Source organism: Paenibacillus sp. FSL H7-0326, assembly GCF_001955535.1.
Taxonomy (GTDB): Bacteria; Bacillota; Bacilli; order Paenibacillales; family Paenibacillaceae; genus Paenibacillus; species Paenibacillus shunpengii.
On record NZ_MPVN01000004.1, the window covers coordinates 403700 to 519042 of the forward strand.

The following is a 115343-nucleotide window of genomic DNA, read 5'->3' on the forward strand; positions in this document are numbered from 1 at the left end:
GCCATATGCACTTGCAGGTAAAGATAATGCGGGTCTTGTGGGCGCAACGAATTCGATTCATACCCAGATTCGTCAAGTGGCGGGTGTGTAAGGCACCAGACCTCGTGAATTTTTGAGTCTAGGGAATTTTCGAGTCCGGGATTAAACCATTCATTAAGGCTTCCTTGCGGGAGGCCTTTTTTGTTTCACGTCTGGATTTGGTATGATTAGAGCTGTAAGACGAACGGGTAAATATTAGATGAGATTAAGAAGGAGGCACAAGAACATGTCAGTATATGGTTACACTGCAGTGACAACGGCCAATCAGGAGGTCCCTCTTGATATGTACACTGGGAAAGTGCTGGTTATTGCGAATACAGCAAGCAAATGCGGGCTGACGCCGCAATACGGTGAGCTTCAGCAGCTCTATGACCGTTACAAGGATCAAGGGCTTGTTGTACTTGCATTTCCTTGTAATCAGTTTGGCGGGCAGGAGCCGGGAACCAGCGGCGAGGCAGAAGAGTTCTGTCAGATCAATTACGGTGTGAATTTTCCGGTCTTTGCCAAAGTAGAGGTGAACGGAGAGAACACGCATCCCTTGTTCCAGTATCTCAAAGAGCAGGAGCCTGGTGCTGGCGAGACCAGCGACATCCAGTGGAATTTCACGAAGTTTGTCATTGATCGGGATGGACAGGTGGTTCAGCGGTTTGAGCCGAAGCAATCTCCAGAAGAAATGACCGAGCTCATCGAGAAGCTGTTGTAGGTAAATTTTATATTATTTTGAAAAAAACGAAGCTTGTCACCCATTGATGGAATCAAAAGATTCTATGGGATGACAAGCTTTTTATATTGAGATCATGCTTTCCATATATCGTGCTGAATTGAAACGGCTGATTTGTAAATGCTAATACCGATCCACCTGTTTAAGTACAGGTGAAGAAGATTTGGTAAAGGCATAATTGCTGCTTCGCCTGCTGCGAATGATCATCCAGGCAGCGATAAGAAGCACGAGTCCATTAAGGACGAAGATCCAGCGGATCGGCATCAGGCTGCCAAGCAGACCGCCGATAATTGGCCCTGCCATGGTCGCGAGCTGCGAAGCGGATTGATTGAGGCTGAAGGCTCTTCCTCTGAATGCGGAATCCGTCGTTTCCACGATGAGTGCATTAATGGTTGGATACACGGCAGCAAAAAACAATCCGTATCCGAACCGAAGCAGGCCGAAGCCGACATAATCGCTTACAAGAATCTGAAGCATGTTGCCAAGTCCGCCGCCGACAAGTCCAATAATGAGAATTTTGGAGTAGCCGATTCGCTGTCCAATCTTGGCCCACCTAGGAGCCATAATGATGGTCGCGATGCCGACGGAAGAGAAGATAATTCCAGAGGTCAGGGAGGCTTCATCAACCGATACACCCATCTCCATGACGTATACGGTAAGAAGCGGCTCCAGAATCATGACAGAAAAAGTCGTCACGGCCATAATGGCGAGCAGTGCCATGAATGGTTTATTGGCAGATGCCTGCTTAATATCATCCCGTACTCTTGAACGGGCGGCAGAACGATTGAAATTATGCTCTTTGACAAAGAAGGTAGCAATGAGTGCGGACACCAGCACAATCAGGGCAGAGAACAGAAAAGCATTGCGGTTACCGTAGTAATGGCTGACAACTCCGCCAATCAAGGGACCGATGATGCTGCCGGTAGCTCCTGCGGTCGACATGATCCCGAGAGCATATCCGGTTTTGGCCTCCGGTGTGTTTGTGGCTACAAGCGCAATGGAAGCAGGCACAAAGCCTGCAAGCAGCCCCTGGAAGATGCGAACCGCAATAAAGACATAAGGATCGCGCACAAAGTAGCTGATTAAATACAGGAAGGCAAGCGCAAATCCTGAGCGAATGAGCATCGGTTTTCGCCCGTATTTGTCAGCAAGAGAGCCCCAGTAAGGGGATATCAGTGCACTGGCGAGAAAAGTAATCCCAAAAGCAACCCCGGCCCACAGCTCGATATAGTCTTCTCCGACATCCAGCTCGGTATTCATAAATATGGGCAAGAAGGGGATGGAGATGGAATAAGCTGTGCTGCAAAAAAAGACACCGACCCATAGCACAAACAAATTCCGTTTCCAAGAGAACTTCATAACGTGCAGCTCCTTTCCTAATAAAATAAACCGTATTTCGCGGCTGATCCGCTAACAGGTCTCATTCTACTCCTAAAATATGGAATCGCCAATGGCAGCAGGGAGGTCCAGCTGTCTTTCGGGGAACGAAGGAGCACGGTCCAAATGTATCAATTCCCTTTCTAATCAAGGCTTTCTGAGTTCATTTGTTTTCTTTAGCGGCCTTATAAACAAAATTTTTTGTAAAAAGTTAAACTTGGGCTTGAATTGTGAAATGTGTCACATTATAATAAAGACATAGACATAGTGAAATAAATCACAATTAACAAAGGCAGGATGCTTCAGGGCAGAGCTTCGATGGATGGTTATTAGCTTAGCTTGACGAAATAAAGCCCTGGCATCGTTAACCCTATAGTAGTGAAATATTTCACATCACAACCATAAAGCTCTTTTTTAACCTTAAGGAGGTATTTTAGAATGAAAGTAGCCGTTATTGGATGTACACACGCTGGGACAGCAGCCATTATTAATACAGCAAAGCTTTATCCAGATGCCGAAATTACCGTTTATGAACGTAATGACAATGTTTCCTTCTTATCCTGCGGGATTGCACTATATGTAGGCGGGGTCGTTAAAGATCCTCACGGGTTATTCTATTCTTCACCTGCACAGCTGCAGGAGCTGGGCGTCAAAATGCGTATGCTCCATGAAGTAACTGAAGTAGATACGAAGGCCAAATCACTAAAAGCACGCAGCGTGAACACAGGTGAGGAGCTTGTGGACACTTATGACAAGCTGATTGTGACGACTGGATCCTGGCCGATTATTCCGAATCTTGAAGGGATTGATCTGAACAACGTGCTTCTGTGCAAGAACTATGAGCACTCCAATACGATTATTGCCAAATCTCAAGATGCACGCCACGTAACCGTTGTAGGTGCAGGCTATATCGGTATTGAGCTGGTCGAAGCATTCCAGATGAATGGCAAAGAAGTAACGCTGATTGATGCAGAAGACCGCATTCTAAGCAAGTATTTGGATGCTGAATTTACCGACCGTATTCAGTCCGACCTCACGGACAAGGGTATTCAGCTTGTGCTTGGCGAGAAAGTGAGCCGCTTCGAAGGAGAAGAGGGCAGCGTGCGTAAAGTCGTTACCGATAAAGGCACTTACGAAACCGATCTGGTCATTCTGTGTATCGGATTCCGTCCGAATACCGAGCTCTTAAAGGGCCAGGTTGACATGATGCCGAACGGAGCGATTCTGGTGGACCGCTACATGCGCACCAGTAATCCTGATGTCTTTGCAGCCGGAGACAGCAGTGCGATCTACTACAATCCTACTCGACAAGCATCCTATATTCCGCTCGCCACCAATGCGGTGCGCATGGGTACGCTCGTTGCCCGCAACCTTAAGGGTCCTGTGACCCGCTACATGGGAACCCAAGGTACATCAGGGATCAAGATTTATGAACAGAACATCGCGGGAACAGGCCTGACAGAAGCTGGGGCATTAGCAGCGGGACTTAAGGTCGAGAGCGTTACTCTCGAGGACAGCTATCGTCCGGAATTCATGCCTACGGCAGAGAAGGTTCTGATTAAAGTGATATTTGAGCAGGAATCCCGACGGATCGTTGGGGCACAGCTGATGAGTGAAGCCGAGCTTACACAGTCGATTAATACCTTGTCCGTATGTATCCAGAATGAGATGACTGTAGATGAGCTGGCGTTTATCGACTTCTTCTTCCAGCCGCACTACAACAAGCCTTGGAACTTCCTGAACAGTGTAGGACAGAAAGCACTGAAGCCAGTTGATGCCCAAGCTCAAGAGAAGAAGGAAGAGGTTCTCGTTTAATAATCCTATATTTGATTGGACTTATCGCCGTCAGTGCATTATGCTCTGGCGGTTTTTTCATACGCTAAGAATTGCAGTTTATTCTAAATCGTCTTATCTGCAAGTGAAGACTACGAATAAGAATACCGATCCAGTATTTATGTTTGTGAATTTATTAACAATCGAGAGCTTGAAAAAGCGATACAATGGAGCTATGGGTTAATGTAAAAGAATAAGGAGGATGGCTCATGGCAGCTCAGAAACCTAAAGACATTGCTGAACTTACAGCGGATACCGGCTTTGCCAAAGCCCATAATCCACTATCTGTCGTCTTGATCCTCGGCTTTTTGGCGGGTGTATATATATCGCTTGGATTTCTGCTCTATATCCGGGTCACCGCAGCGGCTCCCGAGGCTTGGGGCAGTATTACGAATCTAATTGGGGCGCTTGTATTCCCCATTGGCCTGGTGCTGGTATTGATCGCCGGAGGAGAGCTCCTGACGGGCAATATGATGGCGGTATCTCTGGCAAGATTGCGAGGGCGGATCTCTACACTTCTGCTCATCCGAAACATGGCGCTTGTCACGTTGGCAAATTTCGCGGGGGCCATTTTTGTTGCCTATTTTTTCGGTCATGTGCTGGGGCTGACAGGTGAAGGCGTCTATCTGGATAAAGTGGTAAATATGGCGGGACATAAGCTGGAAGACAGCTTCCTGCAGGCTTTTATTTCGGGAATAGGCTGTAACTGGCTTGTGGCACTTGCGGTGTGGCTGTCTTATGCAGCAGATACGATGAGTGGAAAGGTGCTCGGGATCTGGATTCCGACAGCGGCGTTTGTAGCCATTGGCTTTCAGCACGTTGTCGCGAACATGTTTCTCATACCCGCCGCCATATTTGAAGGACATTATTCCTGGAGTATGTACCTGACTAATTTCATTCCGGTTTGGCTGGGCAATTTTGCAGGTGGAGCCGTGTTTGTAGCAGGGGCCTACTATTTGGCATATCTTCATGAACAGCCGCATGGCAAGCCTCTTGCACAGGGTGCCAAGGACAATACTAAAATTCGCCATGTCTAGGTTCGGGGGAACGAAACCTTTACATGACGAATTTTCGGGAGTGGTCTATGATACGGCACTTGGAGGAGGGGTCTTCCTAACTCCTAACTGCCTTGATTTTTATTACCCTTGCATGGAAATGATGAAACAAGCGAAAAAAATATTTTTGATTAGATCAGCTCGTGTGAAAAGCGGTTACTGCCAGTGGCGGGAACTGCTTTTATTTTTTGTCACACTTTGACGATTATGGAATCCGGAATTATGATAAAAGAACTGGTTTGAGCGACTTTGAAACTTAAGAAGTGCTATGAGAAAGGAGAGGCAAGCTGTGATTAATGAACAGAATGGAATATTTCCTGCCGTATGTCCACTAGATTGTCCCGACACCTGCGGACTGCTCTTGCATAAGAAGGAAGGCAAAATTGTGAAGGTGACCGGCAACCCGGATCACCCGATTACCAAGGGCGCCATTTGCAACAAGGTCCGAAACATGACAGAACGTATATATGATGAGAAACGTCTGAAGTATCCTTTGCGGAGAACGGGTCTCAAGGGCGAAGGCAAATTTGAGCGGATATCCTGGGAGGAAGCGATCAGCGAGATTACGGAACGTTTCATGGCTATATCGCAGAAATACGGAGCAGAAGCTATTTTGCCTTACAGCTTCTATGGCAATATGGGGATTCTTGGTGTAGACGGAATGGATCGGCGCTTCTTCAATGCGCTTGGTGCAAGTCAGCTGGAGCAGACCATATGTAATGCAGCCGGCACTACCGGATGGAAATATACGATGGGTGCGAACCGGGGGACTGTGCCGGAAGAAACAGAGCATGCTGATGTCATTATCGTGTGGGGCGGAAATATTATCAGCACGAACATGCATCAGGTAGTCCTTGCAGAGAAAGCGCGTAAAGCAGGCGCTAAGGTCATTGTCATTGATGTTCATCGCAACCGCACGGCACAGTGGGCGGACTGGTTCGTACCGCTGTATCCCGGAACCGATGCCGCACTCGCACTCGGCATGATGAACGTGCTGTTCGAGAAGGGACTCGTAGATGAGGCATTTTTGCAGCAATACACAGTAGGTCACGAGGAGCTTCGCGAGCATGTTAAGGACTATACACCAGAGCGGGTATCTCTCATTACCGGTGTTTCTGTGGAGGATATTGTGAAGCTGGCAGAGACCTATGGTCAGGCTAAGGCAGGCTATATCCATATTGGGAATGGCCTTCAGCATCATGATAACGGGGGAATGAATGTACGGGCTGTTGCGTGTCTCCCCGCGCTGACAGGAGCTTGGGCGAAGCTGGGGGGTGGAGCCTCTCGATCCAACGGAGGCTACGCGAGCTTGAACAGCGATGCGCTGGAGCGTCCGGATCTCAGAGAGAATCCGGATGCACGAAGCATTAACATGAACCAGATTGGCGCCGCCCTTCATGATGAAGAGCAGCCGATTAAAGGGATGTTTGTATATTGCTCGAATCCGCTCGTGGTCGCTCCGGATGCGAAGCGGGTTGAGCAGGGCTTTGCGAGAGAAGATTTATTTACGGTGGTTCATGATCTCTTCATGACAGACACAGCCAAATATGCGGATATCGTGCTTCCGGCAACCTCTAATTTTGAGAACACGGATTTGTACAGCTCGCCGTGGCACCAATATATGCATATCCAGGAGCCGGTTATTGCGCCGCTTGGCGAAGCCAAGAGCAATGTGGAGTTATTCTCGCTGCTTGGACAAGCTATGGGGTTTGATGAAGCAGCCTTCCGTGAGACGGAGCTGTCCATGATCGAGGGAGCACTAAATTACCCGGATAATCCATACTTGAACGGGGTGACGCTGAATAAGCTGAAGGAGCAGCGATTCGTGAAGCTGGATATGTCTGAGTATGAACAGTTTCTTGATCATCTGCCTACTCCTTCCGGCAAGATTGAGCTGTATTCCAAGGTGATGCTTGAAGCAGGTCTGTCACCTCTGCCTGTCTATGCGCCGCTTCATGAAGGATATGACGGCGAGCATCCGGCAGGAAGGGAAGACAAGTATCCGCTCATGTTTCTCTCGCCGCCGAATCATAACTTCTTGAACTCGACGTTTGCAAACGTAGAGAAGCATCAGAAGATGGAGAAGCAGCCTATGCTGCATATCCATCCACGGGATGCTGAGCATAGAGGCATTGAGGAGGGAGATCAGGTCGTTGTATATAATGACCGGGGAACTTATCAGTTAACAGCCAAGTTAGGTGAAACCATGCTGCCCGGTACAGTCATCAGCCAGGGTCTCTGGTGGGAAGGAGCGGACGGCAGACAGCGTGCGAACGTGCTGACTCCGGACCGATTATCCGACATGGGCAGAGGGGCTACCTTCTTCTCAACAACGGTTCAAGTCATCAAGCAAGAAGTTTAATCATACAAAGTTAACGACAACGTGGGAGAACAGAACATGAAATGGCTTGAACAATATCCGAAGGAAGTCAAAGTATTCTTAATTGCCAGCCTTGTCAATGCAACCGGCAGTTCATTAATGTGGCCGCTCACCACAATGTATGTATTTGATGAGCTGGGCCGGAGCATGTCACAGGCAGGCTTTGTCATATTGATTCAATCCCTGGGCGGCATATTCGGTCAGCTGCTCGGCGGAGGCTTATACCATAGAATAGGTGTGAAGAAGCTGATCGTCGGGTCACTGCTGCTGAACGCCATGGGGCTCTTCACGCTGCCATGGATCAATGAAGTATGGTGGCTGTTTGTAGTCATGATGGGCCTCATCGGGCTGTTTAACTCCTTGTCTCTGCCTGCCATTCAAGCCTTTGTCGGCTTTCGGTTTGCTGATCGCAGAGGCGAGCTGTTCAACGTCATCTATGTCGCTCAGAATATCGGGGTTGCGCTCGGGACAGCGCTCAGTGGATTCCTGGCCGATATATCCTATCATTTGAGTTTTATCATGAACGGTGTCACTTCAGCTATATTTGGCGGGTATTTCTTTATGTATTTAAGCAAGGTGGATCGGGAGCAGGGGACGACCTATGTGCCGGCACAGCATAAGAAGGTGAAGCTGCAGGAAGAAAATACCTGGTATTTGCTTCGCAACGTCCGCCTTTACCTGTTTATCAGTGTGGGTTCCTTGTTCATTCTGCTGGGCAACTCCATCTGGAATACAGGGGTGTCGCCCTTCATCATTGAGGAAGGGATGGAGAAAAAAGCGTACAGCCTGCTGTGGACAATGAACGGGATCCTTATTTTTGTGGCTCAGCCGGTCACCTCTCTGATCAAAAGATGGTTTGCTCAGACTTCGTCTGCCCAGCTGATTGTAAGTGCGATATTCTACACGGCAGGCTTTGCTGTTATTGCACTGTTCCAGCATTATCCTGGTATGATTCTGGCGATGATTCTCATTACGCTTGGGGAGATGCTGATCTCACCTGCTACACCGGCGTTTATATCTGAGTATGGAGGAAAGGCAGCACCGTTCTACTTGGGTGTATCCGGAGGCATTGCTGCGATTGGACGGGTTGCAGGACCTTATGCGATGGGAATCATGTATGATGCAGGAGGACTATCGCCCGTTGCCTGGTTTGCTGCCATTACAGCGGGAGTCAGTATTATCGCTTTTGTAATTCATGCCAAAGTAAACGCATCAAGGAGTCATGCTCTGCAGGAGGAATCAGCCGTTCTGTAAGACTATCAAAAAAGCATCCATAGAATCAGACTGTTTCTGAGGAGTCCGCCGGACTTTCGGGAACAGTCTTTTTTGTGCGGGAAATCACACATTTTTCACCCTGTATAACAATAATTTATCCCTTATCTTCTCTATCGTTTGCTGTTTAAATACTAGGTGAGGATTTGTAAATTCCCTGTTAAATTTGGATGGAGGACCGTCTGTGAATGAAGTGTCCAAGGGAAGGGTCCGACCCTTTTATGAAAGGAGTGGTGTAATTCACCTAAATAGCACAGTTTGTTCAGACTCTTTTTTCTAATACGATGTAAGCCCGCATGAGCATCAGGAAGACCTGGTTATGCTCGAAAGATTAACAGAATAGTACAGGAGGGATTTTACTTGAATCAGGCCGTTCAATTCCGCCGTGTAATGACAATCGCTTTGGTCATTCTTCTCATTCTTCCGTGGCTTGCACCAAGAGCTGACGCTGCTGCCCAGTGGCAGGCAGGGATCGCATACAAGAAAGGAGATATTGTCACATATCAGAACAAGAATTATGAATGTATTCAGGCTCATACAGCCCTAACCGGATGGGAGCCGCCGAATGTGCCGGCATTGTGGAAGGATGTCGGAGATGGTACGGGAGGAGAGAACCCAACCCCGGCTCCGGATACAATACCGCCTTCCGTTCCAACGGGACTCGCATCAACACTTATAACGGAGACATCCGTTCAGCTGATCTGGATCGCCTCCACAGATAATGTAGCCGTAACCGGATACGAAGTGTACCGAAATGGCAGCCTTGCAGCCAGCACTTCCTCGACATCTGCTGTTATAAGTGGACTTACCGCCGGTACAACCTATGCTTTCACCGTTAAATCCAAAGACGCGGCAGGCAATCTCTCCACTGCTAGCAGTCCTCTCAGTGTAACCACCTCAACGGGGCCTTCGAATCCGGGTCCTACACCGACCAGCAGCAAATGGCTGATCGGATACTGGCATAACTTCGACAATGGATCCACCAATATTAGACTTCGCAACGTTTCACCAGCCTACGACATTGTCAACGTCTCCTTTGCCGAACCTGTCTCACATGGCAGCGGTACTCTCGCTTTTACACCCTACAACTCCACCGTAGAGCAATTCAAATCGGATGTCGCCTATCTCCAAAGTCAGGGCAAGAAGGTCCTTCTCTCCATGGGAGGCGCAAACGGGACGATCGAGCTCACCGATGTGACTAAGCGCCAGCAGTTTGAAGAATCACTCAAATCGATTATTTCCACTTATGGCTTTAACGGGCTTGATATTGATCTCGAAGGAAGCTCGTTATCTCTTAACGCGGGAGATACGGATTTTCGCAATCCGACAACCCCTAAGATCGTGAATCTCATTAATGGAGTCAAGGCAGTCAAAGCCCATTTTGGTGCTGATTTTATCCTGACTGCTGCACCTGAAACGGCTTATGTACAAGGCGGATATTTGAGTTATGGAGGTCCATGGGGCGCATACCTGCCGGTCATTCACGCCCTGCGTAATGATCTGACGCTCCTGCATGTACAGCATTACAACAGCGGCTCGATGGTGGGCTTGGACGGACGCTCTTACTCCCAGGGGACAGCTGATTTCCACGTTGCCATGGCTGAAATGCTGCTGCAAGGATTTCATGTTGGCGGAAGCGGAGGGCCTTTCTTTAGTCCACTAAGACCAGACCAGATCGCGATTGGGGTCCCTGCTTCCCAGCAAGCGGCAGGAGGTGGCTACACCGCGCCAGCCGAGCTGCAGAAGGCGCTGAATTACTTGATTAAAGGTGTTTCATACGGTGGTTCTTATACCCTTCGCCAGCCTGCAGGCTATGCAGCGATTAAAGGGATTATGACCTGGTCTATCAACTGGGATGCCTATACGAATAATCAGTTCTCGAACGCGCATCGTCCGTTTCTGAACGGATTTAGCACGCAAACAACGAAGGAGGCCGTGTACTAATGCCAAAGTCGTCTCGTCATCGTCATGCTGCTGCCAGAGTCGCCAAGTTATTTTTAGGATTATCCATGCTCTTATCTATTTTCATTCCTTCGCTTGCATTAACCTCAGCTAAGGCAGAGGCCGCTGATGCTTATAAAATTGTCGGATATTATCCGGCCTGGGCAGCCTATGGCAGAACTTACAATGTAACGGATATCGATCCAACCAAGGTGACGCATATCAATTATGCTTTTGCTGATATTTGCTGGAATGGGATTCACGGAAATGCTGATCCTACAGGTCCGAACCCAGTAACCTGGAGCTGTCAGGATGAGAAGGGACAGACGATCAACGTACCGAACGGTACGATTGTACTTGGCGATCCCTGGATTGATACCGGTAAGCAGTTTGCAGGAGATACATGGGATCAACCCTATGCCGGCAACATTAATCAGCTGAATAAACTGAAGCAGATTAACCCTAATCTGAAGACAATTATTTCCGTTGGCGGCTGGACGTGGTCTAATCGTTTCTCCGATGTCGCGGCAACCGCGGCAACTAGAGAGACCTTTGCCAATTCGGCGGTAGATTTCCTGCGGAAGTATAACTTTGACGGTGTAGATCTGGACTGGGAATACCCGGTTTCAGGCGGACTTGAAGGTAACAGCAAACGCCCTCAAGACAAACAGAATTACACGCTCCTGCTTAGCAAAATCCGTGAGAAGCTGAATGCAGCAGAAGCAGTGGATGGCAAGGATTATCTGCTGACGATCGCAAGCGGAGCCTCCCCGAGCTATGTAGCCAATACGGAGCTGGCGAATATCGCATCTATCGTAGATTGGATCAACATTATGACATATGACTTTAATGGTGCATGGCAAAAGATCTCAGCACATAACGCGCCGCTGTATAATGACCCGGCGGCTGCTGCCGCAGGTGTGCCTGATACCAGCACGTTTAATGTCTCGGCTGGGGCACAGGGACATCTTGATGCAGGCGTGCCTGCAAGCAAGCTTGTACTGGGCGTGCCATTCTACGGCCGCGGCTGGGATGGCTGTACACAGACGAGTAACGGACAGTATCAAACATGCTCGGGTGGTTCCTCCGTAGGAACATGGGAGCCAGGCTCATTTGATTTTTACGATCTGGAAGCGAACTACATTAACAAGAACGGATATACGCGTTACTGGAACGATACGGCCAAGGTTCCTTATCTGTACAATGCATCGAATAAGCGCTTCATCAGCTATGATGATGTGGAATCCCTCGGACACAAGACCGCTTATATCAAGAGCAAAGGACTTGGCGGAGCGATGTTCTGGGAGCTGAGCGGAGACCGTAATAAGACACTCCAGAATAAGCTGAAGGCGGATCTGTCTACCGGAGGCACAACGCCGCCTCCTGCGGATACGACTGCACCAAGCGCTCCAGCGAATGCTCGATCGACGGCGGTTACGGCAAGCTCCGTGACGCTCGCATGGAACGCTTCCACAGACAACGTGGGGGTTACCGGCTACAACGTGTATAATGGTGCAAACCTGGCAGCAACCACTACAGGTACAACGGCTACGGTCAGCTCGCTTGCGGCGAACACTTCTTACACCTTTACGGTGAAGGCGAAAGACGCCGCCGGCAACTTATCAGCTGCCAGCAATGCAGTAACTGTGAAGACTTCCAGCACGACACCGCCTTCCGATTCGACGGCTCCAACCGTACCGGCTAATCTGACCTCCACAGCCCAAACGACCTCCAGTGTCTCACTGAGCTGGGCGGCTTCCACGGACAATGTCGGTGTGACAGGGTATGAAGTATACAATGGAGGGAATTTGGCAACGACAGTAACCGGAACTACAGCGACAATCAGTGGTCTTGCGGCAAATACCACATATACTTTCACAGTGAAAGCGAAGGATGCCGCCGGCAATCTGTCTGCGGCAAGCAGCGCGCTTAGTGTGAAGACCAAGGCGGAAACAGGTAATCCAGGTGCTTCACCTTGGCAAGCGAATACAGCATATACGGTTGGTCAGCTGGTGACCTATAACGGCAGCACATATAAATGCCTGCAAGCCCACACTTCCTTACCGGGCTGGGAGCCTGCGAATGTGCCGGCCTTGTGGCAGAAGCAATAGCTGCGAGAAACGGCAGTACAAACGGCAGTACAAACATTTAGCACAAAATCAGCTGCAACAAGGAGCTCAGGCGGCGGCCAGATCAGGAGGAGTGTAATGATTTCTATCCATTTGGTAAGCCAAACCACTGCATTGAATTCATTGTTATAGTAACCGTAATCAAAACCATAAGAGACGCTTCCGGTTTTTTCTCGGAGGCGTCTCTTTTTTACGTCTTATGCACGTTGAAATACAGCGTTACATGTCATTTCATCTGTGATTCTGTCAAAATCCTGTGATAGAATAGGAAAAAACGCTTTAGTCAGGCGCATTCGCTGAAAGAGCGTCAATAGAAGGGTTGGATTCATGTGATTATTATCCAGGAGGCCATAGAGGTCCGGCTATCGCATCTAAGAGATGCAAGACAGCTTATGGATCTGGATGCACTTGTATGGGACGAGCATACCGCACCTGGACCGGTCCAATGGACATCGAGGGAGCAGTATCTGAACGCTTGCCCGCCAGGGAGTCAAATCATCGCGGTTAGGGATACTCGCGTTGTCGGCTATGTTGGATTCAGAGCACCGACTGGACTGAGAAGCAATGCACATGTGTTGGAGATTCATATCGCTGTCCATCCTGCCTACCAGAAGCAAGGGATTGGGAGCATGCTTATGGATTCGGTGAAAGAGCTGGCGAGAGAACAACAAGTGAAGAAGCTCCGTTTAAGAGTGCTGTCCCATAATAGAAGGGCGCTTGCATTCTATCAGAAATGCGGCTTTATTGAGGAAGGCCGTCTGCTGAATGAATTCTGTATCGGCGGTAAATACGTTGATGATATATTGATGCGCTATTTGTTGAAGTAATGGATGGACTGCGTTACTTAATTGGAGTGAAAAATTAGGCGACCGTCTGATTCTTATTGTAAGAAGCAGACGGTTTTTTTGCTGTGGTGAGAAACCGACAGGTGATAGAGAAATCATTGAGAAATGAACCGATTTTTGTTCTCAATTGTCTATATAGCATCAGATAAAGAGAGGGGTGAAGTCATTGACCGAACGAGAGCTGTTTGACTCGTACCATAAGGACGTGTACAGAACATGCTACTACATGCTAAGGCATGCACAGGATGCCGAAGATGCATGCCATGATATTTTTATTACGGTATTCCGTCAGCAACAAGACTTTGCAGGTAATGGGGAAAACAAAAGGATGGATGTGTACGAGAATTACCAGGAGCGAATGAGCTCGAGCTTTATGCTTATATGTACGGTATCGAGCAGCCAGAAGCTGTGCTTCGTGTAGCTCTCACTGACGGCGAATAAACATACTGATTCATAGCTATTCTAGATGCAGCAATAGGAGAGTTCATTCGAATTCAACATTAAGCGAGGCTGTCCGCAAGCAGGACAGCCTCTTTGTTCATATTCTTATATTAGAGTTAGCTTATTCCCGATATTTCGTTTCGTGCACTGTCTGCGGCGCCTGCTGAGGTCCGAACTCCACCTTGGCGGAGATTCTTTTGCTTGATGCCTGTGTGTTCTCTGTGCCTGAATTTAGCTGCGCTTGATTGCTGTATGGACTTGCATTCAGCGCCATTCCCATCGTTAAAGTCATCGCAAGTGAGCTGGACATCACCCATTGCGACATCGTCTTATTCATGTGTTCATACCTTCCCTTCCTAATGTGGGGACATGTATACTTTAACCAAACGGGATGAAGTCAGGATGAAGAGAAGCTTAAGCTCACATTAAAAATAGAAAAGGCCTATCTGCATAGGCCTAATCATGTTCATTATGTAGTATAGATCGTTACCGGAGCAGCTTCCATTCGCTTTGGAGCATGCCATACACGGCATGGTTCACATAGCCCTGCGGCAGCTTCTCTGCCTCCCGGACAATCCCTTCGAGGACAAATCCGAGTCTCTCTGGAATTCCGCGGCTCTTGTGATTACCAGTAGCGCAGCGGATCTCCACCCGGTTCAAATCAAGCTCAATGAGCGCGTAATCTACAAGCGCGCGGCAGGCCGAGCTCATGAGTCCCTGACCTTCATGATTTTTGCCAAGCCAGTAGCCGATGCTCACAGATCTGTTATTCCAATCAATTTCATGAAAGCCGATCACGCCGGCAAGCTCATCTTTGACCCAAATTCCAGCTGTGAATCCACCATTTTCAGAGCCTTGCTTGAGCGAATTTTTGATGAAATTAACGGAATGCTGTTGTTCAACAATCTGATCTACCCATGGCAGCCATTCGCGCAGCCGCTCTCTGGATCGATCTGTAAGATTAAACAATGCACCAGCGTGCTCGAGTGACAGGGGTCTTAATTCAATATCTTCATCGACCTTGTATGCAAACATCATCAAACCTTCTTTCATCCATAGAGTAAAATAGATAGATCAATACTTTTATATGAGTTAGATTTATCTAGATAACGGGATTTTTTGCTCCAGTGCATAGATATCGTCTTCCATGGATACCATCCGCTGATTGACGAGTGTGCGGCAGTCACTTAGTGCCTGATTATATATATAGGGAGAAAGTGATGTCAGGAAGAAATCAAGCATGCTGTCTGCTGCCAGCTCACCGATGGTTTCTCCCCGCTCTTCTTCAAAATGCTGCTGGATTAGACGAATCATGTGCTCTTTCTGCTCTTTGGGCAATTTTGTAGCCTTCATCAAATATACTCCTTTTACACCTCATTTTCCTTCATGCTACCTTATATTAGGCGAACCGTCAAAATGACATTTACAGATCAATAACAAGCACATTATGTAGAAAGGAGGTGCCGAATATGCCCATGCGTTCCTTTACCAAAGTACTGCTCTGGCTGTCGATGATTAGTATGGTGGTCACTTTGGTTATGCTGTGGATGACAAGAGAAAATATATTAGCCGTCCTATTTATCCCGATGATTGCAGCGACTCTGTATGCTCCGAATGGCATGCTCAGCAGTACGCTCTCCTGGGTAATTCTTGTATCGGGGTACCTGCTGCTATTCGCAATTCTCATACTGGATATGTACCTTATTCGGTTTATCGCCCGTATTTTACAAAAAGCAATGAGAGGGAATTCCCATCTTTAAAGAAATGTAATTGTTATACTGGATTCGATATGTCAGAATCATTGCGGTGCGCTGAAGTTAAAGGTATATTTATTAGATCAGGATTATGCATTATTCGATCATATTTAAGGTATAGTCGATACAATTTACGAGAGAAAGGTTGATAATTGTGGAGAAGTCCTTAACCCCCTCCAATTTTATAAAAAACGTGATCTCCGAGGATCTTCGTGCAGGTAAAGTGAAGGAAGTTGTCACTCGGTTCCCGCCCGAGCCGAATGGATATCTACATATTGGACATGCCAAGGCCATTTGGATTAATTTTGCGCTTGCTGAAGAATTTGGCGGCAGTACCAACTTGCGCTTCGATGATACGAATCCGGCAAAGGAAGACGAAGAGTATGTGAAATCCATTCAGGAAGATGTGAAATGGCTCGGCTATGAATGGAAGGAAAAAAGATTCGCATCGGATTATTTTGAACAAATGTATGAAGCGGCAGTCAAGTTGATTAAGAAAGGTCTTGCTTACGTCGATGATCTGAGTGCGGACCAAATCCGCGAGCTGCGCGGAACATTGACTGAGCCAGGCAAGAACAGCCCATACCGTGATCGCAGCGTTGAAGAGAATCTGGAGCTGTTCACACAGATGCGAAACGGTGAATTCAAGGACGGCGAGCGTGTGCTGCGTGCCAAGATTGACATGGCCTCCCCGAACATCAATCTGCGGGACCCTGTTATTTACCGGATTGCTCATGTCACTCATCACAATACCGGAGATCAATGGTGCATTTATCCGATGTATACCTTTGCCCATCCGCTGGAGGATGCGATCGAGCATGTGACTCACTCCCTCTGTTCCCTGGAGTTCGAGGACCAGCGTCCGTTCTACGATTGGGTCATTGAGCATTGTGAAATGGATGCAAAGCCTCATCAATATGAATTTGGCCGTCTTAATCTGGCCCAAACCGTAACGAGTAAACGCAAATTAAAGCTCCTCGTGGACGAAGGGCATGTCGATGGCTGGGATGATCCGCGGATGCCGACCATCTCGGGACTTCGCCGCAGAGGCTATACGCCGGAAGCGCTGCGGGAGTTTGTCTATGAGACAGGAATCTCCAAGAGCCAAGGCCTGGTTGATCTGCAAATGCTGGAGCACTTTATCCGCGAGGACTTGAAGCTGAAGGCACCTCGTACAATGGCTGTGCTTGATCCGATCAAGGTCGTTATTACGAATTATCCAGAAGGTCAAACCGAAATGCTGGAGGCAGAGAACAATCAGGAGAATGAAGAGATGGGCACTCGCCAAATTCCGTTCTCCCGCGAAATCTACATTGAGCGCGAGGACTTTATGGAGGATCCGCCGAGCAAATATTTCCGTCTGTTCCCTGGGAACGAGGTTCGTCTGAAGCATGCCTACTTCATTAAATGTAATGATGTTATCAAGGACGAAGAAGGCAACGTTGTTGAGATTCACTGCACCTATGATCCTGAAACGAAGAGCGGTTCCGGCTTTACCGGCCGCAAGGTCAAAGGCACGATTCACTGGGTGGAGGCAAGTCAAGCGATTCCGGCAGAATTCCGCCTGTTCGAGCCGCTGATCAACAAGGAAGAGCCGGAAGGCGATACAGAGCTTGAGGAGGAAAAAGAAGCTTCGGTTGCAGCACCTAAGTCATTCCTTGATGAGCTGAACCCGAATTCGCTGACCATCGTTCACGGCTATGTCGAGCCGAATATGGCGGATGCCAAGCCGCAGGACAAGTTCCAGTTCTTCCGCCATGGCTACTTTAATGTGGATTCCAAATATTCGGAGCCAGGCAAGCCTGTGTTTAACCGGGTTGTGTCACTGAAGAGCTCCTTCCATTTGCCGAAGGCGTAAAATGGAAGGAATGAAAGATCATGTTGAGGCTTATGGCCGCTCCGGCAGCAGATGATCCCTCTGGTCGCTGTTGCTTTACGAATTTGATGATTTGATTAACATAATGCTGGGCAAATTCGAAAGCAAAGGCGAACGCTAACGCTCCTACGTGATCATTCTGCTTCCTTCGCTTAACGCCTCAAGTAACTATTTTCAATCTTCCACTCTCCGAAAAGGAGAATGGAAGGAGTGGGATAGATGTAGGGGGCGCTGATGCTGCTCAGCGTGATGAACTTCAAATAATCCATTTTCCGCTCTTCTCGGGCGGAGATATAGGAAACGCCGTTCTCTAATGTACAGAGAACGGCGTTTTTTTAGCTTCCGACCTTGTAGCTGGAAGGCAGTGGAGGCTGGTATCCGTATTTCTTCACGATATAAAACATGATCCCAAACCCGATGATGCCGATCACGGACAAAATGACCCCATACTGATACATGACAGATGCGCCGAAGTTCTGGAACATGAATCCCCCGAAGATTCCGGCGATAACGCCGGATACGCCGCCCCAGGAGAGCGTATAGAGCGCCTGCCCGGATGAACGATAAGGTCTCGGGATGAAGAGCATCGTCAGCTGGGTGCCTACATAGAAATACCCTCCGAAGGTTACCGAGTGAAGCAGCTGAATGAATGCGATCTGCAGCGGATCTGTCGCCAGCGCCATCAGCTCCCAGCGTACGGCGAAGAGGATGCTGACCACGGTCAGACAGCCCAGCATAACGGTCATCTTACGCTTTAGAAACCGATCAAATAAGAGGAACACTGCCACTTCCAATATGGAGGACATAAATACGGCAAGTCCAACCATCTGCTTGCTTCCTCCGAGCTCGGTAATGTACAGCGAGACGAACGCACTGTTCATCGCATTCGGCACGGAGACCAGAACACCGAGGATAATAAAAGTCATGAAATAAGGGTTAAGCACCACTTGACCAAACCCGCGCATACTGACGACCGGACCGTCCGAGGTTCGCTGCAGCTGCGGCAGAAGAACAGCGAAGAAGATGGCCGTCAGCAGCAGCACACTGAATACGATCGATATGCCGCTGTCACCGAGCCGATCCATGACTGGACCTGCAGCGACAGCAGTCAGCGCCCAGCCGAGAGATCCCCATAGACGAAATGAGCCAAATTTATGGTTCGTCCCATCAATGTATACCAGGATCATGCTGTTGGTTTGTGCGAATAAGGGACTCTGGAAAAAATAGAAGAAGATCATCGCTGCAAAAATAAGGCTATACGTCGGAGCAAGAAATACAGCCTGTACGAATACCAGCGTCCCTGCTAACATGAGAAGAACCGTCTTACGGATATTTTGCGAGCGGTCGCTCATGAAGCCCCAGAAGGGGTTGGCGAAGAGGGACACGAAGGGGCCAATGGCCATAAGTGTTCCGATCTGAAGCTTGGTTAATCCATTATTTTGGAGATAAATTGAGAAAAAGCTGGTGAACACGGCGACAGCACCGTACACGAAGAAGTTATACAGCTTCAGCTGCGATAATGTATGCAAAGGGATGCCATTCCTTTCATTTCAGGTGGACCGAGCTAGGGTACTGCACAAGCAGGACAACTTCAAACCGATGGGTTTGACAATCCAAGAATCCCTCGCCTCTTTAGGTGGAGGGAGTGTTCAATACACTGTAGCATGTACTTGTAAGGGGATACAATCATTTTTGATACACATTTGCATTATTTTCGTGAGAGCGGGTGGATTTAATGAGAGTTTCGGGAATTATTTTGGCAGGCGGGCTCTCCAGCAGAATGGGGACAGACAAGGCACTGCTGCCACTGGGAGAAGCCAATGTCATTCAGACGATCGCCTCTGAATTAGCTAGAGCTGTAGATGATGTCCGTATTGCCGTCGGCAAAGAATATAAGAAGGAGTATGCAGAGCTTGGGTATAGGCAGGCAGCTGATGTATACCCGGGAGGCGGCCCGCTTGCAGGATTGCATGCAGGCCTGACAGCACACCGGGGTGCCAACTCCTCCGGGGTAGGAGGCTGGAGCTTATCTGTTCCGTGTGACACTCCGCTTGTCCGCTCCGAGCTGTTCAAGGTATTGATCCAATATGCAGAAGAGCAGGAGAACTCCGGCTATCAGGCGATCGTCCCTGTGATTGAAGGTCAGACGCATCCCCTGATTGCGATGTACCACGATTGTGTCATCCCTGTACTTGAGCAGCAGCTTGAGACGGGCAAGCGAAGGGTCATGGATTTTCTTTTTCAGATCCGTGTTAGATATATCACAGCGCATGAGCTGGCAGCAGAAGCTGGAGTGCCATGGACAACGTCCGAAATTTCAGAGATGTTTACCAATATGAATCAGATGGAGGATTATGAGCGAATCAAGAAGCGCTGTCGTCTGTAGCGAACATAGCGGACAATTCAGTCTTGATTTGCTCTATAATCTGCTCCTTCTGAGCTTCTGCGGCATCATCCATATCGCCAAACAATAGATGACCTACCGGCTGTGTACCCACGAACTCCAGTATGCCTGCACCTGCGGTAACCCTGAGACCGTCTGTCATTCCGATCTGGTCGTAATGTGCTGCGGATGAGCCGTGAGTATTAATAATCAAGCTGTGCTTGTCCGTGAGCATCCGGATCAGCTGGCCGTCCTCATTGTAAGCATAGGCAAAACCATAGGAGAACACGCGGTCAATGTAACCCTTCAGTATAGCTGGCATGCCTGCCCACCATATAGGATAGATAAAGATAAGCGAGTCAGCGTCTAATATATATTGCTGCTCCTTCAGCACGTCTTCCTTCGGTGCTTCTCCAGCGTAACAGTCAGCCATTTCCTGCTCGCTGAGAACAGGGTCGAAATTCAGTCCATACAGATCTCTCACCACAACCGTGTGGCCTGATTTCTCCAGTGTTTGCTGCACCGTTTGGCATATTCGATGATTAAAGCTGTCCTGAACAGGATGCGCATATATGATCAGATGCTTCATTGTTCTATCTCCTCCCAGCCCACAGAATAGGGTATAGCGAGAAGGGAGATTCACGATAGAATCCCCCCTTCGCTTGGTATAGATCTTCGATGTAACGTCCCTGCTTATGTGCCTTAGCCGGGGTTCATCCTCTACTTATTTAGAAATTGAAGTTGTCTGGATCGGCTCCAAAACGTTCATTTTTGTTAAGTCCGTTAATCGTGTCCATATCCATAACCGTCAGCTCGAAATCAAAAATATCCGCATTCTCTTCGATCCGGCTTGGCGTAACGGATTTAGGGATTGTGATGGCACCCTGCTGAATATGCCAGCGCAGAATGACCTGAGCTACCGATTTATTATATTTATCAGCGATGACTTGGATCGTCGTATTGTCCAGCAGCTTACCGTTGCCGAGCGGTGACCATCCCTCGAACAGAATGCCCTGTGCTTTACAGAAGGCACGAAGCGGCTCTTGAGAGAGCTGTGGATGAAATTCAACCTGATTGACCGCGGGAACGACAGTGGCATCCGCGAGCAGGTCCTCCAGATGATGAATATGGAAGTTGCAGACACCGATCGCACGTACTTTGCCATCTACATAGAGCTTCTCCAGTGCCTTCCATGTATCTTTATATTTGCCTGCTACCGGCCAGTGGATGAGGTAGAGGTCAAGGTAATCAAGTCCAAGCTTCGAAAGGCTCTCATCAAATGCACGCAGCGTGGATTCGTAGCCTTGGTCACTGTTCCATACTTTGGTCGTAATAAACAACTCTTCGCGAGGAACGCCTGAATCCTTGATCGCTTGGCCAACGCTCTCCTCGTTCTTGTAAGCTGCAGCGGTATCAATGGCACGGTAGCCATGAGTAATCGCATGCTTAACCGCATTATAGGCTTCATCACCTTCTTTTACCTTCCATACACCTAATCCAAACTGCGGCATTTTAACTCCATTATTCAGTGTGACGGTATCTTGTAGATGTGCAATAGTCATTGTTAATCCCTCCGCTTTGTAGTTTTGCTTGGAATTCAGCCAGATTGCTCAGCTTGAGAGGCGAACACCATAATTCATATTACACGGAATCAATCTTCTAAAACCGTTAATTTGCTCTAGTGAAGAGCATATCGTTTCGAATTCACCTGATAGGAAAGTGATGAGATTGACTCAACCCTTATTCTAAAATTTTTAACGGGTGAATAGCAAGCAGCTGCATTTTCGAAAGGCCATAGAAATGGCGAAATCTTCATCAAGACACAGCGAGCTCACGCATAATTCGGGCGAGTGTTGTGATTCCGGCTTGAAGTTCAGAGAGCGATGCAAAGGCGTAGGACAAGCGAATATAATCCTGGTCCATTCGGTCATATATACTTCCGGGATTAATCAGAATCTGCTCAGCGAGCGCTCTTCGGAACAGTTTGTCAGAACGGATGCCGCTGCTGAGCCTGATCCACATATAAAATCCCCCCTGCGGAACATTCCATTCTGCCAGATCGGCACAATGCAGCTGCAACAGCTCGAGAACATAGTCACGTCTATGCTTGAGCGCAAGTCGAATCCGATGTAAGTGGACATCATGATATCCTTCTTTAAGCCACAGCTCGGCAGCATCCTGGGCAAGACTGCTTGCCCCATAATCGGTTTGCATTTTTAGATCGGCCAAGCGTTTAATAACGGGCAAAGGACCTGTGACCCACCCGATTCGCAGACCTGGGCTCACGGTCTTGGACAGTGTTCCCATATGAAGGACATAACCACCGGGATCAAACGCTTTGAGGGAAGGAGGAGGCACTGTCTCAAACCATAACTCGCTATAGGCGCTGTCCTCCAATATAGGGAGCCCCGTATTCTGGGCTGTATTCATTAATTGGCTGCGTCTATCCGCGCTCATCACCGTTCCTGTCGGGTTCTGAAAGGACGGGATCGTATAGAGCAGGGAAGGGTGATACTGCTGTACATAATGCTGCACACGATCTGCTCTCAAGCCTTCATGGTCCATCGGCATGCCAATCATGCGTATACCTGCCGACTGAAAAGGATGAATCGAGTATAGATAGGACGGCTTCTCGACCAGGATGGAAGCATTCCTTGGCAGAAGTCCAATCGCAATGAGCTGCATCGCTTGAATGGAGCCGGACACGACGAGAATCGAATCCGGAGAAGCAGTGATGCCTTGTGTCGCCAAATGAGAGGATATTGCTTCACGGAGTCCTGGGGAGCCTTGAGGTTCAAGATATCCCAGGTGATGAGCCTGTCGTCTGGCTAACTCTGCATAGATGGAGCTGAATTCAGCATTCGGAAGAAGTTCAGGTGATAATTCCCCTGTTCCGAGCCGGTTCATGGCTTTGCTAAATTCGGTATCGTTAATTTCCTGAACTTCAGGAAGGTTAGGGTAATGCGTTCCGCTCTCAGCGTAATCCTCCCAATCCGGAACCGTTACAGGCATCCCATTCCAGCCTGCCCGTGATACAATCGTCCCTCCGCCATAATTTCCTTCGATGAAACCGCCGGCTCGAAGCTCATCCAGGGCAGCGATAATCGTACTCCGATTGACCTTGAAGGCTGCGGCCAGTGCCCTTTGAGAGGGCAGCCGCATGCCCTTGGTCCACTCTCCCTGCATAATCTTATCTTTGATATATTGTTCAATCTGCTGATACAGCGGGATGGACAGCTCAGGATCGGGCTGCCAATGGATATCCTGTGATCTCATGAGGAAGCAGACTCCTTTTGGTCATATGATGTGTAACTATATCATTTGGCTGGGTATAGCATCAACCAAATGGCTGGGTACAATTCAGCAGTGATGCTGTAGGATGAATGAGAATCAGAGAAGAGAAGGGCAGGAGAACATTTGAAATGATGCAGGAAGTCATAATCCATGCGGTGCTATTGGCATTTGGGCTTATATTGCCGCTGGGAGCTCAGAACCTATTCATCTTTAACCAGGGAGCAACCCAGTCGAGATGGATCTACGCTTTGCCTTCGGTCATCACGGCGGCAATATGCGATACCATCCTTATTGTACTTTCGATTGGGGGCTTGTCCGTCATTCTGGCGGGGCAAGAGGGGCTCACCGATATTATTTATATTGGGGGCTGTGTGTTTCTCTTATACATGGCCTGGACACTATGGCGGTCAGACAGCAGGCAGGGGACCGAGAGAAGAGCCTTGTCTCCACGCAGACAAATTCTCTTCGCGGTATCCGTATCTGTCCTTAATCCGCATGCCATTATAGACATTCTGGGAGTAATCGGTACGAATTCTCTGGAGTATGAGGGAACCGAGCGGATTACGTTTACAATCGTAACCATAATTGTTTCGTGGTTATGGTTCATCCTGTTGTCTGCAGCAGGGAGACTCATGGGCAGATGGGATGAGAGCGGTAAGATCTCCTTTTATATGAATAAAGCCTCCTCAATGACAATGGCATTGCTCGCGCTGTATATGCTGTACAAGATTGTCTGAGGCAGCTGCAACCATTGAGAATTCAGATAGATCTCTCTGGTATCTGCTTGGCATAAGGAATAGATTCGGCGTACTTATAAGTTAATCAAAAAAAGGGGATGGTCACTTAAGACCATCCCTTGCTCTATTTATCCGCCAATTTGAGACATTCGTCGAACGGTCGGTGTATGACTCTGTGCGTGCTGCTCCAGGGCGAGCGCCATCTCGTGGTTCTTCGGCTTGTTGCCAAGGGCCTTCAGAAATAACGCCGCTGTCGCCGCTGGATCTCCGGCCACCTTACGGACATTATATTCATCAGACCAGTAGAGACAGGCCTTGATATGTCCATCTGCTGTTATACGCAGCCGGTTGCAGTTATCACAGAAGTGATCACTGACAGGGTGGATCAGGCCGAAGGTGCCCTGGGCTCCCCGAAGCTTGCGATATTCGGAGGGGCCATTCCCGTTCGGACCCGACGTGTCCTCTACTTCCCAGCCTGCTTCGGTACAGGCATTCAGTACCGTAGACAGCGGAAGGTAGGATTTGCGCCATGAATCATTGGCATGACCTATCGGCATATATTCAATAAATCTGACATGAAGCGGAGCATCCTTGGTCAGTGCAATGAAGTCCTTGATCTCGTCGTCATTGATGCCCTTCATCAGTACGACATTCAGCTTGATGGGATCCAGCCCAGCCGCTTGGGCAGCTTCAATGCCGCGAAGGACTTTGTTCACGTCACCGCCGCGTGTAATCATGGAGAAGCGATCCTTGCGCAAGGAATCCAGACTAATGTTAATTCGGGTCAGACCGGCGTCCTTCAGCAGTTGAGCTTTTTTCTCCAGAAAAATAGCGTTCGTTGTCAGGGCGATATCCTCGATCCCGTCAATCGCGGATATCATGGCGACCAGTTGTTCCAGATCTTTGCGTACCATGGGTTCACCGCCAGTCAATCGGACTTTACGAAGACCCATAGGTGCAAGCACCCTCAGAATTTGCGTAATTTCTTCAAAAGTCATAATGTCTTCATGAGGCGCGAATTCCATGCCTTCCTCAGGCATGCAATAAACACAGCGTAAATTACAGCGGTCCGTAACCGAGATTCGTATATAATCGTGAATCCGGCCAAAAGGATCTTGCAGCAGTTCCATTCCAGATCCACCTTCCTTTAACGAATAATATTATACGCTTTGTAAAAATCAATCTATAATATTACCATAGCATACAATGCCCGTTCATTTATAGACAAGGATTTTCATTTATGAGGAGTGGAAGTGTGACTGTGAATCCGATACAGGTAGGTATTCTGATATTTGATGATGTAGAGCTGCTCGATTTTGCGGGACCGCTTGAGGTGTTCTCTCTGGTCGCTACGACGAAGGCGAGTGGACAAGACTACTTGCTGGAGCCTTTTCATGTGACGACGATCTCGGAGCACGGGGGACAGGTTGCAACTCGGAACGGTCTCAAGGTTATAGCAGATTACAGTCTTGAAGCAGCGCTTGATTACGATATTTTGATTGTTCCTGGAGGTTATGGCACGCGCAAGCTGGCACAGAATGTTAAGGTTCTTGAATGGATTCGCCAGCAGACCACGAAGGCGAGCTGGGTGGCTTCCGTATGCACAGGGGCATTTGTTCTTGCCGAAGCGGGCCTCCTGGATGGCAAACGCGCAACCACAGGCCAAGCGAGCTTGGAGCGGATGCGCATGACGTATCAGGACAAGGACATTCATATCGAAGATCGCGTCAAATATGTGGAGGACGGAAAGATCATCACTTCAGGCGGAATCTCGACCGGTATCCCGATGGCCTTGTATCTCGTTGAGAAGATGCTGGGCATCGATGCAGCCCTGACTGTCGCAAGAGATATGGAATATGATCTTACCTTGTTTGAAGATAGAAATTTAGCATAAGCCTCATATGGAAACAGGAATTCAGCTCGAAATGAGTTGAACTTCGATCTGCTGCTCCAATGCTTCCACATCAGCAGGCGTTACGACCCCTGCCATCTTATGAAGAGCTGCTGCTGTACCGCAGGCGGCTCCGTGCTTCAGAATAGCAGGCAGATCGCCCTCGTGCTGAAGGGAAGCAGCAACGAGCCCTGCGACCATCGCATCCCCGCTGCCAAGAGGGCTGACGATGCGTACATTTGGAATCGTAATGCGATATACTGCCTCTCGTGTAGCAGCGAGAGCGCCCTCTGCACCGAGCGAGACCACAGCGAGTCCTGCTCCGGCTTGGACAAGCATACTTGCTGCAACCATAGCGGTATCCGGGCTCGCTACCGGCATCCCGGCGAATTGGGCTGCCTCATCGGCGTTCGGCTTCACAAGATCCGGGCCGCCAGCAAGCCCTGCCGCCAGTGCCGCACCGCTCGCATCGAGCGCGGTGCGCGCACCCTGGGCCTTCGCCAGCTGAATCAGCTCGGCGTAAGTGGCGGGCGGGCAGCCCTCCGGAAGGCTGCCCGAGAAGATGACCCAGGCGGAGTCCCGCGCCAGGGTCTCTACCTTGCGGCGCATCGCCGCAAGCTCATCGCCGGCGATACAGGGACCCGCCTCGATGAGCTCGGTCTGGGTGCTCGCCACAGGGTCGAGCACCGTAATGGCAAGCCGCGTTTCTCCGGCCGCGGCTGCCACGGGATCTGCTGCAATCCCTTCGGCCTGCAGCAGATCCAGCAGTTGCCGGCCCGTGTGTCCGGCAACAAATGCGGCCACGCGCACCGGAAAGGAGAGCGCGTGCAGTACTCGGGCGGCATTAATGCCCTTGCCGCCCGGTACGGTGACCGCGCTGCCGATGCGATGCACGCGGTCCAGGGTATATTGCGGCACGGTGTACACCTTGTCCAGTGCCGCGTTTAGCGTAACGGTGGTCACCACGCCGTTTCGATACACATCCTTCATTTTTTTACCTCCTTATGTCCGAGCCTCGAAATCAGGCTGGAATACTGTCGATTTCTTGCTCTGCGTAAAGTTTTTTCTTCCCTTAACACTATACTTTACTCTTCCTTTCTCATATAAAAAAGCTCCAAGAAACAGGTGAGGCCCTGTTCCTTGGAGCTAACATGACAGATTGATCGTTCATAATGCTGCTATATGGGCTTGTTCTAGAATGAAATGTTTAGATTAAGCTCATCTGCTCATTAATCCTCAATCCGTTTTTTCTTGAACTTGGACAGAATTTCATACACAATCGGCACGATAACGAGTGTCAGCAATGTGGAGCTGATCAGACCGCCGATTACGGTAACGCCAAGTCCTTTAGAGATAATACCCGCGCTGTTTTCCCATCCGAAGACGAGCGGCAGAAGCGCACCAATGGTCGCAAGTGCAGTCATCAGGATCGGACGAAGACGAGTGGTTCCCGCTTCAAGCAAGGCTTCTCTAGTGGACATTCCTTCATTTTCTTTATGAATAACACGGTCGATCAAGACGATCGCGTTCGTGACTACGATACCAATCAGCATCAGTCCGCCCATGAGGGACGATACATTGAGTGTCTCGCCTGTAATGAGCAATCCAACAAGCGCACCAATAACGGTGAACGGCAGGGAGAACAAGATTGCAAATGGAGCTAGACCTCCGCCGAAGGTTACAACGAGTACGAAATAGACAATGGCAATCGCCGCCAGCATGGCAAGGCCAAGCTGTGAGAAGGTCTCATTAATCTGCTCAGTTACACCGCCGAATTCAACATGAACGCCTTCTGGCAGCTCCATATTGTTAACGGCTTCCTCTACAGTAGCTGAAGCAGCACCAACGTCAGCGGACAGGATGTTTGCTGTTACCTGTACCACAGTCTCCCCATCAATCTGCATAATGGATGCCGGGGTTGTTCCTTCTTCTACAGTAGCCACTTCACTGATAGGAACCTCAATTCCAAGTGGGGAAGTAAGAGTTTCTTCTTCAATTTCCTTAATACTTGCGTATTGCTTCTCTTCTGTTTCGATATACACGTTATAGTTCTTGCCGTCAACTTCAACTTCGGTCAGGACAGGACGCTCATTTTGCGGAGCAAGCGCCATCGCCAGTTGACCTGCTGTCAGGCCAAGGGAGCTCAGTTTTTGCTGATCGGCTACAAGTGTATATTGATCATAGCCTTCTTCAAGGGTGGATTCTGCTTTTTCGAAGTTCTCAGTATCCGCCTTAACGACTTCGAGAACGTCATCTGCGACAGGCTTAATCTGTTCCACATCATCACCGAAGATGCTGACGGTCAGTGTGTTTCCACCCATGCCGGCTGCCATATCCAGAGTGGACCATTCACCTTCTGGCACACGCTCCTGAAGTCCTTCAATGATCGGTTCTGTTGCTTCAGATATACTTACGCCATCTTCAAAGATCAGGTAGAAGAGACCGGAGTTGGACGATCCGCCCATCGCTGCCATCGGGTTACCGCCGCCTACGGAGTACTGCATGCTCTTCACGCCTTCAGAATTCAGGATGAATTCTTCGACTTCAAGTGTACGCTCTTCAACCGTTTCCTGTGTTGCACCTGGCTCTGGGCTGTAGGTTATCAGTGTATAGTTGGTACCTTGTTCAGGGATGAAGCTGGTTCCAATGAAGCGGGTCAGGAACAAGCTGCCTACCAGCAGGAGTACAGCTGCAATAATGGTAATGGACTTGTGGTTCAGCGTCCAATTCAGAATTTTCTTATATCCGCCAGCCATTTTGCCCGGCTTCTCATCATGATTAACCTTGTTCTTAAGTCCGCCTCTGAAGAGGGAATGTGCCATTGCCGGAACAATTGTAATCGCCACAACCAAGGAAGCCAGCAAGGCAAATACCATCGTCAATGCAAACGGCATAAACAATTCACCGACCATACCGCTGACAAGGGCAAGCGGAAGGAACACGGCAATCGTAACGATCGTTGAAGACATGATCGGAACGAACATTTCACGCGTCGCGGAGAGGATCAATTCACGACCCTTGAGCTTCTCACCGGAATGTGCCAGCCGTCGATATATATTCTCGATAACGACAATGGAGTCATCGACAACCCGGCCGATCGCTACAGTCATCGCACCCAGGGTCATGACATTAAGCGTGATATCCATCAAGTTCAGTACTGTAAGTGCAATAAGCAGAGACAGTGGGATGGAAATGACGGAGATCAGCGTTGAACGCCAGTCGCGCAGGAAGATCAGAATAATAATGATCGCAAAGAGTGCGCCGTATAATGCTTTGGAGAGCATCGTATGAACGGAATCCTCAATCGGTTGACCTTGGTCAAGCAGAAGATCCAGGTTGATGTTATCGTACAGTCCTTCCAGGTCAGCAGAAGCGTCCTTAATACCATTGACTACATCAACAGTATTGGCATCATTTGCTTTTACGATGGAGAAACCAAGAGATTCTGCTCCGTTGGTACGAGAGATCGACTCGGCCTGACCGATAACTTCTATTTTAGCAATTTCACTAAGCTTAACAGTAGGTATTCCTGCTGCGGCACCCGCACCAGCACCAGCACCAGGACCCGCGCCCGCACCAGCACCCGCGCCTGCACCAGCACCCGCGCCCGCATCAGCACCCGCGCCCGCGTCAGCACCCGTACCAGCGCCAGTACCTGCACCCGCGCCCGCGCCCGCACCACTAGGGACAGCTGGAATTTCAATGTTCTCCAAATCTTCAATGCTAATGATGTTGCCGTCTACAACGACAGCCTTCTCGGCATCATCCAGGTTAAAGAGTCCGAGAGGAGCGCGCATAGAGGAAGCTTGAACGATATTTTGCACCGTTTCTTGGGTAAGTCCAAGCTCTGCCATCTTGGCATCATCGAAATTCAGTGTTACTTCTCTCGCAAATTGACCCGAGATTTGAACGGAAGCAACGCCATCCACGTCCTCGAAGGCAGGGGCGATGTCATTCTCGGCAATACGAGTCAAATCCTCCAATGATTCTCCGTTCTTTCCAGACAAGCTGATGGAAGCAACAGGGAAGGAGTTAATGCTGAATTTGGAAATGCTCGGCTTCTGTGCATCGTCTGGAAGCTGAACATCATTCAGCACCTCGCGTACAGCAGCCGTCGCGTTATCCAGATTGGTTCCATAATCGAATTCAATATTAACGGAAGCAACATTCTCCATTGAGGTTGATGTGATATTCTTGATCCCCTCAACATTACGGAGTGTTTCTTCAAGCGGCTTGGTCACTTCTTCGACGACAGCCTCAGGGGCTGCACCTGGATATACGGCATTGACGCTCAGGAAGGGTACGTTGATATTTGGTATCGTTTCCTGCTTCATCGTGAGACCGCTGTACAAGCCGGTGAAGATCAGGATGATCGTCAGAATCCAAATCGCTAATTTGTTTTTTAGCGAGAAGTTTATAATTCCTTTCATTCTTAAGTTTCTTCTCCTCTCTCTTTAGCACAAAGTTGTAAGCATATTTCTAGTCTCTCCACTTCAAATACATATCGAACACTTGCTGGAGCTCTTGGACAAGCTCTTGAACGTCTGTCACCTGCTTCAGATTGGCAATCATGCCGAGAATAAGGGCACGTCTGGGCTTAAGCTCAAAGAACTCGTCTTCCAGTATAGAAAGCGAATCAAGCGTGTCCTCACGCAGGCGCTCCTCCAGTACATCGCTGTTCCGAACCGCATGCCTGATTTCCTTGATGAGGAACAGAGGGTGTTTTTTGGAGTCGTACTTGTGAAGATTTTCTTCCATCCACGGAAGCCATAAATCTTTTGGAATAAAAGGCTCACGCTGATCGCGAATTTTGGCCTCAGCAATAATATCCAGCGTTTCAACCAAATACTCGGCCATCCGGTGGAGATGAATGGATAACAGCTCCGTAACAATCAGCTTCAAGTAAGATCCCATCATACTGTGAAGCTGAAGCGCAAGATCAACCGAGTAAGGAAGCACTTCTGGACCATATATATCGACCATCTTCTGGCTGAACAATTTCATGGCGTGGGCGAGCATGCCCTCGGGCCATTTCTCCAGAGGAAATCCTTTATCTCCCCGGTTCGCCATATCCAGCATCTGAGCAATGAAGAACTCTCTGAGTTCAAGGAAATTCTCCAGCAGAATTTCAATTTGTCTGCGCAGCTTATCGCGTGGAGGCAGCTCCCGTTCCCGTTCCACAACGGCAATCTTGTCGTATATCGTTTGAATGCAGTAGCTGACCACACTTTCCTGAAGCTCTTCCTTGGATTTGTAGTGGAGATACAGTGTCCCTTTGGAAATGCCGCACAGCTCCGCGATCTCCTGCATAGACGTTGCAGCAGGGCCTTTCGTAGAAAATAGCTGCAGTGCAGCGATTAGAATATGTTTTTTCTTATCCGTGGTTGAGTTCGACAATAATAGGATCACCTCTTTTCAGAACTCCCCGGTTCTTAATCTGACTAATGGGTCAGAAAAATTATATCTTAAAAAAACAGGAGAAACAACTCTTTGAATATGTATTGTGCTCGTCACAAAGTATTTTAAAAAAGACAAGGGTGCATCAGGAAATTTCTCCTGTAACACCCTTGTCTTTCACTGATTCTTAACCGATCAGCTTTAGTCCGACAGCGGAGCACAAGATCATTGCAATAAACAATACGCGCTTCGCCTCTTTAGGTTCCCCAAAAATGAACATTCCAACAATAGTACTTCCGACGGTGCCAATTCCGGTCCATACAGCATATGCCGTACCCATAGACAAAGACTGCATTGCATAGGAGAGGAGGGAGAAGCTCAGCAGGAAGCTTACGCCCATCAACAGGAAGTATTTTTTTCCTTTCCCCGATGACATGCCTTTGATCCCAATAACACCAAGTATTTCACTCAGACCTGCAAAAATAACTGCTGCCCATGCCATTTAGGTTAGACCTCCTTTCGTTTCTTGCTTCGACGATTGATCCGTTACCAGCTTGAGTCCGACTACACCGGCTAACAATAGTGCGATTAAGAGTACTTTGGATAAGCGGAAGGGCTCTCCGAATAAGAGCATTTCCGCAATGACGGTACCTGCGGTACCCAGTCCAGTAAATACGGCATAGACCGTCCCGACAGGCAGCCGCTTGGCAGCCTGAATAATGAGCCAGAAGCTCACGGCAATCGATACTACAGTAGCAATCCACTCCAGCGGTGTTTCCGCATGCTTTAGGCCAGAGACCCAAATAACCTCAATGACTCCTCCGAGGATAACAAATAACCAGTTGCGATTCATGAAGATGACTCCTTTGTATGAAAAAGTTGAAGACCATGCCAGAACACGGGCCAGGCGGCTTCGACACGTTTCTGATAACGCTCCATGCCCCCGTAGAGCAGCTCAACCGTCGTACCGTCAACCAGCGTCATATAGCTGATGGCGATTTGAGCTGCGTGAGTGCGTTCATAAGATTGCCGCACCAGAAATTTGGCGAGCACTCTCTCCAGGCCATCCAGAAACGGATACACCATATGACTAACCTCATAATTCAGGGATGCCGGCGGGAAATAGCTGACTCGCATGAGCAGCTTGGCGGCGTCCTGAGATTCGAATTCTTTCCCAAACCAATCGAAGAACCCATGAAGGCATTCTTCAAGCGTACTATGCTTATTGGACTGCTCCTGAAAATAAGTCAGGATTCGTCTGCGTTCCAGCTGGAACACATACTCCACGACATGGATGAACAGGTCGTCCTTATTTTTATAATGTGCGTAGATCGACGGCTTCTTGATTCCGACTTCATCCGCAATTTTGCGGAGGGAGGCCCCTTCATAGCCCTCGAGTGCAAATTGACTTAGCGCGGCTTCTTTTATCTTGTCTGAACTCATTATCATTCACCTACCTAACGATCGTTAGTCTAACGTGGTTAACGTTCAATGTCAACTAGTTATGCTGATAATATGGGCGATAGGAATACGGAAATAACCGCTGAATGATCATTCAGCGGTTATCAGATCAGCATTTATCAGAAAGTAGTGAAGCCGAGAGCATATTGAATCTTGTACAGGATGCCGGTCCAGAACGTAGTAGGGTCCTCATATGCCGATAGATCAAGAGTGAATTCGCCGTCCTTATTGCTCCATAAACGTTTAAAGTATTGAGATACATCAGCAGCAATCTTGCTGTCCGAAGGAGCTTCAATCCATAGATTGTTTTCTAGATTGTAGTCATTTAAATTACGGGGAGTGAAATTGGTTGATCCCCCTAGCATCATATGGTCTCCAGAACGGCGCTCCAGATACAGCAGCTTGGTATGATATTGTTCCTTGGTCGTGTTATACCATCTGATCTTGATCCTGCCCTTGGACTTCTCAGTCAGCTCTTCGGCAACCGGGCGGTTAGGGATACCGATCTTCTTCTGTCCAAAAGCATTCTCGTTCGGATCAAGAATGATCCTAATCTCAACTCCCCGCTCCGATGCTTCCAGCAGGGCTTCCTTCACCGCTTTGTCCGCCAAGTAAAACATCCCCATCCATAGGGTATCTCCAGACTGAGACTGCTCGATTAAAGATATCGCATGCTTCGCTATTTTCCCTTCGGTCAGATAGCGCACCCGAATAGGCCCTGACTCAGCATTCTCTGGTGCAGTATATTCGGGAAGCTTGCCTGCGGAGGATAAATCCATGGCAGCCTGTTCTGTCTTGAGAATGTCTCCGATAATCGGACCTGAGACCTCAAAGGCAATGTTGGAGTGATAGACGCTGGCGTCGTGAATATTGGCAGAAGCAACGATAGCTGTCTGTTCGCTGGCTACAAGCTTGCGGTGATTGGCTTTCACATTCAGCAGCTTGAGATAGGAGCGGAAGGTCACATCAGGACCGTTTGTGGCCATGAGATTCGGCAGCCAGCCGGTTCCCTGTTCACCAAACCATTGAAAGTATGTACGCCATACAGCAGAGTAGAAGGGGGTTGAATCCCTGAGCGGATCCACATTTGTTACGACTACCCGGATTCCACTGGCTTTCATTTGCTCCAGCAAGGCGTTGGGGTGAGAGTTGTAATTGGTGTTGACTTCATCTGTAATGAATACGATATCCATATCAGGATTCGCTTGCTTTTTCTTGATCAGCAGGTTGGTGAAACGCTTGCTCACTTGGGGAAATGTCTGGTTTGCGTGCTCATAATGGTTAAACAGGAACATATCGATGACAAGAAATTGTTCTGCCTCTTGAACAATTTGTTCCATCCGCTTAATGATGCGTTGTTCATGTCGTTCGGTACCCTCCGGCGCTTTCGGATCGGGATATGTCAGATCAGCAAAAAACTCGACATGCTCTACATGATGAACAGGTCCCTCGAAGGATACACCTTCAGGCAGAGGTTTATTCATTTGATACACAATGACACCTGCAAGCCATAGTATGTTAAGGATGATAAACCACAGGAGGAGCTTTTTTATAGAGAATTTTTTCTTGGAAACAGCTGAGCTCGATGCCTGCGTATGATGCGGATGATGTAGATTGTTCATTGATGAAGACGCCCCTTCAAAAGTAATAAATATAAGATAGGATGATGGGTCACATATCATGATTTCTATATCCTGCACATTATTAACGCCAACATACGGGAGATGAAGCAAATCAGCCGGCTTAGAGGCATCGACAAGGGTAATCCGTTTATGTATAATAAATGTACTTTATCTTTACCGAACGTCATAATATATAATGTCATTCATTATACGGGTAGTCCAAACTGCATAAGTCTGATTGAATAGATAAAAATCTTGCTATAAAAAAGTTTTTTATTTTTTTTGTTTAATAATTAACCTACCGGTGTAAATAATTATTATTGCCTTTATATTGGTTATCTAACTTTTAGAAAGTATATTTTGGAAAGTCTATGAATATTGTCTAGCATAACCGCCAATCTTAATAAATACATAGAAAGGTGTGCCTAAAACATGAAGCCTGTACATAAGAAAAAGCAAGCCATTGTGATTGGAGCTGGACCCGGCGGTTTGGCAGCAGCGATGCTGTTATCAGGGCAAGGCTATGAAGTGGATCTGTACGAGAAGCAGCCTGTGATCGGGGGGCGTTCTGCGAGATTAACGCTGGGAGAGTATAAATTTGACCGAGGTGCTACTTTCCTGATGATGCCTCATCTAATAGAAGAAATGTTCACACAAGTCGGGCGTTCACTCCATGACTATGTGGATATGCAGCAGCTGGACCCGCTGTATACTCTTCATTTTGGGGACAAAGTGTTCGCTCCTTCGAGTGATGAAGCGAAGACCGCGAAGGAGATTGCCCGTGTGTTCCCTGGGGACGAGGACAATTATCTTCGATTCATGAAGGATGAGAAGGCTAAATATGAGAAGGTGGAGCCGCTATTACGCAGACCTTTTGGCAAGCTGACGGATTATCTTAAATCGGACGCAGTCAGAGCCCTGCCTTATTTGCATTTGAACGATACCGTGTACGGGAGATTATCCCGTTATTTCAAGGATGAACGTCTTCGCTGGGGCTTCACTTTTCAGGCAAAATATCTAGGTATGTCTGCTTGGGATTGTCCTGGTACCTTTACGATTCTGTCTTATATAGAGCATCATTTCGGGCTTCATCATCCGCAGGGCGGTGTGAATCAGGTGTTTCGCGCCATGGAGGAAGTCATCAAGGAGCACGGCGGCCGGATTCATACTTCGAGGCCCGTGCAGAAGATTTTGGTGGAGGAAGGAAGAGCAGCAGGGGTACTACTGGATGACGGACAAAAGGTATATGCCGATCATGTGGTACTGAATGCTGATTTTTCCTCGTCTATGGTCAAACTGTTTGAGCCTGGTGTACTGAAGAAATATACGCCTGAGAAGATTCGTAACAAAAAGTATTCCTGTTCAGGTGCGATGCTCTATTTGGGTGTGAACAAGAAGATTGATCTGGCGCATCATTCCGTCCATTTCGCAGCGGATTATCGGAAGAATGTCGATGAAATGACAGTGCACAAAACGCTGTCTGCAGATCCTTCTATCTATATACATAACCCGTCAGTGCTGGATCCGACACTGGCTCCTCCTGGAAAATCTTCGCTGTACGTGCTGATGCCGTCTCCGAATACGACAGCAGACATTGACTGGGAAGCGCAGAGGGAAGAAATCAGGCAATCAATGATGAACCGCCTCGAGCAAATTCCCGAGCTGAAAGGGCTGTCCGAGCATATTGAGGAAGAAATGTTCTTCACTCCCCTTCAGTGGGAAGAGGAGCTTGATATCTATAATGGAGCCTTATTTAACCTGGCCCATGGGCTTGATCAAATGATGTATCTAAGGCCCCATAATCAATTTGAGGAATTGGAGAGTCTCTACCTGGTTGGTGGAGGAACGCATCCAGGCAGCGGGCTGCCTACGATTTTTGAATCAGCCAAGATCAGTGTAAGGCTCATTCAGGAGGCTGATGCACGCAAGCATCCAAGGAAGAACTATATGGGCAAAGCTAGGGAAGCGGGGCAATTGTCATGAGCACAACCAAGAAAATAGCCGTTATCGGCTCAGGTGTTGGAGGATTAACGACCGCTCTGCTTCTTACAAAACAAGGGTTTGAAGTGACGATCTACGAGAAGGCCGCTCGTGTAGGAGGCCGCCTCGCATATGAGGAAGAGGGACCTTACCGGATTGACCAGGGTCCTACGATCGTCCTCCTGCCGGAGATGCTGCTCGGCATTCTCGAGGAAGCGGGAATTGATAGATCCCGTATAGATCTGATCCGCTGTGATCCGATGCATCGATTCTATTTTGAGGACGGTAAGGTTCTGTCGAAGTGGTCTGACCGTGAGGAACAGATCGAGGAGATTAATCGTGTGTTTCCGGGTGAGGGTGCCGGCTTTCAGCGTTTCATGGAGGACATGGACCCGCTCTTTCCATCAGGAGTAAGTACGATCCTTGAACGGCCGTTTCCGAGAAGGAGAGACTTCTATACACGGGAAGTCACTCGGCTATTGAAGGATATGAGGGCATATACCAGCTTAAGATCTGCGATGGGCCGTTATTTTAATAACGAGCAGCTCAAGGATGCTTATTCGCTGCAAAGCTTGTATATTGGGGGCTCACCATTATCTACCCCTGGCATTTATACGCTGCTTCCCTATGCGGAGCATCAATTTGGAGTCTGGATGGTAAGAGGCGGTTACGCTTCCCTTGCTTCTCTGCTGGCGGATGAGCTGCTGGCACGGGGCGGGGAGATTCGGCTGAATGAGGAAGTGGAGACGCTTATTGTGGAGAATCGGGAATGCAAGGGTGTCATTACTCCTCAGGGCCCTGCCTTATATGATGCCGTCGTTTATAATGGGGATTTTCCCGAAATATCGAAGCTGATGAACGGGAAGATCCGAACTAGAAGAAAGTATACCGCTTCGTCTGGCTGTCTCCTCGTCTATCTGGGGGTAGATAAGAGATTTCCTGAAGCAACGGCGCATCAGTTCTTTCTGCCAGATCGTTTTGTATCCAATATGAAGGAAGTGTTCCTGAAACGATCATTGCCGGACAACCCTTCATTCTATGCATTTAATCCGGTTGCTGTGGATGAGACAGCTGCACCTGAAGGACACAGCGTACTCTACTTCCTTATACCTGTGCCCAATGCTGAAGGAATAGAAGATTGGAAAGATGCGGAAGCTATAGTGGATAAAGTGCTGGAAGCTGCTGAGATGAAGGCTTTTTCCGGGCTTCGAGAAGCCATCCGATGGCGCAAGATTCGCACACCAGAGGATGCCAGACGAGACGGGTTATACGGCGGCGGCAGCTTCGGCATAGCTCCGGTCTTGTTTCAATCCGGCGTCTATCGGCCACAGCCCAAGCCGTATCCGAACATTCGAGGCTTGTTCGCAGCAGGAGCCTCTGTTCACCCAGGCGGTGGAATACCGATTGTTATGCAAGGCGCAAGGTTATGTGCAAACGAGTTGATAAAGGAGATGGGATAAATGAATGAAGCGATTATATCACGCTGTGAGGAAATGATACGAAAGGGCTCTGCTTCGTTTTACCATGCCTTTCGCGGTTTGCCCAGCCCAAGACGGGAAGCGGTCTTCGTTATCTACGCCTTCTGTCGTCTGATCGATGACAGTGTAGATGAGCCGGACCAAGCGCCGTATTCCATTTTTCAGCTGCAGCATCATTTGAAAGAGCTGGATCAGGCTGAGGGACATTTCATATGGCCGGCCCTTCGCTGGCTGTTCGGAGAATTTCCGAATCTGACGAAGGAGCCCTTCTTCCGCCAAATGGAGGGGCAGATCTCGGACCTGACTCTAACGCACTATTCTACGATGGAGGAGCTGGAGCATTACTGCTATCTGGTAGCAGGCACGGTAGGAGAGATGCTGCTTCCTGTTCTTCGCGATGATAACAGTGTATCCGCCATGACTTCGGGTATTGCGCTTGGCAAGGCGATGCAGATTGTGAATATTATACGCGATGTCGGTGAGGACAAGGCTCGTAACCGCAGATACATTCCGATGGAGCTGATGGTCAGACACGGTTATACGATGAAGGATTTTGATGAGGGAATTGTGGATGAACGCTTTATCTCCGTCATTCGGGAATTACAAGAGATCGCAAGCCGGTGGTTTGAAGAGGGGCTGGCCGATGTTGATACGTATCCGCCGCTCAGCGGCTTTGCTGTAGAGCTGGCAGCCTCGTTCTATGCTTCCATTCTGGATGCGGTAGAGGTGAATCAATATGATGTGTATACCAAGCGGGCATTTGTAACAGATGAGCGAAAAATGAAGCTCTTCCTTAAGCTTGCGGCCAAGCATAAGAAGCGCTCTGGCAAGCGTAATAAAGCAGCGGTGTCCTAAGATGATTCAGATTGTATATTGGATATGGTACAGCATTGGTGCAGTGCTGCTGCTGACCATTGGTGTTCCTGAATATTTGAACTTCTCTAATGGATTATTCCTCGTCTTCTACGCATTGTGTGCGCTCAGTCTTGTGTTTGGTAGACAGCTGAACCCCGCCATGTCTAATCAGCCTCATGAATGGTGGAGAAGACCTGCTGTATGGCTAATTGCCTTCCTCATGTGGCTAGGTGGAATGGGCGTAGAGTGGTTGGGAGTCCACAGCGGCTGGCCATTTGGTGAATACAGCTATTCATTTCTGTTCGGCTTCCATGTATTTTCGGTGCCGTTCACACTCGGTTTTGCATGGATTGCTGTAGTAGGAAATGCTGCGCTGCTGAGCGGTGGTGGTCATGGTGTAAGAGGTAGACTTATTCGAGCACTGAAGGTCGGAACATGGGCTCTTGTGATGGATCTGGTACTGGACCCTGTTATGCATCAGCGGGAATTTTGGAGCTGGGAGGGGGTGGGCGGATTCTACGGGGTGCCGTGGACGAATTTTACCAGCTGGTTCATTATGGGCGCAATTTTGTCCCTGCTGCTGCCTCCGATTGACTACAATCCGTCTCTCCAGCGCAGAGGGAAGCTGCTGTACCAAATGTTCATTTTATTGTTTGGGCTGCTGGCGCTTCAAGATGGACTGTACGGTTCTACCATCATTGCGGCTGTTGCCATCTTTGTAGCAGAGGGGAGTCATCAATATGCTGTCCGCAAACAAGTCCCGATTCTTTAACAAGCTGTTCTCGATATACAATGAAAAATACTTGCTTGAGCGCAGATTCAGCTATATTGGTATTCGCGGACAGCTGGATCCTGCAGATTCCAAATTGCCTGTCCTCTACATCATGAATCACAGCTCTTGGTGGGATGGATTGCTTGTGCACCATGCGCTGCAGAGGCTGTCTTCTGGTGAGCACTATGTGATGATGGAGGAGGAGCAGCTGCACAAATTTGCGTTCTTTCGGAAGCTTGGCGCCTATTCGATACGCAAAGGCGATACGGGGGAAGTGCGCCAAACGTTAAACTACACACGTGAGCTGTTATCCGCAGGTCATAGAGTCTGGATCTTCCCGCAAGGGGAAATCCGGCATCAGGATGTTCGTCCGCTTGGCTTCGAGCGCGGGGTCGGACTGCTGCTGTCGCGCTTGCCCAACACGGCTGTAATACCGGTAACTCTTGTACACGGCTTGTACAGCCGGGATAAGCCTGAGGCGTTCATGAATGCCGGGCACCCGATTATAGAGAACTGGTCCGATTACACCAGTCGTGAAATTACGGGGATACTGGAGGACGTGCTTACTGGGCAGCTGGAGAGACAGAAGTGCGAGATCATGGCTGCTCCTCTCGGACGGCCAGCAGAATACATATCTTTGATACACAGCAAGAGGTCAACGAGTGAGCGATTTGAGAAAGTGTTTGTGAAGCGGGGGGAGCAATAGACATGAATGTGCTTGCATATCTGCTCATGATTCTGTGCGGTATTTTGACTGTACAGCTGGTCTTCTCGATATGGAATAAAAGGCAGCTTCCGCGTCTTGGCGATGCAGGGAGCTCCTCTGCATTACACGGCTCTAAGCGTGCAATCCAATCAGGTTCCATGAAGGAATCGAGCGCCGCGAACGGAAGGGATCCTGAGGCAGTCAAGGTCTCCATCCTAATCCCGGCCCGCAATGAAGAGCGGCATATCGGAGACTGTCTGGCCAGCGTGCTTGCCGCAGATACAGAGGGTATCCAGCTGGAAGTGCTTGTCCTCAATGACCGGTCAGAAGATGCGACCGGGCGTATACTGGAAGAGATGGCTGCGCAGGATTCTCGACTTCGCATTATAGATGGCAGGGAGCTTGCGCCCGGGTGGATGGGCAAATCCCATGCATGTCATCAGCTTGCTGAACAGGCAGCCGGGACATGGTGGCTGTTCATGGATGCGGATGTAAGGCTTGAGCGCCATGCGATAACTGCAGTTTTGAACACCGCAGTACAGCAGGGGACAGGACTTGTTACGGGCTTTCCTAGACAGGTTACAGGTACATGGCTTGAGAAACTGGTCGTACCGATGATGAAATTCACGATTATCAGCCATCTTCCGATTCGGCTTGTACGAGGCTCGGGTGACGCCAGATTTGTTGCGGCGACCGGAGCTTTTATGTTCATTCATCGCAATACCTATGAGCTTGCCGGAGGGCATGCCGCAATTAAAGCGGATCTGCTCGATGACATGCAGCTGGCCAGGGCAGTAAAACGCGCAGGGGAGCCGGTAACCTTGGCTGATATCCATCAGCATACCCATACCCGTATGTATCAGAATGCACGGGAGGTATGGAACGGATATAAGAAGAACCTGTTCGAGGGGCTGGGGCGCAGCGGTTTCCTGCTGACTCTCGTGCTGCTCATGTATGCCCTGCTGTACCTGCTGCCGCCGATGGGCCTTATCATAGGTATACTGACAGGTGATCCTCTGGTCATCGGCTATGGATTAGCTGCCACTCTGCTCGGCATGGGTGTGAAGAGGGTGGCCGACCAGGTGAACAGCCAGCCGCTGTGGCTCATGTTTCTGCATCCGGTCAGCATCGCCTGTGTCATTCTGATCGGAATATCCTCCTGGCTTGGAGCAGTCACAGGCAAAGGTTATGTGTGGAAAGGGCGGAGGTACAACTAATGAAGAAGAAGGCAGTCATTATCGGCGCAGGATTCGGAGGGCTGTCCTGCGCCATTCGTCTAGCATCGGAAGGAATGGATGTTACTGTGCTCGAGCGGCAGCAGCATCCAGGCGGCAAGCTTCAGAGAATTACGGATCAGGGCTATACCTTTGATCGAGGACCCAGCACAATCACGATGCCGCATGTGTTCCGCCAAGTGTTTGAACAGTCCGGGGTCTCAATGGAAGACTACGTTCGGTTATATAACCTTGATCCGCGTACACGTAATGTTTTTGCGGATGGCAGTGCAGTGGATTTAACGAAAGACCGGGAACAGATGAAGGAGCAGATGGCCGTCTACAGTTCGAAGGATGCGCTGCGATATGAGGCATTCATGGAGGAATCCCAAGCACTGTACAGAGAGGCGGAGGACAAGTTTCTGAATCGTCTGCTGCTCACCCCCAGAGACAAGTACAACCTGTCCATGTTAAAGAGCCTTCTGCGAGTAAGGCCGCTCGTCAAGCTGGATACGCTGCTGCGTCGATATTTTGAACATCCGAATACACTGATGATGCTGGGGAGGTATGCTACGTATATCGGCGCATCCCCTTACAGTACACCCTCGATCTTCGCCATGCTGGGTCATGTGGAGGCCGATCTTGGTATTTACGGTGTAGAAGGAGGGACCTCTTCCCTCATTACGGGGATGGTAAAGCGGGCAGAAGAGCTTGGGGTACGCATTCATACTGGGGAGCATGTGAGTAAGCTGATTATCCGAAATGGGAGAGCGGCAGGAGTCCAGAGTGACAAGGGGGAATACACCGCAGATGTCGTGGTCGTAAATGGAGATGTGCTCAGCATGAACCGCCTGCTTATTCCTGAGCAATATCGCCCGTCTATGAATGATAAGGCAATCTCCCGGTACGAGCCCTCATTATCTGGCTTTGTAACGCTGTGCGGCGTGCGTAAGCAGTATGAGCAGCTGCTGCATCATACGGTGTTTTTCCCTGAGGTCTATCAGGATGAATTTACGGATATCTTTCAGAGACGACAGGCGGCGCAGGATCCAACACTCTATCTGTGTTATTCTGGTTACTCTGAGAATGGAATGGCTCCGGACGGAAGCAGTAACTTATTTATACTGGCCAATGCCCCGTATGTGTCTGAGGATTGGAGCTGGGAACAGCATACAGACACCTATCGGCAGTTGATTTTTGATAAACTCGCAGCAAGAGGCTTAGATGGACTGGATCAGTCCGAAGTTATCATCCATTACAACCCGGAGCAGATCGAGCAAGATACACTTGCCTATCGCGGCGGTATCTATGGTATATCCTCCAACACGGTGAACCAGACCTTCTTCCGGCCAGGTAACAAGCACAAGGATATTGAGGATTTATGGTTTGTCGGAGGAACGACACATCCAGGTGGAGGAACGCCGATTGTGACGTTGTCCGGTCAGCTTGTTGGAGAGCAGGTAGCGGGTAAGTATATAGGCTGAGATATTAGTGATTATGAAAAAAAGATGAGCAAGCTCACATCGATAAGCTGTATTCATTTCGTTATAATAGTTCAGGATCATAAAGAATGTGAAATCAATCTCACAACAACTCATGGGAGTGATGAGAGGAGAAGAGGAGAGTATGCAAAGACGACCCGATCAGGATCATGAAGACAACAAGCGCACAAGCACAAATGAATTTCGGGTTAGCGAGCATCTGCTGCCTGAGATCCCAACCGGAGAACGGAAAATGGAGCATGTCAGGTTATGCCTGAATGAGGATGTGAATGGTCAGGGGATATCAACTGGATTTGAGAAATATCGATTCCGCCATTTGGCGCTGCCGGAGCTTAGCTTCTCCGATATCCGTCTTGCCGCCGCCTTCCTAGGGGAAGAGCTGCGTACACCGCTGCTGATCAGCTCCATGACCGGTGGGAGCAAAACGACAGGCTTAATCAATGAACGTCTTGCGGCGGCGGCAGAAGCGAGAGGCTGGTCACTCGGAGTGGGTTCCATACGTGCAGCTGTGGAGAAGCCGGAGCTTAGTGATACCTTTGCTGTCCGAAGAAATGCGCCTACCATACCTGTCATTGCGAATCTGGGAGCGGTACAGCTGAACTACGGCTTCGGTGCAGAAGCCTGTCAGCGGGCAGTAGACATTGCGGGTGCATCGATGCTGGTCCTGCACCTGAACAGTCTGCAGGAAGTTTTTCAGCCCGAAGGAAACACGGACTTTAGCAGCCTGCTGCAGCGAATTGAAGCTCTATGCAAGAAGCTTGAGGTACCGGTCGGTGTCAAGGAAGTGGGTTGGGGAATTGATGGAAGCACAGCAGCCCGGCTGTATTCTGCTGGAGTTTCATTTATTGATGTTGCCGGAGCAGGAGGGACAAGCTGGGTTCAGGTGGAGAAGTATCGCAATCAGGATCCGATGCGCAAGGCCGCAGCCGAAGCATTTGCTGATTGGGGAATTCCTACTAGCGATTGTATCCTGGAAGTTCGTAAGTACAACCCTGGAAGGGCGTTGATTGGCAGCGGCGGACTGACGAATGGAGTGGATGCAGCCAAAGCAATTGGACTGGGTGCAGATCTGGCCGGGTTCGGGAGATCCCTGCTTGAATCCGCCGTCCATTCAGAAGAGGCACTTCATGAGAGATTGGCGCAGGTTGAATTCGAGCTGCGTGCTGCCATGTTTGGTATAGGCGTAAGAACGATTGCAGAGCTTCAGGGCACATCAAGACTCATCAAACATTGAATCAGCAGGAAGGTGAATTGGATCGTGATTGAGCTTAGTGCAATGAATAAATTGCAGTTTGAGGATTTTATGTCCTTTACTCTGAAACAATATGCTCAGGAGAAGATTACAGCCGGAACCTGGCTGCCTGAGCATGCTGAGAGCCGGGCGTTAGAGGATATGCACCGGATTCTCCCGGAAGGATACCTTACCCAGGATGCTTATTTTTACAACTTGATCGATTCAAGTGTAGGTGATGGACAAGTCATCGGATTTATCTGGTTTAATATCTACTTGCGGAATGGAGTAAGAGAGGCCTTTCTGTATGACATACATATAGCCGAGGAATATCAGGGCAAGGGCTACGGTACGCGGACAATGGAGCTGCTGGAGAAGGAAGCTCGCAAATTACAGGCTGAACGGATTGGACTTCATGTATTTGGTCATAATGCCCGGGCCATGAGCTTGTATACCAAAATGGGCTATGAGGCGAAGAGCATTACCATGTATAAGGAATTGTAGGCTTACGATTGGTGCTGGCAATTATGTACAAACGGGAGACTTTAGCCGCTTCTTGTCTTGATGGTCTACCGCTTCTCATATATAATTAGTGGGATTGTCACGAAAGTTTATACACGTAATTTGCATACATTTCGAATGAATTTCATGATATCTTCGTTTATAACGAATGGATTCATACCATTATGAAATACGTTCTTCTCAGCGAATACGCTCGCTGCAAACAAATATTTATTTGAGGAGTTGTAGGAATACATGGCTTTGAAAGCAGGGATTGTCGGACTTCCGAACGTAGGAAAGTCGACCCTTTTTAATGCGATTACCCAAGCAGGCGCGGAGAGCGCAAACTATCCTTTTTGTACGATTGATCCGAATGTCGGTGTCGTTGAGGTTCCTGATGAGCGCCTGGACAAACTTACAGAGCTGGTACAGCCGAACAAGACCGTGCCTACGGCATTTGAATTTGTCGACATTGCAGGGCTTGTCCGCGGTGCGAGTAAGGGTGAAGGGCTTGGTAACAAGTTCTTGGCTCATATTCGCGAAGTCGATGCGATTGTGCACGTTGTACGTTGCTTTGAAGATGAGAATATTACGCATGTGGATGGCAAGGTCGATCCGGTATCCGATATTCAAACGATCAATCTCGAGCTGATTCTGGCTGATATTGAGAGTGTTGAGAAGCGCATTGATCGTGCCCGCAAGAATATGAAGGGCGGCAACAAGCAGGGCGCTCAGGAAGTAGAAGTTCTGGAGAAGGTGAAGGAAGTGCTGTATGAAGACAAACCAGCACGCAGCCTGGAGCTGACAGAAGACGAACGTCTCGTCGTTCGCGATCTTCACCTGCTGACAATGAAGCCCGTACTATATGCGGCAAACGTTAGTGAGGATGAAGTGTCTACTGCGGACGAGAATCCGTATGTGCTGCAAGTGAAGGAATTTGCTGCCGCAGAACATGCTGAAGTGGTACCGATCAGTGCTAAAGTAGAGGCTGAGATCGCAGAGCTTGAAGGAGAAGACAAGGAAATGTTCCTTGAAGAGCTGGGGCTGGAGGAATCCGGTCTTAACCGCCTGATTAAGGCAGCTTATCGCCTTCTTGGTCTGTACACTTACTTTACTGCAGGTGTTCAAGAGGTTCGCGCTTGGACGATCCGCAAAGGTACGAAGGCGCCGGGCGCAGCAGGCGTGATCCACTCTGACTTCGAACGCGGCTTTATCCGTGCCGAGGTTGTATCCTATGCTGATCTGATGGCTGCAGGCTCCATGAACGGAGCGAAGGAGCGCGGTCAGCTGAGACTGGAAGGTAAAGAATACATTGTGCAGGACGGCGATGTGATGCACTTCCGCTTTAACGTTTAATCATGAAGAGGCCCCTGCCTTTCCTTTGTTGGGAAGACAGGGGCTTTATTGTGGAATCATGGATAGGCAGAATAATTGCCTGAATTCATAACCTCGCTTCTTAGCTTCGGTACATCTAAGTAGCATGCGTTATAAAAAAATTACATCCTCAAGTATATCTTCAAATATCTTCAAATATCTTCAAATACATCCTCACAGCAGTATCTTCTCAAGCGCTTTGCCGTATGATATAATAAAGAGTCGACAGACTTGCTTTAACTGTATGATTATTTTTATTAATGACAAAGGATTGATGACGTTGTAGCGATACCCTCATTACAACCTTTTAAACCTTATAATATAATGTCGGATACGAACGAATGTGAAAGATGCTTAAGAAGAGGTGATTACTATGTTGGATCGTTTACAGGCCCTTGTGGATCGTTATGAGAAGCTTAGTGAGCTGCTGTGTGACCCGGATGTGGCGAGTGACAGCAAGAAGCTGAGAGATTATTCGAAGGAACAATCGGATTTGCAGCCTGCGTATGAGGCTTATACCGAATATAAAACTGTCGTTGAAGAGCTCGATGCAGCGAAGCAAATGCTGAACGAGAAGCTTGACGATGAGATGCGTGAAATGGTGAAGATGGAGATTGATGAGCTGGCTCCCCGCCAGCAGGAACTCGAGGAGAAGATTCGTATTCTGCTTCTGCCGAAAGACCCGAACGATGACAAGAACGTGATTGTCGAGATTCGTGGTGCGGCAGGCGGTGACGAGGCTGCGCTGTTCGCTGCAGATCTATACCGGATGTATACACGTTATGCAGAATCCCAAGGCTGGAAGGTCGAGCTGATGGATGTGAATGAGAGTGACCTTGGCGGATTTAAAGAGGTTATCTTCATGATCAATGGCCGCGGCGCTTACAGCAAAATGAAATACGAGAGCGGCGCTCACCGGGTACAGCGCATCCCTGCGACAGAATCTGGCGGACGGATTCATACCTCTACTTCTACCGTAGCGGTTATGCCTGAGGCTGAGGATTTTGATATTGAAATACATGACAAGGATATTCGTGTTGATACGTTCTGCTCCAGTGGTGCAGGCGGTCAGTCCGTTAATACGACGAAATCGGCCGTTCGGGTAACGCACGTACCAACGGGCATTGTCGCTACATGTCAGGATGGCAAATCCCAGAACTCCAACAAGGAAAAGGCACTTCAAGTGCTGCGTACTCGGATCTATGACATGATGCGTCAAGAGGAAGAGGCAAAATATGCAGGTGAGCGGAAGAGCAAAGTCGGTACGGGTGATCGTAGTGAACGGATTCGCACGTACAATTTCCCGCAGAGCCGTGTAACGGATCATCGGATCGGTCTAACCATGCATAGACTGGATCAAGTGATGAACGGTGAGATTGAAGAGATTCTGTCTGCCCTGACCATTGCAGAGCAGGCAGAAATCATGGAAAAAGGGGAATAAAGCTTTGATGCGGTTGCAATTTCAATTGCCGCAAGGAAGCAGCAATCGGGAAGCCTTTCTTAAGGCTTCCTCTTTTTTAGAAGACTGTGGTGTGCTGGAGCCGCAGAATAATGCGCGTTTGCTGCTGGAGTACGTTCTGGGGCTCGAGGGGGCTGCTTATTATATGGCGCTGCCGGATGCTTTTCCGGCGGAGCAGATTTCAGCATTCGAAGAGGCTGTGAATCGCAAGGGCCAGGGGGAACCGGCCCAGTATATTATAGGGCGGCAGGAATTCTACGGCCTGCCGTTTATGGTAAGTCCCGCCGTGCTGATCCCGAGGCCCGAGACGGAGCTGCTCGTCGAGGCGGTCATGCTGCACGGCGACAGGCTGTGGCCAGGCGGAACACCGCTGGCCGCAGATATTGGCACAGGCAGCGGCGCCATTGCGGTGACGCTGGCGGTGAAGCGGACGGGCTGGCATGTCGAAGCAAGCGACATCAGCCCGGAGGCGCTCGCCGTAGCTGCACAGAATGCAGCAGCGAACGGCGCAGCCGTGCAGTTTCGCGAGGGCGATCTGCTCGCGCCCTTCGCGGGGGAGCGGGTCGACATCCTGGTGTCGAACCCGCCTTATATCCCGGCGGATGATATCGCCGGGCTGCAGCGTGAGGTGCGCGAGCATGAGCCGCGCACTGCGCTGGATGGAGGTCCGGATGGGCTCGGCCCTTACCGGACCATGATGGCGCAGCTGGCCCTGCTCGCTGCGCCGCCGCGGCTCGTTGGCTTCGAGCTTGGCCAAGGCCAGGCGGAGGATGTGGCCGAGCTGCTGCGTGTGGCCGGCCACTGGGATGAGATCATTGTTGTGCCGGATCTCGCTGGAATTGATCGTCATGTTATGGGAATCAGAAATAAAGGATAAAGCTGGAAGAGGGATTACGAAATTGTAATCCCTCTTGATTTTCTTTTTCCGAATCTATCCCTTACAATAGATGAAGTGTGTAATATTATGTCGAATTAAAATTGTGAATTGTGAAATGCGCTGATGGTTTCATACACGCTTTATCGTGTCGAACCGAAACAGGATGCGTTTTAGGGGGACGGCTTCATGCTGCAGAAGTTTAAAAAGATGGATGCTTCCATCCTGGTTATCATCTGCCTGCTTATGGTCATTAGTATCTTGAGCTTGTACAGTGCCACGCACGGCACGAAACTAGAAGGTCATCATCTTCGGATGCTGGCTTATTATGTGCTGGGCTTCGGAGCAATGTTTGCAATTACGCTGGTCGATTATCGGCTGTTAGTCAAATATGCTTTGTATATCTATTTCTTCGGACTGGCTACACTGCTCGCAGCGAACTTCTTCGGAAGTAACCTGAATAATGCGACCGGCTGGATTCAGCTCGGACCGCTGTCTATTCAGCCGGCAGAGCTCTTCAAGCTGGTACTGGTTATTTTCCTCGCCTCTGTGCTGATTAAACGGGACAAGTCGAAGCTGGATTTTTGGAAAGACGTTGTGCCAATCGGCCTTCTGACTTTTTTGCCGTTTGCTCTTGTCATGCTTCAGAATGACCTTGGAAACGCGCTGGCCTATGTGGTGATACTGATTGCTCTCTTGTGGATCGGGAATGTTAAAGCGTCTCATGCCCTCATTGGTTTTGTCATTGTCGCTGTTATAGTGGGCGGCGGCATCAAGCTGTATACGGTATACCACGACTCGATCTATGATTATCTAGACAAACTCGGCCGTACGCACTGGGCTGAGCGTCTCGACCCTTGGCTCGTTCCCGAGAAGGCGACAGCCAAAGCCTCCTGGCACACCGATAATGCCAAGCTCGCCATCGGATCTGGCGGGATTACGGGGAAAGGCTTCATGGACGGCTCCTCAGTACAATCCGGACGAGTTCCGTACACCTACTCCGACTCCATATTTGTGCTGATTGCGGAGGAATTCGGGTTTGTAGGTTCATCGGTACTGCTGCTGCTGTACTTTATACTGATTCACCGCATGATCTTGATTGCACTGGAGACGAAGGAGAGGACCGGGCCGTACATTATTGTCGGTGTGGTGGCGATGTATTTGTATCAGGTGTTCGTCAATATCGGCGCCTTCATTGGGATCATGCCGCTGACCGGAATTACACTTCCCTTCATTAGTTACGGGGGAACGTCACTTATGATTAATATGGCAAGTATCGGCTTGATCATGAGTATTCGGGTGCACGGACAGGAGACCGATGATGATATCCCATCTCCATCGAGCAATGAGCAGAAGAAACGCTCTTTCAGCCGCAAGGAAGCTAGAGCCTAGTAAGTAAGATAAGAATCAGGGAAGTACGGACTGTCGCAGAGGAGCTGCTCTGCACAGAGCTGTGCTTCTCTTTTTATTTTCACAAGTGCGGACTTCCCTTTCTATGAACTCTATCATCCCATCTCTCGATCCCCTTATCTGCAGTCTCATTTCTACGTACTAGTTGGCGTTATTTACGAAATGAATCGAATCTCTTAAATTTTCAAATGCTAGGTTTAACTCTAGCAAATGGGGACATACTGATAGACATGAAGAACATGGCCTAAGGGGGAGACGGGTATGCGGAAGAGTATGAAGCAGTTTCTAATGATCGTGGTGGTAATGATGATTGTCATGATGAGCTGGGAAGGTCAAAAGATGGATGCTGCGCTTCATCAAACTCTTATTCCGCAGGAGTCCATCCGGCTGCGTATACTGGCTAACTCAGATATGCCGGGTGACCAGCTCGTCAAAAGAGAGATTCGGGACGCTGTCGTCATGCAGATGAATGAGTGGGTCCCTGAGCTCGACAACCCGAATAGTCTGAATCAGGCAAGAACGATGGTTCAAACGCATATTCCTCAGCTTAAAGAATTGGTAGGCGAGGAGCTCGCTGCACGCGGACTGGATTATGAGTATAATGTAGAGCTGGCGGTCGTCCCTTTTCCGACAAAGATGTACGGCAAGTTGATCTATCCGGCAGGCGATTATGAAGCGGTTCGAATTACGCTCGGTAAAGGCGAAGGTCAGAATTGGTGGTGCGTGTTATTCCCTCCTCTATGCTTTGTAGGTGGCAGTAACGGAGATCTCGCGGATAAGGATACAGCTGATACAGGGAATTCGGCGAATGGAAATGAACAAACCACAGAGGTAGCTGCTGCAGAGGGCACTTCTGAGCCTGAAGTCCGATTTTTCTTATGGGATTTATTGGTTAAAATATGGGACTGGGCAGACAGCATGTTTGCTTAGCAGATCGTAGTTAACGAGGGAAAAGTGTGAGGCGGGTGCCGTTCACCGGAATCGAATAATGGCATGGCCATCTCATCGAAAACTCAACAACTATGCTATACTATAAACATTTACGAATACAAGATGAGGCTGGATGATTACAAATGACAAACAATTCAAATAGAACAGATAAGGAACAGCCTGTTATCAAAGCTAGTGGAGGAGACGCGGGAATGGAGACCTCTTATTGGCAGGTGTCGCCGCAGAACAGCAGTGTACAGAATGGCTGGCAGGAACATCATACGATACAAGCGATGGAACATCTGGAAGAAGCTGCTCAGCTCCTTCGGGACGGTTCCATTGTTGCGTTTCCTACAGAGACGGTGTACGGACTGGGGGCGGATGCGAGAAATACGTCAGCGGTGGAAGCGGTGTTTGAAGCCAAAGGGAGACCTTCAGACAATCCGTTAATCGTGCATATTGCGAATCGGGAGCAGCTAGTCGAATTTGTAAGTGAAATCAATGAAATATCGGAAGCGCTGATGAATGCTTTTTGGCCGGGACCGCTTACGATTATTCTACCGCTTAAGCCAGGAGTCTTGTCAGCACGGGTAACTGCGGGCCTCGACACGGTTGGCGTTCGTATGCCGGACCATCCTGTGGCTCTGCAGCTCCTGGCCTTGGCGGACTGCCCTGTTGCTGCTCCAAGTGCGAATCGCTCAGGAAGACCCAGTCCTACACTCGCGGAGCATGTTCAGGTTGATCTGGATGGACGCATTGCCGGGATTGTGGACGGCGGGGCTACCGGTGTTGGGGTGGAATCAACGGTCGTGCAAGCAAATGCGGATGGAACAGTAACGATTCTGCGTCCTGGTGGAATTACGGCAGAACAGCTGGGGACGGTTGCTTCCGAGGTTCGCGTGGACCCGGGTCTTGCTGCGGATCACAATGAGAGCTTGGTTGCGCCCCGTTCACCAGGTATGAAATACACGCATTATGCCCCCAAAGGTGCACTCTGTATAGTCGATGGAGATGCTTCTAAAGTAACGGATTATATCTCCAGCAGGCTTCACGAAGCCAAGGGACGCGGGGAAGTAACTGCGGTTCTAGCCTTCAGTGAGCATATCGGTCAGTATCAGGCAGATGGTTTGTTCTCGCTGGGCAGTATGGACCGGCTGGCAGAGGGAGCTCATCTGCTATATGCCGCACTCCGAAGCTGTGATGAGATGGGCGCATCCTATATTCTGGCTGAGGCATGTCCTTCCACGGGGCTTGGTGCAGCGATTATGAATCGTCTGTTAAAAGCAGCCGGACATCAGATCATCCATGTGACGTAAGAACCTCATACTTGTCATGTTTTACTTCTTGTCCGCATATCGTGTACAAGACTTATAGTGAACATGGGGGTATGAATGAATGCTGGTCGCACCTGCTGAACTCGGCCATCTTATCACAATTATGATTATGGCTGTTGCTCTAGGAATGGATGCATTTTCGCTGGGTATCGGAATAGGCATGAAGGGGATTCGGCTTCTGCATGTGCTTCGGCTGAGCTTGTTGATATCGCTGTTTCATATTCTTATGCCTTTGATTGGTTTCTACACAGGACAGTATGTCAGCTCCTTTCTGGGTCAGATTACTTCATATGTAGCAGGAGGCTTGCTTCTTGCACTCGGTGCACATATGATATTTAACGCCTTGAGACCTGGGGAGTCCAACTTCATGGACCACCGGACGTTTGCGGGGACGATGATATTTGCGGTTAGTGTTAGTATTGATTCCTTCTCCGTTGGTGTAACCCTCGGTATGTTCAAGAGTGATTTATGGCTGACCGTTATCGCCTTCGGCATCTGTGGTTTCGTGATGTCGATGGTCGGTTTATTGATAGGCAGAAGAGTGAGCCGTAATCTCGGAGAATACGGAGAAGCTGTAGGAGGGGCCATATTGCTGGCTTTTGGCATGCTGTTCATCTTCTAGCTCGATTTTTCTCTTTTGCATATTGAGACGAAGCGTCATACAATAGAATTCATCTCATAGGGAACTTAATGACAATGGATTTCATCCAGTTATACAGACGACGGAGGTGACAATATGAAGAATATTCTATTCGTATGTACAGGCAATACATGCCGCAGCCCGATGGCAGAGGGTCTGTTTCGCAAAGCTGCTGCTTCAAGAGGTATTGATGTCGAAGTTCGATCCGCAGGAGTGTCTGCGATAGATGGAAGTACCATCTCTCGTCATGCAGCTGCTGTGCTCAGGGATCACGATATTCAGGATGTCATAACTTCATCCTCGGTCAATCGCGATCTAGTCCAATGGGCAGATCTTATATTAACCCTAACGGGTTCACATAAGCAGCAAGTCATTCATCACTATCCTGAGTGTGCTGATAAGATCTACACGCTGAAGGAATATGCAGAAGATGATCCGAAAGTCCTGGCTGATCTTAAGGAACGGGATCGATTGTATGCAGAATGGCAAATGAAGCGTGCGCTTGGACAGGAAGTGCTGGACTCGGATCGTCAGCGTATTATCGAAATCCAGCAGCGAATTCCAAGCTTTGATATTTCAGACCCTTTTGGGGGCAGCAGAGAAGATTATGATGTGACGGCAGCGGAGATCCGTTCTGCGGTTGAGCGTGTACTGGATAAGCTCAGCTGATTTTTTTGGTGCAGCACTCTAGAAATAGTTGATTTCTAACATCTGATGTTCTATGATGAAGAAGATAAATGAGATTCCGGTGTAACTGGCGACAAGTGTGGATTAAACCACGATGGAGCATCGGAGATAACGGCCGGTCGCCTGGGCAAAAGAGCATTTCTTGCACGCAAGGTATACTTGTGTGGGAGACTGCTCTTTTTTCGTATTTCGTCATATTTTTCGGTATAATAAGACTCAAATGATCTTGGCAGATCGCAAAATAGGGCGAATTAGACGATTCTCATGAGTGAACAACTCTTTCTTGCGATCGTTTTGAAGTCACAAACGGAAGGGGAGGGTTCATTAGGCTATGGAACAGAACAGCAGTCACCCGGAATTGGACCAAATTACGGCACAGACAGCTGAGGTGCTGGAAGAGCTTGCGATTGAAGGAAAGCTTGGTCCAGGTAAAGTCGTCGTCATTGGCACCAGTACAAGCGAGGTAGCAGGCAAGCGCATTGGGACAGCTGGAGCCTCAGAGATTGCACAAGCATTGCTTCAAGGTATAAATGAAGTGAAGAATGCTTACGGTTTTGAGGTTGCTGTGCAGTGCTGCGAGCATTTGAACCGAGCATTGGTTCTGGAGCGTTCGCTGCTTGAGAGGCTTGGACTTACGGAGGTAGCAGCCGTACCGGTTCCGAAGGCAGGAGGCTCCATGGCCGCCGCAGCTTATCGATCTCTGCAAGAACCCTGTCTTGCCGAAACGATTGAAGCGCATGCGGGCATGGATATCGGTGAGACACTCATCGGCATGCATTTGAGGAGAGTTGCTGTTCCTTACCGTACAGCAAGGCGTTATATTGGGGAAGCACGGGTGACTACCGCATTGTCGAGGCCGAAGCTTATTGGCGGAGAGCGTGCGGTGTACCAGCTTGATGTAATCGGCAACACTTCAACTTGTGATTGAGAATTTAATTAAAACAGCTATCATATGGGAGGAATTCAAGTTATGGATCAATTGCGCAAAGCAGACCCGGCAGTACTCAATGCGATGGGATTGGAATTAAAGCGTCAGCAAAACAATATCGAGCTGATCGCCTCTGAGAATATCGTCTCCGAAGCAGTTATCGAAGCGATGGGCTCCGTACTTACAAATAAATATGCTGAGGGCTACCCTGGCAAACGTTACTATGGCGGATGCGAACATGTTGACGTGGTTGAAGATATCGCTCGTGAGCGTGCCAAAGAATTGTTTGGTGCAGAGCATGTCAACGTTCAGCCGCACTCCGGTGCACAGGCGAATATGGCTGTATATCTTGCTGCGCTCAAACCGGGAGACACTGTGCTCGGGATGAACCTTGCACATGGTGGTCATTTAACACATGGCAGCCCGGTGAATGCATCGGGTCTTCTCTATAACTTTGTTGCTTATGGTGTTCAGGAAGATACATTCCGCATCGATTACAATGAGGTTCGCAAAGCGGCGTTTAAGCATCGTCCTCGTCTGATCGTAGCAGGCGCAAGTGCATATCCGCGCACCATTGATTTTGAAGCACTTGCGAGCATTGCTAATGATGTAGGCGCATTGTTCATGGTGGATATGGCCCATATTGCAGGTCTCGTGGCGGCAGGTCTGCATCCAAATCCAGTGCCTCATGCTCATTTTGTAACGACAACAACGCATAAGACACTTCGCGGACCACGCGGTGGTATGATCCTTACGCGCAAGCCATGGGCTGCTGCGATTGACAAGGCTGTATTCCCAGGAAGCCAGGGCGGACCTTTGATGCATGTTATTGCTGCCAAAGCGGTTGCTCTGGGTGAAGCTCTTCAGCCTTCTTTCAAAACCTATGCACAAAATGTAGTCAAAAATGCTCAAGTTCTTGCGGAAACTCTGATTGCCGAAGGTCTGAATATCGTTTCCGGCGGAACGGACAACCACTTGATGCTGATTGATACCCGTAATATCAACATTACAGGTAAAGATGCCGAGCATGTGCTGGATTCGATCGGTATCACTGTCAACAAAAATGCGATCCCTTTTGATCCTACAAGCCCGTTTGTTACGAGCGGTATTCGAATTGGTACGCCTGCAGCAACTTCCCGCGGTATGGACGAAGAAGCGATGGTTGAGATCGGTAAAATTATCGCCAAGACGCTGAAGAACGCCCAAGACGCTACGGTGCTGGAAGAAGCCAAACGACAAGTAACTGCATTAACTGACAAATTCCCGCTTTATCCGGAGCTAAAGTACTAAAATGAAACAAATTTTCCTATACTAAGAATTAGCTGTTTCGGCTATTTTCTTGAACAACAGACCGGACCGCTGTCGTAGTGGTCCGGTCTTTTTTATATTGTTCGAAGGATACAGCCAGATGAAGGTGCATTTTAAGGATAGGGAATGATATAATATACAGGATTTATCGACTTGCCTGTCTATCATTGCATAGATTGGGCTGTTGATGATGAATGAAGAACCTACCGGAGGGACAAGCAATGGGAAAATTGGTGGTATGTGATCACCCGTTGATTCAACACAAATTGACGATTATTCGTGACATGCGCACGAACACTAAGGATTTTCGTGAACTCGTAGATGAAGTGGCAACTTTAATGGCATACGAAATAACACGCGATATTCCGCTCGAAACGATAACTGTACAGACACCTGTAGCCGAGACAGAGGGCAAGGTCATCTCAGGACGTATGCTGGGACTTATTCCGATTCTGCGCGCTGGGCTTGGTATGCTGGATGGCGTCGTGAAATTGATTCCTGCGGCCAAAGTAGGCCATGTTGGACTGTTCCGCGACCCTGAGACTTTGCAGCCTGTGGAGTACTATACGAAGCTGCCTACGGATGTAACGGAGCGCGAGCTCATCGTAATCGATCCGATGCTGGCGACTGGCGGCTCTGCGATTGCGGCGATTGATGTGCTGAAGAAGCGCGGCTGCACTCAGATTAAGATGATGAACCTGGTGGCTGCACCAGAAGGTGTCAAAGCGGTTCAGGGTGCGCATCCAGATGTGGACATTTATGTGGCTGCACTTGATGAAGGTCTGGATGACCACGGTTATATTATTCCTGGTCTTGGTGATGCAGGAGACCGCTTGTACGGTACGAAATAACAAATCAATCTGATACAAAGGGGCTCGAACGCGAATGTCGAAGATTAAAGTAATGACGGTTTTCGGAGTCCGCCCGGAAGCGATCAAGATGGCGCCGCTTATTTTGGAGCTGGAACGTCATCCGGATGAAATCGAATCAATTGTATGTGTCACAGCCCAGCATCGTCAGATGCTGGATCAAGTGCTGGAAGTATTCAACATTACACCGGATTATGATCTGGATGTCATGAAGGATCGTCAGACACTGAACGAAATTACGGTAAGAGTCCTTCAAGGACTTGAACCGGTACTGCAGGAAGCCAAACCGGACATTGTGCTGGTTCATGGAGATACCTTGACCACATTCCTTGCCAGCTATGCGGCATTTTTGCAGCAGATCAAGGTTGGACATGTGGAAGCAGGGCTTCGTACGTGGAACAAGCTGTCACCATTCCCTGAGGAGATGAACAGACAGCTGACAGGTGTGCTTGCTGACTTGCATTTTGCACCGACAGATATGTCTGCGAACAATCTCCTGCGAGAAAATAAGCCGGAGTCAAGTGTATACGTCACAGGCAATACGGTCACGGATGTGTTTCAATATACGGTACGGGATGATTACACGCATCCGGTGCTTGAATTTGCAGAAGGGAAGCGTCTGATTCTAATGACGGCTCACCGCCGTGAATCCCAAGGCGAGCCTCATCGTAACATATTCAGAGCCGTCAAGCGCATTGCAGATGAGTTTGAGGATGTAGCCATCGTTTACCCTGTGCATCTGAGTCCTGCAGTGAAAGAGCCGGCATACGAAATTCTGGGAGGACACCCGCGTATCAAGCTCATTGATCCGCTGGACGTTGTGGATTTCCACAATATTTATCCGCATACGCATCTGATTCTAACGGATTCAGGCGGTATGCAGGAGGAAGCGCCGTCCTATGGAGTACCTGTTCTTGTGCTTCGTGATACAACGGAGAGACCTGAGGGGGTTGAAGCGGGAACACTGGAGCTTGTCGGTACGAACGAGGAGCAAGTATATTCCAGAACGAAGGCATTATTGACCGACTCGGAGCTGTACGCATCAATGAGCGAAGCAGCGAATCCATTCGGTGACGGACGTGCTTCTGAACGGATTGTCAGTGCGATTTTGCACCATTTTGGCAAAAAAGAAGAGCGCCCTGAGCAATTTCACAGAAAGTTCGAAAAATAATTATTTTTATTATGTGATGAAGTGAACAGTACAGCATACAGTCAAACTGTACGGTTTACGTGGCTTTGAGAGATATTGTGAGATTTTTTCACTGTTTTTCAAGGCCTTTTTCATAGCTGGAGCAAGGAATCGACCGATTGACAAACAGTTTACCCATTCAGTAAGATAATTGGGATTGGACAGGCCAGATGCATAATTCATCGTTTTTACGGAGTATTCGTGAAGAACGAGATTTTGACTCATTTTCCATATACAGCGCTTTCTAAGGGATGGGTTGTGTCTACGATGAACCAAGATAAACCGTGGTTAATTGCTCTTGCAATCGGTGGTTCCGGCATCCTGCTGGCTACGTACATAACCATTGGATTCTTTGCAGGCAGGTGGCTGATGAATCTCATAGACGGAGAGGCATATATAATCGCAATTGGTTGTATGGCCGGGCTCGTGCTGGGGGTTCTGAATATAGCTATGTTTATTAAGAAGTTTTTGGGGGCACAAAATGATTAGTTTGTCTTCCATCGTGAATGCTGTGACAAGATTGGCATTTGTACTCTTGTCAGTATCGCTGTTCGCTTGGGTGCTTATGCCCGAACATCGTCCGGTGTTTCTTGGACTTACCATTGGATTAGCTGCAGGATTATTCAATTTTCGATATTTATCGGTGAAAATCAACCAGGTGTCGGAAAGCGCCGCAACGCCCGGAGGCAAAAGAGTCAACTTCGGTTTTTTGTCACGAATGTGCATTACTCTTTTGGCGATCATGTTTGCAGTGCGGTTTGAGCAGGTATCCATGAGCTTCACTATAATTGGGCTTTTCTTAGTTCAGGTTCTGGCTATTCCGGTCAGTATTATCTTGAACGCCAGAGCCGGCAAATGAAAATACTTTTGGAAAGGGGTGAATAAATCACTATGCATGACTCACCGATAATTAAGCTCGGAGGATTGAACATTGACCTTTCCGCTGTAATTATGCTCACAGTGACGGTGCTCATTGTGTTCATACTCGCCCGACTGGCAACTCGCAATCTATCAGTTGAGAATCCTGGAAAGGTTCAGAACTTCATGGAGTGGGTTGTCGAGTTTGTTCAGAATCTTATTGCAAGCGCCATGCCGCTCAGCAAAGGGAAGGCTTATATCAATCTTGGCCTGACTTTGATTCTGTTCATCTTCGTCGCTAACTTGCTGGGGTTGCCATTCTCTGTTATCTCTGAGCATCATCATGAATCCAATGTGGGTCCATTCGTCATTGAGGCGACCAGGGGGTTGACGGAAGATCATCATGCGCACATCCTATGGTGGAAATCACCTACGGCTGACATTTCTGTGACTGCAGGTCTTGCGATCGTCATCTTTATTCTAATGAATTATTTAGGTTTGAAACACAACCGCAAGCATTACCTGAAGCACTACATCGAGCCGTTCCCGGTTTTCCTTCCGCTTAACATTATTGAGAACCTGGCGAAGCCGATCGCGCTTGCAATTCGTTTGTTTGCAAACATCTTTGCAGGGGAGATCCTGATCTCCACCATTTTGAGAATCGGATGGTACGGGATTCCGGCCATGATGGCGTGGCAAGGCTTCAGTATATTCGTAGGTGCACTTCAGGCCTTTATCTTTACCATTCTGTCAATGGTATACATTGCACAGACAACGATTCATGAGGAACACTAGCAAGGTGGTAACTTCTTATGCGAGTTTACTCGCTAGAAGATTATTATATTAAACAGTTTTTATCAAAAAAATGTATATATATTTCGAGGAGGAAATTTAAAATGGAATTTTTAGCAGCAGCTGTTGCAGTAGGTTTGGGTGCACTTGGTGCAGGTCTTGGTAACGGTATGATTGTCAGCAGAACGGTAGAATCTATCGCTCGTCAGCCAGAAGCTCGCGGTCAATTGCAAACGACAATGTTTATCGGTGTTGGTATCGTAGAGGTTATTCCTTTGGCAGCTACAGTTATCGCGTTCTTGATCATGTTTTCTTAATATCACATTTAGACGGTTTGGCGGGGAGGGCGATGCCATCCGCGCCTTCGTTTTGTTACGATAATGGATTGAACGGAAAGGAGTGACGTGAGTGCACATCTTATGGGAAAATATTGCAATTACGATCGTTGCATTTCTAATTCTTTACTTCCTGCTATCTAAATTTGCTTTCAATAAGCTGTTTGGGATTATGGAGCAGCGTCGTGAATTGGTAGCGAAGCAAATGGAAGATGCAAAGCAAACCCGTGAGCAAGCGATTCAATATGTTGAAGAGCAAAAGGCGGCTTTGCAAGAAGCACGTCAAGAAGCACAGGGAATCATTGAGCAATCTCGCAAGACAAGCGCAAGTCAGGCTGAGGCGCTGCTGATTGAAGCGAAGCAGCAGACTGAACGCATGAAAGATGAAGCTGTACGTGAAATTGAAAGTGAGAAAAACAAAGCAGTTGCTTCCTTGCGGAACGAGCTTGGTACAGTTTCTGTACAAATCGCATCCAAGATTCTTGATAAGGAAGTTAAGCAGGATAAAGCTCAAGAAGAACTGGTTGAGAAGTATCTGAATGAAGTAGGAGGCAGACCATGAGTCAGGATACGGTAGTTGCTAAACGATATGCCAAAGCATTGTATGATGTGGCGATCGAGAAACAGTCCGTCCTGGAAGTGGAAGCCGAACTTCGCGCGGTTGCAAGCTCCATTACGGGAGATCGCGACGTTTTGAAATTTATATCTTCTCCGAATGTGAGTATTTCAACGAAGCTGAGTGTTCTGGACGCCCTGAAAGAGAAAGTATCAGAGCCGGTTCTCAACACAATCAAGCTGCTCATTGAGCGGGGACGGATTGAGGTGCTGGATGCTGTTGTAGACAGCTATCTTGATCTTGAAGCCTCATCTCTGGGTATGGTGAACGCTCGTGTGTACTCTGCTTATGAGCTGAGTGAAGAAGAAAAGCAAGCGGTGTCGAAAGAGTTTGGAGATCGTATCAATAAACAGATCCGCATTGAAAATATTGTCGATAAGAGTTTGATCGGCGGACTGAAGGTCGTCATCGGCGATACGGTTTATGATGGAAGTCTCGCAGGTCAATTAAAACGGATAGAACAGTCTTTTAATAGACGAGTATAGTTGTGAGGGGTGAGGACACTTGAGTATCAGACCTGAGGAAATCAGTACTTTAATTAAAAATCAGATCGAACAATACAAAACTGATATCGAAGTTAGCGAGGTTGGTTCTGTAATCGAAGTCGGGGACGGTATCGCCCGCGTATATGGACTCGAGAACGTAATGTCCGGTGAGCTCGTTGAATTCTCAACTGGCGTATTGGGTCTTGCACTGAACGTAGAAGAAAGCAATGTAGGTATCGTTATCTTGGGACCTTACACGGATATCCGTGAAGGCGATCAAGTGAAGCGTACAGGTCAAATCATGCAGGTTCCTGTTGGTGAAGCCATGATCGGCCGTGTTGTTAATGCACTTGGAGAGCCTGTCGACGGCAAAGGACCGATTGAAACGAATCAGTTCCGTCCAGTTGAGAATAAAGCTCCAGGCGTTATGGCACGTAAATCCGTTCACGAGCCAATGCAAACAGGGATTAAGGCGATTGATGCGATGGTTCCAATCGGCCGCGGTCAACGTGAGCTCATCATCGGTGACCGTCAAACAGGTAAAACGGCGATTGCAATTGATGCCATCCTGAACCAAAAAGGCAATGGAATGAAATGTATCTATGTAGCGATCGGACAGAAGCAGTCCACCGTTGCACAGGTTGTTGAAACACTGCGCCGCAACGGTGCAATGGAGTACACAACTGTCGTAACTGCATCTGCATCTGAGCCTTCACCGCTCTTGTACATCGCTCCATATGCAGGCTGTGCGATTGGTGAGTACTTCATGTACAAAGGTGAGCACGTTCTCGTAGTGTATGATGATTTGACTAAACAAGCATCTGCATACCGTGAGCTGTCCTTGCTGCTTCGTCGTCCTCCGGGCCGTGAAGCATATCCGGGTGACGTCTTCTATCTGCACTCCCGTTTGCTGGAGCGTGCAGCGAAGCTGAACGACGAGCTTGGCGGTGGTTCATTAACCGCTCTTCCATTCATTGAAACACAAGCTTCTGACGTATCTGCTTATATTCCTACAAACGTAATCTCGATTACAGACGGTCAGATCTTCCTGGAGGCAGACTTGTTTAACGCGGGTCAACGTCCAGCGATCAACGTAGGTATCTCGGTATCCCGTGTCGGTGGTTCCGCTCAGATCAAAGCCATGAAGAAGGTAGCAGGATCCCTGCGTCTAGACCTGGCTCAATATCGTGAGCTTCAAGCGTTCTCCCAGTTCGGTTCTGACCTTGATAAATCCACACAGGCTCGTTTGAACCGTGGTGCGCGTATGATGGAAATTTTGAAACAGGATGTACACAAGCCGCTCGCAGTTGAGCTGCAAGTCATCAGCTTGTACGCAGCGACGAAAGGCTACCTGGATGAAATTCCAGTTGGCGATGTAACTCGCTTCGAGAAGGAATTCCACAGCTTCATGGTGAGCAACAAGCCAGAAGTCCTGGAATCGATTCGTACAACTAAAGAAATTACAGCTGACAACGAAGCTGCATTGAAGGATTCAATCGAGACCTTCAGAAAGAGCTTTTCTACATCTGCTTAAGTAGATTAGTGCTTCCAGCGAGTTGAATGAGCTTATAAGCTTTGTGCAAATAGGCTGCGCGACTAACGTACGCCGCAGCCTCTCTTGCATAATGGTATATATATTTGAATGTGAACCGATTGGAATTGACTCAGTCATTGACTACGTTAAAACCAAGTTTACGCTTACGAAGTAAGTTTTTGACTTCGTCAAAAACTCTAAGGTTTACGCTTACGAAGTTAGTTTTGACTCCGTCAAAACTAAGTTAATGCTTACGATGCTAGTTTTGACTACGTCAAAACTTTAAGGTTTATGCTTACGATACTAGTTTTGACTACGTCAAAACTTTAAGGTTTATGCTTACGATACTAGTTTTGACTACGTCAAAACTTTAAGGTGGTGAAAAAAATGGCAAAAGGCATGCGCGAAATCAAGCGCCAAATCAAAAGTGTTCAAAGCACGAAGCAAATCACCAAAGCAATGGAGATGGTCGCTGCCTCCAAGCTAAGAAAAGCCCAGGAGAAAGCAGAAGCTGCTCGCCCATACTCCGAGAAACTTAAGGAAGTCGTAACAAGCATCGCATCTTCCTCCAATGAGGTCAGTCATCCGATGCTTGTCTCACGTCCGGTTAAGAAAACAGCTTATCTGATCATCACTTCAGACCGTGGTCTTGCGGGTGGATACAATGCCAACATCCTGCGTCAAGTCACACTTACCCTTAAAGAACGCCACTCCTCCCAGGATGAGTATGTTCTCTATGTCATCGGAAGAAAGGGTCGTGATTACTTCAGACGCCGGGAACAGGCCATTGAGTTGGATGTAACGGATCTATCAGATTCGCCTTCTTTTGCAGACATCAAAACCATTGCGAACCAAGCTGTAAATGGATTTGAGGAAGGTAAGTTTGATGAGATTTATATCTGTTACAGCCGTTTTGTGAATGCACTTACTCAAGTTCCAACCGTTGAGAAGCTTCTGCCTATGGAAAGACCAGAGAAACAATCCACGGGTGCTTCTGCTCAATATGAGTATGAACCTTCTGCGGATGCTGTGCTGGAAGCTCTTCTTCCACGCTATGCAGAAACGTTGATCTACGGGGCGCTCTTGAACGGTAAAGCAAGTGAGCTCGGTGCCAAGATGACAGCCATGGGATCTGCGACGAAGAATGCCTCCAAGCTTATTGGAGAGCTGTCTCTTACGTATAACCGCGCTCGTCAGGCTGCGATCACGCAAGAGATTACGGAAATCGTTGCGGGAGCTAACGCTCAATCTTAAAGTCATGTACGGAATAATATAAATCGAAGGCTAATCAGGGCTTAATGTTAATGGAGAAATAAATATTTCTTTGGACTTTTTGATCTGTTATAGCTTGTAGGAGGGAACTAAAAGATGAATAAAGGACGCGTTGTCAGCATACAGGGTGCGGTCGTTGACGTCGAGTTCGACCGCGGCGGACTCCCGGATATTAATAATGCGATTACGATCAACACAACTACAGACAGCGGCACCGAGATCAATCTGACTCTTGAAGCAGCAAAACATCTTGGTGATAACCGTGTACGTTGTATTGCCATGTCTTCCACAGACGGTCTTGTACGCGGCATGGAAGCAGTGAATACAACACAAGCAATCTCCGTTCCTGTTGGTGAGGCTACTTTGGGACGTGTATTTAACGTATTGGGTGAGCCGATTGATAATGGAACAACGATTCAAGCCGACGTTACTCGTAACCCGATTCACCGTCAAGCACCTAAGTTTGAAGAATTGTCTACACAAGCAGAAATGCTGGAAACAGGAATCAAAGTTATCGACTTGCTTGCTCCTTATGCTAAGGGTGGTAAGATCGGTCTCTTCGGTGGTGCCGGTGTAGGTAAGACCGTTACGATTCAGGAGCTTATCAATAACATTGCACAAGAGCACGGTGGTATCTCCGTATTTGCCGGTGTTGGTGAGCGTACACGTGAAGGTAATGACTTGTACCATGAAATGACGGATTCCGGCGTTATCAGCAAGACGGCAATGGTATTCGGACAGATGAACGAGCCACCAGGTGCACGTCTTCGCGTAGCGTTGACAGGTCTGACAATGGCAGAGTATTTCCGTGATCAAGAAGGAAGAGACGTACTTCTCTTCATCGATAACATCTTCCGCTTTACTCAAGCGGGTTCTGAAGTATCCGCTTTGCTCGGTCGTATGCCGTCTGCGGTAGGTTATCAGCCTACACTTGCAACGGAAATGGGACAATTGCAAGAGCGTATTACTTCCACGAAGACAGGTTCCGTTACTTCCATCCAAGCGATCTATGTACCAGCCGATGACTATACGGATCCGGCTCCAGCAACAACCTTTGCTCACTTGGATGCAACGACAAACCTTGAGCGTAAAATCTCTGAGATGGGTATCTATCCTGCGGTAGATCCTCTTGCTTCCAGCTCCCGTATTCTTACACCGGACGTTGTGGGTGAAGAGCATTACAATGTGGCACAAGGCGTTAAGCGTATCTTGGCTCGTTATAATGAGCTTCAAGACATCATCGCGATCCTGGGTATGGACGAGCTTAGTGAAGAAGATAAAATGCTCGTTGCACGTGCACGTAAAATTCAACGTTTCTTGTCCCAGCCGTTCCACGTAGCAGAAGCATTTAACGGTATTCCGGGTAAATATGTTCCTGTTAAAGAAACAGTACGCAGCTTTAAAGAAATCCTCGACGGCAAGTACGATCATCTTCCGGAAGCTGCATTCTTGTTCGTGGGTACTATTGAAGAAGCTGTAGAAAAAGCAAAATCAATGGAATAGTTCTTAAGACTTAGAACTAATGATCCACACATGAAGTGAACTATCCCTTGCGGATAGTGTTCAGGAGGGATGACAGTGAGCACCTTTTTATTGGAAATCGTAACTCCGGAGCGACTCATCTACTCTGAACAGGCTGACAGTCTGGTTGTACGAGGTCTAGAGGGAGAACTGGGTATTTTACCTGGTCACGTACCCTTCGTGACTCCATTGCAGATTGCCCCTGTAACGATTAAAGCGAACGGTAAAGAACAAAAGATCGCCGTTGCCGGTGGATTTGTTGAAGTTCGCAAAGAGAAGGTCGTTATTCTGGCTGAAAGTGCGGAGCTGGCTAATGAGATCGATGTTGATCGTGCAAGAGCTGCGAAAGAGCGTGCAGAAACACGTCTATCGAGCAATCGGGATCAATTTGATCACAGACGTGCTGAGCTTGCACTGCAAAAAGCCATGAACCGACTTAAAGTTTCCGGTCAGTAATCAATAAGTTAGAATGAAGCTTTGAGATCATTCTAAATATATATGAACTGAAGAAGGATCTGGGGCATGAATGTGTCCCAGATCCTTCTTTTAATTTTTTGATATTATTTCCGAGGAAATGACAGAGAATTGCTCGGACAAACAGGAAATGTGTCTGAAAGAGAACAATTTTGACGGAAGTGACGTATATTGGCAGTCAGATAAGGTATTTGGCATGTTGACAAGGGGACGTCTACCGACTATGATTTCTCAGTGTGTGATTTTCTGATGTTATGATAAAGGCGGAGGGTAGGATATGGATCAATTGGTGAACGACCAGCTTAATCAAGCGGTTAGTGTGAATGGTCTGGTAGCGATGATCGTTTCACTCGCCTGTGTTGCCTTAGCTTGGTGGTCATTACAGCATTTGAAATTGGATTTATTCGTACGTCACCCGCAGAGTCCCCAAGCAAGGATGCTGCAGCTGTTAATCGCAATTGTCATTGGTCATTTCGTATCTGAGTTCATACTAAAGTATTTAAGCTGGACTCAAATGCTGAGATATCTGTTCTAGTGAATTTACATAAATTCACTTCGCAGAATCAATTTCATAGTATAAGTTGTTCAAGAAATTGATTCAGTCATGTGAGATTTAATCAAATGTGCTGTTCAGCTTGTTTTCGACCAGGAATTACCATAAAGCAAGGTGAAGAATAATTTTATAAAAATCTTGTTTTAAAGATATATAAAGCTGGTTAATCTCTGTTAGGCAAGAACAACACGGCTTTTGTCGAATAACATCATGTATTTATGTGAACAATGAAAGTAATGAATGTCCTTGAATAAGATGGGTCAAACAAGTGTTAATGGAAGTTGGAACTTGAATATTCTGCCTTAATTGAAAAAATGCTTGTCTCCTTTATTTATAAGGTGTTATGATGGAATTTAGGGGATTAGCGAATGACTCGCTTTTTCTTCGATTTGTAGTGTAGTTATGATCAAATTTTTCTAATAACAATGAAAACGATTCTTTTCTGAAGAAAGACATCTTGACGAACATTAAATGATGATGTCGAATTTTCCGATTCATTCGGGCAAGCAACGGATGATCTGTTTTACAGGATCTAAGATTGTAAGCAGAAAAGGGAAAAAAACGCGCGGAGGGAACCATGATGAGCAAATTTATCGTCCGCGGAGGCAAGAGATTGACCGGAAGTGTCAAAGTCAGCGGCGCTAAAAATTCAGTTCTTCCGATCATCGCCGCCTCTCTCTTAGGGGAAGTAGGAGTAAGCACAATTATTGATGCACCTCCTCTCGACGATGTGATGACTATTAACAAAGTACTGGAATCGCTAGGAGCGGAAGTACAATACCAGGATGAGGTAATTACTGTAAATGCAACGAATTTAACTTCGTGCGAGGCCCCTTACGAATGGGTTACGAAAATGCGGGCTTCCTTTTTGGTTATGGGTCCTTTGCTAACTCGGATGGGTTATACAAAAATATCTTTACCAGGCGGATGCGCCATTGGTACTCGCCCGATTGACCAGCATCTCAAAGGGTTTGAAGCGATGGGTGCGGAAATCAGCCTTGGTCAAGGTTATATAGAAGCACGTTCTAACGGCAAGCTGCGTGGAGCTAAGATTTATCTGGACGTAGCCAGTGTGGGAGCGACAGAGAATATCATGATGGCAGCTACACTTGCTGAAGGAACAACGACGATTGAGAATGCAGCAAAAGAGCCTGAGATTGTCGATCTTGCTAACTACCTCAATGGAATGGGTGCTAAGGTTCGCGGTGCGGGTACAGGTGTCATTCGTATTGATGGAGTTGACAAACTTCATGGCGTGAAGCACACCGTTATTCCTGACCGGATTGAAGCAGGTACCTATATGGCGGCAGCTGCCATTACAGGCGGCGACGTTTATGTCGAGGGAGCGATCTCGGATCACCTCGGTCCGGTTATCTCCAAGATGGAAGAAATGGGCGTAACCATTATTCCTGATGAGAACGGTGTTCGTGTAATTGCGGACGGTCCTCTCAAAGCTGTAGATGTCAAAACCTTACCATACCCAGGTTTCCCTACAGATATGCAATCGCAGATGATGGCGCTCTTGCTTAAATCTGAAGGAACCAGTGTTGTAACGGAAACGGTGTTTGAGAATCGCTTTATGCATGTCGATGAGTTTAATCTGATGAATGCCGAAATTAAAGTAGAAGGCCGCTCTTCTATTATTACGGGCGGTGCTAAGCTGACCGGAGCCAAAGTCACATCGACAGACCTGCGTGCAGGGGCGGCTCTGATATTGGCTGGCTTAATTGCTGACGGTACGACAGAGGTCGGTGGTGTACATCATATCGATCGTGGATATGTTCATTTGGCTGAGAAGCTGAATGGCCTTGGTGCTGACATTTACCGTGTATCTGTGGAAGAGCCGAAGCTGGAGAACAAGGCAAGCGAGAAGAAGGCGGAAGAAACACCTCTCTTCAAAGTTCAATCCAGTTTGGCATAAGGATAATACAAATATATGCAACAGTGTGTTCGAACAGAGAACCAGGCTCCTAGCAGCCCTGGTTCTTTTTTTTGATTTTATATCGATTAAAGTAAGTTACTAAAAGTGTAATTCTACGAATTTGGAAAAAGCAAGGATTAGAGCCTGTGTTATCTACTATTAGTAGCAGCTTCTAATATGAAGCGGTAACAGCTCCTATATGGAATGTTTTTAAAATGATTATAATGACGCGCTGCATGCGCATTTAGGGTTTGAATACGATGTAAGATCACTCTATAACGACCTGCTAGTCTCTTCATTTCGATTCTCTTATTTGGTTCTATCAGATGGTGGGGACTCATATGTATAGTCTATGAAGTCTCTACGAGCCTTGTTTGAAACATGGACAGGCAAATAGAACGGAGGGAAACACGAAGATGAGCAAGATACGCAGCAATACATCTTATAAGAAAGAACGAGTACGCACTTATCGAAGAAGCCGGATCGTCCGAATCCCATGGCCAGATCGTCATTCTGTTAATTCTAATCCCACAGAGCAGGAAGAGGTGGAATCTACTCCGTACTTGATCTCAAAAAAGAAGCAGAACGCACCTGACTCTACCCTAATAGATATCAACGTGATACAAAAAAAAGAAGAAAGTAAAAGGTTAAAAAAACTGAATCATCAGATTACAGCTGCTGAGGAGGCGCCCGTCAAGCATGACTCAGCTAAAAAGCATGCAGGAAATCAATCAGGGATGAAGCAGACGGCTTCTATCAGAAACAAGCTGCCTGAGGTGTTTTTCTTCGGTACGGCAGGAAAAACAGCGGCTGAATCGGAGACGGATCCAGGGGGTAAGTTGCAGCCAGGGGTGGGGCCGCAGCCGGATCGTTCGCCGGCTGCTCACGAAGAGGACGGGCCGGCTCCCGCCACGGCCCGTTACGTCTGGCGCCGCGGCAGCAGCTCGCGGCGCCCCCCTCGGCGGCGCTTCGCACCTGCCGCCGGCCTCGCGGGGCTGGCCCTCACCGCACTGCTGATCCCAGCAGTGCTCGCTTGGCCCCGCGAGGGGACCCCGCCGCAGCCAGCGCCAGCGGCGGAGCAAACCGCGCCTCCCGCCGGCAGCAGCACCGGCGGGAAGGCGCCGCAGGAGGCAGCAGCTCCGCCCGCTGCCTCAGCGCCGGATACACCTGGGCCGGCCGTTACGCAGCCGGCCCAGGTGTATCCCGAACCCACGGTGCGCGTCTACCTGGCGGAGACGGGCACCATTGATACGGTGACGCTGGAGCAGTACGTCACCGGGGTACTGGCGGCCGAAATGCCTTCGGACTTCGGCCTCGAGGCGTTGAAGGCGCAGGCCATTGCCGCGCGCACTTATATCGTGAAGCGTCTCGCCGCAGGCGATGCCAGCGGCGTTCCGGTCAGCGGCGCTGATGTCACGGATACCGTGGATCATCAGGTTTATCATCCGTTCGGCGGTCTGAAGGATAAATGGGCCGAGCTTGGCAAGCAAGAGGAATGGGCCAAGCTGGAGCAGGCTGTCCGGGAGAGCAAGGATTCGATTATGACGTACAAAGGACAACCGATTACGGCCTCCTTCTTCTCCACCAGCAATGGATACACAGAGAACTCCGAGGAAGTGTGGCAGGAGGCGGTTCCTTACCTTAGAAGCGTGGCAAGTCCATGGGATGCCAAGATTGCACCTGGATTTCAAGAGAGTGTGACAATGACGCGTGTGGAATTTATGAATAAGCTGAATGTCATTCCGGATCCGGTGCCAGTGTCTACGAATAACGCAGGGGTCAAGCCTTTTATCGAAGTCATCTCCAAGACCGAGGGGAATCGGATCAAAGAGATTCGGGTAGGCAGCAAGATTTTCTCCGGACAAGATATAAGAGAGCTGCTGGGGCTCAGATCTAGTGAGTTCAAATGGTCTACCAAAGGAAATGAGATTACGATCACGACGATCGGCTACGGGCATGGCGTAGGGATGAGCCAGTGGGGGGCGAACGGCATGGCTATGGAAGGATATACAGCAACAGAGATTCTCAAACACTACTATACAGGGATATCGTTCGGACGAGCCTCTGAGCTCTTATATAAAGAGAAATCCTGAACTCTCAAAAAATTTCATAAATATTTTAATAGGCGAGTATAAAAGAGTTGCGCCCGGTAACACTTGTTACTGAGGTGATAGAATATGAATGAACAAAACAAAAATCAAAACCAAGAAGATGCTCCAAAATCCAATCAAGGAGCACAAAGTTCACAACCTTCATCCTGGAAAAGGCTGTTGTCCAAACGGTGGGTATACCCGGCAGCTTACATTGCCGCAGCAGCTATTATACTAACTTTAGTGTGGGTCTACCAGGACACAACCAGACAATCTCTAGTGAATGAGACCGTAAATGAGGTTTCAGAAACAGGAGAATCCGTTCCTACCACTGGAGTGAATCTAGAAGAAGAGCCTGCTAGCAGCGGTGAAGGAGAAGGTACAGCCGAGAATCTCGCATGGCCGGTTGCAAGCCCAGCTGATGTAAGTGTCGTGAAGCCTTTCTATGATTCAGAAGCTTCGAATGAAGAAAAAGCAAGTGCATTGCTAGAGTATGACCAAACGTTTTTTGCCAATGTCGGTATTGACCTCGCAAGAGCAGATGATCAGAGCTTTGAAGTCAAAGCAGCAATGAGCGGTACCGTAACTCGTGTTGAAACACATCCGTTAAATGGAATGGTCGTTGAAATTACACACGACAACGATTTGAAGACGGTATACCAAAGCTTGTCTAACGTAACAGTGAAACAGGATGACAAGGTCAAACAAGGTGATATCATTGCCTCATCCGGAACCAGCGAGCTGAAGAAGGATCTTGGCAACCACGTCCACTTTGAAGTATTCGAAGCAGGAAAACCGGTTAATCCAGAGCAGTACCTGCCACAAAAATAATTAAAGATCTATCTTTATAAAGCAGCGGGGAAACCCGCTGCTTTTTCTTTTTTGCCGCTTAAATCGCGGAAATGGACAAACCTGTGGATAATGAAAATGAAAATAAATCCATCTACCTAAGCTTGTCACCCTTTGAAACCGTGAATATCTAGGCACGCCCCTCATATAATGTACCAAACTATCCACAGTAGGGAGGCGGGAGCGTGCACGATTACATCAAGGAACGGACCATTAAGATTGGACGCTGCATCGTTGAGACGAGGCATACGGTCCGGACAATCGCCAAAGAATTTGGCGTTTCAAAGAGCACGGTGCATAAGGATTTGACCGAACGGCTGCCGGAAATCAACCCTGATCTTGCCGATCAGGTAAAGCACATTCTTGAGTATCATAAATCCATCCGTCATTTGCGGGGAGGAGAAGCCACCAAGATCAAATATAAGAAATCGAGCGGCAAAAAACGGGAGGTGCTCGCCTCCAGCAAATCTTGAGACCACCCTGCTTAAGATAGGACCAGAAGCATACAAATGCATTGAATACCTCCCCTGAAGTATGATATGTTAAAAGATGGGATTACGTCGAAATATGACTAGTATACGATTGAACTTTCACATAAAGTTGCTGTCTTTTGTCGAACAATAGCTATATGAGGGATTAAGCATTCATTTGAGTCATTCGAGTGGTGCAAGATTCGATATGCAGCAAACAACGTATTTTCATGAGGATTTTGCATAAATCCATTCGTTAACCATTCACCTTATGCAAAATCCCGGACCTATAAAATATCACTTTGGGGGCTCTTTTATATGTTTAGCAAGGATATCGGCATTGATCTTGGCACAGCAAATGTGCTTATTCACGTGAAAGGAAGCGGAGTTGTGCTTGACGAGCCTTCTGTCGTTACGATTGAGAGCGGGTCCAAGAGAGTCCTCGCCGTTGGAGAAGAAGCAAGACGTATGGTAGGGCGTACACCTGGGAACATCGTGGCTATCCGGCCTTTGCGTGATGGGGTCATTGCTGATTTTGATATTACGGAAACGATGCTTAAATATTTCATTCATCGGGTTGGCGGCAAGAATTGGTACAGCCGTCCCCGTATTTTAATATGTGCACCAACCAATATCACTTCTGTAGAACAGAAGGCAATTCGTGAAGCGGCAGAACGTAGTGGGGCGAAGGAAGTATTTCTGGAGGAGGAGCCCAAAGCGGCGGCGATTGGCGCAGGCATGAATATCTATGAGCCGAGTGGAAATATGGTCGTCGATATCGGCGGGGGGACAACGGATGTCGCTGTACTGTCGATGGGTGAGATCGTTACCTCTTCTTCTATTAAAATGGCGGGGGACAAGTTTGACGAAGCGATACTGAAGTATATCAAAAATAAGTACAAGCTTCTGATCGGAGAGCGGACGGCAGAGCATATTAAGATGATGATCGGTACGGTACATCCGAATGGTGAGCAGGCTGAGCTCGATATTCGCGGACGGGACATGGTCAGCGGCTTGCCGAAGACGATTATGGTCACATCAGGTGAGGTTCAGGAGGCATTGTCCGACCCTGTAGAATGGATCGTCGCCTCTGCCAAATCGGTACTGGAGCAGACTCCGCCTGAACTGGCTGCGGATATCATTGATCGTGGAGTGATTTTGACCGGTGGAGGTGCACTGCTCAAAGGATTGGACGAGCTGCTCGCAGAAGAGCTCAGAGTTCCGGTTCTGGTGGCGGAGGATCCGATGCACTGCGTCGTCAAGGGGACGGGCCTGATGCTTAATCATTTGGATCGTTCCCTTAAGAAAAAGTTCTAATCTGCCGATATAGCAATAAGCAGTACATAAATTAAATTGATAACTTATCAAACAGCTGGTCTTTAAATAATATATACAAATATGCTGACAGCATGAAGGAGGAGTAAGGTTGATTCGTGGTCTTTATACAGCGGCAGCCGGAATGGTAGCCCAGCAGCGCAGACATGATACCGTGACGCAAAATATCGCCAACTTGAATACAACAGGATACAAGCAGGTGGAGAGCGTGACTCGTTCTTTTCCCGAAATGCTCTTGGAGCGGACAGGAGATGCTTCCTCGCCCGGCAATAAGAAGGTAGGTCTGCTCAACACAGGTGTATATGCGGAGGAGAGCTTGTATTCGAATATCCAAGGAGCGCTTACGCCAACGGAGAACAATATGGATTTTGCGCTGTATTCCGATCTGAATGTGATTGACCCGAATACAGGCCAGGCTGTACCCTTTGATGCGTCAGGTAAATATATTAGCGATAACGGCAGCGTCATTTATCAGCCGCAGGCCTTTTTCACCGTACAGGACAGTGAAGGCAATGTTAAATATACACGGAATGGTGAATTTAGTGTGGATGCTGAAGGGAGACTTCTTAGTGCAACCGGCTACGAAGTGCTGTCAGATAATGGCGAGCCGATTGTGTTGACAGGATCCGTAAATCAATTTAAAGTGGACGAGCAAGGACGTCTGGTGAATGCCGTGAACGGCACCCCTGCAGGGCTTAGTCTAGGAATTTCCATTATTGATCAGCCTCACCAGCTTGTTAAAGAAGGTAATGGTAACTTTGCATTGGATCCTTCTAGTGAAGGGGCGGCAAGGCAGCTGGCAGATGGGGATAATGTACAGGTTCAGCAAGGATTTCTGGAGCAATCTACGGTTGATGCGTCTCAGTCTATGGTAGACATGATGGCGGCGCTGCGACTGTATGAAGCGAATCAGAAGGTAATACAATTTTATGATAAAAGCCTTGAAAAGGCTGTGAATGAGATTGGTCGTGTCTAAATGGATACGGCTAGAGCTTTACATATCTCTTAAGTTTGGGGGGATAATTTATGAATAATTCGATGATAAGTGCACTCGTGTCTATGCAAAGTCTGCAGCAGCGCCTGAATGTAATTGCCGATAACGTTGCGAATGTAGATACGGTGGGATATAAGAGCAAGCAGGCTTCTTTTGAAGATGTACTAACCACGTTCCAGCAGCAGGCTTCACCACTGAACCGGGATGGCCGTGCCACGCCACTAGGCTTTACGCAAGGCTATGGCATCCAGATGGTTTCACTTGCGCAGGATATGACGCAGGGCGAAATGAATGCAACTGGCAATCCGACGGATCTGGCTATTGAAGGCAACGCCCTGTTCGCTGTTGAGGTGAACGGAGAGAAGGCCTGGACCCGGGCAGGGAATTTTCAATTTGTTCCCGACCCAGCAGATCATGAGCGGATGAGACTTGTTACCGCAGAAGGTTACGCTGTTCTCGGCAGAGACGGAGAAGGGATTACCGCACCGGTAAATTCATCTGCTGCTGTAGATGCAAGCGGGAATTTGCTGGTCCGTATAGGCAACTCGCCTAACGCAGCGATTGCAGGTCAGCTGCAATTTGTTGAGCCAATGAGACCGGAGGGGCTCTCTGCAAGTGCGGACAATCTCTATACACTAGCACCGGGAGCGACGGAAGCAGAAGTCTTTGGAGAGAATGCAGCGGCTCGTGTTCCTGCGGGTGCCTCCATTCGTTCCGGTTACCTGGAGACTTCGAATGTGGATCTAACCGCAGAGATGACCAAGATGCTGGAGGTACAGCGCACATACCAGCTGGCTGCGCGTGCACTCAGCTCCAGTGATACCATGTTAAATCTCGCGAATAATATGAGGGCATAGGTGAACGTAATGACTCAAGAAGATACAGCTGTGGTGAAGAAGAAAGGATCTGGGAAGAAGGTCCTGCGCTGGTGGCTCATCCCTATGCTGTTCATTCTGGCACTCGTCGGCGGTATGATTGCGGGTTATGTGGTCGTTGGTGGACAGGATATCGGTTCAGCCTTTGATTATCGTACCTGGAAGCATATTTTTGATCTGGTATTTGCACCATAGACGTTTAACATTTAAAATACGGAAAGCTCCTGTTTAGCAGGAGTTTTCTTTTTGTTCCCGAAAAATGTATAATGATGGGGGACTTTGTGCGTAAAGCAAGGCTCCATTTAACAACAACAAAAAAGGGCTTCTCTATAGCAGGGCAAGCAGCCCATAAGGCTGTTTACGGTTCTGCAAGCGGTAGAGAAACCCCCTTATCTTAACCTTCACTACTGCAGATGATGAAGGATAAGAATAGTTTTGACGAGAAGCTGAGATGTTATGCATAGAATGGAAGGAGTTTTACCAATAATGCTCGATATTAATCAAATTCAAGAGATTATTCCACACCGTCCTCCGTTTTTGCTGGTGGATAAGATCGTGGAGATGGAAGAGGGCAAGCGTGCCGTTGGCATCAAGAATGTGACCATCAATGAACCGTTTTTCACAGGCCACTTTCCCGGTTATCCGGTGATGCCGGGTGTGCTCATTACCGAAGCACTGGCTCAGGTCGGAGCGGTTGCCATTCTTAACGTTGAAGCCAACAAGGGCAAGATCGGATTTTTGGCTGGACTGGATAACTTCCGTTTCCGCGGACAAGTAGTGCCTGGCGATACGCTGGAGCTTGAGGTGGAGATTACCCGTTTGAAGGGCTCCATTGGCAAGGGAAAAGCAACGGCTCGCGTGGAAGGCAAAGTGGTTGCTGAAGGCGAAATCATGTTTGCGTTATCAGATCCTAGGTAAATTGGTTAATGATTATATAGTAATAGCAGCTCTAATGGTTGTACTTACTGGATAAACACATAGAGAAAATAATGATCATGGCCGGAGGGAGAAATGATGGTAATGTTAAGTGAAACAGCAGAACGCAGTTTGAATCAATGGCTTGCGGATCCTTCAATCGATGAGGAGACGAAGCAGGAGCTTAAAGAGCTCTCGAATGACACTACAGAATTGGAGGACCGCTTCTACCGAGAGCTGGAATTTGGTACAGGGGGTCTCCGTGGTGTAATTGGAGCAGGAAGCAACCGCATGAACCGTTATACGGTTGGTAAAGCGACGCAAGGATTTGCCAAATATATTCTTGAACAGCATCAAGGCGAAGGGCAGCCTTCTGTTGTCATTGCGCATGATTCACGTCACTTCTCACCTGAATTTGCCCTGGAGGCTGCGCTGGTGCTTGCTGCGAATGGGATTGTTGCTAAATTGTATCCATCACTGCGCCCTACGCCGCAGCTGTCTTTTAGCGTAAGACATCTTGCTGCAACAGGAGGTATTGTCGTTACAGCGAGCCACAATCCGCCGGAATATAACGGCTATAAAGTGTACAATGCCTCAGGTGGACAGCTGGTACCGGACGAAGCAGAACGTGTCATCAGCTACATACAGGAGATTTCCTCACTTCGTGAAGTGAAGAAGCTGAACCAGGCTGAAGCCGAGGCAGAAGGACTGCTGGTATGGCTTGGCGCAGAGGAGGATGAAGCGTTTATTGAAACGGTTGCTTCCGTAAGCTTGAACCGTGATCGCATTGCCTCCGATTACGCGAAGGATTTCAACATTGTATTCACGCCGCTGCACGGGACAGGCCATCATCCGGTTCGTCAGGTGCTTGAGCGCATCGGGTTTACGAACCTGCATATTGTACCTGAGCAGGCAGAACCGGATGCCGAGTTCTCTACCGTGAAATCTCCAAACCCGGAGGAGCGTGAAGCCTTCACCCTGGCGATTGAGCTTGGAGAACGAGTTGGAGCTGATATTCTGATTGGTACCGACCCCGATGCAGATCGGATGGGAGCGGTCGTGAAGGATAAGAACGGCAAATACTTCGTATTGTCCGGCAATCAATCCGGGGCGATTATGACCCATTACCTGCTCAGTCAGATGAAGGAGCGGGGAGAGTTGCCTTCGAACGGTGCGGTTGTTAAGACGATCGTAACAAGTGAGATGGGGGCAGTGATTGCCGAGCATTACGGTGCACAGGTGTTTAATACACTGACCGGATTCAAATATATCGGTGAGAAGATGGATGCTTTTGAAGCGACGGATAGCCATACGTATCTGTTCGGCTATGAAGAGAGCTACGGCTACCTTGCCGGCAATTATGCGAGAGATAAGGATGCGGTCCTTGCAGCGATGTTGATCTGTGAAGCGGCGGCTTATTACAAAGCCCAAGGCAAGACGCTGTACGATGTACTGCAGGAGCTGTACGAGCAGTTCGGCTACTTCCTTGAAGCACTGCAGTCGAGAACTTTGAAAGGGAAAGACGGCGTAGCGCAAATCCAGTCCAAAATGACAGATTGGCGCACATCCGCACCTGATCAGGTTGCAGGCATCCGAGTGGCAGAGATGCAGGATTACTCCAAAGGCCTGAACGGTCTGCCAAAAGAAAATGTACTGAAATTTATCCTTGAGGATGGATCCTGGTTCTGCCTTCGTCCATCAGGGACGGAGCCGAAGATTAAGGTTTATTTTGCGGTACAGGGTACTTCTTATGAAGATGCACAAGCACGGATTGATCGTCTGATCGAAGCTGTAATGGCGCGTGTGGATGCATAAGGTCAAGGAGTTAACATAAGCAATACTTTAATTGTAGAGAGCCTTTCCGCACCGTTATGGGTTGTTTGGCGGAAAGGCTCTTCCTATGTCAGCAGATTGCAAGTTTGATGAGAAGGAGAATTTTTTGGTTCCTTAGGGCATGATATGGAATGTATAAAAATATGAGGTCATTTTTCACCCTATACACTTATTACCCTCCATCGTAAGGATGTATCATGCGAATATAGAAATTTATTATATTTCATTCTTCATCTGAATTCATTTCCTTCATTTCTACCGTCTCTGTTCATTATCTTTAATTTATTTTGTTTAGGAGGTACTTTTAGTGCGTCAAAAATGGCAGTATTGGAACACCGTATCCCGCAAATGGCTCTGGATCCTTGTTATTATCGGACTCATTGCCTCGATTCCCATCATTGCAGATCGTGTGAAGACAGAATCAAGCGCGAAGAACGTGGAGCTTGCGTTCGATTATCGGGATCTTGTCGAAGTAGCCGCTTATCAGGCGCATCCACAGGATTTTATTGACCAGAAGCTGACCGAGCTGAAGGATGCTGGTGTCATCACGATGGCAGTGTACGAGAGCACATTGGAAGAATTCCGCAAGTCAGAGAGGATTACAATCTATGACAGCGTACAAGCGGCCAACCTGACAGGTCAAATCCCACCGGTTAATGAGAACTACACGTATATTCTCTTCACATCGGATGAGAGCCGGGAGGCTTTGTCTTCAATTATCGAAGATACTTTCGAAAGACTCGATATTCCCGTGAATCCATGGACCTATTTGAATGAAGAAGGACTGGTTCTTCAGACTCCGACGGAAAATGCGAAGCTGAAGCCGATGCTTCCTGATCCTATTGCGATGGCGGAACTCCATGAGCGTGGCTTCAACATCATGCCTCGTCTGGGTGATGCACTGCCGTATGATCAAGAAGCGGCTGCTGCGATGATGGAGACCTTTGAGCAGTATGGTGTATCACGGATTCTGTTTGATGGCGATAAAGTTAAGGGCTATAACGATAACGAAGACATGAAGAGTCTGTCTGCCTTTGCAGAACTAATGAACAAGCATGGGATTGGGCTTGCTGCCATCGAGAATCTGAAGAAGCCTCAGAGTGGATTCAGCACCCTTGCATATCTGACGGATTATAATGTCACTCGTCTATATTCACTCAGTGAATCGGATGCAAACCTGGATGTGAACGTGATCTCAGATCGATTCGCACTGGCAACGAAGGACCGGAACATCCGAATGCTGTACCTGAATGCCGCTCCGGCTAGAAGTGCACTTACGGCTCAAGTAACGGATCCTTTGGATAACCTGATGGATGCATTGGGTGAAGAAGGAAAAGCGGTTCAGCGAATGGAAGACAACGGTTTTGTAATGGGCAAGGCAGAGCCTTTTGATGTTGCAGAAACGGGCGGTGAGAGATACTTTAAGGCCGTCGTCGTTGTCGGCAGCGTGGCGATGATTGCGCTGATGATATCCTACTTTATTCCGTTCCTGACTCTGCCGGCCTTTGTTCTCGGACTGATTGGAAGTGCTGGACTGTTCCTGCTTAGACCAACACTGCTTGAACAAGCGTTAGCTCTCTTGGCTGCGATCAGTGCACCAACCGTTGCGATGATCCTTGCGGTAAGAAAGATTAATGCTGCACAGGTGAGAAAGCCTGACTTATCGGTGAAGAGCCGGTTATCGAAGAGCATCCTGCTGTATGTATGGACATCTATCCTATCCTTTGTTGGTGTTCCGTTCATGATTGCACTGCTTAACAACATTACGTATTCACTCGTCATCGATCAATTTAGAGGCGTAAGCATCCTGTACTCTGGACCTGTTTTGCTCGTTGCCATCTATGTATTTTTCTACCTGAAGTCCATGTCAGTCGCTTCAATTCGCCAATTGCTGAACCGGCCGATCACGATTTTGATGATAGTGGCAGTGGGTATTGTCGGTGTGGTAGGCTATTACTATATGACTCGAACTGGGAACGCCGGAACGGTACTGCCGTTTGAAGCACAGCTGCGTACATTCCTTGAGAATACGTTTGGCGTACGTCCGCGTAACAAGGAATTCCTGCTGGGCCATCCGATGTTCGTGGTAGGAGCATTTATTGCTCTTAAATACCGTCATGGGATTTACTTGCTAATCATTGCAGCTATTGCACAGCTATCTATGGTGGGCACCTTCGCTCACATTCATACACCGGTGCATCTGTCACTTATTCGTGGACTGCTTGGTCTCGGACTGGGACTGGTTGTTGGACTGATTGCAATACTGGTGTGGCAAGTTCTGGAAGGATGTTGGAAAAAATGGTCACCAATACTACTAAGAAAATAGTTATCTCAGGATACTATGGCTTTCGAAACAGCGGAGATGAAGCGGTACTTAAGTCGATTCTTACAGCGCTTGAGGAACAAAGCCAGCGTTCGTCTATTGAAATTGAGCCCATCGTCTTATCAGGTGATCCTGAATGGACACAGCAGACGTATGGCGTGAGAGCTGTACATCGGATGAAGCTCGGAGAGGTTCGGCGGGCCATTAAGGAGAGCGACGGTCTGATCAGCGGAGGCGGCAGCTTGCTGCAGGATGCAACGGGCTGGAAGTCCATTCCTTATTATCTGGGTATTCTTAAACTGGCACAGAATATGAAGAAGCCGACGTTTATATATGCGCAGGGCGTGGGGCCAGTGCACCGGAAGATTTTTCACCCGATGATCCGTGGTGTCTTCAAACACTGTGAGTATATCTCAGTACGTGACGAGGATTCAGCTAAGCTCATTCAGAGCTATGGGATTCAGTGGAATGATGTCAAGGTCGTCCCAGACCCTGTCATGGGGCTGCCACTGCCTGATGAATCCAAGGTGAAGAAGGCCGCTGCGTATGGCGGAGGAAGTGCAAGAAGAACGACACCAAGACAAGAGGAGGAAGACCTGCCTGTAATCGGGGTGTCGGTTCGTTTCTGGGACAAGGAGAGAAGAGAGCTGGATGCCATCGGCGAAGGACTCAAGAAGCTCGCGGAGCAGCGCAAGGTGCATATCCGACTGCTTCCGTTCCATCTTCCTTCGGATGAGGAAGCCTCTGCTTATGTGAAAAAGAAGATCGGGCATTTGAATGGGACAGGCAGCAAGGTGAGTATCTGCTCCCAGCAGACCGATCCCCAGATGATGCTGCTGGAGGTATCCCGATGCAAGCTCGTCCTCGGGATGCGTCTGCACAGTCTGATCTATGCTGCATCACAGCGGGTACCGCTCGCAGGTGTATCTTATGATCCCAAGATCGATGCATTCCTTCAGCGGCTGAACAGTGAGCCTGTCGGCAGCACAGAATCACTGGATGCAGACAAGCTGCTTGCTGCACTTAATGACATGCTGGATTCTCATGCAGAGTGGCTTGCGGACAAGGAAGAGGCGATCGCTGCGCTGAAAGAGCAAGCTCAGGAGCCTGCAGCTCACATTCTAAAATTTCTTAGCGGCAAAGGATGATTGAAAGTCATGATAGAGCGTAAGGAACAAGCGTCTGGCGGGACGGCAGATCAAACTCAATCCCCCGTGAGAACCGTACCGACGGTGCCGATCTTTGGCATTCCGTTTTCGCGCATGAATATGAAGGACACCGTGGCTTATCTGACCGAAGCGATACAGGCCGGTAAGCCTCATCAGATCATTACAGGCAACCCGATCATGGTCATGGCAGCGCTGAATGATCCGAAATATATGGAAATTATGAAGTCGGCCGAGCTGGTCGTTCCAGATGGTACCGGTGTAGTCTGGGCAGCCGAATACTGCGGTGTTCCTGTAGCAGAGCGTGTTGCCGGATTTGATCTGTTACATGAACTCATGCATGTTGGTGAATCCTATCAGTGGAGAGTGTATTTGCTCGGTTCTACAGAAGAAGTGATTCAAGAGACAGCAAGCAGGTTACAAAAGCAATATCCTGGCATCGTGGTGTGCGGATATCGCGATGGCTTCTTCGGTGAGCCCGAAGATCCGGAAGTCATTGCGCAGATTCGTGCAGCGAGCCCGCACCTGCTGTTTGTAGCCAGGGGTGCAGACACCCAGGAGCCTTGGATTGGTAAATATAAGGAGCAGCTCGGCGTTCCGCTGATGATGGGCGTGGGCGGCAGCTTCGATATTATTTCCGGCAGGTCTAAGCGTGCACCGGTCGTATTCCAGAAGCTGAGAGCGGAATGGCTGTACCGGCTGCTCAAGGAACCGAAGCGGGCCAAGCGCATGCTTGCCTTGCCGCAGTTTGTACTCAAGGTAAAACGTGAGAAAAAAAACGTGACGAAAATAGTGTAAATCGTGTGAAAATACAGGAAGATCTGTTAAAAACAATGTTTTTTGCTAGAAAAAAAGAATAGTAATTCAGAGGTCAAGAGAGTATAATGCTGTTCAGTTGGGTCATGGACAGATTCGTGAAGGATTCTTTGTTTTTAAAAATTGGGGGTTGAATGAACAAATGTTAATGTTCTATATCTTGGGATTTATCGTGGCTCTCGGACTTGCGGTAGGACTTACGCCTCTCGTGAAGAAGTTTGCGGTAAATGTGGGAGCCGTTGACGTGCCTGATGCACGGAAGGTTCATACCAAGATTATGCCTAGACTCGGTGGTCTCGGTATTTTTCTTGCTTTCATGGTCACGATGCTGGCGCTGCTTCCGTTTGTTTCGGAATACTTCACTGCAAGAGATTCCCGATTCATCCAAGCTTTTATGATTGGCGGTACAATGATTGCCCTGATCGGTGCGCTAGATGACCGGTTCCAATTGTCGGCCAAGGTTAAATTTTTAGCTCAGATTATTACGGCGTGTGTCGTTGTGTTCGGATTTCAGATCCGTATAGATTTTGTAAATATTCCTTTTGCTGATGCTTACTCATCACTTGAACTATGGATCTCGATTCCGCTGACGATCTTCTGGATTGTCGGTGTGACGAATGCGATCAACCTGATCGATGGACTCGATGGTCTTGCTGCGGGTGTGTCTGCCATTGCGATTGGTACGATTGCGGTGATGTCCTTCATTATGGGCAACGTTACGACTGCACTCATCTGTCTTGTATTGCTCGGCAGTATTATCGGATTCTTGTTCTTTAACTTTCATCCGGCCAAGATCTTCATGGGAGATACAGGATCACTGTTCCTGGGCTTCAGTCTTGCTATGCTCTCACTTCTTGGATTTAAGCAGATCGCTGTCGTATCCTTGATCACACCGCTGATTATTATCGCTGTGCCATTGTCCGATACGCTGTTTGCGATTCTTCGCCGCTTCTTGAACAAGAAGCCGATCTTCGCACCGGATAAAGGTCACTTGCATCACCGTCTGCGTGAGCTTGGCTTCAGCCACCGTCAAACGGTGCTGATTATCTACGGTATTGCCGCATTCTTCGGCGTGCTTGCCGTGATCCAGTCTTCTGCGACGATGCATGAAGCGAACTGGGTTACGTTTGTTGTGATCTGTGTCATGATGTTCTTCCTGCAGATCGGTGCAGAGGTCATCGGCCTGATCGATAAAACCAAGCGTCCGCTGATCAACTTCTTCATGAAGCTGAGAGTGAAGGCGTCCGAGTCTCGCACGAAATAAGAAGTGAATTGAACAGCCATTATATCATCTATAATTTAAACCTTTGAACTATTATTAACCAGCCTTGTTCCTATTTAGGGAATAAGGCTTTTTTTGTTGAAACTTCTTCATATTTAACCCAGGCCATCCGATATAAGAGGTAACTATATTTAAAGGAGAGATTATATGCAGCGCATCAAACGGCCGATGGTATGGCTGCTGTTAGTAACACTTATTGTTTCACTGTTCCCCCCTGGTTTGATTAATAAGGCAGAGGCAGCGGACAATGTATCTACGAGTTATTTTGCTCCGGATATCGAAACGCTGAAGAATACCGTTCAGTTGAAGCTCGAAGGAACGGATAAATTACTGAGTAGAGAAAATGCATATAAAGTAACAAATAAAATGCTAACAGCAACAGGTACCTATACCAAAGTTACAGGCTCAACACTCAGTGCCAGCATTCAACAATTAACATGGGATCCACTCACCTCGAAGTGGACTCGTGATACTTCAAAAGTAACTCCAGGAACCATTCAGCTTGATTTAGACAGCCCGGAAAACCGTTTTACATCTACACTAACGCTGTATCCAGGTATGAATGAAATTACTTTCTCTGGAACACAAGGCAATATGACACGGTCGGAGAGCTTCTATGTATTGTTTGACCAAGTTCCATATGTAGAGAGCTTAAGTGTACTAGGCTTGTCCCAACCTGTTACCTTGAATGAGGGGACTCAAGTGGTTATCCCAAGAAAAGATATTACCCTTCAAGGTAAAATTCAAAATGCGACGAGAGCAACGGTGGCTCTAAATGGAGGGTCAGCACTAGCAACGACATTATTGTCGGATGGGACGTTCTACTCTCCACAATTATCACTGAATCCTGGACTTAACAATATTGTTCTCGTTATTGAGAATGGTTCAGATCGAATTACAGTAAATCACTCACTGTATTACTTTGATACCAGCAATCCGATCGTTTCTATGTACTTAGCTGACTCCGATCGTAATGCAAACAATTTATTAACAGGAACACCAACATGGACAGGAGCGGAAGATACAGCGACATTGTATGTTCAAGCCTTAGTTCCTGATGAAGGCGATGCTGTGAGTAAGTCAATTAAGCTTAATGGTCTTGATGTAACTCCGGTATACTTTTCTTCCCTGTCACTAGACAGCTCAGGCAAGCTGGTTACTGCAGGTAATAGCGATGTTGTTATTCAAGGTGTCGAAGGGGCCACTTCGGCTTACCGACTAATTACATTTGCAGTTCCGAACTTTCCTTTTCTTGACGATGCAAGCGGGACTACAGCAAAAAGCCAAAGACACACATTAAATATTACCTACGGTTCAACAATAGTGAACAAGGCTGCAAATTTCAATTTTGCTCAAGGTGAAGTCGTAATTAGTCAGCTGTATCATTTGAAGGGCTATACAGTAGGCACAGATGGTAAAGCAACATATTCCAAAGAGAATCTTAACGGAGCAAACGTAGATTCCAGCGATTATTATATTTCCGTTAAGACGAATTCTCCTGTCACAGATCCTAATGCCCTAACAGCAAAATACTTGCCCGTAGGCAGCAACATGACAATCAATTATGTGGGACCGGTAGAAGGTTCAACAACAGAGTATATTTACAGAATTTCTGGTTTCCAGAACGGGAATCAAACCGTTCGTTTCCAATATTCCGGATCCACGCAGTATAAGGACGCTGTCATTTCATTTGTTTCCAAAACTTATATTTATGTCTCTAACCTGACGGATGGTCAGACGGTGACCATTGATTCGAATCAGACAACAAACCTGCAGGTCTCAGGGGAGTATATCGGTTTTGATCTGAACAGCACGGCTTTCAAAGGAGAAGTGTTCGTTAACGGAACAACACCATCGGGTCTTGGAACTTGGCTGACAAACGGAAAGTTTAATCTGAATCTGCAAGTCAATGCAGACACCGGACCTTTATATTATGGTGAAAACAGAATCGTATTTACCGGAACGGTTGCAGATGATAACAATCAGTACCGGGTTGTAAGAAAAGAAATCCGCATCTATATTCTGGATGAGAATGTTTCCAACATTGATAAATTTCAGCCGGCTGTAGGCAATAACAGAGTTACCTTCCCGCTGGAATATACAGATAATGAACAATGGGCGAAGATTTTCAATCTGACTCCTGATTTCATATACAATGGCGGAACGTATACAACGAGTCTTCAAGAGCATGACATCGTTATTCGCGGTAATGGAGCATCCAAGGTGAACTTGAATCTAGGATCACAGAATTTATTCTCCTTGGATGTCACAGATACAATTATTAAGCAGACAAGCGAGTTTACTTACAACAATAAGACATACGCCTATGAATACTTCGGCAGTTCAGCTGAATTTGTTATCCGTGTGCAGAATTTGCCTGCTGAAACGCCTGGAACCTATGTATATAATCTGGAATTGATTAATAGCACTGGGGCGAAGACAAGCCAGCAGCTCCAATTGGTCCGAGAGGTTAAGCCTTATCGATTGTTAGCACCACAGCCGACGGTTGATGGAGCCTATGTTGTGAATAAGAATTTTGTTCGCTTTGATATTGAAGCAGAAGGCGCCACTGAAGTATTAATCGATGGAGAGCCTGCGGTAAAGAGAACAGATCTCGGTGATGATCGCTTCTTGTATGATTATGTTGGCCTCAAGCAAGACAAAGCAAATGATATTGATATTGAGATCGTACGTGGAAGTACAACACTTGAAGACACGATATCGGTGTATTATACAGGTGCAGTCGCAGTTGATTCCCAGTACATGGCTCCAAAAGTCGCTACTAAATACAGTGTATTTAATAAGAGTCTAGAGCTTGAGTTTCCTAAGGGAACTATTATGCAATCTACAGATTCGAGAGGGATTAATAAATATTACCCTACAACACAGCTGCTATTCGGTCTAGCAGATCCAAAAGACGGCGTAGTGGAGCGCAGAAATGATTATGGCAACATTATCGGTTTCCCGAACAACGGTCTTTCTAATGAAGAAACAGGATATCCGGTATGGGATATCCCGGATGAGTACTTCCTGCGATTCGGAGCTTCCTCTGGAGATAAACAGAATTTTACGACGATCTCTAATGTTTACTGGATCAGTGGAGGACTTGGAGAACGCGGAACATTAGGTTCTGCAGATTACTTGCCGCCTACCAATGGACTTGCTCCATATTCGATTGAAGGCTTGTATGGTGATCCGACAATTGCAGCTGAACGTGAGGTTACTCCGTCGCAGCGTGGGGAACTAACACTTACTTACAACAGCAGCGTGGTTGATGAAGTGGGTTCTACAATTACCGTATTTAAATATACCTCTGATCGGGAATGGATCAATGTTGGTGGTATTGTCGACGCGAAGAACCATACCATTACTGTTCCTTTCGATGAGTTCGGTTATTATGTGGTAATGAAGCTGAGCCGCAGCTACACAGATATTACGAATCACAATTGGGCTAGAAACGTCCTGAACGCGATGTATTCTAAGGGCTTGATGGAGAATATTCGATTTGATCAGTTTGGTACTGATGATCGCACATCGCGCGGAGAATTCGCTACGCTGCTCGTTAAGGGTATGAATCTGCCTTTGAACTATGACAATAATCAAACCTTCGTGGATCTTGTGCCTGGGGCACGAAGCGAAACATGGGATTACGAGCATATTGAAACAGCAGCAAGAGCAGGAATTGTGACAGGACTAACGGAAGGGGTATTTGCCCCGAGCCAGCCTCTGACCCGTGAACAAGCGGCTGTGATGATCGCCCGTGCAATGAAGCTCAAGCTAGCTGCTAATGACAGCAAGCTAACCGACAATCTGGCGAAGCTGTATGTGGATTCGGGCAGCATTAACTATTATGCGAAGCCGGCCGTCCTGGCAGTGAACAAAGCAAAAATCATGACAGGAAATGCATTAACGGTTGCCGGACAGAGCAAGCCGCAGTACAGTTTTAATCCGCAGGGCTTCCTGACACGTGCAGAAGCAGCTAAAATTGCTGTGGAGCTGTTCAAAAAGAGCAACAAACTTTTTCCAATTAATTTAAGTTAAAATCTTCTAACAGAGAAAGAACTGCTCCTCTGAGGCGCAGTTCTTTTCTATCTATAGAAAGAATCATTCACTAGATTTTGTAATTTAATAGATTATAAGATACAATAGCGTTAAAATACACATTTTGCTAAAGGGTGAAGGTATCTGATGAAAGCAATCTATTCGAAAGCTCAGCTTGGCTACATGAAGGCAAAGACACAGTTTGAGAAACAAGCAGCGATTCTAGAAGTAGAGATTGAGAAGACACGCAAGACTCAGGAGATCTCGCAGGAAGTTATGGAAGGTCTTGTTATGAAGACTGGATTCCACGATGCATATAATAATTTGATGGCAGCAGAGAATGAGCTTATTGAATGGTCCCATGTTACGATCAAGCATGAGAAGACATACCGCGATAACAAGAAACCAATCGAGGATATGTATGAGAATTTGAATACCGATCCTAAGCTGCGTGCTCGCATCATTGAACTGGCAATGAAGATTAAGTAAATCAACTGGATAACTTAAGAGATGAAGGTGCCGAAATTCGGCACCTTTTTTATATTTTTATCGTTCTATTAGTTACGTTGCTGTTTCACCTGAGGGGATTTTGAATTTTTTTTGAAATGTTACTTAAATTGAAGTATATTCCAGTATTATTTGTGGTTACATATAACATAGAGTTTCCGCGCTATTCATCATCAATTAATTGGAACCGATATTCTATATTGAAGGATGAATCCCATCATTTTTTAATTAGTGGAAAATTTTTTTCGAAACTTCGCAACTTTTTTGAAACTACTGCGTTTAAGATGTAGAGCCAAAACGATGGAGGATTTAGGAAAGAGATTCATGGAGAATTTTGTCTATTTATTAGAAAAATTTTCTTTACGTCTTCTAAACCGCATTGTATAATACGATAGGTAGGATTAGGAAACTACTCTATTTTTTCTTACCCTGGCTTATATTTACTAGTTTCTGTGATCTATCACAGACATCATTTTATATGGATTTACTTGCTCAACTCTGGAAAGGGGGTGTATCGGCTAATGAGTAACACGGGCAACCCATTTACTAGTACTAGCAATCATAAAGAAAATAATCATGTGATGATTTCTCGAGGAGGAGAAAAAAAGGTTATGAAGAAAATTTTATCCGTGGCTTTGTCTACAGCAATGGCATTCTCCATGTTTGCTTCTGTAGCATTCGGTCAAACTGGTCTTACTGATGTAAACGCGCAATACAACTACTTGAAAGATAAAGGAATCTTCTCTGGATTCCCAGACGGTCAAGCACACCTTGACAGACAAATGACTCGCGCTGAGTTCGCTAAAGTCATCACTAAGACTTTGGGTCTTAAAGAAGTAGAAGGCGTTTACTCCTTCAAAGACAAAAACTACGGTGAGAAACACTGGGCAGCTCCTTATGTAGAAGCAGTTTACGCTGCAGGTATCATGGAAGGCGTTAACTCTACTAAGAAAATCTTCGGAGTTTCTAACCCAGTAACAATTCAAGAAATGGCAACTGTACTTGTACGTGCGCTTGATCTTGAAGTACCAACTGAAACTAACAACTCTGCAACGACATGGGCTAAAGGTTATGTTCAAGCAGCAATCAACGCAGGTCTGGTTGACGCTAACGCTAACTTCCAATCCAACGCTACTCGCGAACTTCTTGTAGGCGCTGCTTACGCAGTTGATCAAGAATTGAGCCTGTCCGTAGAATCCTACACTGTATCCGAAGCTGGTAAAGTTGTAGAATTCAAAATGACTGACGGCGAAACTGTAAAAGTAACTTTAGATAAAGCTCTTGAAGCTAACAAAGAAACTGAAGTTAAATTTACTTACCAAGAAAAAGAATTCACTGAGAAAGTTACTTACGTAGTTACTTCTGCAACTAAAGTTGAAGGTGCTTCTGCTAACAACTTGAAACAAGTAGTAGTGAATTTTGACGGAGAAGTTGACGAAGAAACTGCAGAAGAAGTTACAAACTATTCTTTCTCTAAAACAATTGATTCCGCAGTATTGTCTGCTGATAAGAAATCCGTCGTTCTTTCCTTGAAAGGCGAAAATCTGTCTGATACTAACAAACTAGAGAACCAAAAAGCTATCAAGATCAAAGTTGACGGCGTTAAAAACGCTGATAAATCTAAAACTTTCTCTGAAGAAGTAACATTTACTCCAGTAGACGTTACAATTCCTGAAGTTGAAGAAGTAACTGGTCTTGGTACTAAAGCGTTCCAAGTAGAATTCTCTGAGCCGGTTGACCGTGCAACAGCGATCTCTACTGCAAACTACAAAATTGATGGTAAATCCATTGCTGGTTCTGTAGAATACGTTAACTCTTCAACAGTGATCGTTACTACTGAACTCGCTACAGGAGATCACAAACTTACAGTAAATGGAGTTAAAGATTTTGCTGGTTTCGTAGTTACTCCAGTATCCTATGACTTCACTGTAGCAGTTGATACTGAAGCTCCAACTGTAGTGACATCCAAATCTTCTGATCTTACAAAAGTGGAAATCGAGTTTAACGAGCCATTGAGATCCGTAGGTAAAGTTTACAACGGTGTATCATCCAAAACCGGTACAGTTACTCGTTCCGGTAACAAAGTTACTGTAGTATTCACAAAAGAGAACGCACTTGCAGTTAATGAGAACACAATTGTGATTGAAGGTGCTACTGACTATAGTGGTAACAGTGCAAATCGTGAAGTTAAGATTACTCCTACTTTAGACACTGCACGTCCTGAAGTTACTTCTCTTACTACAAGTGTTAAAGACAACGGAGATATCTCAATTAAAGTGAAATATTCCGAAACAGTAAACTATGCAACTAATAAAGATAACTACACTATCAAAGATAAAGACGGCAAAGTAGTTACTGGAAATGGACTTGATTCAGCAGGTCATCCTGTAAGAGAGGTTGCTCTAAGCGCTGATAAAACAGAAGCTACAATCACTCTTTCTAGCACTTTTAAACAAGGTACTTATACACTAGCAGTTGCTGGAGTACAAGATAATGCATATGTTCCTAACACAATCTTGCCTTACACTGGTACATTCGAAGTAGGCGATACAACTACTCCGGAACTGAAAACTGCTTGGGTTGAAGAAGGTACACCTAATACTAACGGTGCGCGTGATGTAAGCTTCTACCTCACTTATAATAAAGAAATGGCTACTGATGGTTCTGGAAGCGTATTGGAAAGAACTAAGTATAATGTGAAGTGGACTGCGGCTTCCAGCACATACGAAGCACTTCCAACTAACGCAACAGTAGAAGCTGTTACAGCCGACACAGTGAAGATTACAGTTCCTAGCACGACTAAACAAGTTTCTGCTAATGGCGCTGAGCTTAGAGTGACATTGGTAGCAGACAAAGCTGGAAACTATGCTTATAAGAACAATGGTTATGTTGGTTATGTAGTTGTTAAACCAAGTTCAGCAGTTCAAGCAACAGTAGCAAATGCTGTATCTAACACGAAAATTGCAGTTGAATTTGATGCGAATCTGTCCAGCATTGATGCTAACGATTTTGCAATCAAGAACACTGTAACTGGTGACACTTACGAAGTTTCTTATGATGGTAAAACTTCTGATGCTTACAACTTCGTCTTAAGAGGAGATAAAGTTCTTCCTGCTGATGCTTCAAATTATGCATTTGTTGTAGATGCAACAGAACCTAACTCCGCAACTGAGTTTGGAGTTAAAGTACAAACTGGATTTACAATCAATCTAACTGATAAGATTGCTCCTGCTATTATTTCCGAAAACCCATTGAAAGTTACTGGAACTGGTACTTCTTACGAAGCACGTGTGACTTTCGACGAAGCAATCGCAGCTGTTTCCGGTACTAACGTAGTATCTGCATCTGTTACAGGAGTAACTGTGAGCAACGTTCAGTACAGCGCTAGTGGTAAAGATTTGGTAGTTACATTTACTACTGATAAAGCTTTGACTACTGACTCTGTAGTAACTATTGAACTGAACTCCAGCAACGAAAGCTCTAAAGTTATTAAGGATACAACTAAAGGTAATGCTGCAAAAGCATTCTCTACATCTGTAGTATTCAAATAATTAGTTGAGCAGAAAAAACAGTGGGGGGAACCCCACTGTTTTTTTGTTTATATCTATAGAAACTTTTTCTTCCAAACTCGCGTCTATATAGTAACTTCAAAAAAAGGAAACAATTGGAGGTACAGACGTGGATCATAAACATACTCAAAAAGCCTTACTTTGGATCACCGCTGCCGTACTTATTATCGGGCAAGGCACTTCCGTAGGTGCTGTATCAGATGATTCCAGTGATTTAACAGGAACGCAGGTTACTTCACATCCTCACTCAGATCAAGTAGTACAAGCACTGCCTATTCATCCATTAACGTCCACTTATTCAGACACATCCAGATTAACACCTTCGCACTTACTTTATAGTGGGCAAGAGCCAAGATCACAACTACTTGGAGCAGGCTTGATGAATGCCAATTCCGATCTAAATCAAATCGGTGCCTCGGCCAGTAACTCAAAATCAAACTCAACTGTAAAGAACTCCTCAACAAGCAAAAGCTCCAATGTATCATCGACAAAAAGTGACAAACCCATACATACACTTAATAACCTCAAACCCGTCAAGTTAACCTCTAAGAGCACTGTTAAACTCACCGACCTCAATGTACTGACGCAAGAAGATGGCAAGACCCTCACCTACACCCTGACCTATCAGAATAATGACAGCAAGACCTTAATGCTTATTGATTATTGGACCAAAGTGAAGACAAAGGGCGGAACATTGTATTCTCCGAACCTTATCGCGCGCGATCAGGAAAAGAAAAGTGTAGCCGCAGGTTCGTCCCTTGCCGTTACCTATATTGTGAAGGTTGGAAAGAACGTAAAAGTCAGTGATCTTCTGTTCCAGATCGTGAAATGGGATTTCAGCAAACCGAACTATGAGAGCCATTTAGGGCATTTTAATGTGCCGGTATCTTATACCTTGTCTACACCAGTCAAACAATCCAAGACCATACGTCTCAACGATATACCGGTCAAGATTAAAGTATCGAAGTTTGAGTTCCATTCGGGTACGGATTACAACTATGCAGAGGTCAGTGTGAACCTGCATAATACGGGCTACAAGCTGCTGGAGAACCCTACCGCAAAATGGATTCTGAGAACAGCAGGAGGCAGCAACTATCCGCTGCTCTTGGATTCGGCAGAAGCTACCTTTAGTATTCAGCCACAGGAGAATAAGACATTGAAGCTGCTCTCCAGTATCCCTAAGTCGGTCAAGCTGGCAGGAGCAGAGCTCATTGTCGTGGAAGAGGAAGGCGAGGCCAAGACGGTGCTTCCGCTTGCTACCTTACAGTTGCCTGCAGCAAGTACGACACAGACTGTAGCGACGCCGCCTTTTAAACCAAGACAAGTCACGGTGGAGAATTTGAAGCTGGAAACGACGCTGGAAGCAGCGACGGTCAGTCAGAGCTATGGCAGCAATGATTTGTCCTTAAGCTTCAAATTCAAGAACATCAGCAAAGAAACCATCACGGTGCCTAAATACGAATTTTTATTAAAAAGCGGTAATGGCAACTCCTATCCGATTACAACGAAGGCTCTAGAGAATCTATCTTTACAGCCAGGTGCAGAGAAGACGATCAAGCTGGATATCTCCGTATCCTATGAAGTTGCTCAAGGTGCGCTAAAGCTAATCATGAATACACCTAAATCGGAGGATCCAGAGAGCAAAGCACCCGCTTACAGCTATCCTGCAGGAATTTATATACTTCCTCAGCCATCCTCAATGCAGAATACGCTTGGGCGAGAGATTTCTGTGAAGAATGATAGCGGAACCTATGGTGTGACCTGGTCTTCCATTCAACGTTTACCTTGGACAGACGGGGATTTGCTCTCTGCGAAGCTGACGGTCAAGAATACGTCGGTGAAGACGCTTCGTCTTCCAGATCTGCAAGGTGTATATACAATAGATGCAGCGAAGGACGCGAGCAGCACGAAACTGATTAAGAGTCAGGCTGCTTCACTGCTCGGACCAGGGCAGGCGGTAGATATGTATCTTATAACGAAGATTCCTACATCGCTAGATATTGCTCAGCTGCAAGTAGCACTTGAAGAGAAGGTAGGAGAAGAGACCACGGAGTGGATCAAGCTGACGAATATTGGAGCCATCCCAGAGGTGCCAGAGATTGAGAAGGATGAAGCATACACGTTAACCACACTCGGTAAAAAGGCGGAAGTCAAGACACGAAAATCCCTCGTTTATCCAGGGACAACGACAGATCTTGTGTATACAGAGCTGGAAATGACCAATATGGAGAATCGTCAGGCCGATCTATCTCAACTCAGCGGATACTATATGTCTTCCAGCGGCCTTTATTTTAAAGCGAACGTCAAACAGATTGATTACCCGGCTGGCCCTGAAGACAAGAGCATCGTAACCATGTGGACCAAGATTCCTAAACGAGTCACGGTTTCTGATATGCGACTAATCGTCGGTGAAGGAGTTACAGAGGATAAGCTTACACCGGTGAAAGGAGAGTCAAGTGGTTACGTTAATGCGGCATCTCTTGAAATTAGCCCGCAGCAGATAACTGCACCGACAACCGTCCAGAATTTTGAGCTGTTCCCATACCAAGTACAGACGCATACCTTCGATGCATACCTGTCAGGTGGTTCCAATGTATCTATTGAATGGTACTATACACTTAGCCAAAACAACGAGTATAGTCTTCCTGAGAATGAGCACAAGTTCATTGTCGAGATTAGTGACTCTACTGGCAGAACCTTTGCCAAGGAGCTCGTTCCGGGCACAGACATGAAGCTAGGAGCGAACCAGGTGTTATCCTGGTCAATAGATGATCAAATCTTCGAAGATCGCAGAGCGGGAACCTATCAAATATCCATTTATGACGAGTTCCAAGGGGAAAGGTTAAAAATCGCTGGTCAGTCCATGTACTATAATCCCAATCGCCTTCCTGCTGTAATTCCAGAAGAATAGTTTTTTTCTTATTACCAAGTTCTTCTTGTCTATATGGCAAAATCACTCTATCATGATAATTATGGGATTGATAGATTAGAGGAGGAACATCATGAAACGCATGTTGAAATTAGGTATGGCTGCCGTTGCGATCGGTGGTGGCATATGGATTGGATCAGTTATGAATATTACTGCGGACGGTGCATCAGTGAATACCCAGCCGGGTACAGCGGATGATCCAGTCGTTACAAAGAGTTATGTAGATCAAGCAATACAAAATGCACTAAATGGCGGGAGTGGAGAGGGTCCATCTGAACCATCCACCCCAGCTGCAGGTGAAGAACTGAAGATCGTTGTTGTGAAGCCCGGACAGCGTCTTGTTGCGGGAGCAGGAACTGAGTTTATCGTTCGTAGTGGGAAGGCCGTTATCTATTCAGCAGATGCGAACGGTGTAGCCGATCTGACTGCAGGACAGGACTTGACCAATGGAACAGCAATTACGAACAATCATCTGCTCTCTTTCCCTCGTGAGGGTAGAGGGATCGAGGTTGCGCAGGGCAATAAATATAATCTGACGGTTATGGTTCGCGGTAATTATAATCTTTTCTTGGTTCCTTAAGCACTGAGCTTCTTATTAGGGTGTACAAAAGCTAAGTCATATTTTTATAGCCCGTTATTTATAAGTATGCGACGTTTCGCTTCATATTATATATGAGGCGGAGCGTCTTTTTTCGTGAACGAGATGGATTTGCTTATTGAGTGTCATTTTTCCATAAGTAACAATGATTCGCCAGTCTACAATGCGGCCGAGCTGCAAACAATATTTCTGCAAGAACAATACGCAGGAGGTGCATAGAATATGGCGAGAAACAAAAGCAAGCTGGTTCCGGAATCCCGTCAAATGCTGGAGCAAATGAAATACGAAATCGCAGCGGAGTTTGGGATATATACCGGCGGTTCCCATACATTGGGGGCAGACACAGAGTTTGGTGATGAGCTGGGCTCAACAACGGGTCATTCCTCGTTTGCTGGATGGGGATCTCTGACTTCAAGAGAAAACGGATCGATTGGCGGAGAAATTACGAAACGACTTGTCCGATCTGCGGAGTCTAGTGCGTTCCAGATTCCTAATCTGTAGGAAGCATAAAACTGCATTTTGTCTGTAAAAAAGGCAATAAAACCGTAATATCCGACTGGAATATTCATACTTTATCTGATTGACACGGATTGACAAATACGTTAACATGTCGTATGAGGATGTATTGCAACCTTTTCCATGGTGGAAAAGGTTCGTTTTTTGTTTAAGGATAAACGTATGGGGGAAAGACCATAATATCCATATATGTGGGAGGTTGATTACTACAATGTCTGTTAAAGGGCGTCACTTATTCACATCAGAGTCCGTAACTGAAGGACATCCGGATAAAATCTGTGATCAGATATCAGACGCAGTACTGGATGCATTTCTTGAAGCCGATCCAAATGCCCGTGTAGCATGTGAAGTATCTGTCGCGACCGGACTTGTGCTGGTTATCGGTGAGATTACTTCAACAGCTGATTATATCGACATTTCGGCCATTGCGCGTAACACCATTAAAGAGATCGGATATACACGCGCGAAATATGGTTTTGATTACCAGACTTCCGCTGTACTTACTTCCCTGAACGAGCAGTCCAAGGACATTGCTCAGGGTGTTAATGCAGCACTTGAGAACCGCGACCCGACTCTCATGGAGAAGGAAACGGAAAATATCGGTGCGGGTGACCAAGGTCTGATGTTTGGTTTTGCAACCAATGAGACACCAGAGCTTATGCCACTCCCAATTGCTCTGTCTCACCGTATCGCTCGTCGTCTGGCTGAAGTTCGTAAGGATGGTACACTGGGATACCTTCGTCCGGACGGCAAGACCCAAGTCACGATTGAATATGACGGCAACAAGCCGGTTCGTGTGGACACCATCGTAGTATCTACACAGCATGCTGAAGATATTACGCTGGAGCAAATTCAGGCTGACATTCGTGAACATGTGCTGTCTCCTGTTGTTCCTGCTGAGCTGCTGGACAGTGAAACGAAATACTTCATTAACCCGACAGGCCGTTTTGTCATCGGTGGACCTCAAGGGGACGCAGGACTTACAGGACGGAAGATCATCGTGGATACTTATGGCGGCTATGCGCGTCATGGCGGCGGTGCTTTCTCCGGCAAGGATCCTACGAAGGTAGACCGTTCTGCAGCTTATGCAGCACGTTATGTAGCGAAGAATCTGGTTGCAGCGGGACTCGCTGACAAGGTGGAGATTCAGCTTGCATATGCGATTGGTGTAGCGAATCCGGTATCGATCAACGTCGATACATATGGCACAGGCAAGATCAGCGAAGAGAAGCTGGTTGAACTCGTGCGGAACAACTTTGACCTTCGTCCGGCGGGCATTATTCGTATGCTGGATCTGCGTCGTCCGATCTACAAGCAAACAGCGGCATATGGCCACTTCGGTCGTACGGATATCGATCTGCCTTGGGAACGCCTTGACAAAGCAGATGTATTGAAGAGCCAAGCAGGTCTATAATTAGTAAGCAGATACGGATTGAACGGAATAAGCTCGATATACGAGAGCGAACAAATTTAAGCCTTCGATGGATAACCATCGAGGGCTTTTTTCATATGTCAAAATAGTAAGCGATTGTTTTATCATTCGCAAAGAAAAATCACCTCGTATCCCTTCTAACATTACGTTGGTGCGGCTAAACTATATTTTCCAACTAACCGATGAAAAGAAGAGGTCTATAATCATATTTTTAAGTTACTCTTTATCTAAAATGCTGGAAGGAGGAAATACATTTCAATGAAGAAAAAAATATCACTGCTGCTGACAGCTGCTTTATGCGCACAAATGGTGTTCAGCTGGGGCATGGAGAAGAACTACGCGGCAGAAGCGGGAATGACACAAGCATCTACGCAAATTGAAGATGTAACGGATATTAGTCCCTATTCCGGACAAGTTGAAGTGGCTCAAACCCCGAGCCTAACGATGGAGTTAACCCAGCCGGTCAGAAAAGGGGAAGGATCGATTCGCATTCGCTCTTTGTCTGATAATAAGGAAGTGAAAGCATTTGATTTAGCAACAGAAGTAAAGATTTACGAAACTAAAGGAGGAAATGAGGTTTCTCCTGAGGGGTACGGTACATACATTACGATGAATTTGGGCACTACCCAGCTGCAAAGCGGCGGCTATTATGTGCTGATTGATGCAGGAACGTTTACGAAAGAACAGGGGGTACCTTTTGCCGGGATTCAAGATGCGAGCAAATGGCGTTTCTGGACAGTAGGGATGGGTGAAGTATCTGTCGTTGAGAAAGTGCCGGCAAACGGAGGATCGGGGATACTCCCGTCTTCAACATTGACACTCCAATTTGCGAAGGAGATGTATCCGGCGGCAGGTGCAATTCAGATTATTAACCGTAAGAGTGGTCAGACCGTTGAAACCATCTCGTCCACATCCTCTAATGTCAGTGGGGGAGGTACCAATACAATCAAGATCAAACCTTCAATTTCATTCGAAAATAATACATCGTATGACATTCTCGTTAGTGCTGGAGCTTTCTGGGATGCGCAGCAGAATCGAAGTGCCGAGATACGTGAGGGAGATTGGCGTTTTCTGGTATCAACCGATACGACCGCACTTACAGTCACTTCCTTATCTCCATATGACGGGAATATGAGCGCACCCGTGGATCAACCAATAACACTAACCTTTAATAAAGCACTCGATATCAATTACCCAGGGAACGTTACTCTACGCAAAGCGGGCGGCAGTGTCGTAAATACGACGACTGTTATTAACGATAAGAATCACAGGCAGCTCGTGATTAGCCCTGCTGCTCAGCTCGAACACAATACGACGTATCAGGTTGATGTACCCGGTGGTGTGTTCAGAGATGCGGCAGGTAATACATTTGGGGGGCTCGTTGGCAGCAGCTCCTGGAGCTTTAAGACCTTTACAAGGGATACAACGGCTCCTGTATTGCAGACTTCCAAAATGTACAGTAACACGCTGATCCGACTTACTTACGACGAATGGTTGAATTCGAATACGAGGCCATTAATATCAAGCTATTCGGTTACAGTCAACGGTGAGACCAGAGGTATCAGTGATGTGAGTATTTCAGGAGACAGCGTCTATATTATGCTTGATACGGGCGTAGCCGTAGGCCAGGTTGTACGTTTATCCTACACTCCTGGGATCAGGCCGCTGCAGGATGATGCGGGGAATGCGGTTGCCGCTTTTTCCAGTAGAGAAATCATAAATGATCTGGATTCTGTTCTATCTAAACCGAGGGAAGGTACGGTATACGGCAATACACTCTATTTATATTTTACGGAAAGTGTAAAAGTGACCTCTTCCTCAGCTAAAGATCAGTTTGTGGTAACAGCAGATGGCAGCAGTATCGGAATAAGCAGTATCTCCATAAGTAATGGTTCCGTTGTTACACTGACGCTTGATCGATCGGTAAGAGATGGCGAAGTCATCCGGGTGAACTACACTCCGGGATCCTACCCGCTGAAAGATAACAGGGAGCAGTCACTTGCAGGGTTTACTGATTTTTTTGTAAGAAACAGTAACGATACAAAAGCTCCGGAATTGCTAGAGGTAACCGCCAGTGGGAATAAAATGTACGTTCGGTATAATGAAGCGCTTCGTACGAATGATTTACCGCTAAAAAGCCAGTTCTCAGTGCTTGTAAATCGTACTCCGCTGTTTGTTAACGCCGTGGATGCAGAGGAAGACACGGTGACACTTACTCTTGCCAATACAATACAAATGAATCAAGACGTAACTCTATCCTATATTCCAGGTGTAAAAAGGCTGACGGATCTTAATTATAATCCGGCCGGCTATATTAATCTGGTACCTGTTACGGTATATGGAAGCGGCAGTGTTCGACAGGCTGAGGTTCAAGGCTCAACCGTGCTGCTGACGATGACCGAGAGCATGCAAGGTTCGGGAACGATTACTGCTTCCCAGTTCACGGTGAATACAGGCGGACAAAATATACAACCGACAACAGCCGTGGTACAGGGGCAGACCATAACCATAACGTTATCTAACGCTGTATTGACTGGACAAGCGGTTACGATGATGTACACACCAGGTACAACGCCGCTTCGAACAGCGGCAGGGGAATTGATAGCCGGCTTTGGGCCAATCCCTCTGCAGAATAAAACGACAGGCAGCACCAACCCAAGCAGTGGCAGCGGAGGCGCAGTTGGAATGCCAAGTGGGTTATCCGTACTAAACTCCGGGTTGTTTAATGAAACAGGCTATGCGCTTAGCACGGCGGCTACCAAGAGAACGACAGCTTTGTCTAAATACAATCGGGCTGTGAGTTCATATACCGTTAGTGCAGACACATTAAAACAGGCATTCGCGTTTGCAAGCTCGGCTTCTGGAGTATCCAAGAAGCTGGTTGTAGAAGTTCCAGAGACGGAAGCTGCGGCTATGGTTGGTTTTCCGGTACAGATCCTGGATGAATTGAAACGTCAGTATCCTGATGCGGTGATTGGTGTCAGATATGGAGACCGTATATTCACTGTAAGTGTGTCCGATCTGGATCTCACCTCGATGGCTGCACGAGTATACAGTGACATCACGAAGACGACGCTGTATCTTCAGATTGAAGAAGTACCATCCAGCTCGTCGGTCACGATGGATACCATGCTGTCTCAAGCATCAGCAACGAAGCTGTCCGCTTATACAGATGTCAGCTCCTTTATCGTAAGTGATACCTCTACAAAGACAGAAGTAGCACTCAAGGGACAGCTTAAGCTGCGACTCAGCAGCATGACCAATAGCAGAACGCTTGGCGTAGTGAAGCTGGATAACACGATTCAAAGACTGAGTCCGGTGCCGAGTAAAATTTCGCAAACAACGGACGCTGTACTCATTCAAGCGAATCTTTCAGAGAACCAGGCGTTGATTGCAGCGAATCATCCAGTACAGTATATGGGCTTATATGGACACTGGGGTAAAGAAGCGGTCGAAGGTCTGGCAGCCAAGTGGATTATTGATACTGCAGCAGGCGCAGAATACGGTCCAAATACCGCGATTACACGTGCCGAATTTGCTGGCATGATTGCAAGAGCATTAGGTTTGATAGGGAGCTGGGATACAACGCAGCAATTTGGCGATGTACCTTATAACGTATCAGGTGCCTATATTGGTGCGGCAGCAAAAGCGGGCATCATTACAGGTCATCAGGATGGAACCTTTAAGCCAAATCAGCTGATCACGCGTGAGCAAATGGCGATCATGATGGTTCGTGCTCTGCACTATGGCGGTCATGATTCCGGACTTAATGGTTCAGCGAACAGTATTCTGAGCAAGTTTAAGGATCGTGCGTACATTCAAGCACCCAATATCGTGGCTGAGGCTGTCCAGCAAGGGATCATTGAGGGGATGACACAGAATACATTTAAACCGGGTGGAAATGCGACACGTGCCCAGGCAGCAGTCATGATTACTAGAATGCTGAGCATTTATACTGAATAAGAGAGTAAAAGTTAGAGCAAAGGAACCGAAGTCTAGTGGATAGATGAAATAGATGCGGATACCTTTATGTATTTTTTTCAACAAAACCGATGGATATGTTCAACTTGCTAGATTCTATTGATAAAGTTAGAGAAAGAGCGTAACTTTTTCCATTTTTAGCAGTCTATTATTGAGAGGATGTTCGTGTCTTCAGCTCCGTGAATCTCTATGACAGAGACTTGCGGGGCTGAACTCATTAATAGAAAGCACATAGGATGGGAGAGGCGCTTTTTTTATGAGCAAAGAGAGGAAGCAAACGGGGAAACTGGCGGCAAGGTCAGGCAAGAACTGGATGATAGTGACGATCGCAGGCGTATTATGGGTGACCCCCGTTCTTGGAACAGGACAGGTTCTGCAGGATACCCTTCAAATATCAAGTGTGGCCATGGCGGCAAGTACAACCAAAATATCAGAAGAGATGATCACGGCGGGAGCCAAAATGATCAATTATCGATATACAACAACGCGTTCTGGGGCTTCATCAAACGTGCTGGCGAATGTAATTCAAGTGGATTTGAATAATCCGAATGTGAAATTGGATGTGATGACAGGTAAACAAGGCAAGTTCAACAGTAAACAGAGCACTGGGGGAATGGTGAAGGAAACCGGCGCAGTAGCCGGCGTGAATGGTGATTATTTTAATGTGAGCGGGGAAGGCGCACCGATTGGCGGGCAAGTCATGGATGGAGTGTTGATGTCGACTCCTTCTGAGCTGTCGGGGATGCAGGCTTTAACGGTGACCAAGGACGGCAAACCGATGATTGATGAATACAGCTTTGAAGGCTCGGTTACGGCTTCTAATGGGTCTACCTTTAAGCTGAGAGGCATGAATAAGGAAGATTACACTCTGGAGTCTGGGTCTGTTAAATACAGTCATGCAAATTCGATGTATATTTATACATCCGCATGGACTTCAGTGAAGCGGCCGAATGACCCGGCAACCGCTGCTGCTACAGAAGTGCTGGTACAGAACGATGTCATTCAGCAAATTTCCTATAAAACTCCACTTAACACGACCATTCCGGAGGGTGCGTATATTTTGCGCGCTCATGGTACGGCAGGAGAATGGATTAATACGAATCTGGCCGTCGGACAATCCATTCGTGCGGATTATAAGCTGATCGCGAAGACCACGGGACAAACCGTGAACCCGAACAATCTCGATATGATGATTGGCGGACATACCCTGCTGGTAAATGGGGGGAGAGAGGCTTCCTTCTCCAGAGATGTGTCCAGTATTGGAGGGTACCGAGCCCGTACGGCAGTAGGGTATTCCCAAGACGGCAGATATGTGTATTTAATTGCAGTTCAGGATAACAGCTCAAGCTCGGGAATGTCACTGTCGGAGCTGCAGAAGTTCATGGTAAGTATTGGCGTGTGGAAAGGGATGAACCTTGACGGCGGCGGATCGACAACGATGATCACGAGACCGCTTGGTGAAATGAACACAGGCCTTGCTTTTGCAACGGAATATGGCACAGAGCAGCGTGCTGTTATTAATGGTCTGGGTGTATATTCTCTGGCACCACAGGGGCAGCTAAAGGGACTAACGATTAGCGGAACGTCCTCTATGCTCGTTGGACAGGAAGGAACTTACAGCCTCAAGGGCTACGATACGTATTATAATCCTTATGATATGAGCGGCGCTTCGGTCACTTGGAAATCCAGTAACGGCAATGTCATCAGCACTAGCGGCGGCAAAATAACTGCCACAGGCGGCGGTACAGCAACCCTGACCGCAGTGAGCGGCTCGGCAAGTGCGAAGATGCAGATCACCGTTGTGGGCGCAAGCAATCTGAAGTCACTTAAGGCTGGAGCAGGTACAGGTTCGCTGCAAAAAGGAGCGGCCATTGCTATTCCGATTACCGCAACGACCAAAGATGGACAATCCGTCTCCCTGCCGGCAGACAGCTTGAAGTGGGAATTCGTTGGATTTAAGGGAAGTGTATCGGGTGATACACTCACTGTATCCTCTGTAAATTCAGGCACATCGGTGGGCTATGCCATTGGCCGTTATGACGGCTTCAGCACGGTCGTTGTCTTGACGACTGCAGGACAAACGATGTGGGAAAACTTTGAGAATGTAAGCTATCCAATCAGCTTCACGACGAATGCATCCGGCGTCACCGGAGCAGCACGCGTTGTTAACGGAACTGGCGAGAAGTCCGGCTCCAAAGTGCTGGAACTGAGCTATGATATGAACGGCGGAAGTGGTAAAATGTATGCTTATGCACAGCTTAACGGCACTTCCGGCAAACAAATCGAGTCCAGTGCTACGGCGCTGTCTATGGACGTCCTTGGCGATCACAGTCTGAATTGGCTGCGGGCAGAAGTGCTTGATGCAAACGGCAAAACGGTATACATTGATCTTGCCCGTAATATCAACTGGACAGGCTGGAAGAACATTAGTGTCGATCTAAGCGGTTCAGACATTGCGTATCCGGCGAAGCTGAAGCGGTTGTATGTCGTCAATCTTGAGGAAGGTCAGGATGAGAGAGCGATGGCAGGAACAGTAGCCTTTGATAATATTGCTCTAACCATGCCTTCCCTATCTAGTGAAGCAGGATTACCAACAGGAACTGCCAAGTTTGTCATTGGACAAAAATCGGTCACCTTCAATGGAACGAAGAAGGCAATCGATGCAGCGCCTGTACTGAAGAATAATGCAACCTATGTACCAATCAAGCATGTGCTGGATGCGTTCGGAGGCAGAGCAACCTGGGACAGTAAGAACCAGCGTGTGACGATTCTCCGCGGCGGCAAGCTGATTGATCTTACAGTAAACGAGAAGGAATTTATCCTTAACGGGCAGCGCCTAAGCGCGAGTGTGGCTCCGTATATTTCCGGCGGTAGGACTTTAGTCCCGCTCAGACTAGTATCTGAACAGCTTGGCCTTACCGTAAAATGGGAACAGAAAACGAAGACCGTCACTATCGACTCGTGATATGGTATGATATATCCTGGAAACGTTAGGAATGGAGTCGAACATTTGTGGACTTTCAAGCTGATGCTCTTGACCGCGTCATAAAAAACGCCATGCAGGTCATGGAAAGTAGTAAATATCAGATTTTTGAAATAATGGACTCAGCTCGAACCGAGCTGAAGACGCTCAATCAGGAGATTCAATCCATCCTGAAAGAGACGGCGGAAACGATCGAGAAGGTCGATCAGCTTGAGCTTAATTTCCGCCGGTCCCGAATCCGGCTGACAGAGGTCAGCCGGGATTTCGTCCGCTTTTCCGAGCATGACATCAAGCAAGCTTATGAAAAGGCGACACAGCTTCAGCTGGATTTGATGATTTACAGAGAGAAGGAAATGTACCTTAAAGCACGCCGCGACGATCTGCAGAAGCGTGCGAGAAGCATTGAGGAATCTGTGGAGCGCGCAGAAACCATCGGTTCACAGATGAATGTCGTTATGGAGTACCTATCCGGCGAATTAGGTCAGGTAACCCGAATCATCGAGTCTGCCAAGAATCGACAAATGATCGGTTTAAAGATTATCCTGGCCCAGGAAGAAGAGCGCAAAAGAATCGCCCGGGAAATCCATGACGGCCCTGCGCAAATGCTTGCAAACTTAGTGCTTAGGACGGAAATTGTAGAAAGAATGCTGGTTAAGCAGGATTTTAAGATGGTGCAGGCCGAAATAGTAGATTTGAAGAAGCAGGTTCGTTCAAGCCTTGGAGAAATGCGCAAAGTTATTTTCAATTTGCGTCCAATGGCACTAGATGACCTGGGCTTAATTCCCACGCTTCGAAAATACGTGCAGGATTTTGAAGAAAAAACGAAGATTCGCGCGCTTTTTGAAACCAGAGGGAAGGAACACCGTTTGTCTTCGGCTATGGAGGCTGCCGTTTATCGTTTAGTGCAAGAAGGCTTGTCGAATGCAGCCAAGCATGCATACCCGACCTATGTCGTGGTGGAGATTACTTTTCAGGCACAGCTCGTCAAGATTGTTGTACAGGATAACGGGCTTGGCTTTAAGCCCGAACTGCTGGAACAGAAGAGCAAGGACCATTCACACTTTGGTCTGATTGGGATGCGTGAGAGAGTCGAGCTGCTCGAAGGCCGAATGGAAATTGAATCAGGAGAGAATCAAGGCACCAAGATTGTGATTCATATCCCGACAAACGTGGAAAAGGGAAAGGAGTAGCAGGATGGAAAACCAGAACATGATAAGGGGTAACATTAAGGTATTGCTGGCTGATGATCATCAGCTGTTTCGTGAGGGTCTGAAACGAATCTTGAACATGGAGGACGATATCGAGGTCATTGGCGAATGCGGCGATGGCATTCAGGTATTGGAGTTCTGCAACCAGAGTAAGCCGGACATCGTTCTTATGGACATTAATATGCCTGTAGAGAACGGGGTTGAAGCGACGGAGAAGCTGAGAGAGCTGTTCCCGGACGTGAAGGTTATTATTCTATCGATTCACGATGATGAGAGCTATGTATTTGAAACATTGCGCAAGGGCGCGAACGGGTACCTGCTGAAGGACATGGAGGCAGAGTCGCTTATTAACGCAATCCGTTCTGTGCATGAAGGCTATGCCTTTATCCATCCCAAAGTAACAGGTAAGCTCATTATGCAGCTGCGCCGGATGACATATTTGAATGAGACAGGCGCTATGAATGAAGGCGGCGTGAAGGAAGCTGGCGTCAAATTCGTTGCAGGCGATAACAATCCGCTGACCCGTCGTGAAGCCGAAGTACTTCGTTTGATGGCGGAAGGTAAGAGTAACAAGATGATTGGTGAGTTCCTGTTTATCAGTGAGAAGACAGTGAAGAACCATGTCAGCAGCATTCTGCAAAAAATGGAAGTAGATGACCGTACACAAGCCGTTATCAATTCCATTAAATATGGATGGGTTACCCTGTAAAGGGAACGTAGCCTTCGGTATAAGGGAAGTGTGATCTGCCGCTTGCCCTGGGGGAACTACTGAAGTCATGCGTACAGCTAGTGGTCTCTGGTACTACATAGGTAGCATGTACGGGGGAGCGTTTCTTGTGCTGTATATTCATACTGCCTTGAAATGTGAGAAGATATAGATTGATCTAAAGTTGAGGACGCTAACGTTGATATTGTCGTATTTTCAATCTGATTACGATTGTGATTGTGATTCTGATTCGAAGGTTATGCCAAAGAACCAATGAGTTATTACTTTAGTTCGGTTATATAGTTATGGAATTTTTGAAAGCGCAAGAAAAAATAACATTTCTTTTCATAAAGATAGGATGTTACATTTCTATAGTATAGTAAAGAACTAAAGCACAGAATAGAAGATGCTTTAGTTCAGTGTATGCTTGATAGAATCATTTGAAATCGTGCAGTCCGGTCTATCTTCGCTATTGTTGGCTCGCACCCAATCATAACGAATGGAACTGTCGCTCTAAATGCTCAATCTATCGTGTTAGTAAAAAATAAGATTTATCATATGTTCTGCTGATTCATTTGACTGTGTCACCGTCCCGGGTATCCGCATATATTGGCGGTATAAACAAGATCCGCCGGCTGGTCATTCACACGGCTGCTGTGAAGTGAGTAGTTTTGCGGTTAATTGCATCCATGGATGCAATAGGGAGGTGTAGTCGTATTTGATCGAACATTTGATATGGATTGCGCTTGTCTATGGCTTAACAGCCTTATGCGTTCGGTATTTATACGCACGTTCACAGACCAAGCAGCAGCCTGCCGCCATACCCGTTCACTATGTTCTCATCACATGTAACCATGGGCTTCAGCTGGAGTGGATTATCCGCGGATTGTCCATCGACGCTCTGTTTCGAGGCACGAGTCATAAAGTAACTGTGATGGACCTTGATTCCAAAGATGATACTCTTCCGCTTCTCTACCGGCTCGGTAGTATTGCAGGCGTAGATTTGAGCATTGTCTCAGCAAGTGAGGAGCCGATGAGCACCTTATTTGCCTTACAGCCTGCGGTGTACGAAGAGGTCAAGTTCGTTGATCTTCGCAACGATGCAAGTCTAACGGAATTTCCGTTCGTAACTAAACATTAATCATATTATAAGACGAATATATCGTTAAAAAGTTGCGGTATTGTCATTAATATTGTAAATATAGGATCTTTTTGGTTTAATTTAACTGTAGAAGAAAAGTATGAAGCACATACTTCGGCAAATATGCCGGGTATGTGCTTTTTTTGCGTTCATAAATGGGTATTGGTCGAAATTGGAAGCTGAAAATACGAGGCGAAATGAGGGAATCAGATGAGAATTGGGCTATACGCGATCCGATTATGTGCGGGGTCCGGCAATTGCAGGGAGTGGAGAATATATCTGTCACTTCATTTGAGTGTAGATTGGCTGTGGTGGAGAGAGCAGCTCCGTGAAGCATCTCCATCAGGCATATGGCAGGTGGTTATGATCTCAGAGGCAATGTCGTTATCCTGGGCGTATCGGGTACAGGAGGAATTATTTAAAGACGGGACAAGGACTTTGGGAATTGAGGGAGCAGAGAGAACTGAAGTTCAATGGAGGGAGATGGTGAAGTCTTTACTTGCTCCGCTGATTAGTGCAGAGCCTGGGGAGCAAGGAGAGCGGATGTTACGAGAGTGTGTGGAGATAAGGGAGTTTCAGATTGGGCATAGCGTAAATGAGGGATGCGGGGAGAAACCGTTGGGAGTGCTGGCAGAGAGAGCGGCACAGCAGCTGGCAGGAAGACAGCTGCTTATGCCGGAGGCAGAGGCACTGCTTGCGGAGACCGCTCCCGAAGTAGGGAGCGAGTGGCGGGCTGCAGTGCAGCTGGCGTATTTGGCGGGGCGGGTTAGATACGTGCCCGCCCTTGCCCCGCCGCAGGCAGCGCGCTCTGCGCGATTCGTCTGGCCTTGGGTCAGACGAGAGCAGCTGCGCTGCCGCCGATGCGGCAGCATGGCCGCACAGCAGAGTGCGTGTGCGGCCTGCGGGTCTGCGGCGTGCGCCTATTGCGAGGCCTGCCTCGCGCTCGGGCGCAGCCGCTCTTGCGCGCTGCTGCTCGAAGGCGCAGCGCTTCCGGCCGTGCGGGGCACGGCCGGGGGTTCCCCCACCGATCTAGTGGGTCGGTGGGGACTAAGCCCCGCGCAGAGCGCAGCCACAGGCGCGGCGCTTGCGTATTTGGCCCGGCGGCGTGAGGACGCCCGGGCGAAGGGCCGGTTCTTGCTCTGGGCCGTGACCGGCGCAGGCAAGACCGAGATGACCTACCCGCTGCTGGATTACATCCTTGCAAGCGGGGGCAGCGTGCTCGTCGCCACACCGCGCCGCGATGTGGTGCTCGAGCTCGCACCGAGGGTGGCCCGCGCCTTCCCGGATACGGCACGGGTCACCCTCTATGGCGGAAGCAGCGAACGCTGGCAGCGAGGGCAGCTGACCCTCGCCACGACCCACCAGCTGCTGCGCTTCCGCCACGCCTTTGACCTGGTCATCATCGACGAACTCGATGCCTTTCCCTACCACAACGACCCCATGCTTGCCTATGCGGCCGAAGCATGCTGCAAGCCGGGAGGCAGCTTCATCTATCTATCTGCCACCCCGCCTGCACAGCTGCAGCGGGAAGCAGCCCGGGGCAAGCTGGCTCATGCCAGAGTACCGGTTCGCTTTCATCGTCACCCGCTGCCTGTTCCGATATACATGAAGCTGCCGTACGTAGCGCAGCAGATTAAGCAGCGTAAGCTGCCACGCGAGCTTCAATTGAGGCTAAAGCGTTCATTGGAGCGAGGGGCGCAGGTGTTTCTATTCGTTACACGGATCTCACAGATCGAGTCCTTCGTGGTGCTTCTTCGAGCAAGCTTGCCAGGTATTCGTGTCGAAGGCACCTCTTCCGAGGACCCTTTACGGGGCGAGAAGGTCATGTCTTTTCGCGATCGAGAAATTCGCCTGCTCGTAACAACAACTATACTAGAGCGTGGTGTGACCGTCCCCATGAGCGATGTCTTTATTCTAGATGCAAATACGCGGCTGTTCGATGACGCATCGCTTGTGCAGATGGCAGGTCGAGCGGGCAGATCCAAGGATGATCCGGCCGGGACCGTCATATTCGGCGCTCCAGAAGTGAATCGTGCGCAGAAAATCGCCGTCAACCAGATCAAAAGAATGAATGCCATCGCTCGCCGTAACGGTTATCTAGTAGATTAACCGCACCGCCTCTCTTTACACGCGGCGAAGTTAGAGGCTGCCGGAGGCGCCGGATGCCAGAGGGGGGCGACCGTCGAATGTTTCAGTTAGATTAAGTGGATTACATTCCAGCTGAAACAGTGATTTTTACAGCTGCATAACACCGCTACAATCATAGACCAATGAAATGAGGACGGCTAAGGGAATGAACATTGTAAACCGTATATCTGCATTTATGCATAGCCTGGCATCCCCTTCCGGGAATACCTGTCTCGCCTGTGGTACATATGCTCCGCTATCTAAGGAACTGCCCGGTATTTGTCATCGCTGCGTTCGTTCTATACCTTGGATTACTCAGATTCGCTGTGTTACATGTGGACGGGCAATAGGCTGCCCTGACTGCTCCAGAGGAGATCATAACCGCAGATCCTTTGAGTGTAACCGAAGTGCTGTAGTATATGATTCTTTAATGAGAGAATGGCTGGCGGTATACAAGTACCGGGGGAAAGAAAGATTCGCTCCGCTATTCGGGGCCATGCTTAATAAGGCGTATTTGGGAATGCAAAGAGAGTATTCCGCACAGCTGCTTCGAGGTGACATCGGTCGGGTGGATGAGCATGAGGGTGAGAGTGCAGAACAATCTAAATATAACGAAGGTAAGGTTTTTATTATCCACCGCCATGATTTATCCATAAACAAGCACAGACCAGATATCTGGCGAGCCGATGCGATTACTTATGTGCCTGTAAGCCATGAGCGACTAATAGAGCGAGGATTTAATCAGGCCGAACGGATGGCCGTTGAGCTATCGAGGTATCAGGGGTTACCTGTAATTCCGTTACTGCAAAGAACCAAGCATACAGAGAAGCAGAGCTTCAAGGGTAGAAGAGAAAGAGAAATCTCGATACAGCATGCTTTTGACCTGCGTCCGGACACGGAACGAATCCTCAATTTTCTAATAAGTGAAAAGATGAATGGCAAGCTTCATCGAGACAAGAATCATACTATAAACGATAAGGTTCAGATGAAAATCCTGCTGGTAGATGATGTCTACACGACAGGCAGCACCTTGGAAGCATGCTGTAAAGTAATTAGAGAATGGGGATCAAAGAGAGACATTCATATTTCAATGTATACTGTTACTTGGGCTAGATCTTAATAGGAAGAATATTTGATAATGAGGAACTAAGATTAATTTCTGAATCAATTTACCGATATATAAAGTAGGAAGTAATCTGAAAGCTCGGGATATAGTTTTAGGGATAGATGAGATTCAGAATAGAATTGATTTTACACAATCATGCAATGGTCATCTGTATGTAACAGAGTACTCCTATCCAGATGACAAGCTATTTTAAGGTAGGTTATAATGACGAAAAGTAAATGGTTTTCATGCAGAAGGGGGCGTAAAGAGGATGAATGTCGGGAACTGTCCTCGCTGCGGCAAGCTATACGTATTAAACGTGTTGGAGGCTTGTCCTGCTTGTCTAAAAGAGGTTGAGCAGCAGTATTATGAATGTGTGGAGTATTTACGCAAAGAGAAGGGCGCAAACATACAACAGCTATCGGATGCGACAGGTGTATCCGTTAAACAAATAACGAAATTTATCAAAGAGGGACGCATATCGGTGAAGGATGCACCCAATTTGACCTATCCCTGCGAGGTGTGTGGTACTTTTATTCGAGAAGGACACATGTGCGACGGCTGTCGTGCGCGTTTGACCAAGGAATTGGCCGGTGCAACCCAGGAGGTAAGTCAGGGGGAGACATCGGGTTTAGGCTCTCGTGCCTACAATGCAATCGACAAATTCAAGCGTTCTTAGGAGGCATGGCTCAATTCTAGAGTGCTCTATAAACAATGTTTCAACCTCTACCGATAACTTTAGTAAAGATTATCGGTTTTTTATTTTAGGGCGATTCTTGATCCTAAACTCTTATGAAAGCAGGTGTTCATTATGAAGATTAATGAATCCGGACGAATTGGGGCAATTAACTCTTATTCGAGAAATATAGAATCCGGTCAGCAGACCGAAAACAAGAAGAGCAAGCGTAAGGATGAGGTATCCATCTCGCCCGAAGCTATGGAAATGCTCAAGCAGCAGGAACAAGTCAATAGCAGTGAACGCGCACAGCGCATTCAGGAACTGAAGCAGCAGGTCGCTTCGGGAACATATAAGGTCGACACGGAACAGCTGGCAGAGAGAATGATGCCTTATTTTAAACCGGGCTCTGACAAATAGGAGAGACAAATCGATGTCCTTTAATCAACTCATTGTATCCATTGAGGAGCTTAATATTTGCCATGAGCAGCTGATTAAGCTAGGCGAAACTAAGAAGCAGACGATTATACAGAATAAAGTTAATGAAATGATTGCGATCACGAATGCAGAATCAAAGTTAGTCAAAAGAATTGAGGAATTGGAGCTGGATCGTCAGGAAGCGGTGTATGGTGTTCTTCAACAACGTGGGATTAAATCGCGTCTCAATCTGACGATGCCTGAGCTGATTCGGCTCATCTTTGATCAGACGGACAAGCAGCGGCTGGAAACAGCGCTTGGACAGCTCTCAGACACTTTGACAACGCTTAAACAGCTGAATGAGATTAATCAGCAATTACTCAAGCAGTCACTGTCATACATTGATTTTTATGTAGAGACGCTATCCTATAGGCCGGAAACAGAGGTCACATATCAAAATCCAGCTGACAAACAGCATAATGCGCAGAGCTCCGGGTTATTCGACACGAGAGCCTGATTCAAGGAGGTTCATATGCCATCCACGTTTCATAGTATAGAAACAGCCAAACGCAGTCTATTTACGCAGTCTGCTGCGTTAAATACCACAGGTCATAACATTTCCAATGCCAATACGGCCGGTTATTCCAGACAGGTAGTTCACATGACAGCCTCCAGCTCAATGGAGGCCGTCAGCTTATATCGCAGCACAGCGCCCGGACAGCTTGGTACAGGTGTGGAATTCAATGCAATTACACGCGTTCGTCAGACCTTTCTTGATGATCAGTATCGAAACGAAAATACAGGCCTTGGCGGCTGGAACGTTCGCTTCGATACACTCGATAAGCTAGAGACGATCATTAATGAACCGTCGGATACCGGAATTCGAACGGTGATGGACAATTTCTGGAATGCTTGGTCAGATTTGAGCCAGGATCCACAAGATATTACGAACCGTAAAATTGTAAAAGAGACGACACTTGCCCTGACCGATGCACTTAATCAGACAAGTCGTCAGCTTGATGCTCTAACTAGTGATCTTACGAGTAATGTTGAATTGAAGGCAGGAGAGATCAACTCCTTGCTGTCAACTGTGGCGAGCCTCAATCAAAATATCTCCAGAGTCGAAAGCTTGGGGGATAATGCAAATGATCTAAGAGACAAACGCGACTACGCCATTGATCAATTATCGAAGATTGCGAATGTTCAAGTTACAGAGCTGGATACGGGATATCAGGTTACACTCGGCGGACAACAGGTCGTGACGGGAAATGCAGCCACTGAAGTAACTCCAGACATGCTGGAAACGGCTTATGCTTCCGGTACACTGACAGGCGGAGAAGTGTATGGAATGATCTTTTCCCGCGATGTCTATGTAGCGGATTATAAACAGCAGCTTGATCAGCTCGCAAATACACTTGCTAATGGAAATATTGAGGTGTCACTTCCTGCGGGAACTGTACTTCCGGAAGGAACCGTACTGAATGGAGTCACCTACTCGGACGCTAATGGCAACCGTACGTTGAATGATAATTTGACAGTAACTGTACAGGGGATCAACGGTTTACATCAGCTGGGATATACCGTAAATGGTACAACACCTGAAGCTGGAGGGGCATTCTTTACTTCAACAGATGGTGGCACCATTACTGCTGGTAATATTACATTAAATCCGGAAATTCAGAATGATCCGAACAAGATTGCTACGTCCATGAGAACGGATGGAACAGGAGCCGGGGAAGCTGTAGTCAAAGGGAATAACTCCCTTGCGCTGATTATGGCGGGAATGAAGGACACTAAGTTTGATTTTGGAACAGCACTGTCCAAGCCAGGCACGGTAGATGATTTTTTCAGTTCCATTGTCGGACAGCTTGGGATTGAGACTCAAGAGGCGAAACGTCAAACCGAGAATGCAAGCCTGCTGACACAGCAAGTCGACATCAATCGTCAATCCGTAAGCGGCGTCTCACTAGATGAGGAAATGTCGAATATGATCAAGTTCCAGCATGCCTACAGTGCAGCATCCCGTTTCATGACGACCTTTGACCAATTATTAGACAAGCTGATTAACAGCACCGGCACTGTCGGACGTTAAACCTGAGAAGTAGGAGGCATTACATATGTCGATCCGAGTAACATCTAGCATGATGAATACGCAAATGCTTAGCAATATCAACAGAAACTTGAACAAGATGAGTAATTTGGAGAATCAGATCTCCACAGGACGTAAGATCAATAAACCTTCCGATGATCCGGTTGGTGTAACCTACGCACTTCGCTATCGTGCGGAGTTAGCTTCTAACGAGCAATATCAATCAAATGTCGATTCCGCTATTAGCTGGCTGGATACTACCGATGCCACAATGCAGCAAGCAACAGATATCGTGACAAGGATCAAGGAGATTGCTGTCCAAGGTTCTAGTGAGACAGTGCCTCAATCAGGACTCGATGCGATAAAAGAGGAAATGGAAGAGCTTCAGAAGCAGCTTGTGAATATAGGCAATACCCAAATTCGCGGAAAGTATATCTTCAATGGGCAAAAGTATGATCAGGCCCCTTATGAGCTGACAGGTGGGACGACAAGCTATGCTGGCCTCGATCCTGATAAAGCTGCCGTTAATTTCGGTATAAGTCAGCAAGTGAATATGCAAATCAACACTTCAGGCAGTGACTTCTTCGGGGCAAGCACTGAGGACGATAATCTGTTTAAAATTACCGATAATCTGATTGCAGCTCTAGGCAGTGGGGACTACAGTGGAATTCAGGGAGAGCTGACTAAGCTCGAAGATAGAAATACAAAAATGCAGGCTGCACTCTCGGAAGTAGGTGCGCGGACGAATCGGGTTGAGCTCATGCAGAACCGGCTCGAAGATCAGAATCTTAATCTGACGACCTTACAGTCGAAAACAGAAGATGCAGACATCGCAAGTCTTATGATTCAAGCCACTTCGGCAAGTACGATCTATGAAGCAGCATTACAAGCATCAGCCAAGATTTTAACACCGACATTGATGGACTTTATGAGATAAGATCTATAACAATGCGTATGAGATTACGATTTTTTCGATTATAAAAAAGAAAAGAGCTAAGGACTAATGGAGTCTTTAGCTCTTTTCGTATAAATATTAGTGTAATAGAAGTGTGAATAGATATCTCATGCTTACTAAGGTACTATTGTTTTATGCGAATAAATTCAATATACAGACAGATGAATAAGGAGATTATTTTATGAATAGATCCGAAATAATAAGCTTTTCCAAAGGTCTGCCAGGATTTGAAGAGTTAAAGCAATATGTCCTCGAAGAGCACAACGAAGTGTTCAGCTATCTAAAATCTACAGAGAGGGAAGAAGTATCTTTTGTTGTCGTTGATCCATTTCCTTTCTTTCCAGAATATGAGTTCCAAGCGTCTGAGGAGGCTCTTGAGGAGATTGAGTTCGTAGACGGTGAAAACCTGGAAATTAAATGCATCGTTACTCTTCATAGCAATGTCCAAAAGACAACAGCCAATTTACTTGCTCCGTTGATTATTAATGCTAATAAGAAGCAAGGGAAACAAATTGTGCTTCATGACAATGGGTATACAGCAAAGCATCTGCTATGGCCTAATGTAATACATACTGAAGGAGGCGATCGTTGATGCTGGTTCTATCAAGGAAAAAAGGTGAGTCTATCATCATAGGTGAAGACATCGAAATTACTTTGTTGGCTGTAGATTCTGAAACCGTGAAGATTGGTATCAAGGCTCCTAAGAACATAGATATCTACAGAAATGAAGTCTATCAAGAAATTAAGCTGAGCAATCAGGAAGCTGCAGTTAATATTAGTCAGCTCAATTCTCTGCTTAATTCTTTGCCTAAAAAATGAATTGATTTTCTTGAGGAATTTATTGAAAAAGTATAAACAATCCCTGAATCATGGTCGATATATATATTACGGCGATAATTCTTCAGGGCGGCCGACCTGTGAAGATACGCTTTACCACAAGGATGTGGGAACACACCATTTCAGGGAGGAAATAAACAATGATTATCAATCACAATATTCCAGCGGTAAACACACACCGTAATATGGGGCTGAACAACACAGCAGCTAGCAAAAACATGGAGAAACTGTCTTCTGGTCTTCGCATTAATCGTGCGGCAGACGATGCAGCAGGTCTCTCGATCTCCGAATCCATGCGCGGACAAATTCGTGGTCTTGAACAATCACAACGTAATGCTCAAGACGGTATTTCTTTCGTGCAAACAGCTGAGGGTGCGATGAACGAAGTATCTTCCATGCTTACTCGTATGAAAGAACTTAACGTTCAAAAAGATAGTGGAACTTACAGCACTGAAGACAAGGCTAATATTGACCAAGAGTTGGATCAACTTGGTGATCAAATCGATGAAATTATGACTAAAACAACAT

At 47.5% G+C, this 115343-nt stretch carries 98 protein-coding genes, 1 pseudogene and 1 riboswitch (2 of these 100 running past the window's edge); of the genes and pseudogenes, 83 read left to right on the forward strand and 16 right to left on the reverse strand.

Annotation, left to right across the window (positions count from 1 at the left end):
* Together BK126_RS20730 and BK126_RS20735 are read left to right on the forward strand one after the other, a co-directional pair.
* Nucleotides 1-91, forward strand: the final stretch of a protein-coding gene (locus BK126_RS20730; protein WP_076314445.1) for an ABC transporter ATP-binding protein. The gene continues 764 nt to the left of window position 1, outside the view; the window shows 91 of its 855 coding nt (coding positions 765-855); its start codon lies off the left edge, out of view; the stop codon is at nucleotides 89-91.
* A 174-nt stretch (nucleotides 92-265) separates the two neighbouring features.
* Nucleotides 266-742: a glutathione peroxidase gene (locus BK126_RS20735; RefSeq protein WP_076314446.1), complete on the forward strand. Its 477-nt coding sequence runs from the start codon at nucleotides 266-268 to the stop codon at nucleotides 740-742.
* A 141-nt stretch (nucleotides 743-883) separates the two neighbouring features.
* Here BK126_RS20735 and BK126_RS20740 read toward each other — a convergent pair whose 3' ends face one another.
* Nucleotides 884-2119 carry an MFS transporter gene (locus tag BK126_RS20740; RefSeq protein ID WP_076314447.1) on the reverse strand — a complete coding sequence of 412 codons (1236 nt, stop codon included), beginning with the start codon at nucleotides 2117-2119 and terminating at the stop codon, nucleotides 884-886.
* Nucleotides 2120-2575: 456 nt separating this feature from the next.
* Between BK126_RS20740 and BK126_RS20745 the strand changes: the two genes are divergently transcribed.
* The 8 genes and pseudogenes from BK126_RS20745 to BK126_RS20780 all read left to right on the forward strand — a co-directional run.
* Nucleotides 2576-3952, forward strand: a complete 1377-nt coding sequence (locus BK126_RS20745; protein WP_076314448.1) for an FAD-dependent oxidoreductase — start codon at nucleotides 2576-2578, stop codon at nucleotides 3950-3952.
* 227 nt (nucleotides 3953-4179) lie between these two features.
* On the forward strand, nucleotides 4180-5007 hold the full coding sequence (locus tag BK126_RS20750) for a formate/nitrite transporter family protein (RefSeq protein WP_076314449.1): 828 nt from the start codon (nucleotides 4180-4182) through the stop codon (nucleotides 5005-5007).
* Nucleotides 5008-5293: 286 nt separating this feature from the next.
* Nucleotides 5294-7387 carry a molybdopterin-containing oxidoreductase family protein gene (locus BK126_RS20755; RefSeq protein ID WP_076314450.1) on the forward strand — a complete coding sequence of 698 codons (2094 nt, stop codon included), beginning with the start codon at nucleotides 5294-5296 and terminating at the stop codon, nucleotides 7385-7387.
* A 36-nt stretch (nucleotides 7388-7423) separates the two neighbouring features.
* Entirely contained in the window at nucleotides 7424-8659 is a 1236-nt protein-coding gene (locus tag BK126_RS20760) for an MFS transporter (RefSeq protein WP_076314451.1), read from the forward strand.
* Nucleotides 8660-9067: 408 nt separating this feature from the next.
* The gene (locus BK126_RS20765) at nucleotides 9068-10621 is read left to right on the forward strand and encodes a carbohydrate-binding protein (protein ID WP_076314606.1); all 1554 of its coding nucleotides are present in this window, start codon (nucleotides 9068-9070) and stop codon (nucleotides 10619-10621) included.
* Nucleotides 10621-12729 (forward strand): glycosyl hydrolase family 18 protein, encoded by a 2109-nt coding sequence (locus BK126_RS20770; protein ID WP_076314452.1) that lies wholly within the window; start codon nucleotides 10621-10623, stop codon nucleotides 12727-12729. The genes BK126_RS20765 and BK126_RS20770 overlap by 1 nt, the downstream gene beginning before the upstream one ends.
* A 347-nt stretch (nucleotides 12730-13076) precedes the next feature.
* Complete coding sequence (locus BK126_RS20775) at nucleotides 13077-13574, forward strand: GNAT family N-acetyltransferase (protein ID WP_256702964.1); 498 nt, start codon at nucleotides 13077-13079, stop codon at nucleotides 13572-13574.
* Between the two features lie 184 nt (nucleotides 13575-13758).
* A pseudogene (locus BK126_RS20780) lies at nucleotides 13759-13884 on the forward strand (RNA polymerase sigma factor); the annotation flags it as partial.
* Between the two features lie 270 nt (nucleotides 13885-14154).
* Here BK126_RS20780 and BK126_RS20785 read toward each other — a convergent pair.
* From BK126_RS20785 to BK126_RS20795, 3 genes are all read right to left on the reverse strand, one after another.
* On the reverse strand, nucleotides 14155-14370 hold the full coding sequence (locus BK126_RS20785) for a hypothetical protein (protein ID WP_076314453.1): 216 nt from the start codon (nucleotides 14368-14370) through the stop codon (nucleotides 14155-14157).
* A 149-nt stretch (nucleotides 14371-14519) separates the two neighbouring features.
* Complete coding sequence (locus BK126_RS20790; RefSeq protein WP_076314454.1) at nucleotides 14520-15068, reverse strand: GNAT family N-acetyltransferase; 549 nt, start codon at nucleotides 15066-15068, stop codon at nucleotides 14520-14522.
* 63 nt (nucleotides 15069-15131) lie between these two features.
* Complete coding sequence (locus tag BK126_RS20795) at nucleotides 15132-15386, reverse strand: DUF2164 domain-containing protein (protein WP_076314455.1); 255 nt, start codon at nucleotides 15384-15386, stop codon at nucleotides 15132-15134.
* Between the two features lie 116 nt (nucleotides 15387-15502).
* Between BK126_RS20795 and BK126_RS20800 the strand changes: the two genes are divergently transcribed.
* Both BK126_RS20800 and BK126_RS20805 read left to right on the forward strand, forming a co-directional pair.
* The gene (locus tag BK126_RS20800) at nucleotides 15503-15793 is read left to right on the forward strand and encodes a hypothetical protein (protein WP_076314456.1); all 291 of its coding nucleotides are present in this window, start codon (nucleotides 15503-15505) and stop codon (nucleotides 15791-15793) included.
* Between the two features lie 148 nt (nucleotides 15794-15941).
* On the forward strand, nucleotides 15942-17645 hold the full coding sequence (locus BK126_RS20805; RefSeq protein ID WP_076314457.1) for a glutamine--tRNA ligase/YqeY domain fusion protein: 1704 nt from the start codon (nucleotides 15942-15944) through the stop codon (nucleotides 17643-17645).
* A gap of 353 nt (nucleotides 17646-17998) precedes the next feature.
* Here BK126_RS20805 and BK126_RS20810 read toward each other — a convergent pair whose 3' ends face one another.
* Complete coding sequence (locus BK126_RS20810) at nucleotides 17999-19192, reverse strand: MFS transporter (protein WP_256702965.1); 1194 nt, start codon at nucleotides 19190-19192, stop codon at nucleotides 17999-18001.
* 206 nt (nucleotides 19193-19398) lie between these two features.
* Here BK126_RS20810 and mobA point away from each other — a divergent pair, with 206 nt between their 5' ends.
* Nucleotides 19399-20049, forward strand: coding sequence for a molybdenum cofactor guanylyltransferase (mobA, locus tag BK126_RS20815; RefSeq protein ID WP_076314459.1), 651 nt, complete (start codon nucleotides 19399-19401; stop codon nucleotides 20047-20049).
* On the opposite strand, the gene BK126_RS20820 is transcribed toward mobA, so the two are convergent.
* The 3 genes from BK126_RS20820 to pdxR all read right to left on the reverse strand — a co-directional run bounded on the left by BK126_RS20820 (nucleotide 20027) and on the right by pdxR (nucleotide 23322).
* Nucleotides 20027-20635: an NAD(P)H-dependent oxidoreductase gene (locus tag BK126_RS20820; protein ID WP_076314460.1), complete on the reverse strand. Its 609-nt coding sequence runs from the start codon at nucleotides 20633-20635 to the stop codon at nucleotides 20027-20029. The genes mobA and BK126_RS20820 overlap by 23 nt on opposite strands.
* Before the next feature lie 139 nt (nucleotides 20636-20774).
* Entirely contained in the window at nucleotides 20775-21608 is an 834-nt protein-coding gene (locus tag BK126_RS20825; protein WP_076314461.1) for an aldo/keto reductase, read from the reverse strand.
* 253 nt (nucleotides 21609-21861) lie between these two features.
* Nucleotides 21862-23322 carry a MocR-like pyridoxine biosynthesis transcription factor PdxR gene (gene pdxR, locus BK126_RS20830; protein ID WP_076314462.1) on the reverse strand — a complete coding sequence of 487 codons (1461 nt, stop codon included), beginning with the start codon at nucleotides 23320-23322 and terminating at the stop codon, nucleotides 21862-21864.
* Nucleotides 23323-23471: 149 nt separating this feature from the next.
* Between pdxR and BK126_RS20835 the strand changes: the two genes are divergently transcribed.
* A complete protein-coding gene (locus BK126_RS20835) occupies nucleotides 23472-24077 on the forward strand; it encodes a LysE/ArgO family amino acid transporter (RefSeq protein WP_076314608.1) in 606 nt (201 codons plus the stop codon).
* Between the two features lie 128 nt (nucleotides 24078-24205).
* On the opposite strand, the gene moaA is transcribed toward BK126_RS20835, so the two are convergent.
* On the reverse strand, nucleotides 24206-25207 hold the full coding sequence (gene moaA, locus BK126_RS20840; protein WP_076314463.1) for a GTP 3',8-cyclase MoaA: 1002 nt from the start codon (nucleotides 25205-25207) through the stop codon (nucleotides 24206-24208).
* A gap of 125 nt (nucleotides 25208-25332) precedes the next feature.
* On the opposite strand from moaA, the gene BK126_RS20845 reads away from it, so the two are divergent.
* The gene (locus BK126_RS20845; protein ID WP_445321904.1) at nucleotides 25333-25971 is read left to right on the forward strand and encodes a DJ-1/PfpI family protein; all 639 of its coding nucleotides are present in this window, start codon (nucleotides 25333-25335) and stop codon (nucleotides 25969-25971) included.
* 21 nt (nucleotides 25972-25992) lie between these two features.
* On the opposite strand, the gene BK126_RS20850 is transcribed toward BK126_RS20845, so the two are convergent.
* From BK126_RS20850 to BK126_RS20880, 7 genes are all read right to left on the reverse strand, one after another.
* A complete protein-coding gene (locus BK126_RS20850; protein ID WP_256702966.1) occupies nucleotides 25993-26958 on the reverse strand; it encodes a 1-phosphofructokinase family hexose kinase in 966 nt (321 codons plus the stop codon).
* A gap of 239 nt (nucleotides 26959-27197) precedes the next feature.
* Nucleotides 27198-30398 carry an efflux RND transporter permease subunit gene (locus tag BK126_RS20855; protein ID WP_076314465.1) on the reverse strand — a complete coding sequence of 1067 codons (3201 nt, stop codon included), beginning with the start codon at nucleotides 30396-30398 and terminating at the stop codon, nucleotides 27198-27200.
* A 49-nt stretch (nucleotides 30399-30447) separates the two neighbouring features.
* A complete protein-coding gene (locus BK126_RS20860; protein ID WP_076314466.1) occupies nucleotides 30448-31365 on the reverse strand; it encodes a TetR/AcrR family transcriptional regulator in 918 nt (305 codons plus the stop codon).
* 187 nt (nucleotides 31366-31552) lie between these two features.
* A complete protein-coding gene (locus BK126_RS20865; protein WP_076314467.1) occupies nucleotides 31553-31867 on the reverse strand; it encodes a DMT family transporter in 315 nt (104 codons plus the stop codon).
* Nucleotides 31868-32218: a DMT family transporter gene (locus BK126_RS20870; RefSeq protein WP_076314468.1), complete on the reverse strand. Its 351-nt coding sequence runs from the start codon at nucleotides 32216-32218 to the stop codon at nucleotides 31868-31870.
* On the reverse strand, nucleotides 32215-32808 hold the full coding sequence (locus BK126_RS20875) for a TetR/AcrR family transcriptional regulator (protein ID WP_076314469.1): 594 nt from the start codon (nucleotides 32806-32808) through the stop codon (nucleotides 32215-32217). The genes BK126_RS20870 and BK126_RS20875 overlap by 4 nt, the downstream gene beginning before the upstream one ends.
* A gap of 137 nt (nucleotides 32809-32945) precedes the next feature.
* A complete protein-coding gene (locus BK126_RS20880) occupies nucleotides 32946-34448 on the reverse strand; it encodes a phospholipase D family protein (protein ID WP_076314470.1) in 1503 nt (500 codons plus the stop codon).
* 432 nt (nucleotides 34449-34880) lie between these two features.
* Between BK126_RS20880 and BK126_RS20885 the strand changes: the two genes are divergently transcribed.
* The 68 genes from BK126_RS20885 to BK126_RS21220 all read left to right on the forward strand — a co-directional run.
* Nucleotides 34881-36431 carry a phytoene desaturase family protein gene (locus BK126_RS20885; RefSeq protein ID WP_076314471.1) on the forward strand — a complete coding sequence of 517 codons (1551 nt, stop codon included), beginning with the start codon at nucleotides 34881-34883 and terminating at the stop codon, nucleotides 36429-36431.
* Entirely contained in the window at nucleotides 36428-37888 is a 1461-nt protein-coding gene (locus tag BK126_RS20890) for a phytoene desaturase family protein (protein ID WP_076314472.1), read from the forward strand. Before BK126_RS20885 ends, BK126_RS20890 begins: the two co-directional genes overlap by 4 nt.
* Nucleotides 37889-38761, forward strand: a complete 873-nt coding sequence (locus tag BK126_RS20895; RefSeq protein ID WP_076314473.1) for a phytoene/squalene synthase family protein — start codon at nucleotides 37889-37891, stop codon at nucleotides 38759-38761.
* A 1-nt stretch (nucleotide 38762) separates the two neighbouring features.
* Nucleotides 38763-39533, forward strand: a complete 771-nt coding sequence (locus tag BK126_RS20900; protein WP_076314474.1) for a carotenoid biosynthesis protein — start codon at nucleotides 38763-38765, stop codon at nucleotides 39531-39533.
* On the forward strand, nucleotides 39502-40239 hold the full coding sequence (locus BK126_RS20905) for a lysophospholipid acyltransferase family protein (RefSeq protein ID WP_076314475.1): 738 nt from the start codon (nucleotides 39502-39504) through the stop codon (nucleotides 40237-40239). The genes BK126_RS20900 and BK126_RS20905 overlap by 32 nt, the downstream gene beginning before the upstream one ends.
* A 2-nt stretch (nucleotides 40240-40241) precedes the next feature.
* Complete coding sequence (locus BK126_RS20910) at nucleotides 40242-41456, forward strand: glycosyltransferase family 2 protein (protein ID WP_076314476.1); 1215 nt, start codon at nucleotides 40242-40244, stop codon at nucleotides 41454-41456.
* Nucleotides 41456-42937 carry a phytoene desaturase family protein gene (locus BK126_RS20915; protein ID WP_076314477.1) on the forward strand — a complete coding sequence of 494 codons (1482 nt, stop codon included), beginning with the start codon at nucleotides 41456-41458 and terminating at the stop codon, nucleotides 42935-42937. Before BK126_RS20910 ends, BK126_RS20915 begins: the two co-directional genes overlap by 1 nt.
* 142 nt (nucleotides 42938-43079) lie before the next feature.
* A complete protein-coding gene (gene fni, locus BK126_RS20920) occupies nucleotides 43080-44189 on the forward strand; it encodes a type 2 isopentenyl-diphosphate Delta-isomerase (RefSeq protein ID WP_076314478.1) in 1110 nt (369 codons plus the stop codon).
* A gap of 24 nt (nucleotides 44190-44213) precedes the next feature.
* Nucleotides 44214-44690 (forward strand): GNAT family N-acetyltransferase, encoded by a 477-nt coding sequence (locus BK126_RS20925; protein ID WP_256209720.1) that lies wholly within the window; start codon nucleotides 44214-44216, stop codon nucleotides 44688-44690.
* Nucleotides 44691-44942: 252 nt separating this feature from the next.
* Complete coding sequence (ychF, locus tag BK126_RS20930; protein ID WP_076314479.1) at nucleotides 44943-46043, forward strand: redox-regulated ATPase YchF; 1101 nt, start codon at nucleotides 44943-44945, stop codon at nucleotides 46041-46043.
* A 391-nt stretch (nucleotides 46044-46434) separates the two neighbouring features.
* Nucleotides 46435-47502: a peptide chain release factor 1 gene (prfA, locus tag BK126_RS20935; protein WP_047912410.1), complete on the forward strand. Its 1068-nt coding sequence runs from the start codon at nucleotides 46435-46437 to the stop codon at nucleotides 47500-47502.
* 7 nt (nucleotides 47503-47509) lie between these two features.
* On the forward strand, nucleotides 47510-48397 hold the full coding sequence (gene prmC / locus BK126_RS20940) for a peptide chain release factor N(5)-glutamine methyltransferase (RefSeq protein ID WP_083656028.1): 888 nt from the start codon (nucleotides 47510-47512) through the stop codon (nucleotides 48395-48397).
* 186 nt (nucleotides 48398-48583) lie between these two features.
* Nucleotides 48584-49786, forward strand: a complete 1203-nt coding sequence (locus tag BK126_RS20945; protein ID WP_076314481.1) for an FtsW/RodA/SpoVE family cell cycle protein — start codon at nucleotides 48584-48586, stop codon at nucleotides 49784-49786.
* Between the two features lie 279 nt (nucleotides 49787-50065).
* A complete protein-coding gene (gene spoIIR, locus BK126_RS20950; protein WP_076314482.1) occupies nucleotides 50066-50734 on the forward strand; it encodes a stage II sporulation protein R in 669 nt (222 codons plus the stop codon).
* Nucleotides 50735-51027: 293 nt separating this feature from the next.
* A complete protein-coding gene (locus tag BK126_RS20955; RefSeq protein ID WP_076314611.1) occupies nucleotides 51028-52050 on the forward strand; it encodes an L-threonylcarbamoyladenylate synthase in 1023 nt (340 codons plus the stop codon).
* Between the two features lie 79 nt (nucleotides 52051-52129).
* Nucleotides 52130-52690: a manganese efflux pump MntP gene (locus BK126_RS20960; protein ID WP_047912405.1), complete on the forward strand. Its 561-nt coding sequence runs from the start codon at nucleotides 52130-52132 to the stop codon at nucleotides 52688-52690.
* A gap of 114 nt (nucleotides 52691-52804) precedes the next feature.
* Nucleotides 52805-53377: a low molecular weight protein arginine phosphatase gene (locus BK126_RS20965; RefSeq protein ID WP_076314483.1), complete on the forward strand. Its 573-nt coding sequence runs from the start codon at nucleotides 52805-52807 to the stop codon at nucleotides 53375-53377.
* Nucleotides 53378-53448: 71 nt separating this feature from the next.
* Nucleotides 53449-53531: riboswitch (ZMP/ZTP riboswitch) on the forward strand.
* 195 nt (nucleotides 53532-53726) lie between these two features.
* A complete protein-coding gene (locus BK126_RS20970) occupies nucleotides 53727-54323 on the forward strand; it encodes a TIGR01440 family protein (protein ID WP_076314484.1) in 597 nt (198 codons plus the stop codon).
* Nucleotides 54324-54365: 42 nt separating this feature from the next.
* Nucleotides 54366-55613, forward strand: a complete 1248-nt coding sequence (glyA, locus tag BK126_RS20975; protein WP_076314485.1) for a serine hydroxymethyltransferase — start codon at nucleotides 54366-54368, stop codon at nucleotides 55611-55613.
* A 239-nt stretch (nucleotides 55614-55852) separates the two neighbouring features.
* Nucleotides 55853-56482, forward strand: a complete 630-nt coding sequence (gene upp / locus BK126_RS20980) for a uracil phosphoribosyltransferase (RefSeq protein WP_076314486.1) — start codon at nucleotides 55853-55855, stop codon at nucleotides 56480-56482.
* Between the two features lie 34 nt (nucleotides 56483-56516).
* Complete coding sequence (gene wecB / locus BK126_RS20985; RefSeq protein WP_076314487.1) at nucleotides 56517-57671, forward strand: non-hydrolyzing UDP-N-acetylglucosamine 2-epimerase; 1155 nt, start codon at nucleotides 56517-56519, stop codon at nucleotides 57669-57671.
* 219 nt (nucleotides 57672-57890) lie between these two features.
* Nucleotides 57891-58178, forward strand: coding sequence for an ATPase F0F1 (locus BK126_RS20990; protein WP_256209718.1), 288 nt, complete (start codon nucleotides 57891-57893; stop codon nucleotides 58176-58178).
* The gene (locus BK126_RS20995) at nucleotides 58171-58548 is read left to right on the forward strand and encodes an ATP synthase subunit I (RefSeq protein WP_076314488.1); all 378 of its coding nucleotides are present in this window, start codon (nucleotides 58171-58173) and stop codon (nucleotides 58546-58548) included. Before BK126_RS20990 ends, BK126_RS20995 begins: the two co-directional genes overlap by 8 nt.
* 32 nt (nucleotides 58549-58580) lie before the next feature.
* Nucleotides 58581-59342 (forward strand): F0F1 ATP synthase subunit A, encoded by a 762-nt coding sequence (gene atpB / locus BK126_RS21000; protein WP_076314489.1) that lies wholly within the window; start codon nucleotides 58581-58583, stop codon nucleotides 59340-59342.
* A 101-nt stretch (nucleotides 59343-59443) separates the two neighbouring features.
* Complete coding sequence (atpE, locus tag BK126_RS21005; RefSeq protein ID WP_076314490.1) at nucleotides 59444-59656, forward strand: F0F1 ATP synthase subunit C; 213 nt, start codon at nucleotides 59444-59446, stop codon at nucleotides 59654-59656.
* A gap of 91 nt (nucleotides 59657-59747) precedes the next feature.
* Nucleotides 59748-60236 (forward strand): F0F1 ATP synthase subunit B, encoded by a 489-nt coding sequence (gene atpF / locus BK126_RS21010; RefSeq protein ID WP_076314491.1) that lies wholly within the window; start codon nucleotides 59748-59750, stop codon nucleotides 60234-60236.
* On the forward strand, nucleotides 60233-60775 hold the full coding sequence (locus BK126_RS21015; protein WP_076314492.1) for a F0F1 ATP synthase subunit delta: 543 nt from the start codon (nucleotides 60233-60235) through the stop codon (nucleotides 60773-60775). Before atpF ends, BK126_RS21015 begins: the two co-directional genes overlap by 4 nt.
* Before the next feature lie 19 nt (nucleotides 60776-60794).
* Entirely contained in the window at nucleotides 60795-62309 is a 1515-nt protein-coding gene (atpA, locus tag BK126_RS21020; protein ID WP_076314493.1) for a F0F1 ATP synthase subunit alpha, read from the forward strand.
* 387 nt (nucleotides 62310-62696) lie between these two features.
* Entirely contained in the window at nucleotides 62697-63563 is an 867-nt protein-coding gene (gene atpG / locus BK126_RS21025) for an ATP synthase F1 subunit gamma (RefSeq protein WP_047912392.1), read from the forward strand.
* Nucleotides 63564-63677: 114 nt separating this feature from the next.
* On the forward strand, nucleotides 63678-65084 hold the full coding sequence (gene atpD, locus BK126_RS21030) for a F0F1 ATP synthase subunit beta (RefSeq protein ID WP_076314494.1): 1407 nt from the start codon (nucleotides 63678-63680) through the stop codon (nucleotides 65082-65084).
* A gap of 75 nt (nucleotides 65085-65159) precedes the next feature.
* Nucleotides 65160-65558 (forward strand): F0F1 ATP synthase subunit epsilon, encoded by a 399-nt coding sequence (locus BK126_RS21035; RefSeq protein ID WP_076314495.1) that lies wholly within the window; start codon nucleotides 65160-65162, stop codon nucleotides 65556-65558.
* 295 nt (nucleotides 65559-65853) lie between these two features.
* Nucleotides 65854-66111 carry a DUF1146 family protein gene (locus BK126_RS21040; RefSeq protein WP_047912388.1) on the forward strand — a complete coding sequence of 86 codons (258 nt, stop codon included), beginning with the start codon at nucleotides 65854-65856 and terminating at the stop codon, nucleotides 66109-66111.
* Nucleotides 66112-66709: 598 nt separating this feature from the next.
* Nucleotides 66710-68050, forward strand: a complete 1341-nt coding sequence (gene murA / locus BK126_RS21045; protein ID WP_083656032.1) for a UDP-N-acetylglucosamine 1-carboxyvinyltransferase — start codon at nucleotides 66710-66712, stop codon at nucleotides 68048-68050.
* A 416-nt stretch (nucleotides 68051-68466) separates the two neighbouring features.
* Nucleotides 68467-70143 (forward strand): stage II sporulation protein D, encoded by a 1677-nt coding sequence (gene spoIID, locus BK126_RS28850; protein WP_256209717.1) that lies wholly within the window; start codon nucleotides 68467-68469, stop codon nucleotides 70141-70143.
* 84 nt (nucleotides 70144-70227) lie between these two features.
* Entirely contained in the window at nucleotides 70228-70971 is a 744-nt protein-coding gene (locus BK126_RS21055) for a M23 family metallopeptidase (RefSeq protein ID WP_076314497.1), read from the forward strand.
* 203 nt (nucleotides 70972-71174) lie between these two features.
* On the forward strand, nucleotides 71175-71462 hold the full coding sequence (spoIIID, locus tag BK126_RS21060) for a sporulation transcriptional regulator SpoIIID (protein WP_047912385.1): 288 nt from the start codon (nucleotides 71175-71177) through the stop codon (nucleotides 71460-71462).
* Nucleotides 71463-71777: 315 nt separating this feature from the next.
* Complete coding sequence (gene mreB / locus BK126_RS21065; protein WP_047912384.1) at nucleotides 71778-72776, forward strand: rod shape-determining protein; 999 nt, start codon at nucleotides 71778-71780, stop codon at nucleotides 72774-72776.
* A gap of 109 nt (nucleotides 72777-72885) precedes the next feature.
* Complete coding sequence (locus BK126_RS21070) at nucleotides 72886-73770, forward strand: flagellar hook-basal body protein (RefSeq protein WP_076314498.1); 885 nt, start codon at nucleotides 72886-72888, stop codon at nucleotides 73768-73770.
* 50 nt (nucleotides 73771-73820) lie between these two features.
* Nucleotides 73821-74645: a flagellar hook-basal body protein gene (locus BK126_RS21075; RefSeq protein ID WP_076314499.1), complete on the forward strand. Its 825-nt coding sequence runs from the start codon at nucleotides 73821-73823 to the stop codon at nucleotides 74643-74645.
* Between the two features lie 9 nt (nucleotides 74646-74654).
* The gene (locus BK126_RS21080) at nucleotides 74655-74858 is read left to right on the forward strand and encodes a DNA-directed RNA polymerase subunit beta (protein WP_076314614.1); all 204 of its coding nucleotides are present in this window, start codon (nucleotides 74655-74657) and stop codon (nucleotides 74856-74858) included.
* Between the two features lie 291 nt (nucleotides 74859-75149).
* Entirely contained in the window at nucleotides 75150-75581 is a 432-nt protein-coding gene (gene fabZ / locus BK126_RS21085) for a 3-hydroxyacyl-ACP dehydratase FabZ (protein ID WP_076314500.1), read from the forward strand.
* Nucleotides 75582-75677: 96 nt separating this feature from the next.
* A complete protein-coding gene (locus tag BK126_RS21090) occupies nucleotides 75678-77393 on the forward strand; it encodes a phospho-sugar mutase (protein ID WP_076314501.1) in 1716 nt (571 codons plus the stop codon).
* A gap of 454 nt (nucleotides 77394-77847) precedes the next feature.
* Nucleotides 77848-79737: a DUF5693 family protein gene (locus BK126_RS21095; protein WP_483310676.1), complete on the forward strand. Its 1890-nt coding sequence runs from the start codon at nucleotides 77848-77850 to the stop codon at nucleotides 79735-79737.
* Nucleotides 79710-80882: a polysaccharide pyruvyl transferase CsaB gene (csaB, locus tag BK126_RS21100; protein WP_076314503.1), complete on the forward strand. Its 1173-nt coding sequence runs from the start codon at nucleotides 79710-79712 to the stop codon at nucleotides 80880-80882. The genes BK126_RS21095 and csaB overlap by 28 nt, the downstream gene beginning before the upstream one ends.
* A gap of 114 nt (nucleotides 80883-80996) precedes the next feature.
* Nucleotides 80997-81698 (forward strand): WecB/TagA/CpsF family glycosyltransferase, encoded by a 702-nt coding sequence (locus tag BK126_RS21105; protein WP_256209748.1) that lies wholly within the window; start codon nucleotides 80997-80999, stop codon nucleotides 81696-81698.
* 160 nt (nucleotides 81699-81858) lie between these two features.
* On the forward strand, nucleotides 81859-82980 hold the full coding sequence (locus tag BK126_RS21110) for a glycosyltransferase family 4 protein (protein WP_076314504.1): 1122 nt from the start codon (nucleotides 81859-81861) through the stop codon (nucleotides 82978-82980).
* A 165-nt stretch (nucleotides 82981-83145) separates the two neighbouring features.
* Nucleotides 83146-87039: an S-layer homology domain-containing protein gene (locus BK126_RS21115; protein ID WP_076314505.1), complete on the forward strand. Its 3894-nt coding sequence runs from the start codon at nucleotides 83146-83148 to the stop codon at nucleotides 87037-87039.
* A gap of 147 nt (nucleotides 87040-87186) precedes the next feature.
* Nucleotides 87187-87528, forward strand: a complete 342-nt coding sequence (locus BK126_RS21120) for a hypothetical protein (RefSeq protein WP_076314506.1) — start codon at nucleotides 87187-87189, stop codon at nucleotides 87526-87528.
* 539 nt (nucleotides 87529-88067) lie between these two features.
* Nucleotides 88068-91097 carry an S-layer homology domain-containing protein gene (locus tag BK126_RS21125; protein WP_083656036.1) on the forward strand — a complete coding sequence of 1010 codons (3030 nt, stop codon included), beginning with the start codon at nucleotides 88068-88070 and terminating at the stop codon, nucleotides 91095-91097.
* A 127-nt stretch (nucleotides 91098-91224) separates the two neighbouring features.
* Complete coding sequence (locus BK126_RS21130) at nucleotides 91225-94026, forward strand: hypothetical protein (protein WP_076314507.1); 2802 nt, start codon at nucleotides 91225-91227, stop codon at nucleotides 94024-94026.
* A gap of 91 nt (nucleotides 94027-94117) precedes the next feature.
* Nucleotides 94118-94624, forward strand: a complete 507-nt coding sequence (locus tag BK126_RS21135; protein WP_076314508.1) for a hypothetical protein — start codon at nucleotides 94118-94120, stop codon at nucleotides 94622-94624.
* 240 nt (nucleotides 94625-94864) lie between these two features.
* Entirely contained in the window at nucleotides 94865-95143 is a 279-nt protein-coding gene (locus tag BK126_RS21140) for an alpha/beta-type small acid-soluble spore protein (RefSeq protein ID WP_076314509.1), read from the forward strand.
* Nucleotides 95144-95369: 226 nt separating this feature from the next.
* Nucleotides 95370-96572 carry a methionine adenosyltransferase gene (metK, locus tag BK126_RS21145; protein WP_076314510.1) on the forward strand — a complete coding sequence of 401 codons (1203 nt, stop codon included), beginning with the start codon at nucleotides 95370-95372 and terminating at the stop codon, nucleotides 96570-96572.
* Between the two features lie 276 nt (nucleotides 96573-96848).
* A complete protein-coding gene (locus BK126_RS21150; protein WP_076314511.1) occupies nucleotides 96849-100553 on the forward strand; it encodes a SwmB domain-containing protein in 3705 nt (1234 codons plus the stop codon).
* 274 nt (nucleotides 100554-100827) lie between these two features.
* Complete coding sequence (locus BK126_RS21155) at nucleotides 100828-103536, forward strand: stalk domain-containing protein (protein WP_076314512.1); 2709 nt, start codon at nucleotides 100828-100830, stop codon at nucleotides 103534-103536.
* Nucleotides 103537-103583: 47 nt separating this feature from the next.
* Nucleotides 103584-104744: a sensor histidine kinase gene (locus tag BK126_RS21160; RefSeq protein ID WP_076314513.1), complete on the forward strand. Its 1161-nt coding sequence runs from the start codon at nucleotides 103584-103586 to the stop codon at nucleotides 104742-104744.
* Between the two features lie 4 nt (nucleotides 104745-104748).
* Nucleotides 104749-105471, forward strand: coding sequence for a response regulator transcription factor (locus BK126_RS21165; protein WP_047912369.1), 723 nt, complete (start codon nucleotides 104749-104751; stop codon nucleotides 105469-105471).
* Nucleotides 105472-106186: 715 nt separating this feature from the next.
* Complete coding sequence (locus tag BK126_RS21170; protein ID WP_076314514.1) at nucleotides 106187-106609, forward strand: hypothetical protein; 423 nt, start codon at nucleotides 106187-106189, stop codon at nucleotides 106607-106609.
* Between the two features lie 210 nt (nucleotides 106610-106819).
* Complete coding sequence (locus BK126_RS21175) at nucleotides 106820-108718, forward strand: ATP-dependent helicase ComFA (RefSeq protein WP_076314515.1); 1899 nt, start codon at nucleotides 106820-106822, stop codon at nucleotides 108716-108718.
* A 184-nt stretch (nucleotides 108719-108902) separates the two neighbouring features.
* Nucleotides 108903-109856 (forward strand): ComFC family protein, encoded by a 954-nt coding sequence (locus BK126_RS21180; RefSeq protein ID WP_083656038.1) that lies wholly within the window; start codon nucleotides 108903-108905, stop codon nucleotides 109854-109856.
* Between the two features lie 256 nt (nucleotides 109857-110112).
* Nucleotides 110113-110520 (forward strand): flagellar protein, encoded by a 408-nt coding sequence (locus BK126_RS21185; protein ID WP_076314516.1) that lies wholly within the window; start codon nucleotides 110113-110115, stop codon nucleotides 110518-110520.
* Nucleotides 110521-110652: 132 nt separating this feature from the next.
* Nucleotides 110653-110937 (forward strand): flagellar biosynthesis anti-sigma factor FlgM, encoded by a 285-nt coding sequence (gene flgM, locus BK126_RS21190; protein WP_076314517.1) that lies wholly within the window; start codon nucleotides 110653-110655, stop codon nucleotides 110935-110937.
* Nucleotides 110938-110950: 13 nt separating this feature from the next.
* Complete coding sequence (locus BK126_RS21195) at nucleotides 110951-111451, forward strand: flagellar protein FlgN (RefSeq protein WP_076314518.1); 501 nt, start codon at nucleotides 110951-110953, stop codon at nucleotides 111449-111451.
* A 15-nt stretch (nucleotides 111452-111466) separates the two neighbouring features.
* Nucleotides 111467-113026, forward strand: a complete 1560-nt coding sequence (gene flgK, locus BK126_RS21200; RefSeq protein WP_076314519.1) for a flagellar hook-associated protein FlgK — start codon at nucleotides 111467-111469, stop codon at nucleotides 113024-113026.
* Between the two features lie 25 nt (nucleotides 113027-113051).
* Nucleotides 113052-113960 (forward strand): flagellar hook-associated protein FlgL, encoded by a 909-nt coding sequence (flgL, locus tag BK126_RS21205; protein WP_076314520.1) that lies wholly within the window; start codon nucleotides 113052-113054, stop codon nucleotides 113958-113960.
* A 199-nt stretch (nucleotides 113961-114159) separates the two neighbouring features.
* On the forward strand, nucleotides 114160-114570 hold the full coding sequence (gene fliW, locus BK126_RS21210) for a flagellar assembly protein FliW (RefSeq protein WP_076314521.1): 411 nt from the start codon (nucleotides 114160-114162) through the stop codon (nucleotides 114568-114570).
* Nucleotides 114570-114797, forward strand: coding sequence for a carbon storage regulator CsrA (gene csrA, locus BK126_RS21215; protein ID WP_076314522.1), 228 nt, complete (start codon nucleotides 114570-114572; stop codon nucleotides 114795-114797). Before fliW ends, csrA begins: the two co-directional genes overlap by 1 nt.
* Before the next feature lie 158 nt (nucleotides 114798-114955).
* On the forward strand, nucleotides 114956-115343 hold the 5' portion of the coding sequence (locus BK126_RS21220; RefSeq protein ID WP_076314523.1) for a flagellin N-terminal helical domain-containing protein. Its footprint extends 383 nt past the window's final position; 388 of the gene's 771 nt are visible here — the first part of the coding sequence; its start codon is at nucleotides 114956-114958; its stop codon lies beyond the right edge, outside the window.

What these genes read in the sequence shown, in the direction of transcription:
- BK126_RS21015 (WP_076314492.1), top strand. Translation starts at nt 60,233, where the DNA reads ATGAGTCAGGATACGGTAGTTGCTAAACGATATGCCAAAGCATTGTAT.
- BK126_RS21195 (WP_076314518.1), top strand. Translation starts at nt 110,951, where the DNA reads ATGTCCTTTAATCAACTCATTGTATCCATTGAGGAGCTTAATATTTGC.
- BK126_RS21150 (WP_076314511.1), top strand. Translation starts at nt 96,849, where the DNA reads ATGAAGAAAAAAATATCACTGCTGCTGACAGCTGCTTTATGCGCACAA.
- metK (WP_076314510.1), top strand. Translation starts at nt 95,370, where the DNA reads ATGTCTGTTAAAGGGCGTCACTTATTCACATCAGAGTCCGTAACTGAA.
- BK126_RS20745 (WP_076314448.1), top strand. Translation starts at nt 2,576, where the DNA reads ATGAAAGTAGCCGTTATTGGATGTACACACGCTGGGACAGCAGCCATT.
- BK126_RS20850 (WP_256702966.1), bottom strand. Translation starts at nt 26,958, where the DNA reads ATGAAGGATGTGTATCGAAACGGCGTGGTGACCACCGTTACGCTAAAC.
- prmC (WP_083656028.1), top strand. Translation starts at nt 47,510, where the DNA reads ATGCGGTTGCAATTTCAATTGCCGCAAGGAAGCAGCAATCGGGAAGCC.
- mreB (WP_047912384.1), top strand. Translation starts at nt 71,778, where the DNA reads ATGTTTAGCAAGGATATCGGCATTGATCTTGGCACAGCAAATGTGCTT.
- atpD (WP_076314494.1), top strand. Translation starts at nt 63,678, where the DNA reads ATGAATAAAGGACGCGTTGTCAGCATACAGGGTGCGGTCGTTGACGTC.
- csrA (WP_076314522.1), top strand. Translation starts at nt 114,570, where the DNA reads ATGCTGGTTCTATCAAGGAAAAAAGGTGAGTCTATCATCATAGGTGAA.
- fabZ (WP_076314500.1), top strand. Translation starts at nt 75,150, where the DNA reads ATGCTCGATATTAATCAAATTCAAGAGATTATTCCACACCGTCCTCCG.
- BK126_RS21090 (WP_076314501.1), top strand. Translation starts at nt 75,678, where the DNA reads ATGGTAATGTTAAGTGAAACAGCAGAACGCAGTTTGAATCAATGGCTT.
- BK126_RS21175 (WP_076314515.1), top strand. Translation starts at nt 106,820, where the DNA reads ATGAGAATTGGGCTATACGCGATCCGATTATGTGCGGGGTCCGGCAAT.
- fliW (WP_076314521.1), top strand. Translation starts at nt 114,160, where the DNA reads ATGAATAGATCCGAAATAATAAGCTTTTCCAAAGGTCTGCCAGGATTT.
- BK126_RS20875 (WP_076314469.1), bottom strand. Translation starts at nt 32,808, where the DNA reads ATGAGTTCAGACAAGATAAAAGAAGCCGCGCTAAGTCAATTTGCACTC.
- BK126_RS20960 (WP_047912405.1), top strand. Translation starts at nt 52,130, where the DNA reads ATGCTGGTCGCACCTGCTGAACTCGGCCATCTTATCACAATTATGATT.
- BK126_RS20770 (WP_076314452.1), top strand. Translation starts at nt 10,621, where the DNA reads ATGCCAAAGTCGTCTCGTCATCGTCATGCTGCTGCCAGAGTCGCCAAG.
- BK126_RS20955 (WP_076314611.1), top strand. Translation starts at nt 51,028, where the DNA reads ATGGAACATCTGGAAGAAGCTGCTCAGCTCCTTCGGGACGGTTCCATT.
- BK126_RS21120 (WP_076314506.1), top strand. Translation starts at nt 87,187, where the DNA reads ATGAAAGCAATCTATTCGAAAGCTCAGCTTGGCTACATGAAGGCAAAG.
- BK126_RS20970 (WP_076314484.1), top strand. Translation starts at nt 53,727, where the DNA reads ATGGAACAGAACAGCAGTCACCCGGAATTGGACCAAATTACGGCACAG.
- BK126_RS20760 (WP_076314451.1), top strand. Translation starts at nt 7,424, where the DNA reads ATGAAATGGCTTGAACAATATCCGAAGGAAGTCAAAGTATTCTTAATT.
- BK126_RS20750 (WP_076314449.1), top strand. Translation starts at nt 4,180, where the DNA reads ATGGCAGCTCAGAAACCTAAAGACATTGCTGAACTTACAGCGGATACC.
- mobA (WP_076314459.1), top strand. Translation starts at nt 19,399, where the DNA reads ATGAGAGTTTCGGGAATTATTTTGGCAGGCGGGCTCTCCAGCAGAATG.
- BK126_RS20825 (WP_076314461.1), bottom strand. Translation starts at nt 21,608, where the DNA reads ATGACTATTGCACATCTACAAGATACCGTCACACTGAATAATGGAGTT.
- BK126_RS20765 (WP_076314606.1), top strand. Translation starts at nt 9,068, where the DNA reads ATGACAATCGCTTTGGTCATTCTTCTCATTCTTCCGTGGCTTGCACCA.
- upp (WP_076314486.1), top strand. Translation starts at nt 55,853, where the DNA reads ATGGGAAAATTGGTGGTATGTGATCACCCGTTGATTCAACACAAATTG.
- BK126_RS20855 (WP_076314465.1), bottom strand. Translation starts at nt 30,398, where the DNA reads ATGAAAGGAATTATAAACTTCTCGCTAAAAAACAAATTAGCGATTTGG.
- BK126_RS20900 (WP_076314474.1), top strand. Translation starts at nt 38,763, where the DNA reads ATGATTCAGATTGTATATTGGATATGGTACAGCATTGGTGCAGTGCTG.
- atpE (WP_076314490.1), top strand. Translation starts at nt 59,444, where the DNA reads ATGGAATTTTTAGCAGCAGCTGTTGCAGTAGGTTTGGGTGCACTTGGT.
- BK126_RS20800 (WP_076314456.1), top strand. Translation starts at nt 15,503, where the DNA reads ATGCCCATGCGTTCCTTTACCAAAGTACTGCTCTGGCTGTCGATGATT.
- BK126_RS21075 (WP_076314499.1), top strand. Translation starts at nt 73,821, where the DNA reads ATGAATAATTCGATGATAAGTGCACTCGTGTCTATGCAAAGTCTGCAG.
- BK126_RS21105 (WP_256209748.1), top strand. Translation starts at nt 80,997, where the DNA reads ATGAATATGAAGGACACCGTGGCTTATCTGACCGAAGCGATACAGGCC.
- BK126_RS21080 (WP_076314614.1), top strand. Translation starts at nt 74,655, where the DNA reads ATGACTCAAGAAGATACAGCTGTGGTGAAGAAGAAAGGATCTGGGAAG.
- spoIID (WP_256209717.1), top strand. Translation starts at nt 68,467, where the DNA reads ATGAGCAAGATACGCAGCAATACATCTTATAAGAAAGAACGAGTACGC.
- flgL (WP_076314520.1), top strand. Translation starts at nt 113,052, where the DNA reads ATGTCGATCCGAGTAACATCTAGCATGATGAATACGCAAATGCTTAGC.
- BK126_RS20965 (WP_076314483.1), top strand. Translation starts at nt 52,805, where the DNA reads ATGAAGAATATTCTATTCGTATGTACAGGCAATACATGCCGCAGCCCG.
- BK126_RS20790 (WP_076314454.1), bottom strand. Translation starts at nt 15,068, where the DNA reads ATGTTTGCATACAAGGTCGATGAAGATATTGAATTAAGACCCCTGTCA.
- BK126_RS20740 (WP_076314447.1), bottom strand. Translation starts at nt 2,119, where the DNA reads ATGAAGTTCTCTTGGAAACGGAATTTGTTTGTGCTATGGGTCGGTGTC.
- fni (WP_076314478.1), top strand. Translation starts at nt 43,080, where the DNA reads ATGCAAAGACGACCCGATCAGGATCATGAAGACAACAAGCGCACAAGC.
- glyA (WP_076314485.1), top strand. Translation starts at nt 54,366, where the DNA reads ATGGATCAATTGCGCAAAGCAGACCCGGCAGTACTCAATGCGATGGGA.
- BK126_RS20835 (WP_076314608.1), top strand. Translation starts at nt 23,472, where the DNA reads ATGCAGGAAGTCATAATCCATGCGGTGCTATTGGCATTTGGGCTTATA.
- BK126_RS20880 (WP_076314470.1), bottom strand. Translation starts at nt 34,448, where the DNA reads ATGAACAATCTACATCATCCGCATCATACGCAGGCATCGAGCTCAGCT.
- BK126_RS20890 (WP_076314472.1), top strand. Translation starts at nt 36,428, where the DNA reads ATGAGCACAACCAAGAAAATAGCCGTTATCGGCTCAGGTGTTGGAGGA.
- BK126_RS21055 (WP_076314497.1), top strand. Translation starts at nt 70,228, where the DNA reads ATGAATGAACAAAACAAAAATCAAAACCAAGAAGATGCTCCAAAATCC.
- ychF (WP_076314479.1), top strand. Translation starts at nt 44,943, where the DNA reads ATGGCTTTGAAAGCAGGGATTGTCGGACTTCCGAACGTAGGAAAGTCG.
- BK126_RS20885 (WP_076314471.1), top strand. Translation starts at nt 34,881, where the DNA reads ATGAAGCCTGTACATAAGAAAAAGCAAGCCATTGTGATTGGAGCTGGA.
- BK126_RS21135 (WP_076314508.1), top strand. Translation starts at nt 94,118, where the DNA reads ATGAAACGCATGTTGAAATTAGGTATGGCTGCCGTTGCGATCGGTGGT.
- BK126_RS20995 (WP_076314488.1), top strand. Translation starts at nt 58,171, where the DNA reads ATGATTAGTTTGTCTTCCATCGTGAATGCTGTGACAAGATTGGCATTT.
- pdxR (WP_076314462.1), bottom strand. Translation starts at nt 23,322, where the DNA reads ATGAGATCACAGGATATCCATTGGCAGCCCGATCCTGAGCTGTCCATC.
- BK126_RS20755 (WP_076314450.1), top strand. Translation starts at nt 5,294, where the DNA reads ATGAGAAAGGAGAGGCAAGCTGTGATTAATGAACAGAATGGAATATTT.
- BK126_RS20895 (WP_076314473.1), top strand. Translation starts at nt 37,889, where the DNA reads ATGAATGAAGCGATTATATCACGCTGTGAGGAAATGATACGAAAGGGC.
- BK126_RS20785 (WP_076314453.1), bottom strand. Translation starts at nt 14,370, where the DNA reads ATGAATAAGACGATGTCGCAATGGGTGATGTCCAGCTCACTTGCGATG.
- BK126_RS21115 (WP_076314505.1), top strand. Translation starts at nt 83,146, where the DNA reads ATGCAGCGCATCAAACGGCCGATGGTATGGCTGCTGTTAGTAACACTT.
- BK126_RS20945 (WP_076314481.1), top strand. Translation starts at nt 48,584, where the DNA reads ATGCTGCAGAAGTTTAAAAAGATGGATGCTTCCATCCTGGTTATCATC.
- csaB (WP_076314503.1), top strand. Translation starts at nt 79,710, where the DNA reads ATGGTCACCAATACTACTAAGAAAATAGTTATCTCAGGATACTATGGC.
- BK126_RS20735 (WP_076314446.1), top strand. Translation starts at nt 266, where the DNA reads ATGTCAGTATATGGTTACACTGCAGTGACAACGGCCAATCAGGAGGTC.
- BK126_RS21155 (WP_076314512.1), top strand. Translation starts at nt 100,828, where the DNA reads ATGAGCAAAGAGAGGAAGCAAACGGGGAAACTGGCGGCAAGGTCAGGC.
- prfA (WP_047912410.1), top strand. Translation starts at nt 46,435, where the DNA reads ATGTTGGATCGTTTACAGGCCCTTGTGGATCGTTATGAGAAGCTTAGT.
- BK126_RS20870 (WP_076314468.1), bottom strand. Translation starts at nt 32,218, where the DNA reads ATGAATCGCAACTGGTTATTTGTTATCCTCGGAGGAGTCATTGAGGTT.
- flgK (WP_076314519.1), top strand. Translation starts at nt 111,467, where the DNA reads ATGCCATCCACGTTTCATAGTATAGAAACAGCCAAACGCAGTCTATTT.
- BK126_RS21140 (WP_076314509.1), top strand. Translation starts at nt 94,865, where the DNA reads ATGGCGAGAAACAAAAGCAAGCTGGTTCCGGAATCCCGTCAAATGCTG.
- BK126_RS21040 (WP_047912388.1), top strand. Translation starts at nt 65,854, where the DNA reads ATGGATCAATTGGTGAACGACCAGCTTAATCAAGCGGTTAGTGTGAAT.
- BK126_RS20915 (WP_076314477.1), top strand. Translation starts at nt 41,456, where the DNA reads ATGAAGAAGAAGGCAGTCATTATCGGCGCAGGATTCGGAGGGCTGTCC.
- BK126_RS21125 (WP_083656036.1), top strand. Translation starts at nt 88,068, where the DNA reads ATGAGTAACACGGGCAACCCATTTACTAGTACTAGCAATCATAAAGAA.
- BK126_RS20905 (WP_076314475.1), top strand. Translation starts at nt 39,502, where the DNA reads ATGCTGTCCGCAAACAAGTCCCGATTCTTTAACAAGCTGTTCTCGATA.
- BK126_RS21180 (WP_083656038.1), top strand. Translation starts at nt 108,903, where the DNA reads ATGAACATTGTAAACCGTATATCTGCATTTATGCATAGCCTGGCATCC.
- spoIIR (WP_076314482.1), top strand. Translation starts at nt 50,066, where the DNA reads ATGCGGAAGAGTATGAAGCAGTTTCTAATGATCGTGGTGGTAATGATG.
- BK126_RS20795 (WP_076314455.1), bottom strand. Translation starts at nt 15,386, where the DNA reads ATGAAGGCTACAAAATTGCCCAAAGAGCAGAAAGAGCACATGATTCGT.
- BK126_RS20865 (WP_076314467.1), bottom strand. Translation starts at nt 31,867, where the DNA reads ATGGCATGGGCAGCAGTTATTTTTGCAGGTCTGAGTGAAATACTTGGT.
- wecB (WP_076314487.1), top strand. Translation starts at nt 56,517, where the DNA reads ATGTCGAAGATTAAAGTAATGACGGTTTTCGGAGTCCGCCCGGAAGCG.
- flgM (WP_076314517.1), top strand. Translation starts at nt 110,653, where the DNA reads ATGAAGATTAATGAATCCGGACGAATTGGGGCAATTAACTCTTATTCG.
- atpB (WP_076314489.1), top strand. Translation starts at nt 58,581, where the DNA reads ATGCATGACTCACCGATAATTAAGCTCGGAGGATTGAACATTGACCTT.
- BK126_RS20820 (WP_076314460.1), bottom strand. Translation starts at nt 20,635, where the DNA reads ATGAAGCATCTGATCATATATGCGCATCCTGTTCAGGACAGCTTTAAT.
- atpG (WP_047912392.1), top strand. Translation starts at nt 62,697, where the DNA reads ATGGCAAAAGGCATGCGCGAAATCAAGCGCCAAATCAAAAGTGTTCAA.
- BK126_RS20910 (WP_076314476.1), top strand. Translation starts at nt 40,242, where the DNA reads ATGAATGTGCTTGCATATCTGCTCATGATTCTGTGCGGTATTTTGACT.
- BK126_RS21110 (WP_076314504.1), top strand. Translation starts at nt 81,859, where the DNA reads ATGTTAATGTTCTATATCTTGGGATTTATCGTGGCTCTCGGACTTGCG.
- murA (WP_083656032.1), top strand. Translation starts at nt 66,710, where the DNA reads ATGAGCAAATTTATCGTCCGCGGAGGCAAGAGATTGACCGGAAGTGTC.
- BK126_RS21165 (WP_047912369.1), top strand. Translation starts at nt 104,749, where the DNA reads ATGGAAAACCAGAACATGATAAGGGGTAACATTAAGGTATTGCTGGCT.
- moaA (WP_076314463.1), bottom strand. Translation starts at nt 25,207, where the DNA reads ATGGAACTGCTGCAAGATCCTTTTGGCCGGATTCACGATTATATACGA.
- BK126_RS21185 (WP_076314516.1), top strand. Translation starts at nt 110,113, where the DNA reads ATGAATGTCGGGAACTGTCCTCGCTGCGGCAAGCTATACGTATTAAAC.